The 115,343-nt window shown below is 51.5% G+C and carries 80 protein-coding genes and 1 pseudogene (2 of these 81 cut by a window edge); 72 read left to right on the forward strand and 9 right to left on the reverse strand.

Annotated features, from left to right (window positions below; all coding sequences use genetic code 11):
* The 8 genes from KP806_RS00245 to KP806_RS00290 form a co-directional block, all read left to right on the forward strand.
* On the forward strand, positions 1–182 hold the 3' end of the coding sequence (locus KP806_RS00245; protein ID WP_224721554.1) for an electron transfer flavoprotein subunit beta/FixA family protein. It extends 652 nt beyond the left edge of the window; 182 of the gene's 834 nt are visible here — the last part of the coding sequence; its start codon lies off the left edge, out of view; it ends in the stop codon at positions 180–182.
* 19 nt (positions 183–201) lie between these two features.
* Positions 202–1,263 carry an electron transfer flavoprotein subunit alpha/FixB family protein gene (locus tag KP806_RS00250; RefSeq protein WP_224721555.1) on the forward strand — a complete coding sequence of 354 codons (1,062 nt, stop codon included), beginning with the start codon at positions 202–204 and terminating at the stop codon, positions 1,261–1,263.
* A complete protein-coding gene (locus KP806_RS00255) occupies positions 1,247–2,557 on the forward strand; it encodes an FAD-dependent oxidoreductase (RefSeq protein ID WP_224721556.1) in 1,311 nt (436 codons plus the stop codon). The genes KP806_RS00250 and KP806_RS00255 overlap by 17 nt, the downstream gene beginning before the upstream one ends.
* The gene (locus KP806_RS00260; RefSeq protein WP_224721557.1) at positions 2,554–2,838 is read left to right on the forward strand and encodes a ferredoxin family protein; all 285 of its coding nucleotides are present in this window, start codon (positions 2,554–2,556) and stop codon (positions 2,836–2,838) included. Before KP806_RS00255 ends, KP806_RS00260 begins: the two co-directional genes overlap by 4 nt.
* Positions 2,839–3,664: 826 nt before the next feature.
* Positions 3,665–5,203, forward strand: coding sequence for a carbohydrate-binding protein (locus tag KP806_RS27905; RefSeq protein ID WP_449589903.1), 1,539 nt, complete (start codon positions 3,665–3,667; stop codon positions 5,201–5,203).
* A 23-nt stretch (positions 5,204–5,226) separates the two neighbouring features.
* Positions 5,227–6,084, forward strand: coding sequence for a sugar phosphate isomerase/epimerase family protein (locus KP806_RS00280; RefSeq protein WP_224721558.1), 858 nt, complete (start codon positions 5,227–5,229; stop codon positions 6,082–6,084).
* Positions 6,085–6,397: 313 nt separating this feature from the next.
* Complete coding sequence (locus KP806_RS00285; protein WP_397376339.1) at positions 6,398–7,036, forward strand: sensor histidine kinase; 639 nt, start codon at positions 6,398–6,400, stop codon at positions 7,034–7,036.
* 276 nt (positions 7,037–7,312) lie between these two features.
* A complete protein-coding gene (locus KP806_RS00290; protein ID WP_224721559.1) occupies positions 7,313–8,698 on the forward strand; it encodes an ABC transporter substrate-binding protein in 1,386 nt (461 codons plus the stop codon).
* Positions 8,699–8,748: 50 nt separating this feature from the next.
* Here the strand turns inward: KP806_RS00290 and KP806_RS00295 are convergent, their stop codons facing one another.
* Entirely contained in the window at positions 8,749–9,531 is a 783-nt protein-coding gene (locus KP806_RS00295; RefSeq protein WP_224721560.1) for a helix-turn-helix domain-containing protein, read from the reverse strand.
* An 84-nt stretch (positions 9,532–9,615) separates the two neighbouring features.
* Between KP806_RS00295 and KP806_RS00300 the strand changes: the two genes are divergently transcribed.
* The 15 genes from KP806_RS00300 (at position 9,616) to KP806_RS00370 (ending at position 33,160) form a co-directional block, all read left to right on the forward strand.
* Positions 9,616–11,682 (forward strand): alpha-glucuronidase family glycosyl hydrolase, encoded by a 2,067-nt coding sequence (locus KP806_RS00300; protein WP_224721561.1) that lies wholly within the window; start codon positions 9,616–9,618, stop codon positions 11,680–11,682.
* Positions 11,683–11,901: 219 nt separating this feature from the next.
* A complete protein-coding gene (locus KP806_RS00305; protein WP_224721562.1) occupies positions 11,902–13,635 on the forward strand; it encodes an extracellular solute-binding protein in 1,734 nt (577 codons plus the stop codon).
* Positions 13,636–13,707: 72 nt separating this feature from the next.
* Entirely contained in the window at positions 13,708–14,610 is a 903-nt protein-coding gene (locus tag KP806_RS00310) for an ABC transporter permease (RefSeq protein ID WP_224721563.1), read from the forward strand.
* 11 nt (positions 14,611–14,621) lie between these two features.
* On the forward strand, positions 14,622–15,548 hold the full coding sequence (locus KP806_RS00315; protein WP_224721564.1) for a carbohydrate ABC transporter permease: 927 nt from the start codon (positions 14,622–14,624) through the stop codon (positions 15,546–15,548).
* Positions 15,549–15,637: 89 nt separating this feature from the next.
* A complete protein-coding gene (locus KP806_RS00320) occupies positions 15,638–17,380 on the forward strand; it encodes a sensor histidine kinase (protein ID WP_224721565.1) in 1,743 nt (580 codons plus the stop codon).
* Between the two features lie 22 nt (positions 17,381–17,402).
* Positions 17,403–19,028, forward strand: a complete 1,626-nt coding sequence (locus KP806_RS00325) for a response regulator transcription factor (RefSeq protein ID WP_318153454.1) — start codon at positions 17,403–17,405, stop codon at positions 19,026–19,028.
* Between the two features lie 98 nt (positions 19,029–19,126).
* Positions 19,127–19,885 (forward strand): IclR family transcriptional regulator, encoded by a 759-nt coding sequence (locus KP806_RS00330; protein WP_224721567.1) that lies wholly within the window; start codon positions 19,127–19,129, stop codon positions 19,883–19,885.
* A gap of 98 nt (positions 19,886–19,983) precedes the next feature.
* Positions 19,984–20,889, forward strand: coding sequence for a fumarylacetoacetate hydrolase family protein (locus KP806_RS00335; protein ID WP_224721568.1), 906 nt, complete (start codon positions 19,984–19,986; stop codon positions 20,887–20,889).
* 13 nt (positions 20,890–20,902) lie between these two features.
* Complete coding sequence (gene gucD / locus KP806_RS00340; protein WP_224721569.1) at positions 20,903–22,384, forward strand: alpha-ketoglutaric semialdehyde dehydrogenase GucD; 1,482 nt, start codon at positions 20,903–20,905, stop codon at positions 22,382–22,384.
* 19 nt (positions 22,385–22,403) lie between these two features.
* Positions 22,404–24,407 carry a YjhG/YagF family D-xylonate dehydratase gene (locus KP806_RS00345; protein ID WP_224721570.1) on the forward strand — a complete coding sequence of 668 codons (2,004 nt, stop codon included), beginning with the start codon at positions 22,404–22,406 and terminating at the stop codon, positions 24,405–24,407.
* Between the two features lie 62 nt (positions 24,408–24,469).
* Positions 24,470–26,182, forward strand: coding sequence for an SGNH/GDSL hydrolase family protein (locus KP806_RS00350; RefSeq protein WP_224721571.1), 1,713 nt, complete (start codon positions 24,470–24,472; stop codon positions 26,180–26,182).
* A gap of 224 nt (positions 26,183–26,406) precedes the next feature.
* Positions 26,407–28,080: an extracellular solute-binding protein gene (locus tag KP806_RS00355; protein WP_224721572.1), complete on the forward strand. Its 1,674-nt coding sequence runs from the start codon at positions 26,407–26,409 to the stop codon at positions 28,078–28,080.
* Positions 28,081–28,160: 80 nt separating this feature from the next.
* Positions 28,161–29,906: a sensor histidine kinase gene (locus KP806_RS00360; RefSeq protein WP_224721573.1), complete on the forward strand. Its 1,746-nt coding sequence runs from the start codon at positions 28,161–28,163 to the stop codon at positions 29,904–29,906.
* Positions 29,899–31,545, forward strand: coding sequence for a response regulator (locus KP806_RS00365; RefSeq protein WP_224721574.1), 1,647 nt, complete (start codon positions 29,899–29,901; stop codon positions 31,543–31,545). The genes KP806_RS00360 and KP806_RS00365 overlap by 8 nt, the downstream gene beginning before the upstream one ends.
* 163 nt (positions 31,546–31,708) lie before the next feature.
* Positions 31,709–33,160, forward strand: coding sequence for a glycoside hydrolase family 43 protein (locus tag KP806_RS00370; protein ID WP_224721575.1), 1,452 nt, complete (start codon positions 31,709–31,711; stop codon positions 33,158–33,160).
* Positions 33,161–33,527: 367 nt separating this feature from the next.
* Here KP806_RS00370 and KP806_RS00375 read toward each other — a convergent pair.
* Positions 33,528–34,678: pseudogene (locus KP806_RS00375) on the reverse strand (glycosyl hydrolase family 8).
* Positions 34,679–34,926: 248 nt separating this feature from the next.
* Between KP806_RS00375 and KP806_RS00380 the strand changes: the two are divergent.
* The 5 genes from KP806_RS00380 to KP806_RS00400 all read left to right on the forward strand — a co-directional run bounded on the left by KP806_RS00380 (position 34,927) and on the right by KP806_RS00400 (position 43,373).
* Positions 34,927–35,652 (forward strand): ABC transporter ATP-binding protein, encoded by a 726-nt coding sequence (locus KP806_RS00380; protein ID WP_224721576.1) that lies wholly within the window; start codon positions 34,927–34,929, stop codon positions 35,650–35,652.
* 25 nt (positions 35,653–35,677) lie between these two features.
* Positions 35,678–36,685 (forward strand): efflux RND transporter periplasmic adaptor subunit, encoded by a 1,008-nt coding sequence (locus tag KP806_RS00385; protein ID WP_224721577.1) that lies wholly within the window; start codon positions 35,678–35,680, stop codon positions 36,683–36,685.
* Between the two features lie 48 nt (positions 36,686–36,733).
* Positions 36,734–39,598 (forward strand): ABC transporter permease, encoded by a 2,865-nt coding sequence (locus tag KP806_RS00390; RefSeq protein WP_224721578.1) that lies wholly within the window; start codon positions 36,734–36,736, stop codon positions 39,596–39,598.
* Between the two features lie 2 nt (positions 39,599–39,600).
* A complete protein-coding gene (locus KP806_RS00395) occupies positions 39,601–40,494 on the forward strand; it encodes an ABC transporter ATP-binding protein (RefSeq protein ID WP_224721579.1) in 894 nt (297 codons plus the stop codon).
* A 164-nt stretch (positions 40,495–40,658) separates the two neighbouring features.
* Positions 40,659–43,373, forward strand: a complete 2,715-nt coding sequence (locus KP806_RS00400) for an endo-1,4-beta-xylanase (RefSeq protein WP_224721580.1) — start codon at positions 40,659–40,661, stop codon at positions 43,371–43,373.
* Between the two features lie 415 nt (positions 43,374–43,788).
* On the opposite strand, the gene KP806_RS00405 is transcribed toward KP806_RS00400, so the two are convergent.
* On the reverse strand, positions 43,789–44,550 hold the full coding sequence (locus KP806_RS00405) for a helix-turn-helix domain-containing protein (RefSeq protein WP_224721581.1): 762 nt from the start codon (positions 44,548–44,550) through the stop codon (positions 43,789–43,791).
* Positions 44,551–44,830: 280 nt separating this feature from the next.
* Here KP806_RS00405 and KP806_RS00410 point away from each other — a divergent pair, with 280 nt between their 5' ends.
* The 12 genes from KP806_RS00410 to KP806_RS00465 all read left to right on the forward strand — a co-directional run bounded on the left by KP806_RS00410 (position 44,831) and on the right by KP806_RS00465 (position 61,896).
* Positions 44,831–46,228, forward strand: a complete 1,398-nt coding sequence (locus tag KP806_RS00410; RefSeq protein WP_224721582.1) for an ABC transporter substrate-binding protein — start codon at positions 44,831–44,833, stop codon at positions 46,226–46,228.
* Between the two features lie 93 nt (positions 46,229–46,321).
* Positions 46,322–49,213: an extracellular solute-binding protein gene (locus KP806_RS00415; protein WP_224721583.1), complete on the forward strand. Its 2,892-nt coding sequence runs from the start codon at positions 46,322–46,324 to the stop codon at positions 49,211–49,213.
* Between the two features lie 17 nt (positions 49,214–49,230).
* Positions 49,231–50,187 (forward strand): carbohydrate ABC transporter permease, encoded by a 957-nt coding sequence (locus KP806_RS00420; protein ID WP_224721584.1) that lies wholly within the window; start codon positions 49,231–49,233, stop codon positions 50,185–50,187.
* Between the two features lie 8 nt (positions 50,188–50,195).
* The gene (locus KP806_RS00425) at positions 50,196–51,065 is read left to right on the forward strand and encodes a carbohydrate ABC transporter permease (RefSeq protein ID WP_224721585.1); all 870 of its coding nucleotides are present in this window, start codon (positions 50,196–50,198) and stop codon (positions 51,063–51,065) included.
* Positions 51,066–51,081: 16 nt separating this feature from the next.
* Positions 51,082–52,545 carry a hypothetical protein gene (locus KP806_RS00430; RefSeq protein ID WP_224721586.1) on the forward strand — a complete coding sequence of 488 codons (1,464 nt, stop codon included), beginning with the start codon at positions 51,082–51,084 and terminating at the stop codon, positions 52,543–52,545.
* Entirely contained in the window at positions 52,538–53,164 is a 627-nt protein-coding gene (locus KP806_RS00435; protein WP_224721587.1) for a YIP1 family protein, read from the forward strand. Before KP806_RS00430 ends, KP806_RS00435 begins: the two co-directional genes overlap by 8 nt.
* A 15-nt stretch (positions 53,165–53,179) precedes the next feature.
* A complete protein-coding gene (locus KP806_RS00440; RefSeq protein WP_224721588.1) occupies positions 53,180–55,738 on the forward strand; it encodes a DUF5696 domain-containing protein in 2,559 nt (852 codons plus the stop codon).
* A complete protein-coding gene (locus KP806_RS00445) occupies positions 55,735–56,646 on the forward strand; it encodes a carbohydrate ABC transporter permease (RefSeq protein ID WP_224721589.1) in 912 nt (303 codons plus the stop codon). The genes KP806_RS00440 and KP806_RS00445 overlap by 4 nt, the downstream gene beginning before the upstream one ends.
* A 16-nt stretch (positions 56,647–56,662) precedes the next feature.
* On the forward strand, positions 56,663–57,610 hold the full coding sequence (locus KP806_RS00450; protein WP_224721590.1) for a carbohydrate ABC transporter permease: 948 nt from the start codon (positions 56,663–56,665) through the stop codon (positions 57,608–57,610).
* A gap of 21 nt (positions 57,611–57,631) precedes the next feature.
* Positions 57,632–59,158 carry a glycoside hydrolase family 43 protein gene (locus KP806_RS00455; RefSeq protein ID WP_224721591.1) on the forward strand — a complete coding sequence of 509 codons (1,527 nt, stop codon included), beginning with the start codon at positions 57,632–57,634 and terminating at the stop codon, positions 59,156–59,158.
* Between the two features lie 34 nt (positions 59,159–59,192).
* Positions 59,193–60,710: a glycoside hydrolase family 43 protein gene (locus tag KP806_RS00460; RefSeq protein ID WP_224721592.1), complete on the forward strand. Its 1,518-nt coding sequence runs from the start codon at positions 59,193–59,195 to the stop codon at positions 60,708–60,710.
* 169 nt (positions 60,711–60,879) lie between these two features.
* Positions 60,880–61,896: an endo-1,4-beta-xylanase gene (locus tag KP806_RS00465; protein ID WP_224721593.1), complete on the forward strand. Its 1,017-nt coding sequence runs from the start codon at positions 60,880–60,882 to the stop codon at positions 61,894–61,896.
* A 168-nt stretch (positions 61,897–62,064) separates the two neighbouring features.
* Here the strand turns inward: KP806_RS00465 and KP806_RS00470 are convergent, their stop codons facing one another.
* The gene (locus KP806_RS00470) at positions 62,065–62,553 is read right to left on the reverse strand and encodes a GbsR/MarR family transcriptional regulator (protein ID WP_263575543.1); all 489 of its coding nucleotides are present in this window, start codon (positions 62,551–62,553) and stop codon (positions 62,065–62,067) included.
* Positions 62,554–62,925: 372 nt separating this feature from the next.
* Here KP806_RS00470 and KP806_RS00475 point away from each other — a divergent pair, with 372 nt between their 5' ends.
* The 9 genes from KP806_RS00475 to KP806_RS27505 all read left to right on the forward strand — a co-directional run bounded on the left by KP806_RS00475 (position 62,926) and on the right by KP806_RS27505 (position 73,801).
* Positions 62,926–63,960: a putative 2-aminoethylphosphonate ABC transporter substrate-binding protein gene (locus KP806_RS00475; RefSeq protein ID WP_263575544.1), complete on the forward strand. Its 1,035-nt coding sequence runs from the start codon at positions 62,926–62,928 to the stop codon at positions 63,958–63,960.
* A gap of 13 nt (positions 63,961–63,973) precedes the next feature.
* Complete coding sequence (locus tag KP806_RS00480) at positions 63,974–65,011, forward strand: ABC transporter ATP-binding protein (RefSeq protein WP_224721595.1); 1,038 nt, start codon at positions 63,974–63,976, stop codon at positions 65,009–65,011.
* A 13-nt stretch (positions 65,012–65,024) separates the two neighbouring features.
* Positions 65,025–66,725, forward strand: coding sequence for a putative 2-aminoethylphosphonate ABC transporter permease subunit (locus tag KP806_RS00485; RefSeq protein ID WP_224721596.1), 1,701 nt, complete (start codon positions 65,025–65,027; stop codon positions 66,723–66,725).
* A gap of 28 nt (positions 66,726–66,753) precedes the next feature.
* Positions 66,754–67,536: an HAD family hydrolase gene (locus tag KP806_RS00490; protein WP_224721597.1), complete on the forward strand. Its 783-nt coding sequence runs from the start codon at positions 66,754–66,756 to the stop codon at positions 67,534–67,536.
* Positions 67,526–67,867, forward strand: coding sequence for a DMT family transporter (locus tag KP806_RS00495; RefSeq protein ID WP_224721598.1), 342 nt, complete (start codon positions 67,526–67,528; stop codon positions 67,865–67,867). The genes KP806_RS00490 and KP806_RS00495 overlap by 11 nt, the downstream gene beginning before the upstream one ends.
* A 91-nt stretch (positions 67,868–67,958) precedes the next feature.
* Positions 67,959–71,021, forward strand: coding sequence for a LamG-like jellyroll fold domain-containing protein (locus KP806_RS00500; protein ID WP_224721599.1), 3,063 nt, complete (start codon positions 67,959–67,961; stop codon positions 71,019–71,021).
* A 131-nt stretch (positions 71,022–71,152) separates the two neighbouring features.
* Positions 71,153–72,229 carry a HupE/UreJ family protein gene (locus KP806_RS00505; protein WP_224721600.1) on the forward strand — a complete coding sequence of 359 codons (1,077 nt, stop codon included), beginning with the start codon at positions 71,153–71,155 and terminating at the stop codon, positions 72,227–72,229.
* A gap of 548 nt (positions 72,230–72,777) precedes the next feature.
* On the forward strand, positions 72,778–73,674 hold the full coding sequence (locus KP806_RS00510; protein ID WP_224721601.1) for a nicotianamine synthase family protein: 897 nt from the start codon (positions 72,778–72,780) through the stop codon (positions 73,672–73,674).
* 4 nt (positions 73,675–73,678) lie between these two features.
* Positions 73,679–73,801: a hypothetical protein gene (locus tag KP806_RS27505; RefSeq protein ID WP_263575521.1), complete on the forward strand. Its 123-nt coding sequence runs from the start codon at positions 73,679–73,681 to the stop codon at positions 73,799–73,801.
* A gap of 72 nt (positions 73,802–73,873) precedes the next feature.
* Here the strand turns inward: KP806_RS27505 and KP806_RS00515 are convergent, their stop codons facing one another.
* Positions 73,874–75,208, reverse strand: coding sequence for an alpha-L-fucosidase (locus KP806_RS00515; RefSeq protein ID WP_224722394.1), 1,335 nt, complete (start codon positions 75,206–75,208; stop codon positions 73,874–73,876).
* Positions 75,209–75,249: 41 nt separating this feature from the next.
* On the opposite strand from KP806_RS00515, the gene KP806_RS00520 reads away from it, so the two are divergent.
* The gene (locus KP806_RS00520; protein ID WP_224721602.1) at positions 75,250–76,080 is read left to right on the forward strand and encodes an AraC family transcriptional regulator; all 831 of its coding nucleotides are present in this window, start codon (positions 75,250–75,252) and stop codon (positions 76,078–76,080) included.
* A gap of 151 nt (positions 76,081–76,231) precedes the next feature.
* Positions 76,232–77,830, forward strand: a complete 1,599-nt coding sequence (locus KP806_RS00525; RefSeq protein WP_224721603.1) for a xylulokinase — start codon at positions 76,232–76,234, stop codon at positions 77,828–77,830.
* Between the two features lie 121 nt (positions 77,831–77,951).
* On the opposite strand, the gene KP806_RS00530 is transcribed toward KP806_RS00525, so the two are convergent.
* Entirely contained in the window at positions 77,952–78,527 is a 576-nt protein-coding gene (locus tag KP806_RS00530) for a helix-turn-helix domain-containing protein (protein ID WP_224721604.1), read from the reverse strand.
* Between the two features lie 272 nt (positions 78,528–78,799).
* Here KP806_RS00530 and KP806_RS00535 point away from each other — a divergent pair, with 272 nt between their 5' ends.
* The 9 genes from KP806_RS00535 to KP806_RS00575 are packed head-to-tail and all read left to right on the forward strand — an operon-like array spanning position 78,800 to position 87,347.
* Positions 78,800–80,032, forward strand: coding sequence for a Tm-1-like ATP-binding domain-containing protein (locus KP806_RS00535; protein WP_224721605.1), 1,233 nt, complete (start codon positions 78,800–78,802; stop codon positions 80,030–80,032).
* A gap of 34 nt (positions 80,033–80,066) precedes the next feature.
* Positions 80,067–81,062 carry a Gfo/Idh/MocA family protein gene (locus KP806_RS00540; RefSeq protein WP_224721606.1) on the forward strand — a complete coding sequence of 332 codons (996 nt, stop codon included), beginning with the start codon at positions 80,067–80,069 and terminating at the stop codon, positions 81,060–81,062.
* Positions 81,059–81,838 (forward strand): sugar phosphate isomerase/epimerase family protein, encoded by a 780-nt coding sequence (locus KP806_RS00545; protein ID WP_224721607.1) that lies wholly within the window; start codon positions 81,059–81,061, stop codon positions 81,836–81,838. Before KP806_RS00540 ends, KP806_RS00545 begins: the two co-directional genes overlap by 4 nt.
* A gap of 45 nt (positions 81,839–81,883) precedes the next feature.
* A complete protein-coding gene (locus KP806_RS00550) occupies positions 81,884–82,807 on the forward strand; it encodes an ABC transporter permease (protein ID WP_224721608.1) in 924 nt (307 codons plus the stop codon).
* Between the two features lie 30 nt (positions 82,808–82,837).
* Entirely contained in the window at positions 82,838–83,719 is an 882-nt protein-coding gene (locus KP806_RS00555) for a carbohydrate ABC transporter permease (RefSeq protein WP_224721609.1), read from the forward strand.
* Between the two features lie 60 nt (positions 83,720–83,779).
* Positions 83,780–85,345 (forward strand): extracellular solute-binding protein, encoded by a 1,566-nt coding sequence (locus tag KP806_RS00560; RefSeq protein WP_224721610.1) that lies wholly within the window; start codon positions 83,780–83,782, stop codon positions 85,343–85,345.
* 46 nt (positions 85,346–85,391) lie between these two features.
* Entirely contained in the window at positions 85,392–85,754 is a 363-nt protein-coding gene (locus KP806_RS00565; protein WP_224721611.1) for a cupin domain-containing protein, read from the forward strand.
* 9 nt (positions 85,755–85,763) lie between these two features.
* Positions 85,764–86,591 carry a phosphoenolpyruvate hydrolase family protein gene (locus KP806_RS00570; RefSeq protein WP_224721612.1) on the forward strand — a complete coding sequence of 276 codons (828 nt, stop codon included), beginning with the start codon at positions 85,764–85,766 and terminating at the stop codon, positions 86,589–86,591.
* Positions 86,592–86,600: 9 nt separating this feature from the next.
* Complete coding sequence (locus tag KP806_RS00575) at positions 86,601–87,347, forward strand: sulfite exporter TauE/SafE family protein (RefSeq protein WP_224721613.1); 747 nt, start codon at positions 86,601–86,603, stop codon at positions 87,345–87,347.
* Between the two features lie 123 nt (positions 87,348–87,470).
* On the opposite strand, the gene KP806_RS00580 is transcribed toward KP806_RS00575, so the two are convergent.
* Positions 87,471–88,361, reverse strand: a complete 891-nt coding sequence (locus tag KP806_RS00580) for a helix-turn-helix transcriptional regulator (protein WP_224721614.1) — start codon at positions 88,359–88,361, stop codon at positions 87,471–87,473.
* 169 nt (positions 88,362–88,530) lie between these two features.
* Here KP806_RS00580 and KP806_RS00585 point away from each other — a divergent pair, with 169 nt between their 5' ends.
* Positions 88,531–89,568, forward strand: coding sequence for a glycoside hydrolase family 88/105 protein (locus tag KP806_RS00585; protein ID WP_224721615.1), 1,038 nt, complete (start codon positions 88,531–88,533; stop codon positions 89,566–89,568).
* A 100-nt stretch (positions 89,569–89,668) separates the two neighbouring features.
* Here KP806_RS00585 and KP806_RS00590 read toward each other — a convergent pair whose 3' ends face one another.
* A complete protein-coding gene (locus KP806_RS00590) occupies positions 89,669–90,124 on the reverse strand; it encodes a hypothetical protein (protein ID WP_224721616.1) in 456 nt (151 codons plus the stop codon).
* A gap of 256 nt (positions 90,125–90,380) precedes the next feature.
* On the opposite strand from KP806_RS00590, the gene KP806_RS00595 reads away from it, so the two are divergent.
* From KP806_RS00595 to KP806_RS00620, 6 genes are all read left to right on the forward strand, one after another.
* The gene (locus tag KP806_RS00595) at positions 90,381–92,711 is read left to right on the forward strand and encodes a glycoside hydrolase family 95 protein (protein ID WP_224721617.1); all 2,331 of its coding nucleotides are present in this window, start codon (positions 90,381–90,383) and stop codon (positions 92,709–92,711) included.
* A gap of 80 nt (positions 92,712–92,791) precedes the next feature.
* Positions 92,792–97,822 (forward strand): pectinesterase family protein, encoded by a 5,031-nt coding sequence (locus KP806_RS00600; protein ID WP_224721618.1) that lies wholly within the window; start codon positions 92,792–92,794, stop codon positions 97,820–97,822.
* A gap of 185 nt (positions 97,823–98,007) precedes the next feature.
* On the forward strand, positions 98,008–98,967 hold the full coding sequence (locus KP806_RS00605) for an ABC transporter permease (RefSeq protein ID WP_397376351.1): 960 nt from the start codon (positions 98,008–98,010) through the stop codon (positions 98,965–98,967).
* A gap of 15 nt (positions 98,968–98,982) precedes the next feature.
* The gene (locus KP806_RS00610) at positions 98,983–99,861 is read left to right on the forward strand and encodes a carbohydrate ABC transporter permease (RefSeq protein ID WP_224721619.1); all 879 of its coding nucleotides are present in this window, start codon (positions 98,983–98,985) and stop codon (positions 99,859–99,861) included.
* Positions 99,862–99,899: 38 nt separating this feature from the next.
* Entirely contained in the window at positions 99,900–101,495 is a 1,596-nt protein-coding gene (locus KP806_RS00615) for a type 2 periplasmic-binding domain-containing protein (protein WP_224721620.1), read from the forward strand.
* 71 nt (positions 101,496–101,566) lie between these two features.
* Positions 101,567–103,864, forward strand: a complete 2,298-nt coding sequence (locus KP806_RS00620; protein WP_224721621.1) for a helix-turn-helix domain-containing protein — start codon at positions 101,567–101,569, stop codon at positions 103,862–103,864.
* Positions 103,865–104,052: 188 nt separating this feature from the next.
* On the opposite strand, the gene KP806_RS00625 is transcribed toward KP806_RS00620, so the two are convergent.
* Positions 104,053–106,392, reverse strand: a complete 2,340-nt coding sequence (locus tag KP806_RS00625) for a helix-turn-helix domain-containing protein (RefSeq protein WP_224721622.1) — start codon at positions 106,390–106,392, stop codon at positions 104,053–104,055.
* Between the two features lie 305 nt (positions 106,393–106,697).
* Between KP806_RS00625 and KP806_RS00630 the strand changes: the two genes are divergently transcribed.
* The 5 genes from KP806_RS00630 to KP806_RS00650 form a co-directional block, all read left to right on the forward strand.
* Positions 106,698–108,287 (forward strand): extracellular solute-binding protein, encoded by a 1,590-nt coding sequence (locus tag KP806_RS00630; protein ID WP_224721623.1) that lies wholly within the window; start codon positions 106,698–106,700, stop codon positions 108,285–108,287.
* Positions 108,288–108,363: 76 nt separating this feature from the next.
* On the forward strand, positions 108,364–109,263 hold the full coding sequence (locus KP806_RS00635) for an ABC transporter permease (RefSeq protein WP_224721624.1): 900 nt from the start codon (positions 108,364–108,366) through the stop codon (positions 109,261–109,263).
* Positions 109,264–109,282: 19 nt separating this feature from the next.
* Positions 109,283–110,152, forward strand: a complete 870-nt coding sequence (locus KP806_RS00640) for a carbohydrate ABC transporter permease (RefSeq protein WP_224721625.1) — start codon at positions 109,283–109,285, stop codon at positions 110,150–110,152.
* Positions 110,153–110,215: 63 nt separating this feature from the next.
* Positions 110,216–114,745 carry an OmpL47-type beta-barrel domain-containing protein gene (locus KP806_RS00645; protein WP_224721626.1) on the forward strand — a complete coding sequence of 1,510 codons (4,530 nt, stop codon included), beginning with the start codon at positions 110,216–110,218 and terminating at the stop codon, positions 114,743–114,745.
* Between the two features lie 164 nt (positions 114,746–114,909).
* A protein-coding gene (locus KP806_RS00650) for a YVTN family beta-propeller repeat protein (protein ID WP_224721627.1) crosses the window boundary here: on the forward strand, positions 114,910–115,343 show its start. It continues 481 nt past the right edge of the window; only the first 434 of its 915 coding nucleotides appear in the window; the start codon lies at positions 114,910–114,912; its stop codon lies off the right edge, out of view.

A 115,343-nucleotide genomic window follows, 5' to 3' on the forward strand; every position in this document is an offset into this window, starting at 1 on the left:
ATCTGGACAACGCCAAGATCGGCTTGAAGGGATCGCCGACGATCGTCAGCAAAACCTGGGTGCCTGAAGTCAGAAAAATAAACGGCCAAATCGTAAGCGGCGAATCCCCCGAGCAAGTGGCCGGGGAGCTGGTAGGCAAGCTGTGGGAGAGCGATCTGCCGGAAAGATTCGGGTGGACGTAACCTTTAGGAGGGGATGCAGATGACTGCTGCAAGAAATGCGGAACAAACGCCCGATTGGTCGGATTACCGGGGCGTGCTCGTTGTCGTGGAGCAGCGGGACGGGGAAGCCAAGAAGGTTTCCTGGCAGCTGCTGGGGGAGGGGAAAAAGCTCGCGGAAAAGCTGGATGTCCAGCTGATCGCTCTCGTCATCGGGCACGAGGTGGGGCATTTGGCGCAGGAAGCGATTTATTACGGTGCGGATAAAGTGTTCTTGTGCGAGGCGCCCGAGCTGAAGGCTTACCGGACGAGGCCTTACAGCCGGATCGCAATGAAGGTCATCGGAGAGGCCAAGCCTGAAATTTGTCTGTTCGGCGCGACGGGCACCGGCAGGGATTTAGCGGGGGCGATCGCTACCCACCTGCCGACCGGACTGACTGCCGATACGACCGAATTGGACGTCGAGCCTCCGCCGTCGCGGCTGCTGCTCGCCAGCCGCCCCGCCTTTTCGGAGAAAATGATGGCTACGATCTTGTGCAAGCAGTATCGGCCTCAGATGGCTACGGCCCGTGCTGGCGTGTTTCAGTCGCTGCCGCGCGATGCCGCCCGCGAAGGCGAGGTCATCCGCATCGAGAACGCGATGACCGAGGAGCAAATTGCGACACGGGTGCTGGATTTCATTCAGGAACGCGACAAAATCAATCTGGAGGAAGCGGAAATCATCGTTGCCGGCGGCCGGGGGCTGGGTGGGCCGGAGCCTTTCGTCATGCTGAAGGAGCTGGCCGACGCTCTCGGGGGAATTGTCGGCGCTTCCCGGGCAGCCGTCGATGCGGGCTGGATCAAGCATGAGCATCAGGTCGGGCAAACCGGCTGCACCGTAAGGCCGAAGCTTTATTTTGCCATCGGCATATCCGGAGCGGTTCAGCACATCGTCGGAATGTCCAATTCGGACGTGATCGTCGCGATTAATAAAGATCCGGAAGCGCCTATTTTTCAGACCGCCCATTACCGCATCGTCGGGGATTTATTCAAAATCGTCCCTGCCATCACGGCTGAAGTGAAGAAAAAACGGGGAGAGGTGAAGGCTTATGAACGAAAAGTTTGACGCAGTCGTCGTCGGCGCGGGACCGGCCGGAGCGGCAGCCGCACTGACGATGGCCAGAGCCGGGCTGCGAGTCGTGCTGCTGGAGCGGGGGGAGTTTCCCGGCGCGAAAAATATTTTCGGCGGAGTGCTGTACCGGAAGCAGATAGAGGACATGATCCCCGAATTTTGGACGGAAAAAGGGTTCCCGATGGAGCGCTACATTGTCGAGCAGCGGGTATGGATGATGGGCAAGGAATCCGTAACGACATTCGGTCACCGGAACGAAGCTTACAAGGCGCCTTACAACTGCTTCACCGGTCTCAGGGTGAAGTTCGACCAGTGGTTTGCCGACAAAGCGGTTCAGGCCGGGGCCATCCCGGTCTATCAAACGGTCGCGGTAGATTTGCTTAGAAAAGACGACCGCGTCGTCGGCGTGAAGACGGATCGGGACGACGGCGATCTGTACGCCGATGTCGTAGTCATTGCGGACGGCGTCAATTCCTTGCTCGGCAAATCGCTCGGCGTGCATAAGGAATGGCGGCCTGACGAGGTATCGCTCGCGGTGAAGGAGGTGATCGCCCTTCCGAAGGAGAAAATTCAGGACCGGTTCAATCTGGAAGGCGACGAGGGCGTAACGATCGAGTTTATCGGAGAAACCTCTTTAGGGATGGCAGGGATGGGATTTTTGTATACGAACAAAGAAACGATCTCGCTTGGCGTCGGCGTCATGGTCGACCAGCTGAGGGAGAAGCGGATCAAGCCGTACGCCGTGCTGGAGGCTGCGAAACAGCATCCGATGATCCGCAAATTGATTCAGGGCGGCGAGGTGCTGGAATACTCGGGGCATCTTATCCCCGAAGGCGGCTATCATTCGATGCCTCCGCTGTCCGGAGACGGCTGGGTAATCGCGGGGGATGCAGCGCAGATGGTCAATCTCGTTCACCGGGAGGGAACGAACCTTGCCATGACGTCAGGCAGGCTGGCAGGGGAGGCTATCGTTGAGGCCAAACTGAAAAACGATTTTTCACGAGAATCGCTGCAGCTGTATGACCGGAAGATCCGAAGCTCGTTTATCGAGAAGGATTTGAAGAAATATAAAGGGATGCACGAGCTGCTGAAGGAACAAGATCCGGAGCTTCTGTTCGACAAGCTGCCGTCGGCGCTCAATGAAGCCGCTTATCAGATGTTTCTGGTTGACGGGGTCTCCAAGGCACAAAAACAAAAAATGGCCGTAAAATTAATTAAGGACGCTGCCGGGGGGACGATGAATTTACTGAAATTGGGCTATAAAGGCTGGAGGGCGATGAACGGATGAGTGATTCCATTTCCGACAAGCTGTATACGATCCGCTACAAGTGCGACGACGTATCCCATTTAATCATTAAGGAACGGGACAACTGTCTGAAATGCACCAAGAAGGACTGCAATTATTTTTGCCCGTCCGATGTGTACGATTGGGACAAAAAGCAGAAGCTGACGACCGTCGCGTATGAAAACTGCATCGAATGCGGCACATGCCGGATCGCATGTCCCTACGACAACATCGATTGGGTTTACCCAAAAGGAGGGTACGGCATTACCTATAAATACGGCTGACTGCAGCATTTCAAGCCCGTACCGGATGATCTGTATCCGGTCGGGCTTTGCTATGTTGCCGATTAACTCTATCTATCTATCATTGTAGGCAAAACTAGTAAAGTTAAGGGGGTGTTGAAAGTAGTCCTTAAAAATTACAAATATTGTCTAGTAATTCTATAGACTCGAAAAGTGACTCGATATTATGATTTAGGCAGACATTCGGCTGCCGTTTTGACCGACAAGGAGGCAATGGTTGCGGTGAATCGTTGCGGCTTGAAAAGATGTTGAAAGGAGGGGGGATAAGGCAGAGGCTTTTAAACGAATGAAAGGATAGGTTGTTAGAATAGAATTTGAAAACGGTTACATAGATGTGTAATGCGAATAAAAAGGTAGTTCGACTCGTTGTAACGGCGGTTTATCCGCATTAAAACCAGGGAGATGATACCATATGATTTCGAATGTGAAAAAGCCGATTTGTGCCTTATTGGCATGTTTAACTGCACTGCCGTTATTTTTCGTACCGGCATCTGCTGAAGCTATAGCCGCCCCGGCGGCCGATGATGTCATCGTTAATTTATCGGCAGAAAAACAAGTGATTCGCGGTTTTGGAGGCATGAACCATTCCGTTTGGATTGGTGATTTGACCGCGGAACAAAGAGAAACAGCTTTTGGCAATGGAGACAACCAGTTGGGCTTTTCTGTGTTAAGAATTCCGATACACGAAAATAAAAATAATTGGCAAAGAGAAGTGGAAACGGCAAAAAAAGCGATCGAACATGGAGCAATCGTGTTTGCTTCTCCCTGGAATCCTCCAAGTGAAATGGTCGAGACCTTCACTCTTGATATGAGCTCCGGCAACGGCACCACCTATCAAGCGGAGACGGGTACAACCTTGACCGGTGCTGCCGTACAAAGCACCAATCCGGGTTACACCGGAACCGGATATATCGATTTTCAAGCCTCATCCGATGCGGCCATCCAGTGGAATAACGTCATCATTGGCAGTACAGGAACTAAAAACGTAAAAATCCGATATGCTCTGCAGACGGGAACCAGCTATCTTGATGTGTATGTTAACGGGACAAAAGTGATCAGTCATGCGGCCTTTGAAGCAACCGGAAGCCTGGAAACCTGGGCCGAAAAATCGTTCCAGATTCCTATGACCAGCGGGAACAATAACACGTTAAAGCTGGTAACGACCGGTACGGAAGGACCGAATATCGATCAAATTCAACTTACCGCATATGTTGTGGATCCAACGGCAAAACGGCTTAAACATGATAGGTACGATGATTATGCGCAGTATCTGAACGAATTCGATTCCTTCATGAAGAGCAATGGCGTGGAGCTGTATGCGATTTCGATTCAAAATGAGCCTGACTACGCCCATGATTGGACATGGTGGAGTCCGGAAGAAATGCTTCGCTTCATGAAAGAAAACGCCGGATCCATCAATAACAGGGTAATCGCTCCCGAGTCCTTTTCTTACGTAAAAAAAATGTCAGACCCGATTCTGAACGATCCGGAAGCTCTAGCCAATATGGATATTCTCGGCGCCCATACGTATGGTACGAATGATAAGGATTTCCCTTATCCGCTATTCGAAGAGAAAGGGGCGGGAAAAGAACTTTGGATGACGGAAGTATACTATCCGAACAGCGACATGACTTCGGGAGATCGCTGGCCGGAGGCGTTAGGCGTTGCGGAACATATGTATAATGCCATGGTCGAAGGCAATTTTCAGACATACGTATGGTGGTACATCCGCAGAGGTTATGGTCCTATGAAAGAGGACGGCACGATAAGCAAGCGCGGTTACAGCATGGCTCATTACTCCAAATTTGTTCGTCCTGGCTATGTAAGGGTTGAAGCAACTAAAAATCCCGATCCGGAGGTTTACGTATCCGCCTATAAAGGCGATAAAAAAGTAGTTATAGTCGCTATTAACAAAGGGACTTCCGCAGTGAGCAAAGATTTTGTTCTGCAGGACGGGTATGCACCGTCAGTATCTTCATGGGTGACGGACAGCAGCAGGAGTCTTGCAGCCGGAGCGCCTATCGATGCATCGAACGGTGCCTTTACAGCCGAGCTTCCTGCCCAGAGCGTTACAACTTTTGTGGCTGAGCTTGAAACCGTGGACTTCGGCAGCTTGGCGGGAATTGTGGAAAAGTTTGTGAGCTCCGATCCCGGCATCCAGCATGCTCTGGTCAGTAAGCTGAATCAAGCGAAAGATTCTGCAAGCCAACGCAATACGAATGCCATGCAAGGCCAGCTGGATGCGTTTATCAATCAGGTGAACGCGCAGAGCGGAAAAGCGCTAACGGAACAACAGGCGCGGGTTTTGACTGAATTAGCGAATTTGCTTCGATCATTGCAGATATAAACGAAATCGTGAGGGATGTTTCGATGAGCACATTTATTTTATCCGCATTTGCCGACGAAATTGACTCGGACTTAAAAACTCAGATGGATGTATTGGAGCAGCATGGCATTAAATATATCGAAATGAGAGGGGTTAACGGGAAGCAGCTCGTTTCCTATAACTTGGGAGAAGTAAAAGAAATAAAACGGCAAATCAGCGCAAGAGGGTTTCAGCTGTCGGCTGTAGGGTCTCCAATCGGGAAAATCAAAATTACGGATGAATTTGAACCTCACTTCGAGCTTTTCAAGCATACAGTAGAAGCTGCCAAAATCATGGAGTGCAAGTATATAAGGATGTTCAGTTTCTATATTCCAAAAGGAGAAGATCCGTCCATCTATCGGGCCGACGTAATTGATAGATGGACGAAATTTGCCAAGGTAGCGGAAGACAATAACGTTATTCTCCTGCACGAAAACGAAGCCGGCATATATGGAGATACAGCTGAACGATGTCTGGATCTTCTGACATCTTTGCATTCCGATCACGTGAGAGGCATATTCGACTTCGCCAATTTTGTACAATGCGGGGAAACAAACTATCCGGCGGCTTACGAGCTGCTTAAGAATTATATCGAGTATGTGCATGTCAAAGACGCCGTAAGAGCCGACGGTCACGTTGTTCCGGCAGGGGAGGGAGACGGTAACGTAAAAGAGATTCTTCAAGAATTGAATCAACGGGGCTACGAAGGTTTTTTATCGCTCGAACCCCATCTCGGGCATTATACGGACTTCTCTGCTCTTGAGCCCGACTCCCCCGGTTATACCCTGCCGCCGGGTGGAGCCAAGCGTTTTGCCGTTGCCGTACAAGCAATCAAGAATTTGCTGAAAGAATTTGAACGCTAGGAGGAGTCAGGAGTCGATATACTTCGGAAGCCTTTGCCTGAACTGCCACAATGCAACGAACATTCGCATTGTGGTTTCTTTTTTTCCCCGCCATCCTCCGGACCGGCTTTCCGCTATATAGAATAAATGAGGAGTTGTAATCCTGTTGATTCTAGCCAGACTATTATTTAGCTGCCTGATCGTAATGGTTCCTATGATTTTTCTGAGTTTATATTTTAATAACTGGACTGTTTTCATATTTGTCATCTATTCGTACTTTTCTTATAAGTTTGTCCTTCAACCGCTTATCGATCAAAATGAAAGACAAAAGCGGATGATTCGTAAGGCGGAGCTTAAACAGCTGCAATTCCAAATGAACCCGCACTTTCTGTATAACAGCTTTTTTATTTTAAACTCATTGGTGAAAACCGGAGACGTCGAGAGAATCGAACGATTTACGAATATGCTTGGGGAGTATTTTCGTTTCATTACCCGTGACGGGGAAGACCATGTATGGCTGTCGGAAGAAATCAGTCACTGCCGAAGGTATGCAGAGATTCAAAATCTCAGATTTTCGAGGCGGATCCGATTAGAATTTGATGATTTGCCGAAGGGAATGGAGCAGATTTCGGTGCCAAGACTGATCGTTCAGCCGATCATTGAGAATGCTTACGAGCATAGCTTTGACAAAATGACAGAAGACGGATTGCTTCGTGTATCTTTCGAGATGGATCGGAACGAAGCGCAAATTATTGTTGAGGATAACGGGAGAATCAGCGATTCCGAAATAGAAGCGTTAAAAAACAGGCTTGATCAAACGGCCGAATTCGATAAAATGACGGGCATGATTAACATTCACCGTCGAATTCTCCTAACGTTTGGGGATGGCGTCGGTTTGTTTGTGACAAGGAGCGGGATCAACGGGTTAAAGGCCGTTATTCGAATAAAAATGCCGGAGATGCCGGTACGATAAACCGCTTTTTTAGTGTAACGCTTTCGTTTCAAGACAACAACCTGTCGATTACTTCCTGCATACCTGTGAAATCATAGTTTTTAAAGCCATCTTGAATAATTACAAATATTGTTTAGATCCTCTATGGTTTGTTTTCAGGAGTAATTATATGATTTCCATGTAGTTGCCGCCTCGCATCAGACTAGCAAGGACCGGAACATATTCGCGCAGATGGCAATCTTCTAATTTGAAAGCGCTGCATTTTTTGTTGCAGCCAATTTTCTAAGGGGGATTTATATGTGGAAGCGTAAGACGATGCTGCTGTTCTGTAGTTTGATTCTGGTGTTTATGGCGGCATGCAGCGGTGGAGCAGGCGGAGGGACAAAGGAATCGGGCAATCATGCCGAAAACACGCCTGCAGCTACGAATTCAACGGAAAACGGAGGAAACGAATCGACAGGAGAAGAAGGAACGAGCGGTACGCCTGACATGGATTTCGATATGGGCGGCCGGACGATCAAATGGGTATCTTGGTACGATGAGTCGATCAAGGAAGATAATCCGGACAATATCAAGAAAAAAGAAAATCTGGACGCCCTGATGCAGAAGCACAATTTCAAAATGGAATACGTCGTAGTCGATTACGGAGAGTATCAGAATAAAGTAACGGCTTCGCTGGTAGCGGGAGAGCCGCTCGGCGATATTATCCGAGTAGCCAGACCATGGATGATTCCGACACTGGTTAATCAGGGGTTATTCTCGCCGGTCGATGAATACACGAAAAACGAGAAAGTGTTTATACAGCAGTATACGAACGAATACTCTCAGTTCGAAGGCAGAGGCTACGGGTTCCGAACAGGTATCAACGGCGCTTCGGGCGGTATTTTCTATAACCGTACTTTGATGAATCAATTGGGCTTGAAGCCGCTGCAGGAATATGTAAATGAAGACAACTGGAATTGGGATACGTTCACTCAGGTCGCGAAAGAGGCCAACAAGGATACGAATAACGACGGCAAGCTGGATACATGGGGGCTGGCTTCCGCTTCGCTTCTTGTACCGGCCATGGCATCGAATGAAGCGAATTTGGTCATCGAGGATAAGCAGAATCTTGAGGATCCCAAAACGCTGGAGGTATTGAACTTCTTGTCACAACTCGCAACCGAGGCTGTCGCGAGACCAACGGAGGGCGGAGATTGGACCGAGCCCGGGCAATTTTTCCGCCAAGGCAACACGTTAATGGTTGCAGGCCAGGATTATGAAATGGATGCTTTTAAAAAGGATATGCCGAATCATGAAGTCGGTTTCCTGCCATTCCCTAAAGGACCTAGCGCTGCCCAATATCATTCTTCTAACACGATTCCTAACTACTTGACGATTCCTAGTGCGGTCGAACACCCTGAGCAGCTGGTATACCTTTATGAGAAGATCAACGATATTGATTCGATCTATGACTATCCGAAACAAGCGTCACTGGAAACGTTATTCAGCAACGAGGACGATATTAATAATGCAAAGATGGCCGGAGAAAGTATCAAAGTTATCGATACAAATAACGGGTATCCGTCTATGCCTTTTTACGAATTTACAGGTGAATTAATGGAGGGCGTTTCGGTATCGACAGTCGTTGAGAAATATAAAGAGCCGTTTCAGGCGTCGATTGATGAAATTTGGAAAAAGTAATGATTTTGTTTCACAAACAGTCCCCATGCAGCAGCGGGGACTGTTTGATCTTATAGTTTCTTGGCGGCAGATGGAGGGTACCCTTTAATTTCCTTGAACACATTGCTGAAATACGAAATATCGTAAAAACCGCAGCGTTCCGCGGCTTCCGTCACGGTAAAATCGCCCGCCGACAGCATCATTTCGGCATTATTGATGCGAATGCGGTTCATGTATTCTTTGTAGGCTAAACCGGTGTTTTTTTTAAATAACTTGCCTAAGTAAACGGGGTGAAGGTTTACCTTTTCCGCCAAATCGCCAATCGTAATATTTTCCGAATAATGCTCCGCGATGTAAGCCGTCAGTTTAGTAATCCGCGGATCGGTTTGCGTCGTCGATTGCCGGTTAAAGTTGCTGAGCAGACGGTAGAGGATGAGCTCGAACAAAGCACGCGTATGAATCATATAGAAGGGCTGTTTGTTCATCCACACTTGGTTAAAATCACGAATATAGCCAAGAATCTCTTTGGTGATCACATTTTTCGTTACGACTCCAAACGGCAGACGGATATGATTATGCGGTTCAGCCCAATAGAAGTTGAACGGATACGCATGCATCGGGAACTCCTTGAACGTATGAGCCTCCCGAACGCTGCCTCCCGGGACGTAGACAAGATCGCCCGCCTCGGCAGTGAATTTTTCTCCGTTAATAAAGTAGTTGGCCTTGCCTTCGACGACAAACGTGAGATCGTGGAAACTGATTTTCGACTTTTGGATCGTCCAATCGGGATAACATCTGCGATCGACGAACAAAAAAATATTTGGCACAAGGTGTGGATGAAATTCAAGCTCCATAATGATTCGCCTCCTCTATGAAAATAATAGACTAATCTTTTTAATATTTTCAACTATATTCAAAGATAATCGGGGAGGCACACGATGAAATCGAATTCCGGGTATGAGGCATGGCTGCGTTACGCGTTGTGCGAGGATACTGAATTATTGGAGCATTACAGAGAATGTACGGATCAAATAGGGGTTCAGCCGGGTTCTGAAATCATGATTACGGCGATTAAAGAACTGGAGCATGGCATTCGAATAATGACAGGCAGCCGGCCGCGGATCGGAAAAGACAATCTCAAGGAAGCTGGCATCCTGATTGGCGTTATCGGAAATATGCCCGAGCTGGATAGCCTGTACAATGGAGAAGTTGAGGAGCCATTGCTTGAGGACGGCTATCGCATCCGTTCGGTGGGGGAAGCCGGGCGGATGCGGCTTTTGCTGACAAGCCCGTCCGAACAAGGGATTTTGTACGGCATCTTTCATTTACTGCGTTTGATGCAGGCGGGACAACGTCTCGATTCGCTGCATGTCAAGGAGAACAGCCGGAACCGGCTTCGGATGATCAATCAATGGGACAACATGGACGGCAGCATCGAACGGGGGTATGCAGGGCAATCCATCTTCTATCGGAATGGCAAATTCGTCACGGACCAAACCCGTATTCGCGATTACGCGCGGCTGCTTGCGTCTGTCGGCATTAACGCCATTGCGATTAATAATGTGAATGTGCATGAACGGGAGACGCTGTTGATTACAGAGGAACTGCTGCAGGAAGTCGCCAAAGTGGCAAATATCTTTAGAGCGTACGGCATACGGATCTATCTCAGCATCAACTTTGCGAGCCCTTGCCAGATTGGCGGCCTGGAGACGGCGGATCCGCTTGATGTAGGCGTTCGTAATTGGTGGCGGCAGCAAGCTGAGATCATTTACCGGCATGTGCCCGACTTTGGCGGTTTCCTGGTCAAGGCGGATTCGGAGTTCAGGCCGGGGCCGTTCACTTACGGCAGGGATCATGCGGACGGAGCCAATATGCTGGCCGATGCGCTCGAGCCGCATGGGGGCCTGGTCATCTGGCGCTGCTTCGTTTATAACTGTCTGCAGGATTGGCGCGATCGCAAAACCGACCGAGCTCGGGCGGCCTATGATCATTTTAAGCCGCTGGACGGCTGCTTTAAGGATAACGTTCTGCTTCAGATCAAAAACGGTCCGATGGATTTCCAGGTGCGCGAACCTGTCTCGCCGCTGTTCGGGGGCATGACCCAAACGAATCAAATGCTGGAGCTGCAGATTACGCAGGAATATACCGGTCAGCAAAAGCATCTCTGCTATCTGGTGCCGCAATGGAAGGAAGTCCTTCAATTCAATACCTGTGCATTGAGCGATGATCGGACGACGGTCGCGGATATCGCAAGCGGAAAAGCATTCGGAAGACCGGTCGGCGGTTTCGCAGCCGTGTCCAACATCGGCGACGACATCAACTGGACGGGCCATCCGCTGGCTCAAGCGAACTTGTATGGCTTCGGCCGATTGTGTTGGAATCCCGGGCTGGAGGCAGAAGAACTGGCAAGGGAGTGGACGATCCGGACATTCGGCGGCGATAAGAAGCTGGTGGATACGATTAGCGGCATGCTAATGGAATCATGGCCTATCTATGAAGCCTACAATGCGCCGCTAGGCGTAGGCTGGATGGTGAACCCGAACCATCATTACGGACCCAATGTCGACGGATATGAATATTCGAAGTGGGGGACGTATCATTTTGCCGACTGCAGCGGAATCGGCGTTGACCGGACTGTAAGGACGGGGACGGGTTATTCAGGACAGTATCATTCCCCGCAATCCGACCGGTACGAATCGCTTGAGCAGTGTCCGGACGAGCTTCTGCTGTTTTTCCACCACGTTCCTTATACCCACCGGCTCCAATCCGGTAAAACCGTTATTCAGCATATCTACGATACGCACTTCGAAGGGGCGGAGCGGGCCGAGGGGCTCGCGGCCAGTTGGCGGACGGCAGAAGGGCTACTAGATGAAGGTGTCTATAATCAGGTAATGGAAAAACTTCGGATCCAAGCCGAGCACGCCAAGGAATGGCGGGATATAATCAACACCTATTTCTTGCGAAAGTCGGGCATAGCCGATGACAAGCAACGGATGATTTATTAAGAATACAATGAATTAGGCTAGTCACAGGCGAAGGGAGCTCTTGGAGCTTCCTTTTTTATTTTGTTGCTGGATATGAAATTCGGAAAGCGCTTGCATGTTGTAAATTCGGGTTAACAAAGTAAAAAGAAGAAAATTGTTAAGAATAATACGGAGTCTATATAATGAAAGCGTACACAACATTTACGAAATGGTTACTCAAAAAAGAATGGGGGAAAGGAAATGAACGGGAAAAAACGTCAGAAGTATTATGCTAAGGGAATGACGGTGGCGTTGGCAACCGTTATGCTGCTTTCAGCATGCAGTGCCAATAACGGAGGAAACAACAACGATCCTGCAGATACAAATTCGTCAAATGCCAACAATGGTGCGGTTGTTGGAAACGACACGGTCGCGGAACCGTTAGGAAAGTATGATCCGCCGATTGAGGTGACAACCGTACGAAGCCTGAGTGATGTCGTCGAGAACAACGTGCTGGGCGTTCTGAAAGATGAAACGTTGGAAGATAACAGATGGTCCCGGGTGTATGAGGAGCAGCTCGGCATCAAGATCAAATACAACTGGGTCGTCAAAGGATCTGATAATTCAGATCAATACTTGCAGAAGATGAACGTCACGCTCGCATCCGGGGATCTGCCCGACATTATTCCGGTTAACGCTATTCAGCTGAAGCAGCTTGCGGATTCGGACCAGATCGAAGACATGACCGAGCTGTACGAAAAATACGCGTCTCCGCTTACGAAGGACATTCTCTCGCAGGAAGGGAAAAGCCCTTTCGACGCAGCAACTTTCGACGGCAAACTGATGGCTATACCGCAGGTAGATCCGTCAATTGAACGTTCCATGTTCATCTGGATACGCACGGATTGGCTGGACAAGCTCGGACTCCAGCCTCCGAAGACGATGGCGGACGTGCTGAAGATTTCGAAAGCGTTCACCGAAAACGATCCGGACGGGAACGGACAGAAGGATACCTATGGCATCGGCATGTCCAAAGGTCTCTGGGGCGGAGCCATGGGTCTGGAAGGATTTATGGCTGGATACAAGGCATACCCGAATATTTGGGTTGAAAACGAATCCGGCCAGCTTGAGTTTGGCAGTATCCAGCCCGAGGTGAAAAAGGCTCTGCAGGTGATGCAGGATATGGTGAAGCAAGGGCAGATAGACAAAGAGTTCGGCACCAAAGACGGCGGCAAGGTGGCAGAGCAGATTGCATCAGGAAAAATCGGATTGGAATATGGCGAACAATGGAATTCCATCTGGCCTCTCCAGCTGAGCAAGGATAACGATAAAAATGCTCAATGGAAGGCGTTTCCGATCGTCTCGGAGAATGGAGAAACTCCGAAGGTGCCTCAGAAGTTCAGCACCACAAAATTTATCGCGGTCAGAAAAGGAGCCGAGCATCCGGAAGCCGTAATCAAGCTTTTCAATATGCACTTGGAGAAAAACTGGGGCAGCACGGCTGAGTTCGATAAATATTATGCGCCTAAGGATGCTGAAAGCGTATGGCAATTGTCTCCGGTAACCCCGGCTCCGCCTAAGAAAAACCTTGAGGCGTTCCGTCAAATCGATGCTGCCCGCAAAGCCGGTGATATGTCGACGCTTAAGGGCGAAGCCAAGACGATTCAAGAGAAGATTGAGCTCTACAATACAGGCTCTGAAGAAGGGTTTGCGGTATGGGGCTGGGAACGTATCTATGGCCCGGAAGGCTCAATGGGTATCACCGATCAATACGATAAGAACAATCAGTTTCTCCTTGATAAATTCGTAGGTGCACCTACGCCGACGATGGTTGAACGCAAAACAACGCTGGAGAAGATGCAAAACGAGGTGTTTATCAAGATCATCTTGGGCCAGCCGATCGAGGAGTTCGATAAATTCGTCGCGGATTGGAAGAAGCTCGGCGGCGATCAAATTACACAGGAAGTAAATGAATGGTACGCATCCAATAAGTAGCGGCAGACAGGGGAGGTGCATCTTCAAGGTGGCTCTCCCCTTCATTTTGCCCATGCAACGGAGGAGAATACTATGAAGAGCGCTAGGATGTGGAGAGAGCTTCCTTTTCACTTAATGATAATACCGGGTTTATTGTTTATCGTGGTCTTTTCTTATATCCCGATGGCTGGAATCACGATTGCCTTCCAGAAATTTATTCCGGCAAAAGGGCTGTTCGGTCAGCAAAAATGGGTGGGATGGGACAATTTCAGCTATGTATTGGATCTGCCGAGCTTTGGGCAGGTGCTCTGGAACACGCTTTACATTTCGAGCTTCAAACTCGTACTGGGGCTGCTCGTACCGATGATCTTTGCGATCCTGCTGAATGAGTTGAAGAACGAGGCTCTCAAGCGGTCCATCCAAACAACGATTTATCTTCCCTATTTCCTGTCATGGGTTGTGCTTGGAGGCATTTTGATCGACCTATTGTCTCCTTCCGGAGGCATTGTCAATGCGCTTCTGAAATCTCTTTCCATCGAGCCGATTTTTTTCCTGGGGGATAACAAGTGGTTTCCGGCTACGCTGGTCGTCTCGGATATCTGGAAAACCTTCGGGTACGGCACTATCGTTTATTTGGCGGCTATTACCGGAATCGATCCGGGCCTGTATGAAGCGGCGACCATCGACGGTGCGAATCGATGGAAGAAGGCCTGGCATATCACGCTGCCCGGCATGCGAATGGTCATCGTGCTGTTGTCGGTGCTAAGTCTCGGCCAGCTGTTGAATGCAGGTTTTGATCAGGTGTTCAATCTCTACAGCCCTCAGGTGTATGAGAGCGGTGATATTCTCGATACGTTTGTGTACCGGATCGGACTTCTCGATGCGCAATACGGCGTAGCTACGGCGGTCGGCTTCTTTAAATCAATCGTATCGCTCGTCCTTATATCAGGTTCATATTTCCTTGCCTACCGTTTTGCTAAATACAGAATATTTTAGGAGGTTCCAACATGTCAGGTAACTCTTCAAAATCGGCCTCTTCTGTCACGTACCGTTCGCCCGGCACCGGCAAACGTTTCGACTGGTTCGCCGTCATTAACGCTGCTTTCCTGATTGTGATTGCTCTCCTTTGTGTACTCCCGCTGATCCATATCATTGCCTTGTCGTTCAGTTCCAGCGCCGCAGCGTCCGCAGGAAATGTGAAATTATGGCCGGTGGACTTTACGCTGGCTTCGTACGATTTTACGGCAGGAAGAGAAGGGTTCTGGCGGTCGATGCTGATCTCCCTGGAGCGGATCGCCATGGGTACTCCGCTGAATCTTTTGCTTACGATTCTGGTTGCCTATCCGTTGTCCAAAGAGACGCAGCATTTCCGGTTTCGTCTTATGTATGCCTGGATTTTCTTCGTGACAATGCTGTTCAACGGCGGTCTAATCCCGTGGTACGTGACTATAAAGCAGCTTGGACTGCTCGATTCCATCTGGGCGCTGGTGTTACCTGGTGCGGTTCCGGTGTTCAGCATCGTGCTGCTGCTTAATTTTTTCCGTGAGGTACCCAAAGAGCTGGAGGAATCCGCCATTATCGACGGAGCGGGGCAGTGGACGACCCTATGGCGTATTTATGTACCGATATCCAAGCCGGCGATCGCTACACTTGCGTTGTTCTCGATGGTGGAGCACTGGAACAGCTGGTTCGACGGTCTCATATTGATGGGTGATCCTGTTCATTATCCGCTGCAGAGCTATTTGCAAACGATCGTCATCCAGATGAATTTCGGCTCGATGTCGCGCGACGAACTGCTGAATTTGGCTCTGATTTCGGATAGAACCTTAAAAGCGTCGCAAATTTTTCTCGGATCGCTCCCAATTATCGCGGCTTATCCGTTCTTGCAGAAGTATTTCGTCAAAGGTATCGTGCTTGGAAGCGTAAAAGGTTAGCGCCAACAGACCCTGCGAATATGGAATTCTGTCATTTTGCATAATACAAAATCGGGTATACTGGAGGAAAAGAGCAGGGGGAAACCGTCTTGGCCAAACGTCCCGAATTTTCATTTCGAAATACGATCTTCATCCGACTGATTGCAACCTTCTTGCTGATTATGGTACCTGTCGTTCTGCTCGGCATTTATATTTATCACTGGAGCATTCGGACGGCGAGTGAAGACATCTCGAAGACTGCCGTCTCTCAAATCTCTTTTTATTTAAACGATCTGGAGAATGAGATTGAGCGTATGAAGCTTCTCCAGTATGGATTTCTTGAAGACGGCGATTTGAACAAGCTTGCTATTATTTGGGAAACCATGGGGGATATCGAGCGGATGGAATCGATCAATTCGGTTCTGGATCGCCTCATTACTTTACAGAACAGCAGTAACTACATTTTGGACGTAAATGTTCATATTCGGACTATCGCTAAGTCGATTTCTGCAGTCAAGGGCGTAAAAGATTTTGATGAGAAGCGGTATTACGTCATTCATGATCAGTTTAGAAATCAAACACAATTGACGGGATGGGAAGAGAATCTCCTTCTTATTGCAGCCAAGCCTAGCGGATCGAGAGAAAGAGACCCGCTCTTCATCGTCGAAATTGAACTCGACAATATGAAGCTGAAAGAGGCGCTGCAGCAATTCAATATATATCCGAATAGCGCAGCTATGCTTATCTCCGGTAAAACCGGATTAGTTCTTGTGAGCGGAGAAGGTATCGATCGGACAAACGGCATGCGGGAACTGAGCGTTAAGCTCTCCCGGATAGCTGATGGAAAATCGGTGCCGCTGGAGCTGGGAGGCCGCCGATATTTTGTTTCCCATGCCTATTCCAGTCATCTTGACATGTCCATTTACCGGTTTATCCCCGAGCGGATCGTACGAAGACCGCTGGACAAGTTTTATATATGGGCTTGGCTGTTTGCGTTTGTCTCTCTTGTCATCATCGTGGTTTATGCTTTCTCGACCTACAAGTTTATTCATAAGCCGCTGCTAAAGCTGATGAGAGGCTTCCGTCGTCTGGAAAGCGGCGATCTCGAGCTTGCCATCGCTCACAATACGAACGATGAGTTCCGTTATATTTATGCTCGTTTCAATCAGATGGTGGCGAGCTTGCGAACACTTATCGATCAAGTCTACAACCAGAAAATAATGGCGCAGCGCTCGGAGTTGAAGCAGCTTCAATCGCAGATCAATCCGCATTTTCTTTATAACAGCTTTTTTATCATTAACACGATGGCCAAGAGGGGAGACAATGAGCGGATCGAGCAGTTTTCGGTTCAGCTCGGCGAATATTTCCAATTTGTGACTCGTAATGCTTCGGATGAAGTGACGCTGAAACAAGAGATTCATCATGCAAGGATGTATACCGAAATTCAAAAGCTTCGCTTTTCCAGACGGATCGAGGTCCGCTTCGACGATTTGCCTGCAGCTTTCGAGCAGGTACTGGTACCTCGTTTAATTGTGCAGCCTATTATCGAAAATGCGTTCGAACACAGCCTGGAAAAGATGGCACGAAACGGTCTCATATCGGTTCAATTTGAACAAAGAGAAAATTGGGCATGTATCATTGTTGAAGATAACGGGAACGGTTTGAGCGACGTGGAGCTTGAGCGAATCTCCCGTTTAATAGAACATCAGGATGATAATTCCGAAACAACCGGAATGGTCAATATTCATCGCCGTCTCGTTATTACTTTCGGCGAGGGAAGCGGGCTGCATGTCACGCGAGGAGAGCTTGGAGGAATCCGGGTAGCGATCCGAGTGCCGCTGAAAGGGGATTAACGGAATGTATAGATTGCTGGTTGTGGACGACGAAGAGATTATTACCGATGGATTAACCGAAATTTTAAACGACCTGGGCATACCGGATCTGGAAATTTATAAGGCATATTCGGGCAGTGAAGCGCTTGAGTGGCTGGATAACACCCGAATCGATATTGTCCTCTCGGACATTCGTATGCCTGAAATCGGCGGGTTGGAACTGATGGATATCATTCGCCGAAACTGGCCGAGATGCCGGATCATTTTTTTGACGGGGTATAACGACTTTGAATCCATCTACAAGGCCATTCAGGTATGGGGCGTCCGTTATTTACTGAAAACGGAAGGCAATGCCAAAGTCATCGCCGAGGTGCGTGATGTTATACGCGAGTTGGAAGGCGAGCGGAAGACGGATCATCTTTTGCAGCAGGCGAGGGAGCAGCGCAATACCCTTGAGACACTGGCACAAGGCGATTATTTCCGTCATGTGTTGTTCGGAACGGGAGACGGCATGTCGTCAGCGAGAACGGAAGACTTCCGGAAGCTGAATATTTTGCTGGATCCGCAAAAGCCTATTCTAGTCGTTCTGGGCAGTTTGATTCGGACAAAGATACTGCCGTCGTTTGCCGAGCGGCAGGAAGCGGCGCTAGCTGTCAAGTTTCTTGGAGACAGCTATCTGAGAGAAAAAACGCGATGTGTTGGTCTGATCGACAGGTATGGCGACCTGCTGTGGCTGATTCAGCCGGAAGATGACTGCTCGCCCGTTGAATCGTTTGAGGCTTATGAAAGAGTTGTACGGTTTCTTGAGGGTACGCTGGAGCATATCCAAGAGGTTTGTTTCGAATCGCTTCAATTAGAGTCGGCTTTTACCGTTTGCGGGACAATTGTTGAATGGGAAACGTTACCCGATGCCTATGACCGGATCAGGCAATTGCAATATAACCGAGCGGGCGATGGTGCAAATATGATCATGACTGTTCAGATCGAAGAAAATCATTCAACAGGGCAGATGAAAGAGAGGGTGCGCAGTGAGAAGTTCGAACAACTTGCCGGCCATCTGGAAGGCGGGCGAAGAGACGCTTTCATGGAGCTCCTGCAGGAGCTGTATAAGCCCATTATCAACGAAAGGCTGGCGGAAGGCGCTCAAGCTATGGAGTTCTACTATTCATTGGCATTGGTGCTTTTGTCGTATGTTAATCGCAGGCAGCTGAACGAACAAGTTCCGACAGCAGGATTGATGCGCTTTGATGCGCATTTCTCTTGGCAGGAAGGATTTGAATACCTTTCCAGAACGGCTGAACTGCTGTTCTCGCTCAGACGAAATGTCGAGAGCAACAGAGCGGCTGAAGCCATGGAAGCAGTCTGCTCTTATATAGAGATGCATATCGATGAAGAACTCTCCCTTGTCAGATTGGCAAAGTTCGTTCATTTTAACCCTTCTTATCTCTCTCGCCTTTTTAAACAGGAGAAGGGCTTGAACGTGTCAGAGTACATCGAAGTTGTACGAATTAAGAAAGCGAAAGAGCTTCTTGCTACAGAGGAGATGAAGATCCAGGAGATTGGAAATCGGGTCGGCTACGATTCTCCGCAATCCTTCACTCGTTTTTTCAAGAAAGCAACCGGGATGTCACCTCAGGAATATCGTGATTCCGCGAGGGGGACACCTTAATTTCAAAGGCGAAAACCAGCTAGACGACCTTGCCGGTCGTTTGGTACAATATATAAGAACATGGTTTTATAATATAAAACGAAAGGAGGGCGCAAAACATGCCGATCATTCAATCACTCGACCGGGCGCTTACTATTCTGGATCTGTTTGACGAGCATAACCGAGTGTTGAAAATAACCGAGATCAGCGCCCGGGTCGGCCTGCATAAGAGTACCGTGCATTCTCTGCTTAAGACGCTTCAGCATCACCGCTACATTGAACAGGACGAGAACGGCCTGTACCGGCTCGGTATGCGGCTGCTGGAAAAGGGGCAGCTGCTGTTGCAGAGCTTTGACATCCGGGAAATCGCAAGAGGACCGATGGAAGCTCTGTCCGTGAAGACAGGACAGACCGTACACCTTGTCATTCGGGACGGAGCGGAAGGCGTCTATATCGATAAGGTTGAAGGCTCCAAAGCCGCGATCCGATATTCCCGGATCGGACGGCGCGTACCGCTGCACAGCAGCGCAGTCGGCAAGATGTTGACGGCTTACGTGCCGGAGGCCGAGCTTAAGCGGCTGCTGGAGGGATACGACTATTCCATTCATACGCAGCATACGATCTCGAACGAGCCGGCCTTTCTGAAGGAGCTGAGCTCCGTACGGAACGCAGGCATTGCCTACGACCGAGAGGAGAATGAAGCGGGCGTCCGCTGCGCCGCGGCGCCGGTGTACGACCACAGCGGCCGCATTACGGCGGCAATCAGCATCTCTACGATGACGTCAACCGTCGGCGATGAGGAATTGGAGGCTTTTGTCCATCTTTTACAGGAGACCTCAGAACAGATTTCCCGCGGACTCGGCCACCGTTCAAGATAACGCGGTTATACGCAAAGATCCTGGCCGGGTCTTCGTTTATGATGATATAAGAACATAGTTTTATAATATAAAACAATTATACTGGAGGCCATGTAATTATGCGTATCTTTCGTTACCGGGAAAACTCGCATCCCCTTTTGGGAGTGATGACAGAAGACGGAGCGGCATACCGGCTGAATTCGCCGGACTTCATGACGCTCGTCGCGGAAGCCCGCACAGCCGGATTGACAACCGCCGCCTATGTTGAGACGCTGCTCGGCAGCCTATCTCCGATCGGCTCTCCGGCAGAAACGCTGAATCTGACGACTCCGCTGGACGCACCGGAGGTATGGGCGGCCGGGGTGACCTATCAACGCAGCCGAGAGGCGCGTAATTATGAGGCGACGGAGGGGCGGCTTGACGCTGATACGTTCTACGACAAGGTGTACGAGGCTGAGCGGCCGGAGCTGTTTATGAAATCGACAGCGGCCCGTACCGTCGGCCCCGGTGATCCGGTATGCCTCCGGAGCGACTCCACATGGCAGGTGCCGGAGGCGGAGCTTGGGCTTGTCCTTGACAGCTCAGGCGTAATCGTCGGCTACACGGCCGGCAACGACATGAGCTGCCGCGACATCGAGGGAGAGAATCCTCTTTACCTGCCGCAGGCTAAAATTTGGAAGCGTTCCTGCTCGATCGGACCGTTCGTCCGGCTGGCGGAGACGGTCGCTGACCCGTACGCGCTCTCGATTGCCTGCCGCATTTACCGGGACGGAGCGCTGGTCGTTGAAGAAACGGCTCATACCGGCCTGTTAAAGCGCAAGCTGGAGGATCTGGCCGGCTTCCTGAAGCGGGATAACGAGCTGTTCGACGGGACGGTTCTGCTTACCGGTACCTGCCTCGTTCCGCCAAACCAGTTCACGCTGGCCTCCGGCGACCGGATCGAAATCGAAATCGAAGGCATCGGGACGCTGGTGAACACGGTAATCTGCACAGATGAGCTGAACACCGCTCCAATTCACGCCTAAGGGGGAAAAAATAATGGCATTCAGCGAACATACAACGAACCCGGAAATTCCGGCAATCGATAACTATATCGGCGGCGAATGGAAGCCGCCGATCTCCGGCAAGCGTAAGCCTGGCTGCAATCCGGCCCGCAGCAGTGAGATTGTTGGCCATGCGCCCGACTCCGAGCGCGCCGATCTTGACAAAGCGGTCGCATCCGCCGAGGCGGCCCGGCATGCCTGGCGCAAGCTGACCGGCGCCCAGCGCGGCGCGCTGCTGTACAAAGCGGCCGATCTGCTGGAGAGTCGTATGGACGAAATAGGCCTCGCGATGACGCGGGAGATGGGCAAGACGCTTGGCGAGGCGAAGGGGGAGACAGCCCGCGGCGCGGCGATATTGCGCTATTACGCAGGCGAGGGCATGCGTCCGGTCGGCGACGTGATTCCGGCAACGGATGCGGAAGCGTTGATGTTCACGACCCGAGCTCCGCTCGGAGTCGTCGGAGTCATTTCACCCTGGAATTTTCCTGTAGCGATTCCCGTTTGGAAAATAGCGCCCGCTCTGGTTTACGGAAACACCGTCGTCTGGAAGCCGGCGGCCGAGACGGCTGTCACCGCCTCGCTGATCATGGCTTGCTTCGATGAAGCCGGTTTACCGGCGGGCGTAGTGAATATGGTCATCGGCGACGGCGCCGTCATTGGGCAGGGGATCGCGGAGCACCCGGGCATTCACGGCGTAACATTCACGGGCTCGAACGCGGTCGGCAAGCGTGTGGGCCAGACAGCTCTGGCTCGCGGGGCGAAGTATCAGCTGGAGATGGGCGGTAAAAATCCGATTATTATCGCCGCCGACGCCGATCTGGAGCTGGCGGTTGATGCGACGATCAGCGGGGGGCTTCGCTCAACCGGCCAGAAGTGTACCGCAACGAGCCGGGTTATCGTCGTACGCGACGTTTACGAGACGTTCAGGGCAAAATTGCTCGACAAGGTCCAGACGCTCCGTGTCGGCGACGGCTTGAACGCGGAGACTTGGCTTGGCCCGTGCGCCAGCCGGAAGCAGTACGAAACCGTGCTTGGTTACATTCGCAAGGGCCGGGAGGAAGGCGCAGAGCTGCTTGTCGGCGGCAAGCGGCCGGACGATCCGTCGCTCGCAGACGGCTACTTCGTCACACCGGCCGTGTTCGACCGGGTGACCTCGAAGATGTCCATTGCTCGCGAGGAAATTTTCGGGCCGGTGCTGGCATTGATCGAGGCTCGCGACCTTAATGAGGCGATTGAACTCGCGAACGATACGGAATATGGGCTCAGCGCTTCACTTTATACGAGCAATCTGGGAAATGCTCTGAAGTTCGTTCAGGAAACGGATGCAGGGCTTGTCCGGGTGAACGCCGAGACGGCGGGCGTGGAACTGCAGGCGCCTTTCGGAGGAATGAAAGGTTCGAGCTCCCATTCGCGTGAGCAGGGACAGGCGGCTATCGAGTTTTACACATCGGTGAAAACGGTATTCATGAAGCCATAACCGGGAGGGAAAACGCGCGATGGAAGATCTGTTAACAAACGTAATGGGCCCGGACGGCGGGGATTATTTCGAGGTGGAAACGCATGCGCCGGGTCCGTCAGGCAAGCTCCCGCTGACGCCGGAGCTTCTGCTGAACGCGCCAAGCGGCGATTTGTTCGGCTGGAGCCAGAACGTCGGCATGGGCTGGCGGGCCGACCGCTTGCAGGGCAGGGAGGTGCTTATTCTGGGCACGCTCGGCGGTATCCGCAACGAGGATGGTACGCCTGCCGCGCTTGGCTATCACACCGGCCACTGGGAGATCGGCCTGTTGATGAAGGCGGCGGCGGAAGAGATTTCCAGGGCCGGCAATATCCCGTTCGCAGCGCACGTTAGCGATCCGTGCGACGGACGCTCGCAGGGTACGCCGGGCATGTTCGATTCATTGCCTTATCGCAACGACGCGGCAATGGTGATGCGCCGGCTGATCCGCTCGCTGCCTACTCGTGCGGCAGTTGTGGGCGTCGCTACGTGCGACAAGGGACTGCCGGCCATGATGCAGGCGCTTGCCGGAATGAAGAATCTTCCCGGCGTTATCGTACCGGGCGGCGTGACGCTGCCGCCGACGCACGGGGAGGATGCCGGCAAAATCCAGACGATCGGCGCCCGTTACGCGAACGGCGAGCTGTCGCTGGAGGAGGCTGCCGATCTCGGCTGCCGCGCCTGTGCGACGCCGGGCGGAGGCTGCCAGTTCCTCGGAACGGCGGGAACGGCGCAGGTCGTGGCGGAGGCACTCGGCATGACCGTGCCTCACGCCGCTCTGGCCCCGTCGGGCCAACCGGTGTGGACGGAGATGGCGCGCCAATCCGCCCGCGCGGCAATGGCACTTGCAAGCAAGGGCCTCACGCTTGGCGACCTGCTAACAGACGCGTCTGTCCGTAACGCCATGGCGGTTCATGCGGCCTTTGGCGGCTCGACGAACCTGCTGCTGCACATTCCTGCGATCGCTCATGCGGCTGGTCTATCGGTGCCAAACGCCGGGGATTGGGCAGCGGTCAACCGCAGCGTTCCGCGGCTGGTCAGCGTACTGCCGAACGGACCTGTGCCTCATCCGACAGTCCGCGTGTTTCTTGCCGGGGGCGTGCCGGAGGTTATGCTCCATCTCCGGCGGATCGGCGCTCTTGATGTAAGCGTGCTCACCGCGGCCGGTGTCACGCTGGACGAAACGCTGGATTGGTGGGAGTCGTCCGAGCGACGGCATCGCATGCGCGCCTATCTTGCGGAGCGGGAAGGCATCGACCCGGATACGGTCATCTTCAGCCCTGATCGAGCACGGGCGGCCGGCTTAACGCCGACCGTTACGTTCCCGTCCGGCAATCTCGCGCCGGAAGGCTCCGTCATCAAGTCGACGGCCATCGACCCGTCGGTGCTTGACGCCGAGGGCGTCTTCCGGCATGTCGGACGGGTCAAGGTGTACACGACTGAGCGTGACGCGATCCGCGCGATCAAGACAGGCGGCATCTCGGCTGGAGACATTCTGGCGCTGATCGGACGCGGTCCGTCGGGAACCGGGATGGAGGAGACGTACCAGCTGACTTCTGCGCTGAAGCATCTGACCTTCGGCAAGCATGTGTCGCTCTTGACAGACGCCCGGTTCTCCGGCGTGTCGACTGGTGCGTGCATCGGCCATATCGGGCCGGAAGCGCTTGCAGGCGGCCCTGTCGGGCGTTTGCGGGATGGAGATTGGGTGGTTATCCGCATCGACACGCGCAAGCTGGAAGGATCAATTCATATGGTCGGCTGCGGCGAGCTGCCGGACACGCCGGAGGCGGGATCCGCGATCCTCGCCTCGAGAGAACCGCATCCCTCTTTGGCGGAGGATCCGGAGCTCCCGGACGATACCCGTCTATGGGCAGCGCTGCAGGCGGCTAGCGGCGGAACTTGGCAGGGCTGCGTCTACGACACGGACCGTATCATCCGGACGCTGGAAGCTGGCATGCGCACGCTTGCGGCGGAAGCCGGCGGTGAAAAAGCTTCAATTAAATGAGAAGGTATGACAACCATTACGGTTCGAGGGAAAGGAATAGTAGAATGGCAGAAAAGGGCTTAATGAAAAAGAATTCGGGACCTGAGGCGCCAAAGGATCCCGTTGCCAAGCGCAGCAGCTTCTTCATCATGTTCGAGTCAGTCATGGAAGCATCGCCTCGAAGCGGCGGAAAGCCTTCGCAGGACATTTTTCTGGAAGGGCGATTAGCGGATATCGCCCAATTTACCGGCGGCGTTAAAGATGAGGAAATTCTGGGGCTCCTGAGCAATTGCGGAGGATTACGTCAATTGGTCCACAGTATCGGAGTATCCGTAAAGACATATAAGGAGGTTCCTCCAGCCGTCGATTTTGTTCTGCAAAATTGGGGAAAAACGAACAAATACGAGTCGGGCACGAAGCTGCGGATTCCTTGTCCAAGTGACGGAACGGAAATCTTGATCAAGCTGGAGGATTATGCCTGGTCCCCGGATGACGATATTCCCGGAAAGTTTGCTTTTGAATTCGAGCAAGCCGGTGAACTTGCGACGGCCACCGTCATCTTCTACCTTCATGACAGGTACCGTATGCCGGAGATTGCGATCGAACCGCCGGTAGCGTTCGGCTCGAACGAATATGGGGAGATGATTGCCAAGTCTCTGCTGTGTAAAGGGAACAATAAAAGGTTGAAGGCGGCGATTGAAAAGGCGAAAAGAGGCGAAGACGTAACCATCGCCTATATCGGCGGCTCTATTACACAAGGAGCGGGGGCTAAACCACTTCATACGAAATGCTACGCCTACAAGTCGTACAGCCTATTCAAGGACATGTTTGGTAAGGAAGACGGAAGCAACATTCACTTTATAAAAGGCGGAGTGGGGGGGACGCCGTCCGAACTGGGGATCGTTCGGTATGATCGGGATATTTTGAGAGACGGCGCCGTCGATCCGGATATCGTAGTCGTCGAGTTTGCCGTCAACGATGCCGGCGACGAAACGAAGGGCAAGTGCTTCGAAAGTCTGTGCTTAAACATTTTATCCGCCGCCAGCAAGCCGGCCGTGATTTTACTGTTCAGTGTTTTCATGAATGATTGGAATTTGCAGGACAGGCTTGCCCCTATAGGGTTGCATTATAATCTCCCCATGGTCAGTGTGAAGGATGCGGTGGTCGAGCAGTTCCGGTTGACTAAAGCGGAAGGAAACATCATCTCCAAACGGCAATTTTTTTATGATATTTATCACCCTACCAATGACGGACATACGGTTATGGCGGATTGCCTCGGCCATTTGTTCGCCGAAACCGATCAATCGGTTGAAAATCCGGACGACATCATCACTGGGAAAGCTCCGGTCATCGGGAATGAATTCGTAGGCATGCGTCTGCTGGATAGGAGCAATTGTGAAGGTTATGCCAAGATCGAAGCGGGAGGTTTTCTGGAAACGGACTCCGAACTGCAGATGGCGGAAATGGATGACCATCCTTATGGGTCGAAGCAGTTTCCCCACAACTGGATGCATTCGGCCGGAACAGGGAGCGAGAGCTTCCGGATGACCGTTTGCAGCAAAAGCCTCATCCTTGTGTTTAAGGATTCGGGAAGCAGTGAGTTCGGGAACGCGGAAATCCGGGTGGACGGGCATTTGGCGAAGGTTGCGGATCCGCATGAGGTTAACTGGACGCACTGCAACGCGGTGATTTTGTATCAAGAGGAAGTTTCCAAGGAACATCAAATAGAAATAAGGATGGCGTCCGGGTATGAAAACAAGCGGTTTACGATCCTGGGCTTTGGATACGTTTCATAAAAGACTCTTGCTGGCCGGTGTTTCTAACGGCTTGCAAGGTCTTTTACATTCTATTAGACTTTCAAATATCGCTATTGAAGAATGATTTACAGATCGTAAAGAATAGGTAACGAAATAAAGATTTGCATCTTGCAAGTTTGCAAACTACTTTGGATAATGATAAATAAAGCTGGTCCATATCATGAAATGCGAGGGTGGGGACACATCTGTTGCGGATATCAAGAATGAATAAGACCAAGCTTTTGCTGACTGCAGCATTGTCCGTTCAACTCCTGTCGGCCTGCAGCCAAAGCAACAGTGCAAATAATCAAATTCCAGATCAGACCGGTACCGGCATGGTATATGAGGAACGAGGGCTTAGTCGATATAACCCTCCGATTGAAGTGACCTTTGTGCGGGAAAAAAGCGACGGCTTGGAAGACCTCGTCAGCCAGTTCCCCGGCCAAACCTTCGAGGATAATACCTGGACACGTCTCTACGAACAGGTGCTGGGAATAAAAATCAAGTATGAATGGACCGCCAAGGGCGACCTTTTTTATCAAAAATTAGGCGTTGCGCTTGCATCGGGAGATATTCCCGATGTGGTGAAAGTCAACGCGGAGCAGCTGAGATTGCTCAGCAATGCCGGACTTATTCAGGATTTGTCCGGTGTTTATGCGGAATATGCAACTCCGCTGACTAAGGAAATCCTTAGCCAGGAAGGGAGCGGACCGTTCGATACGGCAACGATCGACGGCAAGCTGATGGGAATCCCGGAAACGGCCTCTTCCATTGAAGGGGCCCAATATATATGGATCCGGACGGATTGGCTGGACCGCCTTGGCATGAAACCGCCTGAGACGATGAATGATGTACTGGCTATTTCGGAAGCGTTTACACAAAATGATCCGGACCAAAACGGTGCCAAAGACACGTTAGGGCTTGCCGTCACTCAATATTTATGGGATCCCGTGATGGGATTAACGGCGTTTATGGCCGGATATGACGCCTTTCCGAGATTATGGATCAAAGACGATTCGGGGAAGCTTGTGTTCGGGGGAGTACAGCCGGAAGTGAAAACGGCATTGAAAGCCCTGCAAGATATGTACCGTAACGGTCAAATCGACAGCGAATTCGGATTTAAGAACGGACTTAAAGTAAAGGAGCAGGTCGCCGCAGGGAAGATTGGCATGCTGTACGGCGAGCAGTGGGCGTCGTTTCTCGTTCAGGCGAGCCGTGAGACTGACCCGGAAGCAAGCTGGCAGGCTTTTCCGATCGTTTCCGCAACAGGCAAAGCGCCAAAGGTTCCGTTACGTTTCAGCACAAACGATTTTTTTGCCGTAAGAAAAGACTTTGAACATCCCGAAGCCATCGTAAAGCTTTTTAATTTGCATCTCGAGAAAAATTGGGGCGAAACGGCTGAATATGAAACCTACTACAGCACACCGTTCCCTGTATGGCAGCTTTCTCCGGTAAGCCCATATCCGGCGAGAAAAAATCTCGATGCCTACCGCCAGCTCGACGAAGCCCGCCGAACCGGTGATGCTTCGGTGCTGAAGGATGAAGCAAAGGCGATACAGAAAAATATCGATACTTATTTGTCCGGTAAAGGGGACGCCGAATCCGGATGGGGATGGGAGCGGACCTACGGTCCTTCGGGAGCTTTTTCGATCCTTGATCGATACGAAAAAAAGAATCAGCTATTGTACGAAAGCTTCGTTGGAGCTCCAACGGAAACGATGATCGGGAAGAAATCGTTGCTTGATGATCTGCAGCACGATACGTTTATCGATATTATTTTAGGCAGGTCAATCGATGAATTCGACCGGTTTGTCGAAGAGTGGCATAAGCTGGGAGGAGAGAAGATAACAATCGAGGTTAACCGGTGGTCTGCTGAAAGTGTCAGTGAGTCAAGATAAGGAGGGCATTCTCCGTCTTTGTCTGCTAGCAGGCATATACACTACCATTCATTCATTAAAGCAGCAACGGAGGCGTTACCTTGCTTAAAATTCCGGCAATATCCTTGCGTAATACAATCTTCGTCCGCTTGGTCGCGACTTATCTTTTTGTCGTACTCCCCATTATCTTGCTAGGGGTCTATTTGTATAACTGGAGCTACAAAAATGCGAGTCAGGATATTTCGAGAGCGACCGTTAAACAATTGACCTATTATTTGGACGGTTTAAACCGCGAAGTCGATTGGATGGAGCTTCAGCAGTACGACCTCTTGAAGGATAGCGAGCTGAATCGGCTCGCCGCTATGTGGGGGACAATGGACAACGCAGACAAAAGGTCCAGCTTGAACGGGCTGCTGCACCGGCTTACTTCCTTTCAAAATAGCAGCCCTTATATTAAAGATATCTATGTGCACATCCGTCCGATCGGCAAAACGGTTTCCGCATCCAAAGCCGTCTATGATTTTGACTGGGGAAGGTACAATTATTTTCTCGCCAATGCAGATAAGAAGGAAAGCCGGCTAAACAATTGGAATAACACGCTTCATCTCAGCGCCTCCAAGCAGAGCGGGAAAAAGGGAGAGAAGCCTCTAGTTCTTGTCCAAATCGAGCTGGACACGGAAAGGCTCAAGGAATCTTTGCATCAGATCAACATTTATCCGGAGAGCGGCTCCTTTCTCATCTCGGAGACGACGGGGTTCGCCTTAATGAGCCATGAGGAGTCGGATTCGGCGATCCGGAACTACGTGGAGGAAATGATTACAGCAAGTGAACATACTTCTTTGTTGAAGATGGACGGCAAAACGTACCATATTGACAAAACCTCCTCCGACAAGCTGGGGCTTTCCGTCGCTACGTATTTGCCGGAAGAAACGGTGAAAAGACCGCTGACCATTTTTTACAGATGGGCTTGGGTGTTCGCCTTGACGTCTTTATTTGCCGTCGTTATTTTTTCCTATTCTTCTTACACGATTATCCATAAACCGCTGCTGTTTCTTGTGCAGAGCTTTAAACGAATGGAAGGGGGCGCATTAAACATTCAAATCGAACATGAACAAAAAGACGAATTCGGCTATTTATATACCAGGTTTAACCATATGCTTACGAAATTGCAAAGCCTGATCGACCAGGATTTCAAACAAAAGATGATGATGCAAAAGGCGGAGCTTAAGCAGCTCCAGTCCCAGATTAATCCGCATTTTCTGTATAACAGCTTTTTCATTCTAAACTCTCTGGCCAAAACCGGGGATATCGACAGAATTGAGCAGTTTACGAATATGCTTGGCGAATATTTCAGGTTTATTACCCGGAACGGGGAAGACCATGTGTCTTTGTCGGAGGAAGTCAGACATTCCCGCATGTATACGGAAATCCAGAAGCTCCGGTTCTCCAGACGTATCCGTGTCCAATTTGACGAGTTGCCGAAGGAAATGGAAACGATTAAGGTGCCGAGATTGATTCTTCAGCCTATTATCGAGAATGCTTATGAGCATAGTCTTGAGAAAATGACGGAGGAAGGCTTGCTGCGCGTTTCATTCGAAATGGAACGTGCCGAGACTCGAATTATCGTAGAGGATAATGGAGACAGCATCAGCGATTCCGATATGGACCGGTTAAGGGACAAGCTCCTTCGAACGGATGAGGCTTATGAAATGACGGGCATCATCAATATTCATCGGCGGCTTGTTTTAACCTTCGGGGAAGGAAGCGGGTTGTTTCTATCCAGAAGCGAGCTGAATGGGCTGAAGGCCGAGATTCGAATCAGGCGGGAGGAGAGTCAGAATGTATAGACTGCTAATCGTCGACGATGAAGAAATTATTACGGATAGTCTATACGAGGTGTTCCATCGGCTTATGCCGGAGGCGCTTGATATTTGCAGAGCCTATTCCGGTAAGGAAGCGCTGAACTGGCTGTCGCGTACACGGATCGATATCGTGCTGACCGATATCCGCATGCCCGGGATGAGCGGAATGGAGCTGTCGGAAGAAATTCAAGCTTATTGGCCGAGATGCAAAATTATTTTCCTCACCGGGTACAGTGAATTCGATTATGCCTATAAAGCCATCCAAATGCCGGGCGTCCGGTACCTGCTAAAAACGGAAGGGTACGGAAAGGTCACCCAGACCGTGCAGGAGGTCATAGAGGAATTAAACCATGGCATTCAAATGAATCAACTGGTTGAGCGTTCCCGCGAGCAGTCGGTTACGCTTGAATTTATGGCACAAGGGGATTATTTCAGGCATTTTCTGCTGGATAGTCATCATTTTTCGAAAAATCAGGAAATGCTGGTCAAGGAATTTGAGGCGTTAAAGATTGTTCTGGATCCGAAGCTGCCTGTCGTGCTGGTTTTGGGCCGGCTCTCTTATCCGGAAGGAAGCGGATACACTGAAAAAAACGAGCTGCTCGCTTCGGCCAGAATGATATGGAATTCCTTCATGACGGACCAGACCCGCAGCATCGGGATCGCGGACAAGCATGGGGACATTTTATGGTTTCTGCAGACTTCGCAGGGCACGGAAGAGAAGTTCCATCTGCATTTCATGCGTTTCTTGGAGGGGACGCTGGAGCTTATTCAAGAAGCCTGTCAGGCCTCGCTCGGCTTGATGATCGGCTTTACGATCAGCGGAGCTTCTTGCGAATGGGGAGAAGTCACTCCGAAGTACGAGAGGCTTCGCCAGCTTCAGCAGCTGAAAATCGGTGACGGCATTTCTATCATTCAGGTAGACCGATCCGAAGTATTCGACAGCTCACCGATGAAAGAGGGGTTTGTGCTGAGTCATAAAGCCGGAAGCATGGAAGCCCATCTGGAAGCGGGAAGGGCGGGGGAATTTTTCGAGGAGCTGGAAGAGCTGTCGCAGTCTATGCTGACTCCTTACGGAAACGCCCAAAGGACGATTGAAGCTTATTATTCCGTATCGCTTGTTCTGCTCTCTTATATCAACCGATTGGGGCTGCACGGACGAATCGACGATCACGGAAGGCTGATGCGCCTCGACGATCATGCCTCAATGAAAGAAGGCTTCCACTATTTGAAGCAAATCGCGGAATCGATATTTGCCTTCAAAAGCAAAGATGAGCGGGACAGGGCCTCCCATATCATCGAGCGGATTTGCCAATTTATCGGGGAGCATTTGAGCGAGGATTTATCTTTGGTGCGGCTGGCGGAAATCCATTATTTCAATCCGTCTTATTTGTCCCGCTTTTTCAAGCAGGAGCATGGAATCAATCTGTCCGAGTACATCGATAAATGCCGGATTAGAAAGGCAAAGGAGCTGCTGGGAGATGCGGATTTGAAGGTGCGGGAGGTGGCGGCGTTCGTCGGTTACGAGGCTGCACATTCTTTTACGCGATTTTTCAAGAAAGCAACCGGGCTGACGCCTCAGGAATACCGCGACACCCTGTCGCTGACCGATAGTCATTATACGTAAACACATGACCGGATGAGCGGGAGCATGTCCGGATTTTCTTCTTGTTGAAAAACCTATCAAATGCCGGGTATTTCATCAGCTATCGGCGGGTTGTTGCAGCACGGTGCAAGCGTTACAATCTATACGATTTACCAGATTATTATAGAAACGGGAGTTGAGCAAGATGAATGCAGAATTGAAAAAGGGAACCGGCGCAATCGGCAAGCTTCCTCCAAACGGCAACCCGCTGGTCTCTCATAGATTCGGTGCGGATCCGTATGCGCTCGTATTCCGGGATCGCGTCTATTTGTACACGACGAACGACGTGCTGGAATACGGCGAGGACGGAAGCGTCAAGGATAATACGTACAGCAGTATTAACAAGCTGTCGGTTATTTCTTCCGACGATCTGGTGAACTGGACGGATCATGGCGAGATCCGCGCGGCAGGTCCGGAAGGCGCAGCCAAATGGGCGACACAATCGTGGGCTCCGGCAGCCGCTCACAAGGTCATTAACGGCAAAGACCAATTTTTCTTATACTTCGCCAATAATGCCAGCGGCATCGGCGTATTGACGAGCGACAGTCCGGCCGGACCGTGGATCGATCCGATCGGACAACCGCTTATTTCAAGATCGATGCCGGCCGCTGCAGGTGTGACCTGGTTATTCGATCCTGCCGTATTGGTAGATGACGACGGTACAGGCTATCTCTATTATGGCGGGGGCGTTCCGGAAGGTGAGCACGAGATGCCGAATACCGCACGCGTAATCCGGCTTGGCGACGACATGATCAGCATTGTCGGAGAGGCGGAGGTAATTTCGGCTCCTTATATGTTTGAGGATGCCGGCATTAACAAATATAATGGCGTTTATTACTTTACCTATTGTTCCAATTTTTACAAGGGAGAGCGTCCGGAAGGAAGTCCTCCGGCCGGCGAGATTGCCTACATGACGAGCGACGGCCCGATGGGGCCGTGGACGTACCAGGGGACAATCTTAAAAAATCCGGGGCACTTCTTCGGGGTCGGCGGCAATAACCACCACGCCATGTTTAAATTCCATAACGCCTGGTACATGGCCTATCACGCACAAACGTTATCCAAAGCGATGGGCGTTCCGAAAGGGTACCGTTCGACTCATCTGAACCGGGTTTTCTTTAACGCAGACGGCTCCGTCGGGGAAATCTCCGCCGATATGAAAGGCGTAGAGCCTGTAAAGCTATTCGATCCGTATATCCGGGTCGAAGCGGAGACGATGGCCTGGAATGCGGGGATTGCTGTGCAGCCGCTCAAGACGGACGACACGGATCACGCGCCTGTGAAGCTGGCGGTAACCGGTATTGAAGATGGAGATTGGATGGCGGTTGCCAATGTGGACTTTGGCAGCGGGGCAACCTCGTTTCAGGCAGGAGTGTCGAGCGCAGAGGAAGGCGGCAGCATTGAGCTGCATCTGGACAGTCCGGAAGGCAAGCTGATCGGGGTGCTTGAAGTACCTTCGACGGGCGGCGGGAGCAATTGGGCCGGGGCGGAAACGGCAGTAGTCGGAGCCGAAGGCGTTCACGATCTCTATTTTGTGTTTAAAGGAAAGCCGAACCAAACGTTATTTGATCTCGACTACTGGCAGTTTGGTCAATGAAGGGAAAGCGGTGATTAACAGCTTTAATCAGCTTTCACCGTTCTGCTGTACAAATGGCATCAGGAACCTTACATGAAAGGTGGCTGGCTGCGCTGTGCTGCACTTTTGCAGGAGAATTCTCTATTCACAGCCCCTATAGCCGTTTTGGTTTGATTCCACTGCATGAACTGCAGCAGAACGGCTAACCGTCTCTAGTTCTTGCTAATCTGATGTATTGAATGCAGTAGAATGGCGCAGCTTCCCTAGCCTGCCGACACGGCGGGCCGCACCGAAGCTGCGATGCTGCTATATCCATTGTTTGAAAACTATAATGGTAGAAAAAACTGCGCCTTCCATGATGGCGCAGTTTTTTTCTTACACTCGAATTCTAGTTCGTCGTTTCTTTATAAATTCTGTAGTTCCCGCTTAATCCAAGCAAGCTGAAAAAGTAAAGGCAATTGTCGTAATAGCGGCGAACGCCCCTGCGAAGCGGGGTATTCCAGAACAGGCGGACGAAATGGCCGGCATCGGGGCCGTCTGCGGCCAGCGAGGCCATGGCATTCGTTGCCAGAAGCCCGATCGGATGCAGGGACGGCTCCTCAAACGGCTGGCCGTCAATCGTATACCGCCGGTAATCGGACACTTCAATATGTCGGAAAAAGTGCTGGAGACGATTCGACTGCCCGACCTGCCACGGGTCCTCACGGAACCATTCCCAGTCCAAACCAATGTTTGCGGCTACCCGGTAAGCGTCGCTGAAGAAATGCCGGTAATCACCGTGGCGCTGAGGTTCTGCCGGCGTTCCGTCGTAATTCGCATATTCGGGAGAGAGTCCGGTTGGCATGCGGTATGCAGATAAGCCCGGCTGGCCGCGGCGGCGTCCCTCCAGAACGGACGGTCCTGCTCGTCCGCCTGCAAGGCGAACAAGTCGTAGAAATGAGGAAGATGATAGGACGGATCGCTAAACGGGGATTCCGGTATAAATTTAATCAGTTTCGTTGCCGGATCCCACATCGGATCGCCGTCGCCTTGCTCGCCCTTGTGCACGCAGGCGCGCAGGATGATCCTCGCCTGCTCGGAATAATTGTACGGCTCGGCGCCGTCTCCCCACCGGTTGGAGGCGAAGAAAAGCGCCATCGCAAAAAATTCCTCCCCATCGGGGGCAGGCCCTTGGGAAATGCGGGTGCCGTCAGGCTTGCAGTGCCAGGCAAAGTAATGCCGGTAACGGCCTTCCGTATGCTGCATGAAGGTTTTGGAGAAATTCCAGAGCCGGTCGAACACGTCCTTCTCGTTCATTTGAACGGCCATCATCATGCCATACGACATGCCTTCCGTCCGAACGTCGCTATTGCCGGTGTCGAGAATATAGCCCATATCGTCGCCGAGCGGATAGTAGATTCGTACATCCGGATCTCCATCGAACAAATCGGACCATGCCTGTTCAAGCTTTTCGCTGACCGCTTCTTCCGTATAGCCCAGCTCTTTGAACACGTTTCGGTATTCTCCCGTATAAAAAGCACCTTGTTTTGCACTTGTCATTTCAATGAACCTCCAATGCTAGTGAATTCGCTTTCATCATATCATCAATGGCATTTAAGGAAATACAGTATTTGCTCGAAAAAATATAGTTTTTTTCATTCTTACGCTAGGAGGGGGGCCTTAATCTATCGTTTCTAGGGTGAACAAACAAGAAACGAACGGGTACTGTTTGCCAAATGAAAGCGCTAAAATTGAAAAGGATACAGTTGATTCGGCGCTTTGGACGCTTGAAGAACGGAGGGATAGCCATGCCGGAGTTGGCAGAGAGAGTAATAGAAGACGACAGCAAACCGATACTGAAGGCGACCGGTCTGAAGAAGGTGTTCGGCAAAGGCCATGCAGCCGTTACCGCTTTGTCGGACGTTCATCTGGAAATACCGGCCGGTTCGATGGTGGCGCTTAAGGGAAGATCCGGCTCCGGCAAGACGACTCTTCTAAATCTGCTCAGCGCGCTTGACGAGCCGACCGAAGGACAGGTGATTTTCCGCGGAAGGGAAATCACGGGCATGCCGGGCAAGGAACGCAATGCGCTGCGGCGTAAGGAGATCGGCCTGGTGTTTCAGTCATTTGGCCTGATCCCGCTTATGTCCGCTTACGAGAACGTGGAGTTCGGGCTGCGCGTCGCGGGAACGCCGGTGAAAGGCAACCGGGCCGCCGCCGAACGCGCGCTGGAGCAGGTCGGCATGCGGGAGAGGATGAAGCACCGGCCGGCGGAGCTGTCCGGCGGCGAACAGCAGCGTGTGGCAATTGCCCGCGCCATCGCTCATGAGCCCGTGCTGCTCATCGCCGATGAACCGACGGCGGAGCTCGACAGCAGGATGGGGCTGCAGGTCATGCGCGTATTCCGCGAGCTTGTGACCCGATCCGGTATGACGGTTATTCTGACGACGCACGATCCTGGCATTATGGAGCTTGTCGATCATGTTATTGCATTGGAGGATGGAAAAATTGTTTCGCATACGACCAACGGTTAAAGGAAGGAAGTCAGGATTTCCCGGTGTGAGACGAGCAGCCGCAGCGCTCGCCTTAACGATGGCGCTCTCCGGATGCAGCCTGCTCCCGGCCGAGCACGAAGCGCTTCAGCCGCCGCTCGTACAGCCGGCTCGGGAGCAATTGGACATTGTGGAGGCGGGCCTCGGGAGCATTCAGACTTCGCTTAAAGGAACGGCCCATTTTGTATCCGCAAGCGCTGAAAATCTTTCATTTAAGGATTCGGGCGGACGCCTGAAGTCCATCAACGTTACGGTCGGCCAAGAGGTGAAGGCGGGTGACCTGTTGGCCGAATTGGAGATGGGGGATCTCCAGCTTCAGACCGGCCTGCAGAGGCTTAATGTGGAGCGTGCGCAGCTGCTGTATAAGCAGGCGCGCGATGCCGGCGCAAGCGCGACCGATCTGCGCTTGAAGGAAATCGACCTCGAACGGGAGACGATGTCGCTTGAGGCGATGGAGAGCCGGCTTCAGAAATCGCGGCTGTACGCTACCATTTCGGGGACGGTGACCTTTGTCGAGACGTTGAACGCAGGCGACCCGATCAATGCCTATCAAGCGGTTGTGTCCATAGCGGATACTTCCCGTATGCGGTTAACGTATGTGGCCGCCGAGACGAAGGAGCTGCAGGCCGTACAGGCCGGTATGCCGGTCAGCCTGAAATATAAAGGAAAGGCGTATACGGGCAAGGTGCTGCAGTCGCCATCCGACGTGCCTGCCGCAGCAGACAACGCAAAGGCCGAACGCAATGCGGTGACGATTTATATGAGCATGGACAATGAGCCGGATGGCATCCATATCGGAAACAGCGCCGAGCTTACGATCGAGCTTCAGAAACGCGAGAATGTTATTGTGCTGCCGCGTTCGGCAATCCGTTCTTATATGGGCCGCAGCTACGTGCAGGTTGCCGACGGCGAACGCCGCAAGGAGGTTGACGTTGAGCTGGGATTGGTTACGCCGACCGAGGCGGAGATCGTCAAGGGACTTGAGAAAGGCCAGCAGGTCATTCTGAACAATTAACGAACAATGAATGCCCGGTTTGGCCGGGTGCATGGATGGGGTGTATGTATGGCCTTATGGACGATGATTCTGCGCAAGATGGCAAATAACAAGTGGCTGCAGCTCAATTTATGGATCGGCCTTACCGTATGTGTGGCTTTATTCAGCTCCATGCCGCTGTATTCCGAAGCCATCCTGCAGCGGACATTGCTCAAAGAGCTTCAGTCGGTTCAGCATCAAGACGGCGTGTTTCCCGGTTTTGTCCGGATCATCACAAGCGTCTCCGCTGAAAAGCAGGACGAGAAAACGATTGAGGCGATCAGGAAGGCAGACCGGTTCGTCCGCTCGATTCCGGAACGGACGGGGCTCGAAGCGTTGTCGTTCTACCAGCAGCGCTCTACACAGCGGATGAAGGTATATGGAGCCGACGCTTCAGAGCAGGAGAGGCAGTCCCAGAAGGCGGCCGGCAGCATCAAGTCACTCTCCGGAATGGGGAATCGGGTGAAGCTGATCGACGGCCGGATGCCGGTTGACCGAACGGACGATGTCATGGAGGCGCTGGTCACGCAAAAATTTCTGATCGCCGTGAAACGGGATATCGGCGAAGAGCTGATTGCGGAGTCGCCGGACAAGGAGACCAGGTTTCGCATCATACCGGTCGGGATCATGGAGACGGATCCGGTCGCCGATCCGTATTTACCGTTTCTGACTAATGAAGACAGTGATGGCTTTCTTATTCCGTATGAGCAGTTCGAACGCGAATTTACGGAGGGCGGCAGGACGAGGCTGTCTAATCTGGAATGGCGCTTCGCTCTCGATTATGAACAGCTGTCCGTCGACGCGATCGACGGTTTCGTACAGGCCGATAAAGATATTCGGCGGTACTTCCGCGGGAGAATTGGAGTCGAGGAGATCCAAATTCCGGCTGCCCCGACCGTATCTGCGTATCAGGGCAAACAGGAGAAGCTCGACTTGATGATGCTGTCGTTATATTCGCCGGTCATGCTGATGCTGGCTTTTTACCTTTATATGGCTGCCAATCTGATTATTGAGCGGCAAAAGACGGAAATTTCCGTGCTTCGCAGCCGCGGGGCCAGCCGATTGCAGATTATGACGGCCTATACGCTTGAAAGTCTGTTTCTCGGGCTCAGCGCGCTGGCGGTCGGGCCGTTCCTCGGACTTTCTTTCACAAAGGTGCTCGGCGCATCAAACGGATTTTTGGAGTTCGTTCAAAGGTCGGCGCTTGAGGTCAGCCTGACAAGCGGAGCGTACAAAGTGTCTGCAGTGGCGGTGGCCGCAGCCATCATCCTTATTTTGATACCGGCATTTATGGCGACGCGTGTCAGCATTGTAAGCCACAAGCAGCAGAATGCGCGGCTGAACAAGCCGACATTATGGCATAAAACCGGACTTGATCTGATTCTGGTCGGCGTGTCGGTCTATCTGCTTTACAATTTCAATAAGAGACAAGATGATCTGCAGCGGCTGGGGCTCGATTCGGACGCCCTGCAGCTCGACCCGATGCTGTTCCTTATGCCCTCGCTGTTCGCGCTTGGCGGAGGCTTGCTGCTGCTGCGGATTTATCCCTGGTTCATCAGGCTCGTTTATTTGGCCGGCCGCAAATGGTGGTCGCCTGCGCTTTATAATACGCTTGTTCAAATAAGCCGATCATCCGGTCAGTACCAGACGATCAAGCTGTTTTTGATTATGACCGTAGCGACGGGACTCTTCAGCGCAAATGCGGCGAGGACGATCAACGACAACATGGAAAGCAAGATCCGATACGCGGTCGGTGCCGATATGGCGATTTCGACTCGCTGGGAAAGCGATGCTCCGCCGCCCGTAAACGGGTCTTCAGCGCCGCAGGAACAGGCCGGTCAAGGAGTAACCGATACGAGGCGCGTCCAATATACCGAGCCGCCGTTCCTTCCGTTCGAAGAGCTTGAAGGCGTCGATGCATCCGCAAAGGTATTCAGGAAACAAAATGCGCGGTTCGTGACGGCAGGCAGCGGCACGAGCGGCACGGCTGAGCTGATGGGTATCGATACGATGGATTTCGGCAAGACGGCCTGGATGAAGGACGGACTGCTCGATCATCCGATCAACGGCTATTTGAACCTGATCGCGCCGGATCCGAAGGCGGTTCTAATCTCCCGTTCGCTAGCGGAAAAAGCGAAAGCGAAGCCGGGCGATTACATCCGTATTTCATGGGACGGCCTCGACCAGGCGCAGTTCATCGTGTACGGCATCATCGATTACTGGCCGAGCTGGAATCCGCTGCCTGGCGGAGATAATGGAGAGGCCGAGGCTCCCCATCTGATCGTCGGCCATCTGGGGACGATTCAGAACAGGCTGGCGGTCGAACCGTATGAGGTATGGCTGAAGTTGAAGGACGGCGCAGCCAGTCAGTCCATCTACGACCAGCTGGCGGAGAAAAATTTGCGGATTACCGGCCTTCTCGATGCCACACAGGAGCTGATCGAGTCCAAGAACGATCCGTTCCGGCTGGCGGTTAACGGCGTCATGACGCTTGGGTTCGTCATTTCGATGCTGATCAGCTTCTTCGGATTTCTGCTTTTCTGGGTGCTGACCTTATCCGGAAGGACGCTCCAATACGGCGTGCTGCGGGCAATGGGCATTCCGTTCCCGCAAATTATCGGCATGCTGGTCAGCGAACAGCTTTTCACCTCCGGGGCAGCCGTTATTCTCGGCGTCGTCATTGGCAACCTGGTCAGCGATTTGTTCGTGCCGCTGTTTGAAATATCTTTTGCGACTGCGGATCAAGTGCCGCCGTTCGAGATTGTCCATCGGCTTGGCGATTACTTGCAGCTGTATGGGATTGTCGGTTTTACGCTGACGACCGGACTGCTTATACTTGGATACCGCTTATCGCGGATCCGGATTGCGCAAGCGCTGAAGCTGGGAGAGGAGTAACGATGATTCAATGCGAAGGACTCGTTAAAATTTATAAAATGGCGGATCTCGAGGTATTCGCCTTACAGGGACTTGATTTGCAGGTTGAGGACGGGGAGTTGATGGCGATTATCGGCAATTCCGGCAGCGGCAAGTCGACCCTGCTTAATATGCTTGGCGGCCTCGACAAGCCTTCGGCCGGCAAGCTCCTCGTAGACGGCAAAGATTTGCTGAAGTTCGGGGAAAAGGAGCTGGTCGCCTACAAACGCGATACGGTCGGCTTCGTCTGGCAGAACAACGCCCGAAACCTGATTCCTTACTTGACAGCCCTTGCCAATGTGGAGCTCCCCATGCTGCTGCGCGGCAAACGCCGGCGGGCCCGCGCTATGGAGCTGCTGGAAGCGGTAGGCTTAGGCCATCGCATAAACAATAAGCTTAGCGAGCTGTCCGGCGGGGAGCAGCAGCGGGTGGCGATCGCCATCGCGCTCGCGAATGAACCGAAGCTGCTGCTCGCCGACGAGCCGACGGGATCGCTCGATACGAGTACGTCGAATCAGGTGCTGGATTTGTTCCGGACGCTGAACCGGACCGTCGGCATTACGATCGTTATCGTCACCCATGATCCGCTGCTGGCCCGAAAGGTGGACCGGGTCGTCCAAATCCGGGACGGCAAAACCTCGGCGGAAATGATACGAAAAATTTCGTACGCCGAAGAGATGGCCATGCTGGATGCGGAAAGCATAGCACGAGAGGCCGAGAGCCACCTGGAATACGCCGTGCTGGACAAAGCGGGACGTCTGCAGATTCCTTCCGGCTTTCTTGACGCAGACGGCTTTAAGGACAACAACAAAGTCCGAGTGGAGATGGAGGATGGCCGTATTGTCCTCTACCCGTCAGAAGGGTTAAAGACGGGATAACCGTATCGGCCGGAGTGGCTGCCGTCTCTTCAGCCCGCTTTTTAAGTCAGCTAGAGAAAACAGGAGCGCATCAACATTTCCGGATGGCCAAAGCTTGCCATGCAGCTTCCCCGAAAGGGGAGTTTGATATGGAATATTGTCTAAGGAGAGGTGTTGTTCACAAAATGAAAGGCATGTATCGAATGATGGCAGCCGGCTTGGCTGTCATCCTGATGCTGACCGTTATAACGGTCGGCCCCATGGCGGAGCGTACGAGCGCGGAGGACGCGTCTTCCGTACAGACAGCGGCAAATGCGGACTCATCCGGCGACTTCGAGAGAATCGCCACCGATTTCGAGGACGGGACTGTGCAAGGCTGGCGTGGCCGGGGAGGCAACGAGGTGCTGACGGCGGTCGGCGAGGCAGCTCATACGGGTTCTTACGGCTTGCAGGTTACAGGCAGGACGCAGGGCTGGAACGGACCAAAGCTTGATGTAACTTCTTTTATGCAAGTCGGCAAAACCTACGGCATATCCGCTTGGGTTCGTCTGCCGGCAGGCGCGAACGCATCTGCCGTTTCCATGCTTATAGAGCGGACGACGGACGGCCAGCCATACTATGAGTCCGTGACGTCCAAGTCTGCGTCGGCAGACGGATGGGTGAAGCTGTCGGGCCAGTATACGCTGGAGAATCCCGTTTCAAACGCGGGCGTATACCTGGAATCGTTCGACAACCCTACGCTTTCCTTCTATGTGGACGATTTTCTAATCGAGCGCGTGCCGGACCCTGTTCCAATCGAGATCCAGCACGACATTCCGAATCTGAAGGATGTATTTGCCGACGAATTTCTGCTTGGCTCGGCCTTGCTTGTGAACGAAATCGAAGATCCTGATGGTCCGGATGCGCAGCTGCTCAAAAAGCACTTTAACAGCTTGACGGCCGGCAACGAACTGAAATGGGACGCGACCGAGCCTAGGGAAGGCCAGTTCGACTTTACCCGTGCGGATAAAATCGTTGGTTTCGCCGAGGAAAACGGTCTTTCCTCCCGCGGTCATACGCTGATCTGGCATTCCCAGACACCGAATTGGGTGTTCTACGACGGGCAGGGCAATCTGGCAAGCAAGGAATTACTGTTCGCGAGAATGAAGCGGCATATCGATGAGGTCGTTGGACGTTACAAAGGAAAAATTTACGCTTGGGATGTCGTGAACGAGGTAATCGAGCCTGGAGACCGCCAGCCGAACGGCTTGCGGAACAGCCTCTGGTACCAGATCGCGGGCGAAGAATTCATCGAGAAGGCGTTCGAATACGCGCATGCGGCGGATCCCGATGCGGAGCTGTTCATTAACGACTATAACACGCATATTCCGGACAAGCGGCAATTTTTGTACGATTTAATCAAGCGGTTACAGGCGAAGGGCATCCCGGTGCACGGCATCGGCCATCAGACGCATATCGGCATCGAATATCCGGCTGTACAGGAGCTTGACGATATGATCGAAGCGTTCCGGGATCTCGGCATCGAGCAGCAAATTACCGAGCTGGACATGAGTGTATATACAAACGATTCGCAATCCTATGAAACGTTCCCTCTTGACTTGCAGATTAAACAAGCTAATCGTTACAGAGCTATATTCGACGTGTTCAAAAAGCATGCCGATCAAATTACAGCCGTTATTTTCTGGGGCAAGGACGATTGGAACACCTGGCTTCGAACCTTCCCGGTCGCACGCAACAACTGGCCGCTTCTGTTCGATGAAAGGCTTCAGGCGAAATATGCCTACTGGGCTCTTGTGGACCCGATCAAGGTGCCGGTCGAGACGAAATCGGCGAAGGCCGCCGAAGGCAGCGTAAAGGCCGACGGCAATCCGGACATGGCATGGAATTGGGCGAAGCAAGTATCCGTCCAGAAGGCTGGCGAGACCGCAGCGAGCTATAAAACGCTATGGAAAGCAGGTCTTCTGCATGTCTGGGTCGATGTGCCGGATACGACAGTGAACGGCAATGATGCGGTCGAAATCTATATCGACGGAAATAACGGTAAAACGGCTGCGTACGAGTCGGACGATAAGAAGTATACCTTCCGCCGCAGCGGGGCGAATCCGCATCAGCCGGCCCGGTACCAATCAGTCAAGACCGAAGCCGGCTACCGGATCGAAGCGTCGATTCCAGTGGACGATGCGGCGCTCGGCAAGACGATCGGCTTTGATGTGCGCATTGTCGACCGCTCAGGAGATGCCGAAGCAAAGACGTCATGGAACGATATCCATAACGGTCAGGATACGGATACTTCCCGGTTCGGCGTGCTGACGCTCGTCGAAGGCCCCCGCACCGCAAAAGCGGTAAAAGGAACGCCTGTCATCGACGGCAATAGGGATACCGTATGGAACGATGCGCAGGAGCTGGCCGCTGACCGCTGGGTCATTGGAACATCCGGATCGACTGCCAAGGTACGGACGCTCTGGGATGGCGGCAGCTTGTACGTATTCGCCGAGGTGACCGACTCGCTGCTGACGAAGCGCAGCCCGAATGTATGGGAGCAGGATTCGGTCGAAATCTTCCTGGACCAGAACCATGCAAGAACGGACGTTTACGATCCGGACGACGGGCAGTTCCGGATCAATTTCGATAACGAAAAATCCGTCAGCCCGGACTCGTCAACGGCTAAATTGATTTCCGCTGCGAAGCGTACGGCTGACGGCTACGTGATCGAAGCGTCCATCGCCTGGACGGGCACGCCGCCGAAGGACGGCAGCCTGATCGGCTTTGACGTCCAGGTTAACAACGATGAGAACGATGACGGGGTACGCGACAGCGTCGCCATCTGGAACGATACGTCGGGTTTATCGTGGATGAATATGACCGGGATCGGGGTATTGGAGCTTGTTCCAAGTCATTGAACAGACGCGATAGAAGACATAAACAGAGGCTGACCCCAAAGAGGGAAGATCGCCGGAAACATGGATATTAACATGAAATAAAGCGGTACGGGGTTTTCCTGTACCGCCATTTCTCTATTTTAATCTCGATTGTTTCTTGCTGCATGCTAAGTATGGGATGAGTGTGTTTTGGAGTAACTGGATTTTATGCGTCTATTTATAGCAATCGGCGGCGGGTGGCGAAATAACTGGATTTTCTACAATTATTTTTCGGCTTTGCGGCGAAACTCGGGATTAGTAAGGATTTAACTACACAAAATCCAGTTATAACTCCGAGATGACGAAAAGCGGTGAAAATAACTGGAGAAAATCCATTTCATGCGTATCCCCGGCGCGAAGGTCCCTAGGCATGAACATCACCGTTATCCATTAAGGATTACGCCGTAATCGAGATCCTCTTTCTGTATTCGTTAGCGCTTACACCGGTGTACGACTTGAATTTTTTGTAGAACCAATCCATTTCGGTGTATCCGACTTCGCCGGCAATTTCATAAATTTTCATATCGGTATGCTCGAGCAAATGCTTTGCTTTCTCCATACGCTGCTGGAGCAGATATTCGAGGAAGGTCATGTTTTCATGAATCTTGAATTTTTGCCCCAGATAAGAGCAATTGAAGTGAAGGATATGGGAGATTTGTTTCAACGTAATGTTCTGATGCAGAGCTTCCTCCACATACTCCTTCACTTTATCGATCACGTTGGCCACAGATGAAGAGTCTCTTTCAGATACAGATAGAGCCGGCATTTTATAATTCGCTGAAGGCACGGACACAAGAGCCCGCTTTACGGTCAGCAAGCTTGTCCTTAAATCATCGGCCGACAAGGGATTGGGCAAGTAGTCGCTCACTTGATAGGACATCGCCTTTCTGGCAAGCTGAAAGTCGTTGCTGCCGCCGATAAGGATAATCGGTATGCCGCTTTTACTCCGGAGCTTCCCGCACAGCTCCATACCCTCGTCGTGCGCGCCAAACATATCGATCACGATTAGTGAATATGGCTGCTCGGCAAGCAGCGACATGGCGTCTGCGGAACCGCGCGCACAAGCATCCAAAGCAAACCCCAGATCTTTCCAATCCAGCTCATACGGTGTCTTTTCGCCCGAATGACGATTTAATTCAACAAACAGTACCCTATACACAATGTATACCCCCCACCTGCATTCATTACATGCCGGTTCCCCTCATGCTGCAAAAAGATTACGCTTTCATTATGTAAAAATCGCATTTGATTAACAATGTGCTTTTCTTTATTTCGCTAGCAGATGTTTACTTCTTGTCTTTTTTTGCGGCTGCGGAGTCGAAACAGGGACGCACAACCTATCATTTGACAGGTGGAAAATCTCGTTTTCGGCAGGTTGTTGATGAATAATGTAAGCGCTAAACTTTGGTTGTGTTCACAATTCATGAGGGGGATTCAGCATGCGGATTCGTAAAATGATGGTTCTGTTATTCGCGTTAGTTTTTGTACTATCGGCTTGCAGCGGAGGCTCAAACGGCGGCTCGAACACCGGGGCAAATAGCGGAGCCAATACCGGCGCAAACAACGGCGCGGGCAACGGCACAGCCGAGACACCGGACAACGCGGCCGGCAACAACGAAGAGGAAGCATACAGCACGCCGGAGATGGATTTCGATCTTGGCGGCAAAACGATCAAAATCGTATCGTGGTGGGATATGACGATTCCGGAAGACAATCCGGACAACATTCAGCGCAAAAAAAATCTGGATGCTCTCATGGCGAAGCATAACTTCAAAGTCGAATATGTCGCGATCGACTACGGCGAGTATCAGGAGAAGGTGACGGCTTCCTTGCTGGCGGGCGAGCCGATCGGCGATATCGTCCGTATGGGCAAAACGTATACGGTTCCTACGCTTGTGAAGCAGGACCTGCTGTGGCCAATCGACGAGTATACGAAAAATCCCGTCGCTTTCAACCAGAAGGTCACGAATGAATATTACACGTACGAGGGCAGAGGTTACGGGTTCAGCGAAGGTCACGCGAATCTGGTCCAAGGCGTGTTCTACAACCGTACGCTTTTGAATCAACTTGGCTTGAAATCGCTTCAAGATTATGTGAACGAAGACAACTGGAATTGGGATTCGTTTATTCAAGCAGCCAAGGAAGCCAACAAAGACACGAATAATGACGGCAAGCTGGATACTTGGGGACTTGCGAATTCATCGCTCATCGATCATGCCCTGTATTCCAACAATACGGGCCTGACCAAAGGGGATAAGCAAAATCTCGAGGATCCTGCTACGACCGAGGCGCTGAATTTCGTTTCCCGTCTGGCGACCGAGCAAATTGCAAGACCGACGGAAGGCGGCGACTGGACGGAGCCCGGCCAATTTTTCCGTCAAGGCAACACGCTTATGTATGCGGGAGCTCTGTGGGAGCTTGGCGGCATCCAGACGGATATGCCGGACTATGAGATCGGTTTCGTTCCGTTCCCTAAGGGACCGAATGCGACGACTTACCATTCCGCCGAGGCGCTGTTCCAGGCTTTGACGATTCCAAAAGCGGTAGAAAATCCGGAGCAGCTTATGTACATCTGGGAAAAAATCAACGACATCGATTCCGTCTATGATTATCCGGACCAAGGCTTCTATGAGACTTTGTTCACGAATGAAGATGACATTAATAACGCCAAGATGGTAGCGCCTAACATGCTGGTTCTCGATCACAATACATTTCCGAATCTGAAGTTTTATGATTTCGTAGGCGAGCTGAACAGCGGGGTTTCGGTATCCACCGTCGTCGAGAAGTATAAGCCGGTGTTCCAGGCCGCGATTGACGAAGTGTACGGAGGCTCGTAACCAAAGGTTGACGGACAGTCCCCATTCGGAATTTTCTGAAATGGGGACTGTTACTGGATATCAATAACTTCTTGAAGCAGGAGGGGAGAAACGTTGAACATCAGAAAGAAGAACTACGTGATAATCATCCTGGTTCTCGCCGTATTTTTTTTGTCCATTTGGGCGTTCTACCCTTCGAATTCGGCAGGCAGCGGGCAAGTCCAGGCGATGACCGATTTTGAAGCGATTACGGAATCGACCGCAGAAGGCAGCTATGACAATTATTTGAAAGCTCATTCGACTGCGAATCGTCCGGACGAGATCATCCGGATCGAGGGAGAGGATTATGCCGAAACCGAAGGGGATGGTTTTGAAGTCGCAGAACAGCTTTACGGGCTGGACGGAAAAGCCGTCATGACGCCGGAGTCGGGGACCATTGGCTGGGACGTTCAAATCGATCAGCCTGGTCTGTACAACGTAAGAGTTCATTATTACCCGTTAGAAGGGAAGAGCTCGGCCATCGAAAGGCAGTTTTCTATTAATCAGGAGATCCCGTTTAAAGGCGCCGATATTATTTTGTTCGACCGTGTTTGGGGAGATCGCGATGAGGAAATCAGGAGAGACGATAGAGGCAACGATCTGCGTCCGAGACAGGTAGAGAAGCCGGCATGGCAAGTCGCGGCTTTCATTGACCGGTATGGTTATTACGATGAGCCGTATTCCTTCTATTTCGACAAAGGCACACAAAAGCTATCTTTGACAGCGTTAAGGGAACCGATGGCCATTGACTATATTGAGCTGTACCAGAGTCAGCATTTAAAAACTTATGAGGAATTGAAGAGCGAATATGAAGCCGAAGGTGTAAAGCCTGTAAAGGACCAATCCATTGTCATTCAAGCGGAGGCTGCAACTCTCAAGTCTTCTCCGACTTTATATCCGGTGTCCGACAGGTCCAGCCCGACGGTTATTCCATACGATGTATCCAAGATCAGAATGAACACGATCGGAGGGCTGAACTGGAAGCTGCCCGGGCAGTGGATCGAGTGGGAATTCGAGGCGGCGGAGGACGGTCTGTATCAAATCGCTTTAAAACAAAAGCAGAACCAGCTTCGCGGCGTCTATGCGACGCGGAGTTTAATGATCGACGGCCAATATCCGTTCGAGGAAATGAAACGAATCCGTTTTAACTTTGCAAGGGAATGGCAGATGAACGTGCTGGGCGGCGATGAACCTTATTTGTATCATTTGACCAAAGGCACCCACCGGATTCGCATGATGGTTTCCCTCGGCGAAATCGCGCCTTTGCTTCAGACGGTCGAGTCGAGCGTGCTGCAGCTGAACGAGATGTACCGGAAAATATTGATGATTACGTCAAATTCGCCCGATCCGTTTCGCGATTATCAATTGGAGAAGCGGATTCCCGACATGACAAAGGTTTTCTCCGAACAAGCCGAAACGATCCAAAAAGTCGCGGACTATCTGGAGCAGGCGACAGGCGAGCGAAGCGACAAGGTAGCCGTTCTTCACTCCATGGTCCGCCAGCTGAAGGATATGGTGGAGTATCCGGAGACGGTAGCGAAGCGCCTCGATGCGTTCAAGGTGAATGTCGGAGGACTGGGAACGTGGATTTTAACCGTAAGGGAACAGCCGCTTACGCTTGACTATCTTGTTGTTTCTTCACCGGACCGGAAGCTTCCGAGAGCGGAGGCCACCCTTCTGGAAGAGGTCGGTCACGAGCTTGGCTCCTATGCGGCTTCTTATACGGAGGATTATGACAGCATCGGCAACACCGGAGAAAAAAACCGTTCGGTCACCGTCTGGGTGACGACCGGCCGCGATCAGGCGCAAGTGCTGAAGAGCTTGATTGACGATTCCTTTACACCGGAGACGGATATTTCCGTCAAGCTGCGGCTCGTTCCGGGCAACATTCTGCTCCCGGCAACGCTAGCCGGCGAAGGCCCGGATGTGGCCATGCAGATCGGCGAGGACATTCCCGTGAACTATGCCATGAGGGGCGCTGCCGCCGACTTGACGCAATTCGCGGATTACGGTGAAGTCGCTTCCCGCTTCCGCGACAGCGGACTTACGCCTTACAAGTATGACGAGGGAGTGTACGCCCTTCCGGAGCAGCAAACGTTCCCGATGCTGTTCTACCGCAAGGATATTCTGAAGGAGCTGAATTTAACCCCGCCCAAAACATGGCAGGACATTTATAACATGATTTCGGTTTTGCAAAAGCACAATATGGAGTTTTATTTGCCGCTTGAAGCGACGAATGCGAGCCTGGTTCCGAATGCAACATTCTCGATGCTGCTTTATCAGAACGGCGGCGAATTTTATCGGGACGACGATAAGAAAAGCGCGCTCGATTCCGAAATTTCAATGGATGCCTTCAAAAAATGGACGCAATTTTATACCAGCTACAAATTCCCGCTGCAGGCCGACTTCCCGAACCGGTTCAGAACCGGCGAGATGCCGATCGGCATTGCCGACTATACGACGTATAACATGCTGACGGTGATGGCTCCGGAAATTAAGGGTTTATGGGACTTCACCATCGTTCCGGGCACGAAGCAGGCGGACGGCACGGTCAAAAATGAAGTGGCGAGCCACACGACCGCGGCCATGATGCTTGAGAATTCGGCCGATAAAGAGTCGGCTTGGGAATTTATGAAATGGTGGACGGAAAAGGATACCCAAATTTCCTACGGGCGCGAGATGGAAGGACTGATGGGCGAGGCGGCGCGGTACCCTACGGCAAATATTGAAGCGCTGAAGGAATTGCCTTGGCCGGTCAAGGACTACAACAATCTGGAAAGCCAGTGGCAGTGGGTCAAAGGCATTCCGCAAGTTCCCGGCGGTTATTTCACGGGCAGACATCTGGACAATGCCTTCAGGAAAGTCGTGAACGCAAGCGAGAATCCCCGCGAAGCTTTCTCTGATTACATCCTCTATATTAACGATGAGATCGAGATCAAGCGGAAAGAATTTAATTTACCGTATTAGTAAGGGGGTGGACGCCGATGCAAGCAGAAACAACCGCACCAGCCATTAAGGGCTCCATTCTTCCGGGGAAGAAATCCCGATTGGCTTATGTGATGGGCGAGCTGAAACGAAACAAGCATTATTATATTTTGATGAGTCCTTACATGCTTATTTTCTTTATGTTTACCGTCATTCCGGTAGTCTTCTCGTTAGGACTAAGCTTCTTCTATTTTAATATGCTGGAATTTCCGCGGTTTGTCGGCTGGCAGAACTACTCAAGACTGTTTCTGAACGACGATATCTTTATGATTGCGTTAAAAAACACCTTTATGTTCGCGGTCATTACCGGCCCGGTCAGCTACATCGCCTGCTTCGTATTTGCCTGGATTATCAACGAGCTTGCGCCTAAGGTCCGGGCGTTCATGACGCTGATTTTTTACGCGCCGGCGATTTCGGGAAACGTGTTTTTCATTTGGCTGATCGTATTTTCCGGTGACAGATACGGGTATTTGAACGGCTTCCTGATGAAAACCGGGTTTATATTGGAGCCGATTCAATGGCTGCTCGACGAGAAATATATTTTAACCATCGTCATGATCGTTCAGCTTTGGCTGAGTCTCGGAACCAGCTTCCTGGCCTTTATCGCCGGCCTTCAGACGATCGACCGGTCGCTGATTGAAGCTGGGGCGGTAGACGGCATCAAAAACCGCTGGCAGGAGCTATGGTTCATTACGCTGCCTTCCATGAGGCCGCAGCTTTTGTTCGGCGCCGTCATGCAAATTACCGGATCGTTTGCGGTAGCCGATATTTCGATTGCGCTGGCGGGCTTCCCGAGCGTTAACTATGCTGCGCATACGGTGGTAACGCATCTGATGGACTTCGGCACGATCCGCTTCGAGATGGGCTATGCGTCGGCTATTGCGACAGTGCTCTTCGGCATCATGATCGGAACCAACATGCTGACGCAAAAAGCATTAAGAAAGGTAGGTGAGTGACGTTGGTCATGAAAATGATGGCGGCCTTTCGAACGCCAAAAAAGCTCAATCGCTCCTTCACCGTCAGCTTTTTGCTGTTCGCGCTCCTTGCCTTATTCGGTTCGTTTATGGCTTTGCCGTTAATTTATGCGGTGAACAATGCTTTTAAGCCGCTCGACGAATTGTTCATTTTCCCGCCGAGGTTTTTCGTGAACAATCCGACCCTGGATAACTTTTACGACCTGGTGGCTTTGATGGGGAATTCCTGGGTGCCGCTTTCGCGTTATATCGCCAATACGCTGCTGATTACGGTTGTCGGGACAGCCGGGCATATTTTATTGGCGTCGGCGGCGGCTTATCCGCTGGCCAAATACCGGTTTCTGGGCTCGAAAACGCTGTTTTCCATCGTCGTTCTGTCCCTGATGTTTTCTGGGCACGTAACAGCTATCCCCAATTACATGGTGATGTCGTGGCTCGGCTGGATTAACACGCATGCATCCATTATCGTGCCGTCGCTGGCGTTTCCGCTCGGGCTGTTTCTGATGAAGCAATTTATGGAGCAGCTCCCGGACGCCTTGCTCGAAGCGGCCAAGATCGACGGAGCGAACGAATACCGGATTTACTGGAGCATTGTCATGCCAAACGTGAAGCCTGCATGGTTAACGCTGATGATCCTGCAATTTCCGATGCTGTGGGGAACCGACGGAGGCAGCTTTATCTACAGCGAAAATCTCAAGACGCTTCACTATGCACTCGGTCAGATTACGCTAGGGGGAATTGCCAGAGCAGGGGTTGGGGCGGCAGTCGCGCTGATCTTGATGATTGTTCCCATATCGCTCTTTATCATCTCCCAGAGCAGCGTCATTCAGACGATGGCGACTTCCGGGATGAAGGAATAGAAGGGAGCCGTACACGATGTTTAGAAGATTGCAAAACATGAAAGCTCACCTCCTGGTGTCGCTCTGCTGTCTGATAGGCGTAAGCGCGGGCGGAACGCTGGTCCATGCGGAAGACGGTGCCTCTTCCTATAATTATTCGTTCTGGGGAGATACCGTCGCTTCCCCTGCAGCCTATCAGGCAACGGATTTGTTAAGCGGCCCCGACCTTGGGATTGGCCCCTTAAAGGAGCCAAGCGATATTCATGTTACGCCTGACCATCAGATCTATGTACTGGACTCCGGCAACAACCGGATTGTCGTTCTGGACGAGGAGCTGAGGCCGGTCGCCACGATCGCTTCGTTTGAGAGGGACGGGAAGGCGGACACGTTCCTGAATCCGCAAGGCCTGTTCGTAACGGAGGACAAGCAGGTGCTGGTTGCCGATACAGGCAACAAAAGGGTCGTTCACCTCGACCGGAATTTCAAATTGGTGAAAATCGTTGAAGCGCCGGAATCCGAGCTGCTGAAGGAGAATTTTGTGTTTCAGCCCGTCCGCGTCATTATGGATAAGGCGCAGCGGATTTATGTGATGGCAACCGGCGTATTCGACGGTTTCATGGAATTTAACGCGGACGGAGCGTTTACATCCTTTATCGGCGCTAACCGTGTTTTTATCGACCCGGTCGAGTACTTCTGGAAGCGGCTGTCGACGAAGGCGCAGCGAAGCCAGATGGTCATGTTCACGCCGACGGAGTTCACTAACCTTGATATGGATGACGAAGGGTTCATTTACGCTACGAACGGCGATTCCTTCGGCAATAACATTAAAAAGCTGAATGCGCAGGGCAACGATATTTTACGGAGAACCGGCTATTTCAATCCGCAAGGCGACATTCGTTTTTCGATCGATCTTGGCCCGTCCCGGCTTATCGATATCGATGTTGCAGACAGCGAAATGTACTCCGTGCTGGATTCCAAGCGGGGAAGGATTTTCACCTACAGCGGAGACGGTCACTTCATGTATGTTTTTGGCGGGCTGGGCAACCAATTGGGCGAATTCAAAACACCGGCGGCGATCGAGCGGGTTGGAGACGATTTCCTTGTCCTTGATAAAGCGCTCGGAGAGATTACGGTATTCCGGACGACGGAGTACGGCCGCACGCTCAACGAAGCGGTCAGAAGCTATTACAGAGGCGAGGAAGAGAAGGCTTTTCAATTGTTTAATCAGACGATTAACAGGAACGCGAATCTTGAATTCGCTTATGCAGGCATCGGCAAGGCATTGCTCAGGCAAGGGGACTACGCCGAGGCGATGAAGCATTTTAAACGCAGCATGGATCAAAAAAATTATTCAAAGGCGTTTCTGCTCTACCGCAAGCAGGTGCTCAGGGAGCACTTCGCCACGATCATGACTCTTATCGTCATCCTTGCAGCCGGCGCCCTGGCGGTAAGAAAGTACCGGAAAACGATGGGAAGAAAAAGGGGTGTTTCTATTGAATAAAGAGCTGGTCAAATACCCGTTAAATCTCATCGTCCATCCTTTTAACGGCTACTGGGACCTGAAATATGACCGCAGTCAGAAGCTCAATCTGATCATTTCGTTTGCCATCCTGTTTTTGCTGGCTTTAACCAATATTTTAGGCACTCAATACAGCGGCTTTGTCGTGAATTTGTTTAATCCGGATTACATGAACAGCTTCATGGAAATCGTGTATGTAGTCGTGCCGGTCTTGTTCTGGTGCGTAGCCAACTGGTCGCTCACGACGCTGATGGACGGGGAAGGAAAATTTGCCGAAATCTTCACTTCCACCTGCTTTGCCTTAATCCCGCTCGTTGTGATCAATTTCCCTTGGATCTGGCTAAGCAACGTCATTTCCATGCAGGAGTCCGCTTTTTATTATTTTTCGAACAGCTTAGCCGTCGCCTGGTCGATCTTCCTGCTGTTTGTCGGCAATATGACGGTGCATCAATTTTCGCCGTCCAAAACGATCGGGACTATCATTCTGACGGTTGTTGCGATGGGCTTTATGGCTTTTATCGGTTTATTGTTTTTCAGCCTGGTCCAGCAAATCATATCCTTCGTTTACATTATCTATCAGGAATTAGTGATGAGGAACTAGGAAAGGGGGAGAGAGATGAGCGTACCTCATAAATACGTTTCGTTGATCGCAGGTTTAATGGCCGTGCTGCTTATTGCCGGATGCGCCGATGGAAGCAAGACCATTCAACCGGCTGACGGCGAAGAGCTTGCCGAGGCTTTTAGTCAAGGAAAGGCTTTGAACGTTTCCTTCACGGATGCCCGTTTGGCCGGCATGAAAGGGATCACTGAGAATAACAGCCTTCGATTGTTCGTTGACGAGCAGACGGGCTCGGTTGCCGTTATTCATAAGCAAAGCGGGGAAATATGGCACAGCAATCCGCCTGAACGGGATACGGATCCGTTAGCCGCAGGGGTTAACAAAGGTGTATTATCTTCTCAATTAAAGCTCGATTTTTACAATTTGTTCGGTCAGCTAAATGCGGTCAATTCCTATTCGGACAGCGTCGTTCACAAGCAAGTGAAATTCGAGGAAATGCCAAACGGCGTAAAGGTGTCTTATCAGTTCGGAACGAGCGCCAAAACGATGGACGACATGCCGATGAAGATCGGCAAAGCCCGTTTTGAACAAAATGTGCTGAGCAAATTGGATAATACGGGGAAACGTGCCTTAAAAATCGCCTATACCGAGGACAAAGAAAATTCGGTTTATGTAAGAAACGACGGCGCGCTGAAGGGAATACAGCTTGAGAGGGCGCTCAAGGCGTTCGAGGACGCAGGCTATACCGAGGAGGATCTGGTCGCGGATATCGCCGAAAACAATCTGGATCAGACGAAGCCGGAGCCGCGGATTTTCCAGGCCTCGATTGAATATGTGCTGGATGGGGACAGCCTCGTTGCCAAGGTTCCGGTATCCGGCATCCGTTATCCCGAGGAATACCCTGTGAACACGATTTCGCTCCTGAGCTTCTTTGGAGCCGGCGGAACGGATGCGAAGGGCTCGATTCTTGTACCGGACGGTTCGGGAGCGCTTATACACTTTAACAATGGAAAAACCAAATATCCGGCCTATCAGCAGCAGGTATACGGAACGGATCTGACGATGGAAACGGCCGAAAATGCGGTAAGAACGCAAGAGGCCAGGCTGCCGGTATTCGGTATCATTCGCGAGGGCGGCGCGTTTCTCGGCATTATTGAGGAAGGGGAAGCCGTTGCGACTATCAACGCCGATGTCAGCGGAAGGCTGAACAGCTACAACTACGTCTACCCTAGCTTTACCGTATTGAACAAGGGCGATTTAAGTCTGGATGCGAACGGACAGCAGCGCACGCTGCCGGCGTTCCAGGAAAATCCGATGAAAACCGACTTCACGGTCCGTTATGCTTTTCTGGGCGGCGAAGACGCTTCTTATCAAGGCTTGGCAAAGTACTATCAGCAATATTTGAAGCAAAACAACGGTCTTCCTCAGCACGAAGCTGTTAAAGATTCTGGGGATACCCCGTTTTATCTGCAGCTGATCGGAAGCATCAGCAGGAAGAAGCTGTTCGCGGGAGTTCCGTATCAGGCGCTTGAGCCGCTGACGACATTCAAGCAAGCGCAAAGCATTGTGACTCAAATGCAGCAGCGCGATATTAAGCAGATCAAGCTGAAGTATTCCGGCTGGTTTAATAACGGGTATGATCACGAGGTACCGGATAACCTGACGGTCGACCGGGAGATCGGAGGCGGCAAAGGCTTGCGAAGCTTTGCAGCGTTTGCGGGCAATCAGGGCATATCATTTTATCCCGACGTTGCCGTTCTGACCGCACTTTCAAGCTCGGGATTCGACGAGAAGAAGGAAGCTTCCCGGACGTTAAGAGAAGTTCCGGCAGCGCTTTATCCGATTGACCTGGCGATAAACAGGCGTGACAGAGACGCATCGCCGTCCTATGTCGTATCGCCAAGAACGGCAGGCAAATACGTCGATTCCGTGCTGAAGGACTTTGCCGGCTACCAGACCGGCGGCATTTCGCTGCGGGACCTGGCGGGTCAATTGAACAGCGACTTTCGCAAAAACAACCAAATCGACCGTGCGGAATCCCAGGGGATTTCCGTCCAATCGCTGAACAAGCTTCACGAAGCGGACCTCAAGCTGATGGCGGACGGAGGAAATGCCTATGCGCTTCCATTCCTGACGGACATTACGAACGCGCCGATGTCGAACAGCAAATTTAAAATCGAGGATGAGGAAATTCCTTTTTACCAAATGGTTGTTCGAGGGTTTATTGATTACACAGGGGCGCCATACAATCTTTCCACTTATACCAATGCGAAGCAGTATGTGCTTAAAAATCTGGAATACGGAGCGGGCGTGTACTTTGAGTGGATCTATGCTCCTAACCATAAGGTGAAAGATTCGGAGTATGACACTCTGTATGCCGTCAATTACGAACTGTGGATCGATCAGGCAGCCGAGATCTATAAGGAAGTGAACGACGTTCTGAAGCAGGTCCGGGGCGAGCGGATTGCCGGGCACGAGAAGCTGAGCGAAGGCGTGTTCAAAACGGTTTATGAGAACGGCTTGTACGTCATTGTGAATTACAACCGTTCGCAAGTGACGGCGGACGGCAAAACGATCGAAGCCGAGAGCTATATAACGGGTGGTGGACAATCATGAAATCCTTAACGAAGCTCGTCATGAAGCAAAGGACGTATGCGGAGCAGAAGGCGCTGTGGGGCTTTGCCTATGTGTTGCCTTGGCTGCTTGGATTTATATTTTTCTTCTTCATTCCGTTACTGACTTCGTTGCGGTACAGCTTCAGCTCCATTACCGCCAATGCGCAAGGCATCACGGTTTCATTCATCGGCTGGGCGAATTATTTGGAAGCTTTGACGGTTAACACAAGCTTTAATCGAACGCTGACGGAATCGATTGTGAATATGGTCGTTAACGTTCCGCTGATCGTCATATTCAGCTTGTTTCTGGCGGTGCTGCTGAACCAGAAGTTTATTGGCAGAGCCGTTGCCAGGTCTATCTTTTTCTTGCCGGTTATTCTGGCTTCGGGGATCATTATGACGCTCGAGAGCACCAGCCTGGTCCAGGCCGTTAATGAGCAAAATGCGGGCTCCGGCTTTATGAACGCTTTCGGAAGCTTTGAGCTGGCGAGAATGATGCTGCAGGCCGGCGTGAACGAAAACATCGTGCTTTATTTGACGGGGGCGGTAGATCGAATCTACCAGATCGTCAGCCAGTCCGGCGTCCAAATTCTGATTTTCCTTGCCGGCATTCAGACGATCTCCCCTCAGCTGTATGAAGCCTCCAAAATGGAGGGGGCTACCGGCTATGAAGCTTTCTGGAAAATTACGTTTCCGATGGTCAGCCCGCTTATTCTGGTTAACATGATCTATACGATTATCGATTCGTTCTCGCGAAATGCGCTGACGGACCTGATCCGCGAGACGGGCTTCAGCAAATTTAACTTTGGCCTCAGCTCGGCGATGGCATGGATTTACTTTCTCGCGATTACCGTCATTTTGCTGATCAGCACTTATTTTGTATCGAGAAAAGTCTTTTATCACGAATAGAAAGAGGGTGCAAGCGATGCCCGTTTCTCAATTGTTATCGTTAGAAAGCTGGAAGCGCTGGCTTTGGTCATTCGTCCGGCTGACGCTGATCGCAGGATTATCGTTCGTAATCTTGTACCCGATCCTTCAGAAAATCTCGACGGCCATTAAAGACAAAAAGGATCTCTATTCGCCGATCGTCGTATGGATTCCCGAGCATTATACGCTGGATAATTTCATGAACGCGATCCGGATTATGGATTATTGGGAAACGCTGGTCAATACCTTTCTGCTTTCGACGACGACCACGATTTTGACTGCGGTTTCCTGCGCGCTCGCCGGTTACGGATTTGCCCGGCTGAAATTCAAAGGAAGCAACCTGCTGTTTGCAGGCGTTATTTTGACGATACTCGTGCCGCCGACGACGATACTCATCCCGATTTATTTGAATCTGAAGGACTTCACCTTAATGGGGCTGATTCCTCTTCTTGCCGGAAAGCCGGTTAATTTGCTCAACTCTTACTGGCCGTTTATTCTCACGTCGCTGACGGCGAATTCGCTTAAAGCGGGACTGTATATTTTTATCTTCCGGCAATTTTTCAGAGGGATCCCAAAAGAGGTCGAGGAAGCGGCTTACATCGACGGCGCCGGGGTCGGGACTACGTTCACCCGCATCATGCTGCCGAACGCGGTGCCGGCCATCATTACGACGACGCTTTTCTCGTTCGTATGGCAGTGGAACGACAGCTTCTTTACGACGACTTATTTAACCTCGAGTAAAGTCATATCTACACAACTGTCGTCCTTGCCGTACAATCTGGCGATACAGCTCGAAGGCGGAGATGCGTCCAAAGCTGATCCGTTCTATATGAGTATGGTGCAGGATACGGGGATTTTGCTCGCGATTTTACCGCTCATTATTATTTATTTGTTCGTTCAGCGTTACTTTGTCGAAAGTATCGAGCGAACAGGCATCGTCGGTTAGACTTTGGAAGGGGAATGAAAGATGAATACGACGACGATTACAAATCCGATTATATGGGCGGACGTACCGGATCCCAGCGTCATCCGGGCAGGAACAACCTTCTACATGGTCAGTACAAGCATGCATTCGATGCCCGGCTGCCCGATTATGAAGTCGGAGAACCTGATGAATTGGGAGCTTGTGAGCTATGTATTCGATAAGTTAGAGGATAACGATGCGCACAATTTGCTGAACGGCAAAGGCATCTACAGCGCGGGATCATGGGCCGCGAGTTTGCGATATCATGACGGCCTGTTCTATGTGTGTTTTTCCAGTAACGATATGAAGCGGTTCTACGTCTACAGGACGGAAGATATCGAAAATGGAAAATGGGAGCGGTTCGTGATCGGGGGGCTGCAGCACGATCCGAGCATGCTGTTCGACGACGGACGCGTCTACGTGATTCACGGCAACGGCGACATTCGTATCACGGAGCTGACGGCAGACGCAACAGCCCTGAAGCCGGACGGCATCAATCAGCTGCTGCTAGAGACGGACAGGGACGGGATTATGCTGCGAGCCGAAGGCTGTCATGCTTACAAAATAAACGGCTACTATTATTTGTTCTTCATCGATTGGCCGCGCGTTGGCAATAAGCGCCGCAGACAGCTGTGCTACCGTTCGCGTCATCTGCTTGGCCCTTATGAGCACAAAATCGTGCTCGATGACCGGATGGATTACCGCAACAACGGTGTTGCGCAGGGCGGCATCTTCGATACGCCGGACGGCGATTGGTATGCCATGCTGTTCCAGGATCACGGAGCCGTCGGCCGCATTCCTTGCGTACTTCCGGTTGCATGGGAGGACGGTTGGCCGGTGTTCGGCGCCGAAGGAAAAGCGCCGAAGGCCTTTGAAGTAAGGCTGCCAGGCACGACGCCGAAGCCGCTTGTTATTAGCGACGAATTCGATTATAAAACGAATCGACTTGCGCTTAACTGGCAATGGAATCATAACCCGGACAACACAAAATGGTCGGTCACGGAGCGTCCGGGGCATTTGCGCCTAACGACATCGCATGTGACTCATAGCGTCGAATTTGCCCGCAATACGCTGACCCAGCGCACGGAAGGTCCGGCATGCGCCGGAACGACGGTTATGGAAATTTCCAATATGAAGCCGGGCGACCGTGCAGGGCTGGCGGCGCTGCAGTATGTATTCGGCTCGGTCTGCATTCAAGTCGAGGATGACGGCGGCCGGTACGTAGCGATGTGCGTGAACGGAAGAGCGGAAGGCGGCGAAGGCGAAATCGCAGTTGAGCGCTTCCGGTATGAGGGCGATCGGATTTATTTACAAATCGAGTTCCAATTCGATAACGGCGACCGGGAAGACATTGCCCGTTTCCGTTATTCCTCGGATGGCGAAGTCTGGCATTCGATCGGCGAGCCGCTGCATCTGCAATATAAGCTGGAGCATTTTATGGGCTACCGGTTCGGGCTTTACAATTATGCCACGAAGCAAACGGGCGGATATGCCGATTTCGACTACTTCCGTTATGAAAAGCTTGTCTGATGCCATATGTGATGCTGAGGAGAGTGTGCTGACAATGAATTACAAAAATCCGGTGATCAGCGGATTCCACCCGGACCCGAGCGTATGCCGGGCAGGAGACGACTATTACCTGGTAACCAGCTCCTTCGAGTATTTTCCCGGCGTTCCGCTCTTTCACAGCAAGGATCTTGTGAACTGGACGCAGCTTGGCCATGTCCTGACACGGCCTGAGCAGCTCGATCTAAGCCGCGCGCCAAGCTCCGGCGGCATATTCGCGCCGACGATCCGTGAGCATCAGGGAACGTTTTATATGGTGACCACGAACGTCACGGCCGGAGGCAATTTCTTCGTGCATACGAATGATCCGTGCGGGGAATGGTCCGACCCGTTCTTCGTCGACCATCCGGGCATCGATCCCGACCTGTTCTTCGATGAAGACGGTACGGTTTATTTCACATCGTCCGCTAACGGCGACAGCGGTCCCGGCATTTATCAGAGCCGGATCGACTTAAAGACGGGCAAACGGGTCACTGACGTAACCTTCCTGTGGTCAGGGACCGGCGGCCAGTACCCGGAGGCTCCGCATATTTACCGGATTGGCAAATGGTATTATTTGATGATGGCCGAAGGCGGCACCGAATATGGCCACATGGAGACGATAGCAAGGAGCGAGCGTCCGGACGGGCCGTTCGAGAGCTGCCCGCACAATCCGATTCTGACCCACCGCAGCCTGCTCAAGTCCATTCATGCGACCGGTCATGCCGATCTCGTCCAGACGCCGGACGGCGATTGGTGGGCCGTATTTTTGGGCATCCGGCCTCACGGCTATCCGAAGCGCCACCACATCGGCAGAGAAACGTTTCTTGCGCCTGTCACCTGGACGGAAGACGGCTGGCCGACGATCGGCGATAACGGTACCGTCAGCGAGACGATGCCGACAGGCAATCTTCCGCTGCAGCCCGCGGCGCCGCCTCCGTCTAAGGACGACTTTGACGGGGCGGCTCTCGCTCCGTGCTGGAATACGATGCGACGATCGGATCCGGAGCTGTGGTCGCTTGGCGAGAAGGAGAGCTGCCTGACGCTGCGCGGCAGCGAGACGACCTTGAATGAGATTGGAGCGCCTGCGTTTGTCGCGAGAAGACAGCAGCATTTTAATTGCGACGTGTCTGCACATATGATGTTTGAGCCTCAGCGGGACGGCGAAGAAGCCGGAATTGCGGTTTACATGAACGACCGCTTCCATTACGAGCTTGCGGTGACCCGTATCGCCGGCGAACGTAAGATTATTTTCCGGAGAAAAATCGGCAGCCTGCAGAAGATCGAGAATGAAGCCCCCTGGACTTCCGATTCGATCGTGCTGCACGTGAAAGCGGTCCGGGAACAGTATACGTTCGGGTTCTCAAACGGCATCGGAACGCCGTTCTGGTTCGGAAGCGGCGAGACATCGCTTCTCGCGACGGAAGTGGCGGGCGGCTTCACAGGCGTTATGTTCGCCCTGTACGCGACGGGCAACGGCGCCAAGTGCGAATCGCCGGCTCATTTTGACTGGTTTCAATATGAGGCTTTGGAATAGTCGTTAAAAGCTCTTCCCCGGATGAGGAAAAGTATAATTTGCTAGGTATATTCTATAATTAGACAGGTTGTTACCCATGCTTGGAAGCACTACACTTGGTATAAAGAAGAGCTATCGATAACTGCTTTAACCTTATAGCGAGGCATAGGAAGAGGAGGCTAACGAAGAAATGGTCAATTCCCGCTTTGATGAATCTGCTAGTCTGCATGATGCGTTCAAAGAGCATTTTTTGATAGGGGCGGCAGTAAATCCTACTACTCTGGTTACGCAGCGCGAGCTATTAGTGCATCATTTCAACAGTGTAACGGCCGAAAACGAAATGAAGTTCGAACGTCTGCATCCTGCCGAAGACAAGTATACGTTTGAGAATGCGGACCGCTTGATGGCGTTTGCGGATGAAAACGGAATGGCGGTCAGGGGCCACACGCTTGTCTGGCACAATCAAACGCCGGCTTGGGTGTTCGAGGACAGCTCCGGCGGCTCCGTCGACCGCGAAACGCTATTATCGCGGATGAAGTCCCATATTGAAACGGTAGTTACACGGTATAAGGGAAAGATTTATGCCTGGGATGTCGTGAACGAAGCGGTGTCCGACGCCGGCGGCGAGCTGCTGCGTCCGTCCAAGTGGCTCGACATCGCAGGCGAGGAATTTATTGCCAAAGCGTTTGAATATGCGCATGAAGCGGATCCGAATGCGCTGCTGTTTTATAACGACTATAACGAGTCCGTGCCCGAAAAAAGGGAAAAAATTTATGCTTTGGCAAAATCGTTGAAGGAAAAAGGCGTGCCGATTCACGGGATCGGGCTGCAGGCGCATTGGAATTTGGAGCGTCCGTCCATGGACGACATTCGCAATGCGATCGAAAGATACGCAAGCCTTGGCATGAAGCTGCATATTACGGAGCTGGATGTATCCGTATTTAAGCACGAGGACCGTCGTACCGATCTGCTGGCGCCGACGCCGGAGATGATTGTAAGGCAAACCGAGCGCTATCAGCAGTTTTTCCGGTTGTTTAAGGAATACAGCGAACATATTACGTCGGTGACCTTCTGGGGAGCGGCGGACGACTATACCTGGCTGGATAACTTTCCGGTGAGAGGAAGGAAAAATTGGCCGTTCCTTTTTGACAAGGAGCAAAATCCAAAGCCGTCCTATTGGGACGTGCTCGAAGTTGCGCGTTCATGAACGAAAGCCGGCAAACGAGTGATGATGCATTTGTAAGCGAGAAGGGTCATACTCAAATGGAAAAACTGTATAAACAGATCGTTGACTTCAACAACGAAACAACAGCAGCCATGGACGAAAAAAGTCCTTGGACTGCTGTTTCTGTTTTATGCAACGGATCTCTTTTTATTAGGCCGGGTCATCTTTGAAAAATTCGCCTTGGCGCAGGGCATCGACAAACTGCTGCAGCCACTCGTAATACTTCTTCGCATGCCGGAGCTTATGCAGATCCTGAAGCGCAAGCTTCCGTTCCTCGTCGGTAATATGTTCCTCCAGGATGAGATCAGTTAACTCGGGAAAAGCCTGATCGACAGCGTCAGTCATAACATCGATTTCACGCTGAAGCTTATGAGAGAAGAAGTGCTGAAACGCACGAAAAAAATCGGTTTCCGCGGCGTAAAGCTCTTTTCGATCCTGCTTTTCGTCAAGCTTGTTGACCATCCGGGATTCAACGAGCGATCTTACGGCGTAGCTCATATTGCTTTTGCTCATATTCATATGAGTTTTCATCTCGTCGAGTGTCATCGGCCGGTTCTCAAAGAACATAATGCCGTACAACTGACCTGACGAATGAGTGGCTCCATATAAATCCATTGTATCCGCTATGGCTTCGATCATATTTTTTCTGATGCGCAGCCGCCGTTCAGCGCTTTCCTCGCTTTGGGACACGGTTTGTTCACTCCCCTTACCTATATAGAACTCGATGCTTATGTTCAGTATTTTTTGAATCTATTTTTCTATTATAGCAAAAAGACGGCAATGAAGGCGATTTAAGATGTCAACATGCCTTTTACATAATATTTATGTTCGGTTTACAGTCATTTGACACTACACTTTTGAATTGAGTGTACAATATTTTTTGTACGATTCATGTTGGAGGTTATAAAGTGGGGAGGGAAATATGTAAATTAAATTCATTTTGAATAATAAATTTAAAAAAAGGGAGAACAGACTGTGAATATCAATTTTAAATGGAAACCGGTGGCGGCCATGCTGATCGTTACAGGCTTATTGGCAGGATGCGGTGCCGCAAAGCAGGAGGGATCGTCTCCAAGTGCAGTGGCCGGTAAGCCGGCCGAAATCAACGTATATTCGGCGATGGAAGAGGAACAGATCGAGACTTATCTCACTTCCTTCAAGTCTGAGTACCCGAATGTGAAGGTCAACATTGTTCGCGATTCAACAGGAATCATGACCGCGAAGCTGATTGCTGAGAAGGATAATCCTCAAGCTGATGTTATCTGGGGTTTGGCTGCAACGAGTCTGCTAATCATGGATGATCAGAAAATGTTGGAGCCCTACGCCCCAAAAGGGGTAGAGCGGGTACTGCCCGAGTTCAAGGATAAAGCGAATCCGCCGAAATGGGTTGGCATCGATATTTGGGAGACGGCGATCATCGTCAATAAGGCGGAGATGGAAAAACGCAAGCTGACGATTCCCCGGACTTACGAGGAGCTGGCAAAGCCGGAATACAAAGGCTTGATCGCGATGCCGCATCCGGCCTCCTCCGGCACCGGATATTTGACGGTCAACGCGCTCAATCAGCTCTACGGGAAGGAAAAGGCGTGGCAGTACATGGACAAGCTGCATGAAAACATGATGGTGTACACGCACTCCGGCTCTAAGCCTGCAAAGATGGCTGCATCCGGTGAAGCTGCGATTGGCATTTCTTATGGATATAGCGGGATTGTAGAGAAGAAAAAAGGAGCTCCGGTCGAAGTGATCTTCCCTAAGGAAGGCTCCGGCTGGGATATGGAAGCGAACGCTCTTGTGAAGAAAAGAGAAATCAAGCCGGAAGCGAAATTGTTCCTCGATTGGGCGATCAGCGACGAGCCGATGAAGGAATACAACAAAAATTACGCGATCTTGAGCATCAAGCAGGAGGGCGGTAAACCGCCCGAAGGATACAACCAAGATCCGGTATCCCAGCTGGCGAAGCTTGATTTGTATCAAGCTGCCCGCGATCGCGATGCCATCCTTGCGGAATGGGAGAAGAAATACGGATCCAAGGCGGAGCCAAAATAAAGGGGCAGTTGTTATGAAGCCAGGTTATCTATCGCTGCGAGGTATTGCCAAGCATTTCGGGAAGCAAACGGCGCTGCAGGACATTCATTTGGATATTAAAAAACACGAGTTCATTTGTCTCTTGGGACCAAGCGGCTGCGGCAAAACGACGCTGCTGCGTATCTTGGCGGGATTGGAAAAAGCAGACCGCGGAAAATTGGAGATTTCAGGAAAAGATATTACCGCCGTACCGGCAGGGAAACGAAACTTCGGCATGATGTTTCAATCGTATGCGCTATTTCCCAACCTATCGGTCGGAGAGAACATTGCTTACGGGCTGCGCAACCGCCTGTCCAAGTCTCAAATAGCCGACCGGGTGGAGGAATTGCTTGGATTGGTGGAGCTGGGCGAGCAGCGTCACAAAGTTCCTGCACAGTTGTCGGGAGGCCAGCAGCAGCGGGTCGCTCTCGCAAGGGCGCTGGCGTTCTCGCCGGATTGTCTGCTGCTCGATGAGCCGTTATCCGCGCTGGATGCCAAGGTTCGCGTCAAACTGCGGCGTGAAATTTGCCGTCTGCACCGTCAGTTCGGCATGACGACGATCATGGTGACGCACGATCAGGAGGAGGCGCTGACGATGGCCGACCGCATTGTGGTCATGAACAAGTCGCGTATTATTCAGGTCGGTACACCGAATGAAGTGTATGAAAATCCTAGAACACCGTTCGTCGCAGATTTTATCGGTGCCGTCAACTTTATCGGGATGGACAAAAATAAGCACGGGGGCGCTGCGCTTGCAATCCGTCCGGAGAATGTCCAGTTGGTACGCGAAGATCATGAGAAAGGAAAGCAAGGTGTCGTGCGGGAGCTAGAGTATCGGGGGGCTCATTATCGACTCGTTGCGGAGCTTCTGGGTATGAAGGATGCGCCGCTTCAGCAGTTCGTTGTCATCGATGTGCCGGCAGAATCAATGATTTCCTTAAAGATCAGGATGAACCAGAAGATTTTCTTCGCTTTCCCTCCCGAGCATGTGATTCAGTTTGACTCTACAGCCGATCTAGCAGCTGCTCAGTAAGGGACCAATGAATATGAACATCTGGTTAAAACGAATCAGGCCGAATGCCGGCTCCTGGAGTCAAAATATCGTTATGCTCACGATGACAGCAGCGCTGCTGATCGCGATCCTTCTACCGCTCGGGGAGCTTGTGATGAAGGCGGTCACCGACCAAGAAGGCGGGTTTGTCGGACTGGCCCACTTCGCCAACTATTTTTCGACGCCTGCCCTGGTTGCTTCGCTATGGAATTCCATCAAAGTATCGACGATGACGACATTTATTGCCGTGACGCTCGGCTTCGGGTTTGCCTATGCGTTGGAGAGAAGCGGAATCCAGGGGAAATGGTTTTTCAGGTCCGTTGCGCTGCTGCCGCTTTTCGCGCCATCCATGCTGCACGGACTTGCACTGATCTATTTGTTCGGCAATCAAGGGCTTATCTCGACCGGTTTCTTCGGATTGCTGCCTGAGCTTCGCATTCCGCTTTACGGACCGGTAGGTATTGTTTTCTCGGAAGTGCTATTTACGTTTCCGCAAGCGTACCTGATGTTGGCGGTTGCGCTTAAGAGCGCCGATTACCGGTTGTATGAAGCGGCGGAGTCGCTCGGCGCTTCCAAATGGCGTACGTTTTGGACGGTAACCGTCCCCGGCACGAAGTTCACGCTGATCAGTACCGTCTTCGTTTGTTTTGTTCTGACGTTTACGGATTTCGGCGCTCCGAAGGTCGTGGGAGGTCAGTATAACGTCCTTGCGACAGATTTGTACAAGCAGGTTATCGGTCAGCAAAATATGCAGATGGGTGCCGCCGTCGGTGTGCTGCTGCTTATTCCGGCCGTTGTTTCGTTCGTTGTCGACCGCATTTCCCAGCGCAAACAAAGCGGGTGGCTGAGTGCAAAATCGACGCCTTACCGGATAGAAGGGAATAGGCGGAGAGATGCTTTGTTCTATGCGCTTTGCTCCGCCGTGTCGGCGATCATTCTCGGAATTTTTCTCGTCGCAGTTTACGGATCCCTGGTGAAAGTATGGCCTTATAGCCTGTCTATTTCCTTCTCCCGCTATGAAGGATTATTCGAAGGTGCGGGACCGTTCGCGAACAGCCTGATCATTTCGTTAGGCACTGCCATAATCGGCACTTTGGCTACCTTTATGCTCGCGTATCTCATTGAGAAATCGCGCGCCTGTCCGGTTGTGCGTCATACCTCTTATTTTCTGTCCATGCTGCCGTTAGCTCTGCCGGGACTGGTGCTGGGTCTCATTTACGTTTTCTTTTTCAACAATCCGAATCAACCCTTGAACGGGCTTTACGGTACCGTCTGGATCGTCATTCTATGCAACATCGTGCATTTCTATTCGGTTTCCTTCCTGACCATGACTTCGTCGCTGAAGAAGCTGGACAGCGAATTTGAGGCTGCATCGGAATCGATGAACGTGCCTTGGTACCAGGCGCTGCTTCGGGTAACCGTGCCGCTTTCACTGCCGACGATTTTGGAAATATTCATTTACTTTTTCATCAACAGCATGGTGACGGTATCGGCGGTTATCTTCCTGTATGCGCCTGACTTGAAGCCTGCCTCGGTAGCTATCGTTAATTTGGAGGATTCGGGTGATATTGCTCCTGCGGCAGCAATGTCAACGATAATCATTCTGACAAATCTGTTGGTTAGAACGGTGATTATGGGTTTGTCCGGAAAGCTGCGTAAGAGAACGGAAGGGCTTCTGCTCCGGAAAGAAGGTTAGTATCAATATTAATACAGGAGAGATCGGAATGCCGGAATTGATCATCAACAAAATACGCTATCCTGTCAAAGGAATTTTATTCGACAAGGATGGTACGCTGCTGGATTTTATTCGTCTATGGGGCAGATGGAGCGAATCGATGCAAAGTCATTATGAAAATCTGCTTCCAGGCTGGAAAATCGGCTCCCTCCCGGAGCTGTGGGGAACGATTCACGACGATACAGGCCGCATTATCGATTATAAACGCAACGGCCCGCTTGCGATGGGGTCGACAGGTGACCTTCTTGCGATATTGGCCTTGCAGGGCTATCGACTCGGGCTTCCATGGGGCGAATCGATGCGGCTTGTCCGGGAAAGCAAGCAACTGGCTGACAAGGAGATGGAACGGGTTCGGCCTGCCTTTCCTTTGCCTGGTATGATTCCATTCCTGAAGCATTGCAGCGATCAAGGCCTCTCGATCGGCATCGTAACTGCTGATGAGACGCCTGAAGCGGTAAAGCATATGGAATGGATGGGCATCCGCCAATATTTCAAATCGATTATCGGCAACGACCAGGTGGAACGGGGCAAGCCTTATCCCGATATGGTCGAGAAGGCTTGTATGGAGCTTGGACTGGTACCGGCAGATGTGGCCGTTATCGGTGATACGAACAGCGATATGCAAATGGGGAATTCTGCCGGGGTTGCCGTGACAATAGGAATACTTCCCTCGGAGTCGGGGCTTGCCGGAGAATGTGTGCTGCAAGATGCGAAGGTGACGGTCTCCTCATACGCCCAGCTTAAGTTGGAGGAGACATTAAATGAAAGTTGAAAGCGGTTGGGGATGGATGTTTCTACTGCTTGCCATTCTGTTTGAATTATCCGGCACCACTTTCATGAAGCTGTCCGCTGGCTTCTCCAAGCTATGGCCGTCCGTATGGATGTTCGTATTATATGGATGCAGCTTTACTTTACTTAACTTTGCACTTTCTTACATGAATGTCGGCATCGCTTATGCGATTTGGTCGGGCGTCGGCATTGTTCTGATTACGGTGGTCGGATTTGTCCTGTTTAAGGAATCGATCAACCTGAATCAAGTGTTCTGGATGTCGCTCATCGTGATCGGCGTCATCGGTCTCAAAACGAGCGGCAGCGTTCATTAAAACAAGCAGATATTCACTGATCATCCATTCGAATAAGGTGCCGGATTTTGAACAGGCTCTTAAACTACTTAAAATACGGAGGTTTTCTGTCATGAAAAGAATTTTATCTTTTTCCCTCGTATTCATGATGATATTCGTTATGTTATCGAATACCGCAGGCGCAAAAACGGGTACAAACGCATCGGATGCCAATTTCGTCAAAATCGACAATATGCATCCGGTTTACGGTCAAACGATCACCGCCACTGTACCCATGAGTGATATTTCAACGGCCAAAAATCTAACATTTCAATGGCAAGTACAGGAATCACGTACAAGCGATCAATATAGGAATGTAAAATCGGGCGGCACATCCAAGAGCTACACCGTAACGTTAAATGATATTGGTAAAAAATTGCGCGTTGTAGTTGGTTTACCAGCAAATGGCGACAGTAAAACTTCATTGCCGACGAACGCAGTACTAAATGCCAACCCCCTTATTGCATCGATTAAATTTGATAATAATTTGAAGAACGATGCAAATCAAAAAGATTTGAAAGCAAATGGAAATTATAGTTATGTAGACGGTATATTACCTTTGACCAAAGCTCTGCATTTAGAAAGCGGAAACGGTAATTATGTCGGTACGACGAATAGCTTGAATTATGGTAAGGACAGTTTTACCGTATCCTTCTGGTATAAGGGCGACACGAACAATAATCAGGTTATATTATCAAACAAGGATTTTAGTAACGGCTCTAACGCAGGCTGGGCGATTTACACAAAAGCCAATTCGATCAACATGAATTTTGGATTCCCGACCGCAAAAGTAAAGAACATTTCCTTTGGGCGAAACACGTTTGATGCTTCCGATTGGCGTTACGTGACATTTGTTGTAGACAGAGATAAAATGCTCGCGTCGTTGTATATTGATGGTTACGAAATGGCTGAAACTTCACTGAGGCACGGGTCTTTAGATACGCCGAATCCATTAAATATAGGCAGCGACGGATTGGGCAGCCTCGGCGGTAATTCATTCGATATCGCTGATTTGATGATTTGGAAAGGCGTATTTAGCAGTGATGTGGTTCAAGCTAATTATAATAGTTACAATGGAAACAAAGTAGATCTGAACGCACTAAACGACGCCATATCAGATGCAAATTCTATCACAGATGGCGGTCTCGGCAACGGCTTCGGCAAAACCGATTTTGATTATTTGAAAAAGGTTTTGAATTATGAAAATACGGTTGCAGCAACGCAAAAAGTAAAATTTTATACGCAGGAAACTATCAATTATTACACACGTGAACTAAACAACGCCATATTCATCTATCAAAAAAGCAATAAAACATTAACCCCACCCGGTTTAAATGTAACGATTAACAGTGACACGGAAATCAGCAGTAATCCGGCAGCAATCGCGCGCGTGGAAGAAGATTTCAGAAAAGCCATGAGCGTATTCCCGCAGGCCGATGTCATGTTGATTCCCGGTGACGTTACCGGCGGTAACCAGGCCAGTGAATATGTGTGGATGGGTGAGCTTTCAAAAGTATACAACAAACTTCAAGACGAGGGCTTGTTTGACAATACCGAGTTATTAATGGTAAGAGGCAACCATGATATGGGCGGTTCCGAAAAATTAATACCGATCGGTTCGGCGGGTGCGTGGAACGAATCTACGAATTCTTACGATAACAATTTCTTTAACGATGCTTTTCGGGTCAAGGTGAAAGGATATAATATCGTAGGTTTTGACGCAAATTATAACAACCAAAATACAGTGGGAAAAACCCAAAATTTCCTCAACACAATCACAAAAGAAGAGGATTATGATCCAACAAAACCGATATTTGTCATGTCCCATTACCCTATAAGCGGAACTGTGTGGGCAGAGAGATGGAGCAGTGCGGGAAGTAATGCTGTAGGTAAATATATTGCCGACAATAATTTGTCGCAGGTGTTTTATATGTCAGGTCATACGCAATACGACCCGACCGACGAACGTTCTCTCCATCAAGGTTCGGCTACGTTTCTCGATTCCGGTGCGTCGTCCTATTCTAGTTATATTGATCCCGGTCCGTACGGCGGGTATATTGAAGGCGCGTATATCCAATATAAAACCACGCCTCGCATCGTGAATTTCTTAGAGGTTTACGGTCCGAAAATTATCATCAAACAGTATAATTTAAGTACAAATGAATTCGTAGGCATACCTCGTGTAGTAAACGCCGGCGAAGGCAAAAATGCCTTTACGTACAGCAGGAACGATATAAGAGAACTCATAGCTCCGCAGTTTGATGAGGGGATTACGCTCGATTCCATCAACAGCAATGAAGTTAATTTTACGTTGAAGCAAGCAGAAGATAATGTACGCGTTTTGGAATACAATGTTGAGCTGCTTAACAAGCTCACCGGGGATGTGGACAAATCGTTCAACAGCCTTTCGCTGCCGCTAGACAAACCATTCGATGTATACAGGCAGTATAAGATTACAGGTTTATTGCCGAAAACGCCATATTTACTCAGGGTATTCGCTGCGGATTCCATGTATAACCGTTCGTCGCAGGACATTGACATCATAACTGAGGGTGCGAAATTAAATAGTATTACTGCGCCTGCATCGGTATCTGCGAGCAACGGAACGGCCAAGACAGCGGAAGCACTTGGATTGCCCGCAATAGTAATTCTTGCAACCGATGGAGGAAATGTGGACGCAAACGTGAATTGGGATTTAAGCGGCGTCAGCTACGATCCGGCTATCAAGACGGTGCAGACCTTCTCGGTGCCAGGGACCGTAACCCTGCCTTCCGGAGTTGAAAACCCGAACAGCGTTCCATTGACAACAAGCATTAACGTAACTGTTCAAGCAATTGGAGCACCTGCCGGCCAAATAACGCTTGACAAATCCCAGTACAACAAAGGGGAAGCCATTACCCTATCCTATACCGGGGCAGCGTTAAACGGGAAAGATTGGGTCGGCATCTACAGAACCGGAGCTGTTCCTCCAGGTGCCGGTGCATCTTTGGTATGGAGTTATTTAAAGTCCGGATCCGGAAGAGTTAGTTTAAACAATGGACTGGCCCCTGGCACTTATGATGTACTCTTTTTGCTCAATGACGGTTATACGGTAGTGGATCGCAAGACATTCCATGTCGTTCAACCTGCGACGTAATAGAGCATAACAGAGCCCGCATCCATTCGATTCAACACGTTTGGAACCAGGATTGTTATGCAAGCCTGTGCCGTTTATGGTATAGGCTTGCATAGCAGCTTGGACAATTTACTAAAAGAGGTCCAGCAGCTATGTATGCAAAAACTTTCCTCTCCTTGTTCATCATCGTATTATTTTTGGGGACTGCCACAACTTCATTTGCACATAACGAAAGTATGGGTTACTCGGATTTATACGTGAAAGGGAACGAGATAAACTATCATCTATTTCTTGATCAACGAGATTTGCTTGGGCAATTCGATAGCAACAAGGATAATAACCTTGTGAACGAAGAGCTGCTCTCTCAAAAGGAAGGAATCGAATCGTTTTTACAGAAAGATCTTCGAATAGATGTGGATTCGAAACCCTTGGCGATGGACTTGCTTGCGATGAACATGGAAACAAAGGGTTCCACAAGAGGCGTAGTATTTCAATTAAGTTTATCCGCCGATGAAGCGATCGAGCAAATTAATATTCATTATAATCTGGTGTTTGAAGATGCGCCTTATCATACGAGTGTACTCATGGTTCATTCAGGGGAATTTTTTTATCAGGATATTCTTGATAGCAATAAAACAGAAATTCAGATCACCTTTCCTCAGTCTGAGTTTGCTCAGTCCGAGATTGGCTCCGTCTTATGGAAATACTTTGTACTTGGAATCGAACATATTTTAAGCGGCTATGATCATTTGCTATTTCTGTTATCCTTAGTATTAATCGCTTCTCGCTTCAAGGATGCGTTGAAAATCGTAACTGCTTTTACTATTGCCCATAGCATAACGTTGTTCCTGGTGGCGTCTGGCCGCATTCAAGTCGTCCCGTCTTGGGTAGAAGCTTTGATTGCTCTGACGATCTGTTATGTGGCCGTGGAAAATCTGTTTGTTCGAAAGGCGAAATGGCGGTGGATACTGACAGCCATATTTGGCCTGATTCACGGAATGGGCTTCGCCGGAGCATTGGCTGAAACGGGACTTCCAAAGAGCAATCTGCTTGGATCACTCTTGATGTTTAATCTAGGCGTGGAAGCGGGCCAGCTCATAATCCTATGCCTGCTGCTGCCCCTCTTGCTATGGCTGCGGAGGTTCCCTTGGTATCGTAAAATGATGATCTCAACGTCTTGCCTTATTTTTGTACTGGCATTTTATTGGCTGATACAAAGATTGCAATGAGGCCATTATCATAAGTTTTATTTGGAAAATGTCTCGCCGCGCTGGGATTATCCGCAAGGTGCAAGTATTCGAAAACGGTCAAGGCCGCTTGATGCTCGACACAGATAAAGACACGGTTAACGCGGACAGAAGCGCTTATACCGTGGCTTTATTTATGTCGTCCTGTTTTTATGCACGAATGTATTTTCCGCCGTCGGACCTTTTATTTCGAATCCATCCTTGATCTGTAAACAGAGTTAGTACTACCAATATGTCCGATGTTTATGTGGAATACGCAACTCCGCTAACTAAGGAAATCCTGCCTTTTCGAATATGTGGATCACGGACGGTTCCGGAAAGCTCATATTCGGAGGAGGATTCATTTGGTGGATTCGTGAGCCTGCGGCTTGGACTGTATGCGGCAGGAGACGGGACAGCTGAATGTTCCGGATTTCGATACGGCGTGACCGAATAGGAGCGCCAATTCACTTGCAAATCGTCTATATCCCAGACCTCTTGAATATATTTCGTAATAGGAATCAGTTGTAGACGAGGGAGGAGTCGGGCAAATGGAGGTTGATTCTACGGGCTCTATTATACTCAAACACAACACACCAAGAACGCAAACTGTTGACAACTTCATCGCTTTGATCCGTGAAACAAACGAGCTCCTTGAACAACAATCAGATCTGTCCCCAGCGAATCAGCTGGTTACGAATATCATTAGACGCCTATCCCTTCAATTGCGATCCCGCTACCTGCCGGAGGAGATTCAGGCCGTTCTAAGCAATGAGTATATTCGAAGGAATCAACGGAATTTGCAGGATAAGCTGTCGGAAGCCGAGTTTCTGGCAGAGCTAAGCGATTCTCGTCACCTTTCCTTTAAATCAGACGAATCCGTTTTGGATATCGTTACAAGACTGCCTAACTGGGACATTTACATGGCCCTGGTTAGCGAGGAGCTGTCCATACTTCGTCAGTTTATTGGACGGGATGATCAGCTTGCGAAGTCCCCGATTGTTTTTGTGGGCAGCGGGCCGCTGCCGCTAAGTCCCATTATTTTACATCTATTCGGTAATGTGGACGTTATTTGTCTGGAAATCGATTCGGCAGCCTATGAAGCATCATGCGTTTTGCTCGAGCGCTTGGGATTAAGCTCGAATGTGACCGTCTTGGTGGAGAATGGATCAGAGTTCGATTACAGCTCCTGCAACCGGATCTTTGTGGCTAGTCTCGTTCGAAATAAAACGGGGGTGCTTGAACGGATCAGCCGCACATCCCCCAATCCTCTGGTAGCTGTCCGCACAGCCGAGGGAATAAGGCAAATTATGTATGAAGCGATTGACGAGCTGCAGTTGAATAAGCAGGGATGGCGGATTTTGGCACGAACCCGGCCTGAAGAGAATCTGGTTATAAATTCGACTTTGTTTTTAGATCGTGCGATTGCTCCCGCCATGCCGGAATGACAAGATGTTAAATCGTGAGATGGAGTCGTCGTCGGCCGCTTTGTTCTTTCACGGCGGAGATGAGCGCACATCGGAGAAATCGCGTATATCGGGAATAAACGCCATCTCGATGGAGGTGGCGTTTTAGTTTTGTGCAGCGCATGAAGTCAGATCGTTGTTCCTATTATTTAGTTAAAGGCCGGGAACGCTCTTGTCCTAATTAATCAATTTCAATACGGAACACAACAGGATGCGGACTCCGGACAGAGGATGTCTTAATACGTAGCGCTTCACCCGTACGTTCCCAGGCCGGTTTCTCGTCGAAGCCGAGAACGGTCAAGTCTTTAATGATGGAGTGAAAATGAATCGATCCCTCTTTCAGCGAGCGGATTTGAACGATTCCGTTGTCCGGAAAAAGGAGCACAGCCGCATAGAGACAGCTTCCTTTGACCGTAAACCGGATGTCTTCGCTTGTGAACACCTTTTCTTTGCCGTCCGTGAATTGGCCTTCCTCGATTTTGGTAGGGCCTTCGCCGAATATGCGCCAAGGGGACGTGTCGTAGATTGCCTCTCCGTTGACTTTAAGCCAATCCCCGATCTGCAGCAGCACATGGCGGTCTTCGTCCGAAATCGTTCCATCCGCCTTCGGTCCGACATTGAGCAGCAAATTGCCGTTTTTGCTTACGATATCGATTAAGTCCCGAATAATTTCTACGGCCGGTTTGTAGACGTTGTTGACGGAATGAGACCATGAATTTCTAGCAATAGCCGTATCCGTTTGCCAGAAATACGGCTTCATCTCTGCGAACTGCCCGCGCTCTACGTCGGGAACGGCCGTTCCGAGCATGAAGGCGTCGTGTTTATAGTTAATGGCCGCCGGATAACCTAGCTCGGCTGCTTTGTTATAATAATAAGCCGCGAATTTCTTGAGATACGGCTTGAAAGCGGCGGTTTGAATCCACCAGTCGAAATAAAAGACGCGCGGCTGGTAGTTATCGACGAGTTCACAGCAGCGAACGAGCCAGTCCTCCAGGTATTGTTGGTCAGGAGGAGATCCGAACAGATCGTGATGGCCGGGTTCGGGCATCGCAGGCCAATAGAAATCTCCGCATTCCAGAGGCTCCTTCACATCGGAGTCGAATTGCTTGCCGTGAGACATGAAAAACCAATGCTCCGCGCGATGAGAGGATGTACAGAAGATGAGGCCGTTATTTTCAAACGAGGCTTTCATCTCTCCGAGAAGGTCGCGTTTTGGGCCCATCTCGTATGTGTTATAATGAGACACGGAGCTTCGGTACATCTGGAAGCCGTCATGATGCTCGGCAACGGGCATGACATAACGTGCGCCTGCCTGTTTGAACAGCACCGCCCATTCGTCGGCATCGAAGTATTCAGCTTTGAACATCGGTATGAAGTCCTTGTAACCGAAGTTTTTGTGCTCGCCGTACGTTGCAAGGTGATAATTGTATTCATCAGAGCCTTGAATATACATATTTCTAGAATACCATTCGCTGTAATGAGCCTGGATGGAATAAAGTCCCCAATGGATGAAAATACCGAACTTCGCGCCGCATAACCTTCAAAGGAGATCAGGCAATGGATCGAGAGGCGCTCCTTGCGGGCTACTTGTCTAATGTCGCAATCGATTTGATCACCGTCAATGTCAATAAGGTTGCGGCGGGTTGGAGAGACATCGACTACATTCCGGATTACAGTAAACTTTATTTCATCTGCGAGGGAGATGGATGGCTGAAGATCGGGGACACGGAATATCATCCGAAATCCGGAGAGCTGATCTTGATGCCGGAAGGCGTTAAACAGTCATATTCCTGCATCAATGATAATCTCTACTTCAAATATTGGTGTCACTTCAGTGCGAAAATCGGTGATATGAATTTGTTCAATTTACTGGAGCTGAACGATTATTCTGTAAAGGCCGATCCGGCATACATTGGTGACGTATTCGGCAGCATGGTTACTCACGCGACCTCAGGGACGGTATACGGCAAGCTGCTCGCGAAGAGCAAGCTGATGGAGCTGTTTGCTTATTTTTTCATGAACGCCGATTTGGAACGGATCTCCTATCACAACTTGCCGTACGTAGAGAAGCTTGCTCATGTTATTTCCTATATCGATGCGAACATCGAGAGAAACATGACGATCCAAGAACTCGCGGGCATCGCCTTCCTGCATCCCAATTATTTGATCCGATTATTCAAACAGCAGATAGGCTTACCCCCCATTCAATACATTACGGTCAAAAAAATTACGAAGGCGAAGGAGCTTTTGATAAGCACGCGGGGCTCGGTCGGCGAAATCGCTGAGCAGCTCGGCTTTAGCGATCTCTTCTATTTCTCCAAGCAGTTCAAGAAAAACGTAGGCATGAATCCAACCGAATTCAGAAAGCAGATGCTTACCAAGGAATAAACCGGTTAAAGTCATTCGACTGTGATCGGTTTATTTTCTATTTTTTGTACTTTTTCATTTATCCCGGCCTGTATTCTATAGTATGATAGTGTTATGAGTCTTTTTGTTAATCGAATTAGAAACTACTAACGATTATGATGGAGGAACATTCATGAGTTTTGATGTAAGAAACGCGATCCAGAGCGGTAAAACAGTACTTGGTATTGAGCTTGGCTCCACTCGAATTAAAGCGGTTCTCATCGGTGAAGATCATACGGCGATCGCATCCGGCAGCCATGACTGGGAAAATAGCTATGTGAACAATATTTGGACTTACAGCCTGGAGAATATTTGGAAGGGCATTCAAGACAGCTATCAAAAGATGGCTAACGATGTGAAGCAGCAATATGGAGTAGCTCTGCAAACCATTGGAGCGATCGGCTTCAGCGGCATGATGCACGGCTACATGGCATTCGATTCGGACGGAGAGCTTTTGGTCCCTTTCCGCACATGGAGAAACAATATAACCGAGCAGGCTTCCGAAACGCTGACGGAATTGTTTAACTATCATATTCCACAGCGCTGGAGTATTGCGCATCTGTATCAAGCGATCTTGAATCAGGAAGAGCATATTGCCAAGATTAGCTTCCAGACCACTTTGGCAGGATATATCCATTGGAAGCTGACCGGGCAAAAGGTTCTGGGTGTAGGCGAAGCGTCCGGCGTATTCCCGATCGATATCCATACGAAAAACTATAACGTTTCTATGATCAATCAATTCAACGAGCTGATTGCAGGCCGCAGCCTGCCTTGGAAGCTTGAGGATATTTTGCCTAACGTTCTGGGGGCGGGTGAAAACGCCGGCATTCTTACAGAAGAGGGAGCCAGGCTGCTCGACGTGACCGGCGAGCTGCAGGCCGGCATTCCGCTTTGTCCGCCGGAAGGCGATGCCGGAACCGGTATGGTCGCGACCAATAGCGTAGCAAAGCGCACCGGCAACGTCTCTGCAGGAACCTCCGTATTTGCCATGGTTGTCCTGGAGAAGGAATTATCCAAAGCTTATGGTGAAATCGACCTCGTGACAACGCCTACCGGCAGCCTTGTCGCCATGGCTCATTCGAACAACTGCTCTTCCGACTTGAACGCATGGATCGGTTTGTTTGATGAGTTTGGCAAGGCCATGGGTCTGGATGTGGACATGAACAAACTATATGGAACGTTATTTAATCTTGCTCTGCAGGGGGACCCGGATTGCGGCGGCTTGCTGGCGTATGGATATCTCTCGGGTGAACATATGACTCATTTCGAGGAAGGCCGTCCGCTCTTTGTACGTTCCTCCGACAGCAACTTTAACCTGGCTAACTTCATGCGTGTCCATTTGTTCACTGCACTCGGCGCACTGAAGATCGGCATGGATATTCTTCTTAAGCAAGAGGCAGTAAAGCTGGATGAAATTTTGGGCCACGGCGGCTTATTCAAGACAAAAGGAGTAGGACAAAGCATCATGGCTGCCGCTCTTAATGTTCCGGTTTCCGTTATGGAAACGGCTGGAGAGGGCGGAGCTTGGGGGATCGCCCTGCTTGCATCGTATATGATCAACAAGACGGACAATGAAACGCTGGAAGAATATTTGAACCAGAAAGTTTTTGCAGGACAAACCGGTGTGACGATTTCGCCGGAACCTAAGGATGTAGAAGGCTTTGAAGCCTTTATGAATCGTTACAAAAGCGGACTGGCTATCGAAAGAGCGGCCGTGGATTTCCTTAAGTAAACCGGTCATTGACCACAATGCGACGAACCGCTGCATTGTGGTTTTTTTCATCCTCTTCCGGCGTTCAGGGCTCAGGAATGGAAAAGCTGTTCTTTTCCTGAGCCGAAGGGAGAGAGGACCCTCATTCCGAGCCTTTACCGTCCGGTTGCTTGGACTGATGCTCCGTAAACACGGCCAAATAGCGGACTTCTTCCGAAAGCGGCACGACGGTATGCTCCTGCAAGGAGTTAAAATATAAGCTGTCTCCGCTGCTCAGCTCGTATTCCGTTCCTCCGACGCGGTATTTCATCCTGCCGGATAAGACATAAATGAATTCTTCTCCCTCGTGCGAAAAGGTGTGCTCGTTAATCTCCCCTTGCCGTGCGGTAAAAATATACGGCTGCATGATCTTGTTGTGCCGGGTGGAAGCAAAGGCGAAAAACGAATACCCTTTGTTCGTCTTGAGCCATTTATCGACATCCTCGTATTGCCCCGCAGTAACCATGACGGTATCGTTGCTGGACTGCTCCTCAAGCAGGTCGGACACCTTGACTCCAAGGGCGTTTGCGATTTTCATCAAGGTAGACACGGCCGGCATCGCGCCGCCGCTTTCGATTTTCGACAGCATGCTTTTGGTGAAGCCGCAAACGGCTGCTACTTCCTCCTGAGTCCTCTTTTGCTCTCTGCGTATGAGTCGAATTCGTCTTCCTAGGTCCATGGCTACCTCCTTCTATTCAGAGAATTGTACTTTTGTATAATATACTTCAACTTAGTTGAATAATCAAGAACCAAAGTTAAATGTCTGTTTAACCGTAATAATCTGCTCTAAAAATTTATCTGAAAAAGTTTTTAGAAAGCGGTTGCAGACGGATGGGGTATGGTGTATGATGATGGTAATTCAACTAGGTTGAAGAAATGTTGATTAAGTAAACCAAAACTACATCTAGTTGATTTGTTCATAAAGGAGGTTAGTTCCAGAGGAGGGGTAGTGTGCAGCGGAAAATCGGCATGATCGGCGCTATGGACACCAAGGGTACAGAATTTGCATTCCTGAAGCAGGAGATTGAACGCAGAGGCTTTGGCGTGTACGTATTCGATACGGGCGTTCTCGGAGAGCCGGGCGTGCAGCCTGACGTCAACCGCGATTGCATTGCGGCTGAAGGAGGCTTGACCATCGACGAATTGATCGCGCTGGGCGACAGGGGAAAGGCGATGAGGGTCATGGCGGCGGGAGCTGCCAAGGTCGTCTCGCAGGCCGCATCCCGCGGTGAAATTCAAGGCCTTATCGGCATGGGTGGCACCGCCGGTACGGCGGTCGCGAGCAGCGCGATGCGGTCGCTTCCGATCGGATTTCCGAAGCTGATCGTCTCCACCGTCGCTGCGGGCAATACCCGGGATTACGTCGGAACGAAGGATATCGTCATGCTTCCTGCCGTTGTAGACGTATCCGGAATCAACCGGATCAGCAGGGAAATTTTCACGCGGGCCGCCGGTGCGATCTGCGGCATGACGGAATCCGACGTCATCCCGGCGAGCGATAGGAAGATGATAGCCGCCAGCATGTTCGGCAATACGACCGCCTGCGTCGAACGGGCGAAGGGGCGGCTTGAAACCGACAATCTGGAGGTGCTCGTCTTTCACTGCACGGGCGTTGGCGGGCAGACGATGGAAAGTTTGGCTGACGCCGGCTTGCTTGGCGGCATTCTCGACATCACAACGACCGAATGGGCCGATGAGATTGCGGGCGGCGTGTTTGCGGCGGGAGCCGAAAGGGGAGACGCCGCGGCAAAACGCGGGATACCGCAAGTCATCGTTCCGGGCTGCGTGGATATGGTCAATTTCCACGCCAGGGCAACTGTGCCGGAACGTTACGCGGGGCGGAAGCTGTACGAGTGGAATCCGAATATTACGCTCATGCGCACAACGCCGGATGAGAACGCCCGGATCGGCCGGATTTTGGCGGAGAAGGCCAATGCCAGCTCGGGTCCGGCAGCATTTCTGCTTCCGCTTCGAGGGGTATCGATCCTCGACAGCCCCGGGCAGCCGTTCTGGGATCCGGCGGCCGACGAAGCCTGCTTCGAAGCGATAAGGAAGCATGTTAAAGGCCATATTCCTGTTTATGAAATGGATGTCAATATCAATGATCCGGTGTTTGCGGACCGGGCAGCCGACCTGCTCATGGAAATGATGGCTGGAATGCCGCAAGCGGAGAAATTGGCCTGATTAAATCTCATTCATTTTAGGAGGAGAACGGTATATGAAAACATTTAAAGTCGGACTTATCGGTGCAGGCGGCGTGACGGATTTGCATCTGGAGGGCTACAAAGGTCATGGGGACCGGATCGAGGTGGCGGCCATTTGCGATCCGAATGTGGAAATTCTCACCCGCAAGGCGGAGAAATACGGCATTCAGCAGCAATTTACCGATTTGAATGACTTTATTCAGAACAGCGGTGTCGACGTTGCGATCGTATGTACGCCGACCTCAATCCGCAAGCAGGTCGTGTATCCGCTGCTGGAAGCAGGGCTCCCGCTCTTTGTCGAGAAGCCGTTCTCCGATACACTGGCCGATGCGATTGAGATTACGAGAAAAGCTGAGCTGCTCGGCGTGCCGATTTCGGTCAATCAGAATTTCCGCCGTCATTTTACCTTCGATCTCGTGAAGGATATTGTGTCGAAGGACACCATCGGCAGCGTAACGTCGATCGTGTTCAACAATTTGTTTTTCCGCCAGGACAGCGGCTGGCGCCTGCAGTGTGAGCGGCATGCCTTGTCCGTTATGGGCATCCACTGGTTTGACGGTTTCCGTCAAATTCTTGGATCGGAGGCCGTTTCTGTCGCAAGCCTTATGCGATCCTCCTCGGCGATCGAATGTGCGGGCGAAACCGACGCTACCGTGCAGGTTGCCTTCGAGAACGGCGCAATCGCTACATATGTCCAAAGCTTCTCCTCCCCGTTCCCGAGAACGGAAATGATTGTCATCGGCGAGACGGGTACGCTGTACTGCACGCACCGCAGCGTTGAGCTTTACCGCCAAGGCGGCAAGGCGCCGGCGCAAGCCTGGGACAACGATGTTTCGCGCGAAACGGCAACGTACGAAGGCTTGAACCACCTGCTTACTTCGCTGGAAACGGGAGAAGCGGCCCCGAACAGCGCGCAGGATAATCTGAAAACGGTCGCCATGCTCGATGCGGCCTACCGGTCCGCTGTGGAGCAGCGTCCGATCCTGTTAAACCAGGGTGTGCTGGTATGAGCGTAAAATTTGCATTTTCTCGGCCGACCCAATCGGATGAGGAACGGGACCTTCTATTCAGAGGGTATCGTTCCGCCGGCTATGAAGGACTTCAGCTGAAGCACGGCCAGTACGCGCCTTATATCGGGGAGCCGGAGCGCTTCCTGGAGGAATGGGGGATGCTGCCGGGGGCAGCGTCGGCCCTAATCGCAGGCGGAGTTGTCGATGAGGAGAGCCGCGCGCGTCTTGATCCCTTGCTTGCCTTCGCCGAACGAATCGGTGCCGAGCGTATCGTATTCTGTCACGGCCTCTCCCGGAAACATGTTACGGCGGACGATATCCGCCGTTTCTCCGGCTTGTTGTCGGAGCTGGGCAAGGAGACGCAGCAGCGGGGAATTCAGCTGTCGCTTCATCACCATTACGATCAGCCCGTTATGTACCGCGAGGACTTTGATATCTTTTTCGATCGACTGCCGGAGAGGACCGTCGGCTTAACCGTCGATACGGCCCATTTGGTTAAATCAGGCATTACGGATATCGCTGAAATCGTGACCGGCTTCGCGCCTTACATCGACAACTTCCATATGAAGGACTTTGCGGACGGCGAGTGGCGGGTATTAGGAGAGGGCGGCATCGACTTTGAGCCTGTTTTCCGAGCCATGAACACGATCCGGTATGACGGTTGGGTATCGGCGGATGAGGAAAGCGGCGGCGGCATTCAGGAAGGGATGCGGCAGTGTTTTGATTTTATGAAGCAAGGCTTGCAAGAGGCTCGGGATAAAGCCGGCAGGAGGTGACGGACGGTGAACACCCATATCGCTAAACTGGGAAAAAAAACTCGCATGAGTGACAAACCGAAAACCGACAGGCTGTGGCTGGACATCAGACGCGACCGTTATCTTTATTTGCTGGCTTTGCCGGGGATCCTGTACTTTATTGTTTTTAAATATGTGCCGATGTGGGGCGTCGTCATTGCTTTCCAGGATTATTCGCCTTACCTCGGAATGCTTCAAAGCAAATGGGTGGGCTTCGAGCACTTCGTCCGGTTTTTCTCCAATCCCGACTTTATGATTCTGTTTCGCAACACAATGATGATCAGCCTCCTGAATTTGCTTTTTTTCTTCCCGCTGCCGATTGTGCTGTCTCTGCTGCTCAACGAAGTTACCCATCATGCGTTCAAGCGGACGATCCAATCCATCGTCTACCTGCCGCATTTCCTGTCGTGGGTCATTATCGTGGGCATCACGTTTCTGCTTCTGTCACAGTCCAGCGGCATCGTCAACATGATCCTTCAGTGGTTAGGCTTCTCGAGCTACGATTTTCTCACCAATAAGGATACCTTCTGGATGCTTCTTACGTTCCAAAATATATGGAAAGAGACCGGATGGGGAACGATCATTATCCTTGCCGCGATTACGGCGGTCGATCCGCAGCTGTACGAGGCGGCCAAAATCGACGGAGCAAGCCGCCTTCGTCAAACCTGGCACATTACGCTTCCGGCGATCCGAAATGTCATCATCGTGCTGCTGATTTTGCGGCTGGGCCATATAATGGACGTCGGCTTCGAGCAAATTTTCCTCATGATGAACGGGGCGGTAACCGATGTTGCGGACGTGTTCGAGACGTACGTTTATCGCAACGGCATTCAGAACGGCCAATTCAGCTACAGTACCGCGGTCGGCTTATTCAAATCTATCATCGGTCTCATTCTTGTCATTGCCGCCAATAAGCTGGCCAAGAAGCTTGGAGAGGAAGGCGTTTATTAACCGCCGGCGCATCGGAAAGGAGGGTCTTGTATGAAACAAAGCATAGGGAGCCGGCTGTTTCATGCAGCCAACTACGCGGTGCTTTCATTAATCGGCATCGTCACGTTGTTCCCGCTCTACTATGTGCTTGTCGTATCGTTCACCGATTCGCGCGAGTATGCGGAGAAAAACGGCTTTATTCTCTTCCCGACGAATTGGTCGACAGCGGCCTACGAATATTTGTTTTCCACCTCGGCTTTTGTCGATGCGGCGGCTGTGAGCACCTTTCTGGCGACGATTGGCACGGCTCTGAGTCTTATTGTTACGGCGGCCATCGCTTTCAGCTTATCCCGCAAGAGGCTGCGCGGCAGACAGTTCATCCTCGTTGCCGTCGTCCTTACGCTGCTTTTTAATCCGGGCATTATCCCGCCTTACCTCGTCGTCAAGGAGCTTGGACTGATCAACAGCGTCTGGTCGCTCATTATTCCCGTGTTGACCAGCGGATGGTATGTCATCCTGATGAAAAGCTTTTTCGACAACATCCCGGTTGAACTCGAGGAAGCGGCTATGATCGACGGCAGCTCGGACATCGGAACCTTCTTCCGCATCGTTCTTCCGCTGTCGCTGCCGGCTCTTGTGGCATTCGGTTTATTTTATGCGGTTGCCTACTGGAACACGTTTTTCTCGGCCGTTCTCTATATTAACGACTATGCGAAGGTTCCGCTTCAAATCGTGCTGCGCAATATGCTGGTCGACTCCTCGACATCTACGGGAGGAGCAGCCGCGGTAGAAATGGTATCGGAGCAGCAGATTCCGACGCAGACGATCAAAATGGCGGCCGTCGTCATTTCCACGCTGCCCATTGTTTGTCTCTATCCGTTTTTGCAAAAGCATTTCACGAAAGGAGTCATGCTCGGCTCCGTGAAAGGGTAAGCATCAGGGTGCCGGCATATCGCGATTCAAGCATTCGAACAAATCGGAGGGTCGACGATCATGGAAATTTTCCAAGCAAGGAAAAGAAAAAGCACCCTGGCTGCCATGGCGCTATTCGTTGCGCTCGGGTCGAGTCTGACGGCCTGCTCGGGCAATACAGGAAATACGAGCGGTTCTAAGGATGACGGCAATTCCGCCGGCAGCGGCGGCTCGGCCAAACAGGAAGCTCCGGTCACCATCAAGATCATGTCGGATTTTACCATTTCCCAGCCGCCGTCTGCAGATAATCCGGTCATCAAGGAATTTGAGAAGAAAACGAATACGAAGCTGGATATGACTTGGGTATCGGGGGCCAACTGGACCGACTACGTCGATCGGCTGAATGTGGTGCTGAGCTCCGGCGACCTGCCCGATCTTCTGAAGCTGAACGACGTCACCAATCCGCTGTTTCAGCAGATGGTCAAACAGGGCGTATTCTGGGATTTAACGCCGTATTTGAAATCGTATCCGAACCTGATGACGTATCCGGAGTCGGTATGGAACAATACGACGATCGACGGAAAAAATTATGTCGTTCCCGTAGCGCGGCCGCTGAATGGCTTCGTGTTCACCAACATCCGCAAGGACTGGCTCGACAAGCTTGGGCTTGAGGTGCCGAAGACCGTGGACGATTTCTACAATATGCTCAAAGCCTTCAAGGAACAGAAGCCCGACGGCAAAGAAGGCACGTACGGCTATACGATGCGCGGCCACGAGGTGCTGGATGGCGTATTCACCAACTCGAACGGGCGCTGGAAGGATGTCGGCGGCGAATTGATCGATGCCAACTTCGATCCCGGCATGCGCGAAGCTATTTTGTTCAAGCGGAAGCTGTATGAGGAAGGGCTCATTCCGCCTGACTTTTCGGTAATGAAGGACAGTCAGTTCTGGGATCTGGCCACGACAGGCAGAGCCGGCGCGACCGCGGAGACGATCGAAGCGCAGTTCCGCTGGACGTTCGACCAGTGGAAGCGTGACCCTAAGGTCGACTGGATGCCGATGTCCTCGCTTTCCTACAAAGACGGACCTTACGCGCCGGAGTACCGCGGCTATATCGGCGTACTCGCCATTCCGAAGAAGGTTTCGGAGGAGAAGCTTAAAAGAATTTTGTCCCTGCTGGACTTCGGGGCGTCGGAGGAAGGCGGTACCTTGTCCCTGTACGGCATCAAAGGCGTTCACTATAACGAGGAGAACGGCATGAAGGTGGCGACCGATCAGGCTGTGGCCGACAGCGTTGGCGTAGGCGCTTTCGGCAAGCTGTTTATGCGCTATGATCCTTACATGTATGCGTATGCGCCGGGCATGACGAAGGAAATTTTCGACCGCAACAAACAGGTAATAGACGAGCGGTCCAAAGTCGCCAAGCCGGACGTCGCGATTGGACTCGTGTCGGAGACGGATCTTAAGCTCGGCGCCGACTATACGAAAAAGATGGCGGATATGAAGACACAGGTCATTATGGGCAAGGCGTCGATCGAGGATTGGGATAAGCTGATCGCGGATATCCGGAACGATCCGAATTACAAGAAAATTACACAGGAAATCAACGATGCGTATAAGGCGAGGCTGAAGCTGACCAATCCATAGTTTTGAATAACCGCAGCTCTAAAATCAAATAAAAAGGAGAGAGACTATGGCTACAATTACTAGTTTGCGCAAGCAAGATGAGAGCAGGGTGCTGGATATGGGATGGGGCAAAATCCAGTGGCTTTGCGGCAAGGAGATTGATCCTGAAGCGGAAATGACTTTCGGCATGGTATATATTGACGCAGGCCAGGAAAATAACCGGCATATACACCCGAATTGCGAGGAGATCATTTTTGTCCTCTCCGGAGAATGTGACCATACGCTCGGCGACGAAACGTTCCGCCTCGAGCCCGGGATGATGCTTAGAATTCCGCGAGGCGTTCCGCATAATGCAAAGGTGACGAGCTGGGAACCATGCCGGATGATTATCGCCTATTCATCGGCCGACCGGCAAACGGTCGGAGAATAAGGAGCAGCCATGGCGATAACGAGAGAAGAATCGCTGAGACGATTAAGGGGCCAGGTATCGCAGGGCGTAACGCTGGTCGGAGCGGGTGCAGGCACCGGGCTGTCGGCAAAATGCGCGGAAGCGGGCGGAGCCGATCTGATCATTATTTATAACTCCGGCCGTTACCGGATGGCGGGACGCGGCTCGCTCGCAGGGCTGATGCCTTACGGGGACGCGAACAAAATCGTCGTCGAGATGGCTGCCGAGGTGCTGCCGATCGTGAAGGACACGCCGGTTCTTGCCGGCGTGTGCGGGACCGACCCGTTCCGGGTGATGGACGTGTACTTGAAGCAGCTGAAGGAAATGGGGTTTACCGGGGTACAAAATTTCCCGACGGTCGGGCTGTGCGACGGCATCTTCCGGCAAAATCTTGAGGAGACGGGAATGGGCTACGACCTTGAAGTAGAGATGATCGGCAAAGCCCATGAGCTGGGTCTGTTGACGACGCCGTACGTATTTAATGAAGACGAAGCGAGAAAGATGGCCGCAGCCGGCGCGGATGTTCTTGTCGCTCACGTGGGGCTTACGACGAAGGGCTCCATCGGAGCCTCAACGGCATTGACGCTGGATGAAGCGGTGGACGCCGTTCAGAGAATCAGCGATGCAGGAAAATCGGTCAATCCGGACGTGCTGGTCATCTGTCACGGGGGACCGATCTCCGAGCCCGAAGACGCCGCTTACGTGCTTAGCCGAACAAGGGGAGTATCCGGCTTCTTCGGGGCTTCCAGCGTGGAGCGTCTGCCTACGGAAATCGCCATCACCGGGCAGGTTCAGAGGTTTAAACGGATAGGAACCTGAACGTAAACGATGAGCGAACTAAACGTATTGCAGATCATCATCGTCATAGCCGCGGCCTTCTGCTGCGGCTTCGCCAAAACCGGAATTGCGACTCTCGGCGTATTCAACGCCGTGCTTATGATGCAGGCGTTCTCGGCCAAAGAGTCGGTCGGCATGCTTCTGCCGATGCTGATCGCGGCTGATATTGCGGCCGTGATCGTTTACCGCCGGCATGTTGTCTGGAAGCATCTGCTTCCGCTGCTCCCTTGGGTGCTTGCCGGCCTAGCAGGAGGATACATGCTGCTGTCGGTCATCGATGATGCCATGCTCCGCCGTTTCCTTGGCTGTATGCTTCTCGCACTGGCCGTCATTCAGCTGCTGAAGGAATATGGGAAGGGAAGGTTCAGGCTCCATGTTCCCGAGTCCGCCATGTTTACGGCATCCATGGGTGCGCTTGCCGGGTTTGCGACCATGGTGGGAAACGTCTCCGGGGTCGTCATGTCGATGTATCTGCTCGGGAAGAAGCTTCCCAAGGAAGTATTTATCGGAACCGGGGCATGGTTCTATTTAACCGTCAATCTGATCAAGCTGCCGTTCTTCGTGAAGCTGGACATGATTACGGAGCAATCCTTGCTTATCAACTTATGGATGCTTCCGGCTATTGCGGCGGGCATATGCGCAGGCGTCTATATTATCCCGCGAGTCAAGCAGTCGCAGTTCCAATTCATCGTTCTTATGCTCGGCGCAGCCGGAGCATTGGTGCTGGCTGTACAATGAGCATTTTTATCATCATGAGAAAAAAGCTGATATTCGGATGAAGTCCGAATTCAGCTTTTTTGGCGTTGGCAGCTGTACAATCCAGTATATGGCTAAGACACATGATTTCTGCACACCAAAGGGCTATCGTTCGGCCGCCGGATCACTTTTCCCGGTTTGCTCCAGTTTCCGGTAAGCGCGGGGAGACAAGCCTGACAGCGCTTTAAACACTTTGCCGAAGTGGGAAAAATTATCAAATCCGCAGTACTCCGACACTTGAGTGACACTCCAGTCCGTTTCCCGAAGGAGGTGTTCGGCCTCTTTGACCCGTGTGATATTGATGTATTGAGTAAAGCCGAAGCCGGTCACTTCCTTGAAGACGCGGCACAGGTGACCCTTGCTAATGAAATATTGTTTGGCAAAGTCGTCCAGATGAAGAGGTTCCCTAAAATGCAGATTAATGTGGCGGATAATATCCGTTACCTTCCGCTGGACCGGCGTAAGCTCGACATCCGGCAAAGCCTTGCGTTTTAACGTGTGGCGAGCCGTAAATAGAAGCAATTCAATCATCATATTTCGAATGTGCAGCAGATAGCCCGGGGGGCGTTCGCTCAGCTCGCCAAGCAGAGAGCCGAGAAGCTCTTCCACATACATCCGATCCTTAAGGTTCAGCCTGATCAGCGGATGTGCATCGGAGAAAGGGGCCAGCAGCAGCTCCGTATCCTCAGGCGACAATTCCGACAAGTATGCCGGAGCAAAATGAAGAACGACCTTTTCATGATTGGGCTCGCTCAGCTCGGACGTTTTGTGAACGGCGTTGGAGTCGACGAACACCATGTCGCCGGGGTGGACTTGGTAAACGGAGTCCCGGATAAAGAATTTTCTTTCCCCGCGAAACAAATAATAAATCTCATACGATTTATGGTAATGGGTGTTATTCATGGAATGACGGCCGATTCTCCGGTCGAATTCGATCCACAGCGGTTCGTTCATCGAGCCGAAGTGCAGCATATCCGGAAGCGATTGAACAGACATGGAGTGCTCCTTTCACGGCTAAAAGAGTTCGTGCACCTATTATATCAATATCGGCGGTGTTTAGGGTATATTTGTGCATAAATGCGGGGAAATCAATCCTATTTTCATGTTAATCTTAAAATCAGAGCAAGTACGGTGTTGAATCAAGCAATCATATGCGGAGGTAATCATGAAAAAATTTGTATGCGACGAAAACGAAGTAAAAGAGCTTATAGACCGGGTAGTCCGCAGAACGATGAATATGGATTTCACTTGGAATTGGTCTTGCGGCGTAGCTTTTTACGGAATTTCCAAAGCCTGGGAAGTAACGGGAAATCAGGAATATATCGATTTTCTGGTCAAATGGGTGGACGAGTACCTGGAGCTTGGACTTCCGACTTTGATGGTCAATTCTTGTGCCATGGGTCATACGATGCTGACCCTGCACGAAGCTACGGGCGATTCCAAGTACATGGATCTGGCTCTGATGAAAGCCGAATATTTGCGCAAGGATGCGATCCGTTTCGGAGAAGGCGTTTTCCAGCATACGGTATCGTCCAAAAATGACTTTCCGGAGCAAGCATGGGCGGATACGTTGTTCATGGCCGCTTATTTCCTGCTGAGACTTGGATTTAAACTGGATAATAAGGAATACATTGACGACGCGCTGAATCAATTTTACTGGCATGAAGAATACTTACAAGATACGAAGACAAATTTGTTCTATCACGCGTGGGATAATGTCAGACAGGATCATCTGTCCGGTATTTACTGGGGCAGAGCCAATGCATGGGCTGCCTACACGATGGCAAAAGCTTATAAAATGCTGAATCCTTTTATGCCGATGTGGATGCAGCTCGGAGGCGCTCTCGGCGATCAATTAAGCGCCCTCGTCAGGCTGCAATCTTCGGACGGGCTGTGGCGTACGGTACTGAATGATGAGACCTCCTACGAGGAAACCTCAGCATCCGCCGGTATTGCCGCTGCACTGGTAACCTATGCGCATCCGCTGCATCAGAACTATATGGCCAAAGCTTATGAAGGCATCAAGGCAAACATTGATGAAGACGGATCGGTCCGGAATGTATCTGCAGGTACGGCTGTTATGTATTCAGCCGACGATTACAAGGTGATTTCCAAGAAGCGGGTGCAAGGCTGGGGCCAAGGTTTGACGTTGGCATATCTGGTAGCTCTGCTTCAAAATAAGGAGATTGTCAGTGCAATATAAGCTGCAGGTACACGGCCTGGAATCGGCATGTACGGCATAAGAAAAGGAAAGTGACCGCTGCTCGCGGTCACTTTTTCATTTGCATCGCGGAGGCTGCCGTTCACCATTTAAAAACTTCTTCCTGCCATTTCTGATAACCATAAATGACCAAAGATAGCCCTACCATCAATAAGAATACCTGAAATTGATTAAAGTTTACTAAATTGTAAATTCGGCCTTCGAAAAAGTTGCTGAGCACGAACATGAACAGCCCGTCAATTACTGCATTCACCAAAAGATACAGCCAAAAATTTCGGTACGTATAGTGGAAGATCCAAATCGTCCCGACTAAAAATATTCCATAAACAAAGGATACATTCGTGATGTAGCCCCAAGGGACGATCTGATCGATTAATACCCACCATTTAAGTGAATGAGCGACTTCAAACAGAATGGTGACTAACAGAGATACGAAGACGGCTACGGGCATATATCTCTTTACGCTTTTCTTGCCCAGGAATAGTAAAGTCGGCCATGGCAGCAGGAGAAACGCCCAAAGCATGATTTTATTAAACATTTTTACTCCCTCTTATCGGTCCGTTTTAATTCTAAGTATGATCTTGTTGTTTCGGGTGTAAACGTAAGCCCTTTAACCGGGCTCGTCAACATAAATTCTGCATATAAATAATGTTTATTGTAAGCCCTTTCCAAATCGTGATATTGTCGCTTTGCAGCCGATCTGCATAGATCGGATACCGAAAGAGCAGGGACACCTGCTTCTTTTCGTTTTTGGATGCCGTCTGCAATTTCATGATAAGAAAGAGGAGAATGTTATGTCATTACGTTCTGAAACACAGATGTGGTACGATGCGCCGTCCGCAACCTGGGATGAAGCTTTGCCGGTCGGCAACGGCCGGCTTGGAGGTATGGTGTATGGAACCGTGCAGCAGGAGCAAATCCAGTTCAACGAGGATTCGGTATGGTCCGGCGGGCCGAGAAACCGTAACAACCCCGATGCGCGGGATCACCTTCCTGCAGTCAGAAAACTGCTGTTCGAAGGGAAGCTGAAGGAAGCGCATGAACTGGCGGAAGCGGCTTTCTCCGGAACACCGCGCAGCCAAAGGCATTACATGACGGCCGGTGAATTGATGATCAAATTCGACCATCCCGAAGGGGAGCTTGGCGAATACCGGCGGGAGCTGGACTTGGACCGTGCGGTTGCGGTAACTTCTTACGAATATGGAGGCGTCAACTTCCGCCGGGAAGTGTTCTGCAGCTATCCCGATCAGGTGATGGTCATCCGGCTCGAAGCGGATCGCCCGGGCGCTTTGACCTTCACAACGCGGTTTGAGCGGAAGAAAGGCAGGCATATGGAGCTCTCCTACCGCTATGGGACGGATACGGTCGTGATGGCCAATCCTTGCGGGGGGATAAACGAAGGCAAGTATACGGCCGTCGTAAAGGCCATTCCTTCCGGAGGAAAGGTTCGTGTAATCGGTGAGCATTTACGCGTAGAGCAAGCTGATCAAGTAACGCTCATCCTGGCCGCTGCCACCACGTTTCGAAATCCGGACCCGGAGCGGTATTGCTATGGTTTGCTGGAGAAAGCGGCAGCCGAATCATACGGGACGTTGAAGGATAGACATATCCAGGATTATCAGCGAATGTTCAATCGGGTAAAGCTTGAGCTTGCCGAGGCGTCCGATGCGGAGAAAAGCCAGTGGCCGGTATCAAAACGGCTGGAGCTTGTACGGCAGGGGGCGGACGATGCGGGCTTGTACACGCTGTATTTTCAATTCGGAAGATATTTGCTTATTTCCTGCAGCAGGCCCGGCGGCTTGCCGGCGAACCTGCAAGGCATCTGGAACGATTCGATGACTCCGCCTTGGGACAGCAAATATACGATCAACATTAACACGCAGATGAATTATTGGCCTGCGGAATCCTGCAACCTGGCCGAATGCCACGAGCCTTTATTCGAGCTTATTGAGCGAATGGTAGAAAATGGGCGGGTTACAGCGCAGTCGATGTACGGCTGCAGAGGCTTCGTGGCTCATCACAACACGGATATATGGGCGGATACGGCGCCTCAGGATATTTATCCTCCTGCGACTCAATGGGTAATGGGGGGAGCTTGGCTGACGCTTCATCTCTGGGAGCACTACAAATTTAACCCGGATCTTACCAGCTTAAAGAGGGCGTATGAAACGATGAGGGAATCCGCTCTGTTTTTTACGGATTTTTTGGTGGAAAGCCCAGAGGGTTATTTGGTCACGAACCCTTCCGTTTCGCCTGAGAACCGGTACAGGCTGCCGAACGGCGAATCCGGAACGTTATGCTACGGGCCTGCCATGGATACGCAAATTTTGTCGGAGCTGCTAGCTGCCTGCATAGAAGCAAGCTCGCAATTAAACACGGATGAAGAGCTGCGCAAAGAATGGGAGACCATCCTGGACCGTTTGCCGGCCATGAAGCTCGGGAAGCACGGACAGCTGCAGGAATGGCTGGCGGATTACGACGAAATGGACCCGGGCCACCGGCATATTTCCCATTTGTTCGGCCTGCATCCGGGGTCAACGATCAGCCCGGGCTTGACGCCGGAGCTGGCGGAAGGGGCCAGGGTTGCTTTAGTGCGGCGCCTGGAGAACGGAGGCGGACATACAGGCTGGAGCCGCGCTTGGATAATCAATTTCTGGGCACGTCTGCTCGATGGCGAACAGGCTTACGCGCACACCAAGGAATTGCTGCGGAAATCAACGCTACCGAATTTGTTCGACAACCATCCGCCGTTCCAAATCGACGGCAACTTCGGAGGGACGGCCGGAATCGCCGAGATGCTGCTGCAGAGCCATCTGGACTATATCCACCTGCTGCCGGCCCTGCCGGGTGCATGGCCTGAAGGACGCGTAACAGGGCTTCGTGCCAGAGGGGGCTTCCGGATTGATCTCGAGTGGAGCGGCAGCAGCCTCACGAATGGAGAAATCACTTCAGAGAGCGGGAAGCAGCTCCGTCTTTATGCTGAGCAGCCGCTGCATATCACGTCATCGGACGGAAGCGACGTGCCGGCGGAACGCAGCGGCAATATCCTGGAGTTTCCGACCGAACAAGGAGCAACGTACATCATTGTACCTGTACAAGCCGATGCCGTGATCATGCACAGCTGAAGACATAAGGAAACAAATGAAAGGAGGTGATCGATTTACAACCTGTTGTATCGAAACCAAATTCATGAGGAGGCATGCAGTTGAAAAGAGCAAAATGGTTGAAGCAGATGCTTATTATCGCGATGGCGTTCACCAGCATCAGCGGCGGGGCGGCTTATGCTGCAGAGAACACGGAGTCCGCGAATGCCCGGCAGACGCCCGCGTTTCCTGGTGCTGAAGGCGGAGGAAAGTACACGACCGGCGGCCGGGGCGGCGATGTCTACGAAGTGACGACGCTCGCCGACTCCGGTCCGGGTTCGCTTCGCGAGGCTGTCAGTGCCGGGAACCGGACCGTCGTTTTTAAAGTCGGCGGCGTCATCGAGCTGAAATCTCCTTTGAAGATTATCGGGGATCATATGACGATTGCGGGGCAAACGGCCCCGGGGGACGGGATTACGGTCATCGGATATCCGACAACCTTCGAAGGAAACAATCTCATCATGCGCTACATGAGGTTTCGTCTGGGAGATTTGAATATAACCGAAGCGGACTCCTTTGGCGGACGGTATAAGAAGGACATCATCATCGACCATTCCTCGTTCGGCTGGTCCGTCGACGAGGTGTTCAGCCCATACGGCAACGAAAATGTTACGGTACAGTGGTCCATCATCGCAAACTCCATGCATATCAGCAGACATGTCAAAGGCAGACACGGCTACGGCGGAATATGGGGCGGCAAAAACACCAGTTTCCATCATAACTTGATCGCTCATAACTCCAGCCGTAACCCCGCATTTGACAGCACGGCCGGAAACTCCCATGATTTCCGCAACAATGTCGTCTACAATTGGGGGTTCTTCGCTTCTTACGGGGGGAAGGGCGCCGTTACGAATATGATCAACAACTATTATAAACCCGGCCCGGAAACGGAAGTCATCCGGTTTATGAATGCCGAGACGACAGGGAGCTACTATATCGACGGCAATGTAATGGACGGGCACCCGGAGCTGGCGGAGCATAATTGGTCCGGCGTTCACACCTATCCCGATTATGTGAAGCTGGATTCTCCCGTGCCTTTTCCCAATCCGCTGCCGACCGAATCGGCCGGGCAGGCTTATGAAGCGGTCATGCAGAGCGCCGGCGCCATCCTTCCGAAGAGGGATGCCATTGATGCTAAAGTTGTAAACGATGTCATCAACGGGACCGGAACACATATTAATTCCCAGAATGAGGTAGGCGGATATCCGATTATAGAGCCTGTTGTATCTTTATCGGAAGACGACGATCACGACGGCATGCCTAATGAGTGGGAAATCGCTCAGCGGTTAGATCCAAATGACCCCAGCGACCGCAATCTGTTAAACGGGGAAGGATATACGAACCTGGAGCGGTATCTAAACGGCATCACAGGAAACGATTCGGCGAATCCAACTGCTGTCATTACCGGGCCCGCTAACAACGCGATTGTGAAGGCCGGTTCGAACGTAACGGTCGAAGCAACCGCTGCCGATGCAGACGGGACCGTGACAAAGGTTGAGTTTTATCGTAACGGAGAGAAGGTTGGAGAAGACGATAGCGCGCCGTTCCGCTTCGAATGGACGGAGATTGCGGACGGGACCCATTATTGGACGGCAAAAGCTGTTGACGACACAGGCACTTCGACGTTCTCGGCGAATGTGGTCGTCCATGCGAACACCGAAGGAAGCATCAAGCCTTGGAAGTCCGCCGATATTGGCATTCCGGGCATTCCGGGTCATGCCCAGCTTGGCGAAGCTCCGGGAGAGCTGACCGTTAAGTCCGCGGGTGATATCGGCGGGACGAGCGGTACGTCGGATGCTTTCCATTTTGCCTATCAAGAAATAACGGGAGACGCCGAAATGATCGCAAAAGTTGAAAGCGTTACCGCTACCAATGAGGAAGCGGAAGCCGGCGTCATGTTCCGCGGGAGCCTGAAAGACGATTCCGCGTTTGCTTCCCTTGTCGTTCCATACATCAGAACAGGGAAAAGAGGCGTTACGCTTAGCCGCGCAGCCGATGGGGGACAGACGGCCAGAATTCAGCCGGAGCAGCAGTTCCAGCTGCCTTATTGGATCAAGCTTGTCCGCCAGGGCAACCAATTCACGTCGCAGATCTCTCCGGATGGAATCGCCTGGACAACCGTAGGGACAGTGAACGTAGAGCTGCCCGAGAAGGCTTACGTCGGTTTGGCTGCAGATGCGGCCAAGGTGAATAACAAGACGGACAAATATAATACCTCCACATTTTCAAACGTGAAATTAACAGCCAATAACGATGACAATCCGAAAACCGTTTATTATGTGAACGATGATTTCGAAAAATTGGAGGCCGGCTCGGTGCCTGACGGCTACACGGCGATCCCTGATCCACAGGATGTCGACCATACGGTTACCATTGAGAATGTTCCTGACAATTCCGCAGGAAACGAGTCCGCCAAGGCTTTGAAAATTTACGATAATGCGGCGGGCAGCACAGGGGTTACGTTGAATTTCCCGAAGCAGACGGGAACGGTCGTGGTGGAGACCGACTTTATGTCTCCGGCGATCCCGGGCACTTCGATTTTGCTCCAGATCAAGGATCCGGGCGGGACGAAGACGCCGATAGCTCTCGAGTTTCGCAAGCCCCAATTGCCGGTGCAGGAGGATTCGTACGCTCTGATCTATAAGAACAAGAACGGTCAGGACGTGAAGCTTTCCAATCTGCCGAAAGACAATCGTTGGTACAATTTGAAGGTCATTGCTAACGCGGCGGCAAACACGATGGATATTTATGTAGACAACGTATTGGCTGCCGAGCGGGTTGAATTCAAGGACGATATGCGCACATTGGGACTGGGGAGCGCTTTGTTTGGCCGGACTCCCGGAAGCGGCAAGGGAACTTATTATTTTGACAACATTAAGGTGTACGTAGAACCCGCAGCCGCTCCCAAGGGACTGCAGGCGATTCCAGGGAACGGGAAGGTTCAATTGGACTGGAATTCGACAAACGGCGCTTTAACCTATTCCGTCAAAAGAAGTACGGTAAACGGGGGCCCTTACGAGACGGTGGCTTCGGATCTGAGCGCGTCCAGTACGACGTATACGGACACGACCGTCATGAATGAAACCACCTACTACTATGTGGTTACTGCCGTCAGTGAATTAGGCGAAAGCGATCCTTCCAATCAGGTTCGTGTCACGCCGTCGGTGAATGCAGTGAAGCCTCAAGCGCCGAAGGGGCTTACGGGACTCGGCCGCCATACGCAAGCCGACCTTGCCTGGCAGCCGGTGGAGCGTGCGGTAAGCTACTCGGTGAAGCGCAGCGAAAGTGAGGAAGGACCTTATGCTGACGCAGCTAGCGTGGAAGAACCTTTTTTCAGGGACACGGATCTCGTAAATGGAAAAACCTATTTTTATACCGTGACGGCTACGAGCGTCGCGGGTGAAAGCGAGCAATCCGATGTGATACAAGTGCGACCCGTTGCGCCGCTGCAGTCCCCACAGGGAGCCAAGGCGAGCCCCGGAGATGCTTCGGCTTTCATCTCGTGGAATGCGGCTGCCGATGCTTCCAGCTACCGCGTCATGCGAAGCACAACGAATGGCGGCCCATACACGGTAGTTGCCGATCAGGTAACCGGACTGAGCTACGAGGATAGCGGCTTGGAGAACGGGACGGCCTACTATTATGTCGTTTCCGCCCATAACGAAACCTCCTCCAGCGCGAATTCCTATTCCGTTCAGGTCATTCCGTATCCGGCGAATACGGTACAGGCACCGACTGATCTTCAATTATCCGCGGCAGAAGACCGCGTCGAGCTGTCCTGGTCTGCTGTGGAAGGGGCATCTTCTTACCAAATCAAGCGTTCGAAATCTAGAAGCGGGGAAGGGGCCGTCATCGTCACCGATCTGAGGCAGCCCGAATTCACCGATACCGATGTCGAAACCGGCAAAACCTATTATTATTCGGTTCAATCAGTGAATAAAAATGGTCCGGGTGTCGGCTCATATCCGCGGGGAGCAACGCCTGCTGAAGTGATCGTTGTCGCCAAGGACGGCACCGGCATGTTTGCGAGCGTTCAAGCGGCGGTGGATTCCATCCCCGAGGGCAATACGGACAGAAAGGTTATCTATATCCGTAATGGAATCTACGAGGAGCAGGTTACCGTTCCGAAAACGAAACAAGCGATCAGTTTTATCGGCGAGAGCAAGGAAGATACGATCATCACCTATACCGGGATTACAGGCACCGGATTTAATGAAAGAGCTACCGCCGTCGAATCCGATGATTTTACGGCCGAGAACCTTACTTTCGCGAACGGAGCGGGGTCGCAGGGCGTGGCGGTCGCGCTGGATCTCCAGGGAGACCGGGCGTATTTCAACAACGTTCGTATGATCGGCTATCAGGATACTTTTTTTGTGAACAATTCCGGTAAAAGGGTTTATGTGGAGAACAGCTATATCGAAGGCGCCGTAGATTTTATCTATGGGCCGGGAATCGCGGTATTTGACAGGAGCGTTATTCACAATGTCCGTTCCGGCGGGTACGTTACCGCAGCCAGCACCCCGGAGAGCCAGACCTACGGATTTTTGTTCATTAACAGTAAGATCACGGGTACAGATGGAATCGGGGACGTATATTTGGGACGTCCATGGAGACCGTTCGCCCAGGTTCTCTTCATGAACACGGAAATGGAGGGAATCGTACACGACAAAGGCTGGAACAACTGGGGAAGACCGGACAATGAAAAGACCGCCAGGTATTACGAATTCAACAACTCCGGGCCGGGGGCGGCTGCCGAAGCCCGAGCGGCCTGGTCAAAGCAGCTGACACCAGAGGAAGCGAACCTGTACACGATTCCATTGATGATGAAGGGAACGGATGGCTGGGATCCGACGATGACGCCGGTTCTTCCGAAGACGTTCACCAGCATAAGCGATATGATTGCGCTGATCGAAAGATTTTTGAACAGCGGAGAAATCAGCAGCGCGGGTATCGCAAACAGTTTGACACAGAAACTGGAAAATGGGAACATGACAAGCTTTGAGAATGAAGTTAGGGCACAGCGCGGCAAACATCTGTCCGAAATTGCGGCTGACGTCCTGCTGAAGCATGCAGCTGCTTTAAGCACAAGGTAACGGGTTTAAGCAATGCAGCAAGCTGATACCGGCATAATCATGGTATCAGCTTGCTGCATCGCTAGTTGTATACGTTATAAATTCTGCACATAAGTATTGGGCATTGAAGGCGCTTTCCTCCAGATGCTATATTCGGCTTGCAACATAAAACACCAAATGGGAGGTGAACACAATCAATGACTGAGATGAATCTATCCGTCAAAGCAAGAAGAATAGGACGGACGATTTCCTTACCCGCATACCTGGCTATGCTTCGTAAGGATTTCAAGAAAAACAAATACTTGTACTTCTTGGGTCTGTTCGGAGTTGCTTATTACCTTATCTTTAGCTACACTCCGATGTATGGCGTTATTATCGCGTTCAAGGACTACTCGCCGGTGAAAGGAATCATGGGAAGCTCGTGGGTTGGCTTACACCACTTTACAGAGTTTTTTCAAAGCTTCTATTTCTGGAGATTGCTGCGGAACACTCTACTCATTAACATTTATGAGCTTCTGTTTGCTTTTCCCGCTCCTATTATTTTGGCGCTGTTATTGAATGAGCTCAAACACGCAAACTTTAAGAGAGTCGTGCAAACGGTTACATACCTGCCGCATTTCGTCTCTATCGTTGTCATCTGCGGGATGATCGTGGATTTTTCCCGGAAGTCCGGTCTGTTCAATATGATCCTGGGCTGGTTCGGCGTGGAAGCGCAAAATTTGCTGCTCGATCCGTCGCTCTTCCGGACGATCTTCATCGGCTCGGGAATTTGGCAGGGAGTAGGCTGGGGCTCTATCATCTATCTCGCCGCCTTGTCGGGCATCGATACCCAATTGTACGACGCAGCCACTGTGGACGGGGCGAACCGGTGGAAGCAGGTGCTTCATGTGACCTTGCCGGGTATTATGCCGACGATTATCATCTTGTTGATTTTGCGGATTGGAGGCATGATGGACGTCGGGTTCGAGAAGGTCATCCTGCTATACAACTCACAAACCTACGAGACGGCCGATGTCATATCGAGCTTCGTTTACCGGAGGGGGCTGCTCGAGGCGAACTACAGCTACAGCACGGCAGTCAATCTGTTCAATTCGATCGTTAACTTTATGCTGCTTATTCTGGCCAACCGGATCAGCAGGAAAGTCAATGATACAAGTCTATGGTAAGGAAGGAAGGTCGGTATGATCAAGCGCAGCTTGGGTGACAAACTTTTTGATGTAGCCAATATCTTGTTTTTGTGTGGTTTGATGGTCGTAACGCTGTACCCCTTCCTTTATGTCGTCTTTGCTTCATTGAGCGTTCCGTCCGAGCTGGTCAAGCACAGCGGGATTTTATGGCGACCGCAAGGTTTCTTTACGGATGCCTATAAGCTGGTTCTAAAGAACCCGATGATCATCTCCGGGTATAAAAATACGATTTTTTATGTGGTAGTCGGCACCCTGCTTAATGTTTTTTTCACAGCACTGTTTGCATTCGTCTTGTCCAGAAGAGACTTGTACTGGAAAAAACATATGATGATGATGGTTGTCGTCACCATGTTCTTCAGCGGGGGATTGATTCCGGGATATATTCTCGTCAAGAGCCTCGGCATGCTGGATACAAGATGGGCTCTCATCGTGCCGGGACTGATTGCGACCTGGAACCTGATCATTATGCGAACCTCGTTTCAGTCGATTCCCTATGAATTGGAGGAAGCCGCCAAAATGGACGGAGCATCCGAGCTGCGGGTGTTTGCCCAAATTATTCTTCCTCTGTCCGTTCCGCTGCTTGCCGTAATGGTGCTGTTCTACGGGGTCGGACACTGGAATTCATGGACAGGCGCACTGATTTACTTGCGGGACCGGGAGCTCTTTCCGCTGCAGCTAGTATTAAGAGAGATTTTGATCGAGAACAGCACGGCCGATACGACCAATTTGTCTACGACAACAGGAGATCCTTTTCTCGGGGAAGTGGTAAAGTACGCCACGATTATCGTCGCTACCTTACCGATTTTGGTCTTATACCCGTTCATCCAGAAATATTTTACCAAAGGTGTCATGATCGGAGCGCTTAAAGGGTAATGGATGTCATTTAAGATGAAACAATGGGGGAATGAGACATGAGAATAAAAAAATATGTTAAACTATCACTTGCCGGACTTTTGGCCGTGTCGGTTATCGCCGGCTGCAGCAATTCGTCCGGTCAGCCCGAGAGCAGCGCGGAGACAACCGGTACCGATACGAAGAAAGTGAGCTTCCTTTGGAACGGTAAATTCAGCAGCAAAATCCCCGAGCTGAAAGGGTACGGGGATGTAGAAGCCTACAAAGAAATTCAGAAACGCACGAATGTCCAAATTGACTTTCAGGATAATGACACCGGCAATTTGTCCCAGTTTAATATTATGCTCGCATCCGGTACGTATCCGGATATTATCTACGTACCGGGCGGCTATCCCGGCGGGGTCGCCAAGCTGGTGGAGGATGGCGTCGCGATCCGCTTGAACGAGCTGATCGATCAATACGCGCCGAATTATAAGAAGCTTCTCGAGGAGCATCCCGAGATCAAGAAGCAGGTTATGCTGGATGACGGCACCATCGCCAAGTTCCCGCAGATTAATCTGGATCTTCGCCGGAACGCCTGGAGCGGCACGATGATCCGGCAGGACTGGCTGGATCAAGTAGGGCTGAAGATGCCGACGACCATTGACGAATGGTATACGGCGCTCAAAGCGTTCAAAGACAACGATATGAACGGTAACGGTAACAAGGACGACGAAATTCCGTTAGGCGATCAGAATGGAATGGGCAGCATTACCTCATTCAGTACGGCGTACGGTCTCCTGACTACGTTCCAGATCCATCCGGAGACCGGCAAGGTTACGTACGGCCCTTACGATCCCGTATTCAAGGATTACCTTGCTACGATGCGTAAATGGTATGACGAAGGGCTTATCGACAGCGAATTCGCCGCGACGGACAAAAAAGGCTTCGAGGCGAAGTTCTCCAACAACATCGTTGGCGCTTACGGCGGTACGATTACGGGGATCAACACGTACAAAAACCAGCTGAAAAGCACGATTCCGGAATTTAAACTGGTCGGCGTCGCGCCTCCGGTCGGGCCGGCAGGCAAATCCTACAGCGCTGCGGGACAATTGGCTCAATACGTTCCGCTTGAAGGAGCCGTGGTCAGCTCGCAGGCCAAGGATTTGGAAACGGTCATCAAGCTTCTCGATTATATGATCGGTCCGGAAGGCAGCGACCTGCAAAACTGGGGGGTCGAAGGCAAGAGCTATGTCGTAGAGAACGGCAAAAAGAAATTTTCGGATGCCGTGATGAACGACCCGACCTATGAGGCGAGGGTAGCGGTTTCGCGTTATGCCTACCCGACTTCCGGTATGGTGAAGGTGATGAGCTACGATGCTTGGGCTTCCTTCGAGCTGCAATATCCTGAAGCGGGCGAAGCGAACGAGCGCTGGTTCAATGCGGACAAGACTCTCCTGCTTCCGCCGCTCCTGTTCAAAGGGGAAGAGAGCCAGGAAATTAGCAAAATTATGAGCGAAGCGGATACCTATATGAAGGAAATGCTGTTAAAATTCATTATGGGCAATGAGCCGCTGGACAATTTCGGCACTTATACGGAAACCTTAAAGAAAATGAACATCGAACGAGCGATCGAGATTTACCAAGCAGCATATGACCGTTATCAGAATAGATAAATGAACGAAGCAGGTTGGGAACGGATGACGTTTCCAGCCTGTGCCCATTTGAACGTTCAAGGGGGATGTAGATGCGGGCAAATGCATACCGTTTTTTTATAAAGTATTTGGCTTCTTACCTGATCATCCTTATGATTCCAATTACCGTATTGACGCTTGTCGTCAACAATTTGTTTGTAGACAAGCTGCAGGAGGAAGTGATCTCCGGCAATTTGAACAGTCTGGATAAAGTGCGTTATTCCATGGACGATCAGCTGAAATGGATTGAAGATATGACCCGTCAGCTGCTCACGGAAGACAACAGCTTGACTCCTTACCGGATATCCGATCATTGGGGCTATAAGTCGTGGGGGATTACCCGCGAACTTAAGCGCTTTCAACGGTTAAGTCCGTTTATCCATGAAATTTGGCTTTACTACAAAGATGAAAATTCTGTTTTTACCAGCAGCGGCGTGTATACCATTCCGGTTCTGGCGAAGCAAATCTATACATTTGACGATTTATCGGAAAAACAATTAACGGACAATCTTAACCAAGTCGTGGAAACAACCGTTCTTCCGCCGACGACAGACAAAATGACGGGGAAAAAATATTTGCGCATGTTCGTTCCGCTGTACCCGAACCGGAAGCAGTCCTTCGGGACGCTTGTTTACCTCATCGACGAATATTCCATTCACCGGCTTATGTCCGCTTATGACACTGCGGCCGGGTCGATGTGGATGTTCGATCAGAACAACAGGCTGGTAACGGGAATCGCGGCCGAGGAGGGACCTTCGAAGCAAGCCGTATCGGAGCTTGTCGGGCAAGAGTCTTTGAAGGACGACCAGAAGGTGACCGTTGAAGGCAAACAATATTATCTGTTCTACATGGAATCCAAGCAATCCGGCTGGAAGTATGCAACGCTGCTGCCCGTCAATCAGGTGCTTCAAAAGGTCGAGCAAGCCCAGAAATGGTACATTTACGGCGTAGCGGCTTTGGTGCTGCTCGGCGGGGCTTTGATTTATATCAGCATGCTGCTGAACTATAAGCCGATTCATCAGCTCCGAAAGGACAGCATCCGGGTCTTTACCCACCTTGAAAGGAACCTGAACGAGCTCGATACGGTGCGCGATGTACTTAACCGGCTCGCCCTTCATAACCAAGAATTGGACGAGCGGGTTAAAAATCAGGCTTTCGCCGCGAGGAGCCAGCTGTTTCTGACGATGCTCCGGGGAGATTACGACGAGATTGGAGAAATACTGGAGCAAGGGGAGGAGATCGGATTCCCGATTTTAAGCTCAACGATGCGTGTCGCCATCGTCGAGCTGCCGGCCGATTCGGGAGCGAAGAAGCTGCCTGAGATTGAAGAGATGGAGCGGTTTTTTCCGGACAGCTGCCGGGCTTACGGCGTGGAGCATTCCGAGGCGAACAAATATGTGTTTATGATGCTGACGGACGGGGTGACGCAGGAGGAAACGGAAACCGGACTGCAGCAATTCCGCGAATCGCTGAACGCCCTGGTGCAAGCGCCGGTTACGGTCGGTGTAGGCTCGAGGGTTGAAATTCCGGGCATCCCCCAGTCCTATCTGGAGGCGCAAACCGCTTTAGGCTACCGCTTTGTTCAGGGCGTGAACAGGGTCATCCATTACGAGCGCATCCCTATGCGCAATGACCAGGATGATTATCCTCATTCGGAGATGGAAGAGCTGCAGAAAGCGATCCGGGAGGGCAGTACCGTCAAAATCCAAAGCCATTTGTCCGTGCTCGTGGCTTATATTAAAGAAAAGCAGCCGCCTCTCATTGTAGCCAGAGGGCTGTGCTTCGAGATGATCCGGCTGATCAACGGAGTATGGAGGGAGCTGGGGCTGCAGGAAGAGCAAGGGCCGGACCGTTATCCCGACATCTTCTCCCTGGAGCGGCTGGAGACGATCGATGAATTTGAAAATCTGATTAATGCCGTCAGTATCGACCTGTGCCATGCTTTCGAGAATCAGCAAGCGCCGGAAGCAAAGGGAGCCGCGCTCGATCCCCGTTCGCTCGATGCGATTCTGGAATATATGCAGGCCCATTACGATAGATGCGATTTTACGCTCCAGGGCATGGCCGAGCATTTCGGAGTTGCGCTGCCCAATCTGGGCCAATTTTTTAAGGACCGGACGGGGCAGACGCTGCTGGAGTATACAACCTGCATGAGAATGGAAAAAGCCAAAGTCATCTTGACCTCCACCAAGCTGCAGTTAAAAGCGGTTGCCGAGGAGGTCGGCTATTACAATGTGTCCAGCTTTATACGCCGCTTCAAGCAGCTAGTAGGGGTCACCCCGGGCGAATACCGGTCGAACCGGCCGGCGGCGGAGCTGCCATCCGGCATAGAGGATGCCGCGCAATCCTAGATAGGCATTATGAAGCAGACTCCTGTTCCGCGGGAGTCTCTTTTGTTTAAGTTATAGGAAAGTATAAGTTTCACTCCTATACTGACGCCTATATCTCACCGCGAAACGTGAGCTAATGCCGCCAAATGACGGCACAGAACCGAGCTGCGCAAAGATGCAGCTAACGGTTCGTGCGTAGCGATAGCCGTTTACGCTTGTTCCCTGCCCTGGGCAAGAAGCTTATCGGCCGCTTGCTGCTGCCGGTATTGCCCGGGGGTTAGCCCGGTTCGGGCTTTAAAGATTTTATTGAAGTAGCTCACGTTGGCATACCCGATATCCGCACATATCTCCTCGATCGAAAGCCCCGGCTGCGTCAGAAGCTCCATCGCCCGCCTGATGCGGAGCTGGATCAAATAATCGCCCACGGTCATTCCCGTAGATTCCTTGAAGATGCGGCTTAAATAGGAGGAGCTGCGCTGCACATGCTCCGCCACCGTATCGACGGAAATATTTTTGTTGAAATTCGCATCCATGTAGTCCGTCGCCAGCTGGAGGGTCACATCCGTCATCCTGGTACGTTTCTCCTTGTGGAAAGCGACGATTCTGCCGCACATGTCCAGCAGGCACGCCTCCATATCCGGAAGCGTCTCGGCGCGCGCCAGCGCATCCGCGTAAGCCGGGCGGTCGCCGAACACCGCGGACATATCGCCCCGCGTTTGAACCAATGTCTTCACAATTTCTCCGCTCAGCTGGAAATACAGCTGCTGAATATTCGCCTTACTCAGCTTTTTGTCGATCACGGTTCGGGTCAATTGCCGGAGCGTCCCGGCGCATTCCTCGCCGTCCGCCTGCAGCAGCGCCTGCTGCAGCTTCGTTTCCAGTTCATACGGATAGTAGTAAGCTTCTTCCTCGGCTTTCCAGTCATTCAGGATCGAGTACGGTAAAATTTCACCTTTTCCAATGTAAATTTTCAGGTTCAGCGCTTCAATCGTATCCTCAAATGCGACGCGGACCGATTGCTCGCCGGCGTAAATCCGGCTGACGGCAATGGTCACGGACATGCCGTACCTGGCGAGCACATGCTGCTTCAGCTTCTTGGCCTGCTCCAGCGGGAATTCGTCTTCATCCGGAGGAACCGAGAGGAGGATCACCGTCCTCTTGTCATCCTTGGCGAAGATCTCGCCGTCGATATCGGCTCCAAGCTCTTCCATCAGCCCGTAACGGAACAGGTGGAAATGGAAGATGCCATCCGGCCCTTTCAAAGGATAAGGCTCCTCCAGCTCCAGGGTCAGCACGGCAAACCGGGCAAAATCCAGCCGCAGCCCCAGAAGCTCAGCCGCCTGCTCCGTTTCGCCGTTTGGAGCGAATCCGCCTCCGCCTTGAATCAGATCGTTCATATATTTCTCCTTAATCGCCGTACGGTTATCGGTAAGAAGGGAGTCGACCTTCCGCTTCTCCGTTACCAGCGTCTCCCAATTGCGGACGAGCTGTTCGAACATATGGCGAATGAAGCCTGCTTCGTCACCCGCAGGCGGGGTGCCGCCTGCTTCGTCCCGCCGGCCCGCCTCGGTGGCGCCGATATACGAGATCACGCTTTGGAGCGGCCGGTACAATCTTCTCGACAAATAGAAGGAGATGGCGAAAGCGGCCGCCATGTAGGTCACCGCAACGGTTAATACAATAACTTTGATGCGGCCCATTCCTTCCAGAAGGACGGAGCGTTCGGTAATGTCAACAAACCTCCAGCCGGTCAGCTCCGAGGTCGTATAGGAGACGATCCGGTCTGAAGCGTCGATGTAGGAGCCGCTTCCGGCCTGCAGACGTTTCAGGTCTACCTGCTGCGGCAGCGACTCCTCTGCAGCCGCTTCGGAATACAGCCTCTCGGAGCTCGGTCCGAGCACGAGGGTGGCGCCTTTTTTATTATGATAATGGCTTAAATAGTCGCCGAACAGCTTATCCAGATTCAAATTGATGACGATGGCGCCTTGTACCTGACCGATGAGCGGCATTTTCTGGAGCAGGCTGGCGGCGGGACGGTCCGGCACGAAGCCATTCGGACGCCCGGTGACCCACACCGTGCGGGATTCCGTCTTCTGCTTCCAGACGTCCAGCCAAGAGCTGTCCGCAAAGGTGGAGACAGGGGAGGTCTTAACCTCAGGACGCGACGTCAGGACAAGCTCGAGCGGGTCGTAATATAAATAGATGGAATCGATATAGGGACTGATCTTTTTCTGCTCCTCCACAAAGTCGGACAAATCAATTAAGGAGCTTACGGTTAATTTGCCGTTTCTCGTATGGTACAGATACGATTGGGTCATAATCATGCCGATGGCGGCATTTTGGATTGCGGTCAGCTCCTTGTGGATAAGCTGCTGCTGCTGGGCGAGGATGGATTCGTTATACTCGATGGAGTTCTGAATGCTGTTGTCCGCCGAGATCGAGTAAGTGACCGTAGCGATGAGAACGACGGTGATGACGGCAATGGCGGTCAAGGAAAGCAGCAGCTTGACGAACATCGTATTATGTTTGACCGATCGGGATCCCGGCATCGTATTCACTCCCCCTTTCTCTATGGTTACGCTTACAAAATCATGCGGCCTGCAGACGCGCTAATAGGGAAATTATATCACAGATGAGTCTGCCGGAAAGAGGATGCCCGAAAAACATAGGAAAAACGGAATAACATAAAGCGCTCTAAGCGGCTGAATGAGCCAAAAACATAAAAAAGAATCGAAAGAAAGGATTGTGAACCGGCAAGAAGAAGGCTATCGTAAGAGTTGTAACCGCTCCCATAACCCGGCCGGGAGTAAGCGTCAGGATGCGGTCCACCATACGTCAATAGGGGGAGATTGTTTTGCAGAAGGGACGCAAGAAATTAACAAATACGATTATATCGGCAAGCGTGACGGCTGGACTGCTCGCTGCTCTGCTCGCCGGCTGCAGCTCCGGCGGGAATAATACAGGAGAGCCGGGCAATAGCCCAAGCGCAAGCCCCGGCGCAAATGAAACGGTCAAATCCGAGCCCGTGGAAATTACATGGGGCATTCACTTCCAGGCTGCCGGAGTGGTTAACGACTCCGCGGTTCAGAAGTGGCTGGAGGAGAAATTTAATGTGAAGATCAAGCCGGTCAAGGTGACCGATGCGAGCATCGCATCCGGAGAAATCCCGGACATCTTTATGCTGGGCGATCCCGCCAACGTTGCGGCCTACCAGAATCAAGGCGTCCTGATGAGCCTCGATCCGAACATGCTGAAGGAAAAGATGCCCGAGTATTATAAGGATATAGAAAAAAACAGCGCACTGTTCCAAACGGTTACATTCGATAACAGTCTGTGGGCCATCCCGATGTTCATCGACCTGAAGCCTTACGATTTGGCGATGCTCTGGCGCAAGGATTGGCTGGATAACGTCGGCATTACGAAAAATCCCGAGACGCTGGATGAATTCGAGCAGGCGGTTTATGCGTTTGCGCAGAAGGATCCGGACAAAAACGGCAAAAAAGATACGTACGGCTTGACCGGCACGGCAACCTCCACCTGGTCCTCCGGCTTCTATTCGATCTTCGGAGCGTTCGGTGTAGAGCCGACGATGTGGCACGAGAAAAACGGGCAAATTGTGAACGGCTCCGTTCTGCCTGAGACGAAGGAAGCACTTGCCAAGCTGAGACAGTGGTATGCCGACGGGGTCATTGATCCTGAATTCATTACCGATACGCAGGATTCGTACCGCAAGAAGCTTTACAATAACCGGATCGGCGTCATCGAGGAGCAGATCAGCAAGGGCGCGCTCCCGGATTCTACGACCGTGACGGAAATGCAGGCCTTGAATCCCGATGCCAAGCTGGTGCTCGCTAACAATCCGCAAGGTCCGGGCGGCGACGGCTCGTGGGACTGGGGAGTAAAGAGCAATTTTGTCGTCATCGGAAGCAAAGTGAAGGACCAGCCGGAGAAGCTCGAGAAGCTGTTCGAGATTCTGCAGGCGGCGAGCAGCGATGAGGAAACGATCAACATGACGAGCCTCGGCGTGAAGGGAACCCATTGGGACTTTGTCGAGAGCGGGGCGGCTTCCGGAGCCACCAAGTTCCTGACCGGCTTCGAGAAGCAGGAGCAGCGCGACCAGGAAGGCATCCGTCTCTTCTCGCTCGGCAACATTACGACGCAGGCGTACCGGCAGAAATATTCCAATCCGGAGCTGAACGAAGCGATCAAAGCTTTATCCTCCGCTCCGCGCTGGACCGATGCGCTGCTGTTCTCGGCGCTGCCTTCCGACGGGAAATACAAGGCGGATCTGACTTCGCTTATGCAGAAGTACTTCGCCCAGATTATCAGCGGCGAGATCCCTCTCGACGATTTCGATAAATTTGTAACGGAGTGGAAGGCCAAGGGCGGAGACGAGCTGACCAAGGAAGCCAATGAGATGTACGAGGCGCAATTCAAAAAATAATCCGGCTCCGGCGGCACCGTAAGGTCCGAAGGAGGATGCTGCGGCGCCGCCGGTCCGGATTTCAAGGAAGTGTAGCATGAAAACCATACGAAAGCACGGAGAGCTGCTCACGCTGTTTCTGTTTTCCTTTGTATTTTTTTTCATCTTCAAATACGGCCCGCTGTACGGGGTCGTCATTGCATTCAAGGATTTCCGGGTTGTGGACGGAATATGGGGAAGTCCGTGGGTTGGGTTCCATCATTTTCAAGAATTGTTTCAAAACGGAGAATTTTACCGTCTTCTTAAAAACACCCTGCTTCTGAACCTGTACCTGCTTCTCTTTGCCTTTCCGGCTCCGATCGTTCTGGCGCTCCTGCTGAACGAGGTCCGGTCGCGGTATTTCCAGCGATTCGTTCAGACGACGATGTATTTGCCCCATTTTGTATCCTGGGTCATCATGTCGGGCCTTATCATCTACTTTTTATCGCCGACTTCAGGGGTTGTAGCCGATATCGCGGGATGGTTCGGAAAGGAGCCTGTGTTCTACATGGGCAAGAAGGAGTATTTCCGGTCCATTGTCGTGGGTTCTGCGATCCTGAAGGATTTGGGCTGGGGCTCGATTATCTACTTCGCCGCTTTATCGGGAATTAATCCGGAGCTGCAGGAGTCGGCCATCATCGACGGGGCGAACCGCTGGCAGCGGATCATCCGGATCAACATTCCGTCGATTATGCCTACCATTGCGATCATGTTCATTTTGAGTCTGGGAGGCTTCTTAAGCGCGAATTTCGAACAAATTATTAATCTGCTTAACCCGGTCACCTATGAAACCGGCGATGTTATCGATACTTACGTCTACCGGGTCGGTCTGCAGCAGTTCCAGTACAGCTACACGGCGGCCATCGGCCTGTTCAAGTCACTGGTGGGACTTCTGCTAATTCTAGGTGCGAATCTGACCGTGAGAAAGCTGAGCCGCGGGGAGAACGGATTATGGTAGATGCAGGAGGAAATCAGTCATGAAGGCAAAAAAATGGCAGGATCGTATCGCCCCCGTTATGATTTACGTTGTTTTATCGGCGCTTGCGCTGATCGTCGTGTATCCGTTCATCCACGTTGTATCGGTATCCTTCAGCGGCCGCGGGGAAGCGCTGAGGAGCGGATTCCATTTTTTTCCGCGGGATTTCGAATGGAGGGCTTACCATGAGCTGCTGGAGTATCCGTTCATCTGGTCGGGGTATTTGAATACGCTGTTCCGGATGGCGGCAGGCACTTGCCTGACGCTGCTGGTTACCGTCTGCGCAGCCTATCCGCTGTCGCGTCCCGATTTTCCCGTGAAGCGAATTCTGGTGCTGCTCCTGTTGTTCACGATGATTTTCGACGGGGGTATCGTGCCAAACTATTTGCTCATCAAAGAGCTGCATTTGCTGAACTCGATCTGGGTTTATGTGCTGCCGACGGCGGCCAACGCTTTCCAGGTGCTGGTTATGATTTCGTTTTTCCGGTCCATTCCGGATGCGCTGGTCGAAGCGGCCCGTATCGACGGAGCAAGGGACATGAGAATCTTGTTCCGGATCATGCTTCCGTTGTCCATTCCTTCACTGGTCACCATCGGACTCTGGTCGCTCGTTCATCATATTAACGCGTTCATGGACAATTTGCTGTATGTCACCGACCAGTCGAAGTTCGTGCTGCAGCAGGTGGTGCGGCAAATTCTCATCGAGAACAAGCTGGATCCGTTTACGACGGCAACGGCTTTAATCCCGCCGGCTCCGGAAAGCCTGAAGATGGCGTCGGTCATTGTATGCTCCTTGCCGGTGCTCGTACTGTATCCGTTTTTGCTGAAATATTTCGAGAAAGGTACGATGATAGGCTCGGTGAAGGGTTAAAATGCCTGGAACCTTACGGTTCCCTTCCGGATATCCAAATCGCTAAGGAGGCTTTAAAGACGCATGAAGAGAAAACCGATCATTGTATTATGGATCTTTGCCCTAATCCTGGGCGGCTTCCCGGTCACAGGGGTGCAGGCAGAGGACGCTCCGGGCACCGGTGCCGGTGAGGTCTATTTCGTATCGGAAAATGGAAGCGATTCCAATTCCGGGACGGAGGAATCGCCTTTCCAGACGCTCGAGAAGGCAAGAGATGTTATCCGTCAGCTGAAGCAGGGCCCCGGTCTGCCTGACGGCGGCGTAACGGTCTATCTGAGGGGCGGTGTATATAACCGGACCGGGAGTTTCCTGCTCGGGGAGCAGGATTCGGGGACGGCAGACAAGCCGATTGCCTATAAGGCATATCCGGGCGAAGAAGTGCGGCTGACCGGCGGACAAAAGCTGGAGAAAAGCTGGTTTGCCCCGGTGACGGATGCGTCGGTTCTGAACCGGATTATTAGCTCCGATGCCAGAGACAAGGTCGTGCAGGCGGACCTGCGCGGGCACGGCATTACCGATTACGGCGTTATGAGCCGTCATGGCTACTACAAAGCGAACGATGTAAGCCAAACGCCTCCTATGGAGCTGTACATTGAAGGCCAGGGCATGACCCTTGCCCGCTGGCCCAACAACGGTACGGTTCAGATGGGCAGCATTCTCGATCCGGGCCCGACCCGCAAGGATGCCGATCTGCAGACCCGGGGAGGCACTTTTACGTATACGTATGACCGGCCGGAGCTTTGGAGCGGGGCGGACGATATATGGCTGGACGGGATTTTCGGCTACAGCTGGGAATGGTCGTACAACAAAATCGCCTCGATCGATACAGAGAACAAGTCCATCACCCTGGCTTACGGGGAAATGAGCGGTCTGTTCAAAAACTGGTACCCGGACTTCCATTTCGCACAAAACCTGCTGGAAGAGATCGACATGCCGGGAGAGTATTATATTGACCGGAGCGCAGGTATCCTGTATTTCTTGCCGACAGCGGCCTTCCAGGCGGAAGCGCCTGAAATTACCGTATCCATGCTGAAAACTCCGATGATCAATGCCGTCAACACGTCGTATGTGACCTTCGAGGACCTGATTCTAGAAAACGGCCGGGATTCGGCGGTGGTCATCATGGGCGGCAGCAGCGTCCGTCTGGTGCATTGCGAGATTCGCAACTTCACCGAAGGAGGCGTACGGATCAATGCCCAGAGCCGCTGGCTGTACGACGACTTCGCCAAGGCGTCGGGGGTAAACCATGCCGTCATCAGCTCTCATATTCACCATATCGGAGGAACGGGAGTTATTCTGAACGGGGGAGACAGGCTGACGCTGGAGCCTGGCAACAATGTGGTGGAGAACAGCCACATCCATGATTTTGCCTACTATCACAAAGCGTATAACCCCGCCGTCATCCTGACGGGAGCCGGAAACCGCATCTCACACAACGAAATTCACGACGCACCTCACCCGGGCATCCTCATCTTCGGCAACGACCATCTGGTGGAATATAACAACATCTACGACGTGTGCAAAACGTTCTCGGATCTCGGCGCCATCTATATGAATTTGGGCGCTTCGCCGCAGGAGCGGGGCTCGGTGATCCGGAGGAATTACTTCCATCACATCGGGGAAGGCAAAGCAGGCGTGCAAGGCGTCTACCCGGACAACTTCACTATGGGAATTACGATTGAAGAAAATATTTTTTACCGGATGGGCAATTCCGCTATTCTGAACAACGGCGGCGCCCATATCCGTACGCAAAACAATCTCTTTATCGATGCCAAGGTGCCGTATGAGTATGCGGATTTGTATTTGGGCGATAAACCGGAACAGCAAATTTCCAAAAATTATATGGGACCATGGCATGCTTTGTTCGAAAAATACAACAATTTCACCGGGATGCCGCATTTGACAAAATATCCCGAGCTGGCTGACTATTTTACGGAAAACCGGTATTATCCGGATACGAATACGTTCCAGAGCAACGTCATCTACAATCCGACGAAGCCAAGAAGCAGCACGACAAACGCAAACGGCTCTTATGACAAGTTAAATCTCGTGCAATATGCGAACAACTGGGTGACGAATCAGGATCCGGGCTTCGTGAACCTGGCGGGCGGCGACTTGAATTTGAAGGCCGATGCGGCCGTGTTCCAGCAAATACCCGGTTTTCCGGCCATTCCGTTCAGCGAGATGGGAATCGTGGGCAAAGCCGGACCTTACCTGGCTCCGGACGAGATTCCCGTTCATGGAGTCGAGCTGTATGAAGATAACGTCACGATCGGCATCGGCAAATCGTATGCCTTGTATTCGGCTGTGCTTCCTTGGAACGCTACGAACGCGGCACTGCAGTATACGTCCAGCGATCCATCCGTCGTCAAGGTAGATGCGGACGGCAAGCTGAAGGGAGTTAACTTGGGCAGCGCGGTCGTCACGGCGGTTTCCGCCGGCAACCCGCTCATAAAGGACGAGGTTCAGGTGTCGGTCGAGGTTGGTGACGGGATTATGGACTTTACGAATTTCGAGAACGGCCGGAACAGCTGGCCGAGCGATCCGAACCGGAGCATCGTGGAGGCTGACGGCGGCAACCACATGTATAAGCTGCTTAAAGGCGCGACGACATTGAATGAGAACGACTACAGCAATTATGAGCTGTCCTTCAAGCTGAAAACACCGCCATCGATTCCGGAATTGGCTACGTTTTACGTGTTTGACAGGCTGAATCCAAGCGGCAGCGGTGGCAGGATCGGGTACCGGAAGTTTGCGGACGGAACCTCCTCCTGGATTTTGTATAATTCGGCCTGGGCGACCGTCAAGCAAAATACGCTGCCTGCCCAGGAACTGCTGCCGAATACCGTTTACAATGTCAAAATTATCGTCAAGGGAGCGGAGATCAGCGTCTATGCCGACGGCAAGCTTAAGCTGAAGGCAACCGACCCGGGCTTCAACGCTTCTGGCAAAGTAGGTTTCTATTCAGGCGGCTTCGACTATCTTCTGTTCGACGATATCAAGTTCTCGGTTCCGACTACGGATGTGGCGGGACTGCTGCTGGATAAGACCAGCATCAACATGGTGGTGGACGAAAAGCAGCAGCTGCAGGTTCAGTTCGATCCTTCGGATGCCGCTAACCGTTCCGTCGACTGGCAGTCCGCCCATCCGGAGATCGCCTCGGTCGACGAGAACGGTACGATTACCGCTTTGGCCAAAGGGGAGACGGTGGTCACTGTCACGTCTATTGCCAATCCGGCTGCTTCCGCCTCCGTCCGGATCCTTGTGTCGGACATCCTGCACAGCACGGATTTTGATTCGGGAGCGAACGGCTGGCCGGTGGACCCGAACCGGAGCATTGTGACGGTGAACGGCAACAAGATGTACAAAATTGTGAAAGGAGCCTCTGCGCTTCATCCGAAGCTGTTCACCGGCTATGATTTGAGCTTCAGGCTGAAAACGCCTGCCGAAATGCCGGAGCTGGGCACGTTCTACGTATATGACCGCTCCGCCTCCGGCAGCTCGGGCAAGATCGGCTACAAGAAATTTGCGGATGGCACCTCGCAGTGGATTTTGTACGATCCGAATTGGGCTGTACTAAAAACGATAAATTTGCCGTACGAGGATTTGAAGGCGAATACGGAATATAACCTCCGGATTATGGTTGACGGCGCCAGCATCCGCGTGTTTGTAAACGGCGAGCTGAGGCTGGAGGGCTCCGATCCGAAGCATAATCCGTCGGGAACGGTAGGCTTCTACGTCGGCGGCTTCAGCGAATTCTGGTTCGACGACGTCAAGTTTACGCTTATTGACCGGACCGCTCCCGTAACCTCGGCTGACGTGACTCCGGCTCAGCCTGACGGTGCGAACGAATGGTATGCCGGGCCCGTTACCGTTCAGCTGAACGGTACGGATGCGGGCACAGGCGTTACGAAAACCGAATACAGCACCGATGGCGGCGGGTCATGGATTCCATACCAAGGCCCCGTGACGTTCAGCGAAGACGGTCACTATTCGGTACTTTACCGCTCCGTTGATTTGGCCGGAAACAGGGAGGACGCCAAAACGCTAAGCTTCAAGCTGGACCGTGGTGCTCCTGAACTATCCGTCACAGGGGTGGCTGCGAGAGCCTATGCCGATACGGAAACACTGACCTTGTCCTGGACGGCCGCCGATGCGGTGTCCGGCATGGAGCCCGGCAAGACATCTGCCCGGCTGGACGGCCAAATCGTGGAGCAGGGAACGGAGATTCCGCTGTATACGCTGGCACTTGGCTCCCACACGTTCACCGTATCCGTCACTGACAATGCCGGGAATACGAAGGAGGCTGCGGTGACCTTCTCCACCTACGCCGACATCAGCTCGTTAACGGAGCTCGTCGCAAGGTTTGAGGAGCTGTCCTGGATTGACAATGCCGGCATCGCGGACAGTTTGAAGGCTCAATTGGAGCAAGGGCAAGTGGAAGCGTTCATCCATCATGTTGAGGCGCAGAGCGGCAAGCATATTCAAGCTGAAGCCGCAGCTTATCTGCTGCGGGATGCGGGTGATATTTTGCAGGGCTTGGATTCAGAGTGAGTTAGAGTGACAAAGTCCATTAAAAAACCGCCTAATGGCGGTTTTTTTAATAGACACTTCTTGTCATGCCCAAGCGCAGGAGCATGATCTATCAAATGGCCGTGCCACTCCTTTAAGCAGATTAATAGAATAGATTAAGCCATAATATAAAGGAGGGTTAAGCTTTGACCGCTTGCAGACCTGCGCCATCATTTCATTTCGCTTATGTCACGAATTTTAACGATGATACGATATCGGTAATTGATACTCGAACAAAAAAGGTCGCGGCAACTATCAAGACCGGTCGCGGACCTTTTGAGATTGCGGTTACACCGGATAGGAAGTTTGCTTACGTTGTCAATAAGAACGAGAACACGGCTCAAGTAATCAGCAGAAAAACAAATAAAATTATCCGCACCATTCGGGTCGGAAAAGCTCCATCGGATGTAGGCACATCTCGAAATTTCGTCTATGTGACGAACTCGGCTGACCGTACCGTTTCAGTCATTTGTATAAAGAAACAAAAAGTCGTTGCAACGATAAAAGTCGGAAAAAACCCGGTAGGAGTAACCGTTACTCCTAACAAGTGCGCTTTGAGAGCTATAGGATTTGTAAGTAA

It is taken from the genome of Paenibacillus vietnamensis, assembly GCF_020169515.1.
Lineage (GTDB): Bacteria > Bacillota > Bacilli > Paenibacillales > Paenibacillaceae > Pristimantibacillus > Pristimantibacillus vietnamensis.

Excerpts from the sequence above, each read along its gene's own strand:
- KP806_RS00585 (WP_224721615.1), top strand. The coding sequence starts at position 88,531 with ATGAAAAAATTTGTATGCGACGAAAACGAAGTAAAAGAGCTTATAGAC.
- KP806_RS00330 (WP_224721567.1), top strand. The coding sequence starts at position 19,127 with ATGCCGATCATTCAATCACTCGACCGGGCGCTTACTATTCTGGATCTG.
- KP806_RS00625 (WP_224721622.1), bottom strand. The coding sequence starts at position 106,392 with ATGCCGGGATCCCGATCGGTCAAACATAATACGATGTTCGTCAAGCTG.
- KP806_RS00400 (WP_224721580.1), top strand. The coding sequence starts at position 40,659 with ATGAAAGGCATGTATCGAATGATGGCAGCCGGCTTGGCTGTCATCCTG.
- KP806_RS00580 (WP_224721614.1), bottom strand. The coding sequence starts at position 88,361 with ATGTCTGTTCAATCGCTTCCGGATATGCTGCACTTCGGCTCGATGAAC.
- KP806_RS00355 (WP_224721572.1), top strand. The coding sequence starts at position 26,407 with ATGAATAAGACCAAGCTTTTGCTGACTGCAGCATTGTCCGTTCAACTC.
- KP806_RS00250 (WP_224721555.1), top strand. The coding sequence starts at position 202 with ATGACTGCTGCAAGAAATGCGGAACAAACGCCCGATTGGTCGGATTAC.
- KP806_RS00365 (WP_224721574.1), top strand. The coding sequence starts at position 29,899 with ATGTATAGACTGCTAATCGTCGACGATGAAGAAATTATTACGGATAGT.
- KP806_RS00390 (WP_224721578.1), top strand. The coding sequence starts at position 36,734 with ATGGCCTTATGGACGATGATTCTGCGCAAGATGGCAAATAACAAGTGG.
- KP806_RS00620 (WP_224721621.1), top strand. The coding sequence starts at position 101,567 with ATGCGGGCAAATGCATACCGTTTTTTTATAAAGTATTTGGCTTCTTAC.
- KP806_RS00520 (WP_224721602.1), top strand. The coding sequence starts at position 75,250 with ATGGATCGAGAGGCGCTCCTTGCGGGCTACTTGTCTAATGTCGCAATC.
- gucD (WP_224721569.1), top strand. The coding sequence starts at position 20,903 with ATGGCATTCAGCGAACATACAACGAACCCGGAAATTCCGGCAATCGAT.
- KP806_RS00495 (WP_224721598.1), top strand. The coding sequence starts at position 67,526 with ATGAAAGTTGAAAGCGGTTGGGGATGGATGTTTCTACTGCTTGCCATT.
- KP806_RS00545 (WP_224721607.1), top strand. The coding sequence starts at position 81,059 with ATGAGCGTAAAATTTGCATTTTCTCGGCCGACCCAATCGGATGAGGAA.
- KP806_RS00525 (WP_224721603.1), top strand. The coding sequence starts at position 76,232 with ATGAGTTTTGATGTAAGAAACGCGATCCAGAGCGGTAAAACAGTACTT.
- KP806_RS00470 (WP_263575543.1), bottom strand. The coding sequence starts at position 62,553 with ATGATCGAAGCCATAGCGGATACAATGGATTTATATGGAGCCACTCAT.
- KP806_RS00450 (WP_224721590.1), top strand. The coding sequence starts at position 56,663 with ATGCCCGTTTCTCAATTGTTATCGTTAGAAAGCTGGAAGCGCTGGCTT.
- KP806_RS00540 (WP_224721606.1), top strand. The coding sequence starts at position 80,067 with ATGAAAACATTTAAAGTCGGACTTATCGGTGCAGGCGGCGTGACGGAT.
- KP806_RS00445 (WP_224721589.1), top strand. The coding sequence starts at position 55,735 with ATGAAATCCTTAACGAAGCTCGTCATGAAGCAAAGGACGTATGCGGAG.
- KP806_RS00430 (WP_224721586.1), top strand. The coding sequence starts at position 51,082 with ATGTTTAGAAGATTGCAAAACATGAAAGCTCACCTCCTGGTGTCGCTC.
- KP806_RS00480 (WP_224721595.1), top strand. The coding sequence starts at position 63,974 with ATGAAGCCAGGTTATCTATCGCTGCGAGGTATTGCCAAGCATTTCGGG.
- KP806_RS00285 (WP_397376339.1), top strand. The coding sequence starts at position 6,398 with ATGATTCGTAAGGCGGAGCTTAAACAGCTGCAATTCCAAATGAACCCG.
- KP806_RS00460 (WP_224721592.1), top strand. The coding sequence starts at position 59,193 with ATGAATTACAAAAATCCGGTGATCAGCGGATTCCACCCGGACCCGAGC.
- KP806_RS27505 (WP_263575521.1), top strand. The coding sequence starts at position 73,679 with ATGTTAAATCGTGAGATGGAGTCGTCGTCGGCCGCTTTGTTCTTTCAC.
- KP806_RS00410 (WP_224721582.1), top strand. The coding sequence starts at position 44,831 with ATGCGGATTCGTAAAATGATGGTTCTGTTATTCGCGTTAGTTTTTGTA.
- KP806_RS00295 (WP_224721560.1), bottom strand. The coding sequence starts at position 9,531 with ATGGAGCTTGAATTTCATCCACACCTTGTGCCAAATATTTTTTTGTTC.
- KP806_RS00590 (WP_224721616.1), bottom strand. The coding sequence starts at position 90,124 with ATGTTTAATAAAATCATGCTTTGGGCGTTTCTCCTGCTGCCATGGCCG.
- KP806_RS00300 (WP_224721561.1), top strand. The coding sequence starts at position 9,616 with ATGAAATCGAATTCCGGGTATGAGGCATGGCTGCGTTACGCGTTGTGC.
- KP806_RS00315 (WP_224721564.1), top strand. The coding sequence starts at position 14,622 with ATGTCAGGTAACTCTTCAAAATCGGCCTCTTCTGTCACGTACCGTTCG.
- KP806_RS00550 (WP_224721608.1), top strand. The coding sequence starts at position 81,884 with ATGAGTGACAAACCGAAAACCGACAGGCTGTGGCTGGACATCAGACGC.
- KP806_RS00595 (WP_224721617.1), top strand. The coding sequence starts at position 90,381 with ATGTCATTACGTTCTGAAACACAGATGTGGTACGATGCGCCGTCCGCA.
- KP806_RS00635 (WP_224721624.1), top strand. The coding sequence starts at position 108,364 with ATGAAAACCATACGAAAGCACGGAGAGCTGCTCACGCTGTTTCTGTTT.
- KP806_RS00490 (WP_224721597.1), top strand. The coding sequence starts at position 66,754 with ATGCCGGAATTGATCATCAACAAAATACGCTATCCTGTCAAAGGAATT.
- KP806_RS00350 (WP_224721571.1), top strand. The coding sequence starts at position 24,470 with ATGAAAAAGAATTCGGGACCTGAGGCGCCAAAGGATCCCGTTGCCAAG.
- KP806_RS00420 (WP_224721584.1), top strand. The coding sequence starts at position 49,231 with ATGCAAGCAGAAACAACCGCACCAGCCATTAAGGGCTCCATTCTTCCG.
- KP806_RS00465 (WP_224721593.1), top strand. The coding sequence starts at position 60,880 with ATGGTCAATTCCCGCTTTGATGAATCTGCTAGTCTGCATGATGCGTTC.
- KP806_RS00605 (WP_397376351.1), top strand. The coding sequence starts at position 98,008 with ATGAATCTATCCGTCAAAGCAAGAAGAATAGGACGGACGATTTCCTTA.
- KP806_RS00280 (WP_224721558.1), top strand. The coding sequence starts at position 5,227 with ATGAGCACATTTATTTTATCCGCATTTGCCGACGAAATTGACTCGGAC.
- KP806_RS00310 (WP_224721563.1), top strand. The coding sequence starts at position 13,708 with ATGAAGAGCGCTAGGATGTGGAGAGAGCTTCCTTTTCACTTAATGATA.
- KP806_RS00305 (WP_224721562.1), top strand. The coding sequence starts at position 11,902 with ATGAACGGGAAAAAACGTCAGAAGTATTATGCTAAGGGAATGACGGTG.
- KP806_RS00610 (WP_224721619.1), top strand. The coding sequence starts at position 98,983 with ATGATCAAGCGCAGCTTGGGTGACAAACTTTTTGATGTAGCCAATATC.
- KP806_RS00440 (WP_224721588.1), top strand. The coding sequence starts at position 53,180 with ATGAGCGTACCTCATAAATACGTTTCGTTGATCGCAGGTTTAATGGCC.
- KP806_RS00380 (WP_224721576.1), top strand. The coding sequence starts at position 34,927 with ATGCCGGAGTTGGCAGAGAGAGTAATAGAAGACGACAGCAAACCGATA.
- KP806_RS00530 (WP_224721604.1), bottom strand. The coding sequence starts at position 78,527 with ATGGACCTAGGAAGACGAATTCGACTCATACGCAGAGAGCAAAAGAGG.
- KP806_RS00475 (WP_263575544.1), top strand. The coding sequence starts at position 62,926 with ATGCTGATCGTTACAGGCTTATTGGCAGGATGCGGTGCCGCAAAGCAG.
- KP806_RS00615 (WP_224721620.1), top strand. The coding sequence starts at position 99,900 with ATGAGAATAAAAAAATATGTTAAACTATCACTTGCCGGACTTTTGGCC.
- KP806_RS00345 (WP_224721570.1), top strand. The coding sequence starts at position 22,404 with ATGGAAGATCTGTTAACAAACGTAATGGGCCCGGACGGCGGGGATTAT.
- KP806_RS00255 (WP_224721556.1), top strand. The coding sequence starts at position 1,247 with ATGAACGAAAAGTTTGACGCAGTCGTCGTCGGCGCGGGACCGGCCGGA.
- KP806_RS00565 (WP_224721611.1), top strand. The coding sequence starts at position 85,392 with ATGGCTACAATTACTAGTTTGCGCAAGCAAGATGAGAGCAGGGTGCTG.
- KP806_RS00510 (WP_224721601.1), top strand. The coding sequence starts at position 72,778 with ATGGAGGTTGATTCTACGGGCTCTATTATACTCAAACACAACACACCA.
- KP806_RS00485 (WP_224721596.1), top strand. The coding sequence starts at position 65,025 with ATGAACATCTGGTTAAAACGAATCAGGCCGAATGCCGGCTCCTGGAGT.
- KP806_RS00370 (WP_224721575.1), top strand. The coding sequence starts at position 31,709 with ATGAATGCAGAATTGAAAAAGGGAACCGGCGCAATCGGCAAGCTTCCT.
- KP806_RS00290 (WP_224721559.1), top strand. The coding sequence starts at position 7,313 with ATGTGGAAGCGTAAGACGATGCTGCTGTTCTGTAGTTTGATTCTGGTG.
- KP806_RS00570 (WP_224721612.1), top strand. The coding sequence starts at position 85,764 with ATGGCGATAACGAGAGAAGAATCGCTGAGACGATTAAGGGGCCAGGTA.
- KP806_RS00505 (WP_224721600.1), top strand. The coding sequence starts at position 71,153 with ATGTATGCAAAAACTTTCCTCTCCTTGTTCATCATCGTATTATTTTTG.
- KP806_RS00425 (WP_224721585.1), top strand. The coding sequence starts at position 50,196 with ATGAAAATGATGGCGGCCTTTCGAACGCCAAAAAAGCTCAATCGCTCC.
- KP806_RS00260 (WP_224721557.1), top strand. The coding sequence starts at position 2,554 with ATGAGTGATTCCATTTCCGACAAGCTGTATACGATCCGCTACAAGTGC.
- KP806_RS00575 (WP_224721613.1), top strand. The coding sequence starts at position 86,601 with ATGAGCGAACTAAACGTATTGCAGATCATCATCGTCATAGCCGCGGCC.
- KP806_RS00555 (WP_224721609.1), top strand. The coding sequence starts at position 82,838 with ATGAAACAAAGCATAGGGAGCCGGCTGTTTCATGCAGCCAACTACGCG.
- KP806_RS00640 (WP_224721625.1), top strand. The coding sequence starts at position 109,283 with ATGAAGGCAAAAAAATGGCAGGATCGTATCGCCCCCGTTATGATTTAC.
- KP806_RS00395 (WP_224721579.1), top strand. The coding sequence starts at position 39,601 with ATGATTCAATGCGAAGGACTCGTTAAAATTTATAAAATGGCGGATCTC.
- KP806_RS00455 (WP_224721591.1), top strand. The coding sequence starts at position 57,632 with ATGAATACGACGACGATTACAAATCCGATTATATGGGCGGACGTACCG.
- KP806_RS27905 (WP_449589903.1), top strand. The coding sequence starts at position 3,665 with ATGAGCTCCGGCAACGGCACCACCTATCAAGCGGAGACGGGTACAACC.
- KP806_RS00335 (WP_224721568.1), top strand. The coding sequence starts at position 19,984 with ATGCGTATCTTTCGTTACCGGGAAAACTCGCATCCCCTTTTGGGAGTG.
- KP806_RS00645 (WP_224721626.1), top strand. The coding sequence starts at position 110,216 with ATGAAGAGAAAACCGATCATTGTATTATGGATCTTTGCCCTAATCCTG.
- KP806_RS00500 (WP_224721599.1), top strand. The coding sequence starts at position 67,959 with ATGAAAAGAATTTTATCTTTTTCCCTCGTATTCATGATGATATTCGTT.
- KP806_RS00560 (WP_224721610.1), top strand. The coding sequence starts at position 83,780 with ATGGAAATTTTCCAAGCAAGGAAAAGAAAAAGCACCCTGGCTGCCATG.